We start from the raw sequence: 111,697 nt of genomic DNA, 5'->3' as shown, positions 1-111,697 counted from the left end.
TTGTCGTATTTACTGCGAAGCCGCGCGGCAGCGACGGCGGAGTTGTTCATCATGCAATGCCCGGCGGCCATGTCGGCCGAGCTGTGGTGCCCGGCGGGACGGCACAGCGCATAGGCGGCGCGATCTCCAGCAAGCACCGCGTCGGCGGCGGCCACGGCGCAGTCGGCGGCGCGGCGCGAGGCGGTCCAGGTGTGCTCACCGATCGGCGCCGAGGTGTCGCCCATGTGCCAGCCGGCGCGGCCGACGATGCTGGCGGGATAGGTGGCGAAGCTGCGCTGCGGAAATACATTCGGCACCACCTCGGGGCCGGCGTTGGGCAGCGCCTGCCACTCCTGCCATGCGGTCTCGAGGAAGGTGAGGAAATCCTCCGTGTGCACCGCCGCGAGCGCATCGCGCGAGGCCTGTGCCGGTTCGATGGTGTCGAGGCCAAGCTGATCGAGCCCCGCTTTCAGCAGCTTGGCGCGCTCGGCCTGCTCGGCGTTGCGCAGGATCTTGCCATGCGTCAGGCGAAACACCGGATCGTGGAGGTCGGTCTCGGGGGCATAGAAACACTTCATCAGTCTGGCTTCTCTTCCATGTTGCGGAACTGCTCGACCACGAGGTCGCGGGCGACCTCGATATGATAGCGCAGGGCTTCGACGGCCTCTGGCTCATCGTGGCGCAGCAGCGCGTCGAGGATGGGTTGGTGGGTCTCGGCCAGCCTCTGTGCGTCGTCGTAGAGCCGGCCGATCATCATGATCGTCAGCTCCGACGCCATCGCGATCTGGTCGAAGGTGGCGAGGTATTTCGGATTGCCCGAGCCGGCGCAGATCAGCCGGTGGAACTCCATGTCGGCCTCGACCTGTGTCAGCATGTCGAAGCCGGGGCCGGCGACGCGGCGCATCTCTTCGATCTGCTGAACGAGGCGGGTCTCGCTCTCCCCCAGCCCGTCGCGGATCAGGCGGCGCACCGCCGCGGTCTCGATCACTAGCCGGAACTCGTAGAGATCGGCCAGTTCGCGGGAGCTGATCGAGCGAACGAAGAAGCCGCGATTGGGCAGGTAGGTCACCAGCCCCGAGTTCTCGAGCAGGCGCGCCGCCTCGCGCACGGGGGCGCGGCTCACGCCGAGCTGGCGGGCCACCACCGATTCGGAGAGTCGTTCGCCCTGCGAGAGCTGGCCCGTCACGATCGCCTTGCTGAGCAGGCGCGCGACACGCTGGACGAGCCCCTCGCGGTCGAGGGGCTGAAAGCCGTCACTGTCCTGTTTTGGGTCCATGAAGTCGACACCGGAATGCACAAGTTGCGATCACGCTAATTGTAGGTTTGGCGATTGTCGACAATTTCCTTGACCAAACATGCTTTCTCGGCGTCTGTTTACGATAAGCGATGAAAAGGACGACTTTGATGCCCGATGGAGCTACCGCCGACCCCGTCACCCAGCTGCGCCGCGATCTGGCTGCCGCCTACCGGCTGATTGCGCATTTCGGCATGGATGACGGCATCTACACCCACATCTCCGCGCGCCTGCCGGACGGGCCGGGCGGCGATAAGCGCTTTCTGCTGAACCCCTTTGGCCTGCGCTTCGACGAGGTGACGGCGGCCAATCTCGTCACCGTGGACGAGACGGGGGCCGTGATCGACGATCCCTACGGCGCGGGGGTCAACGCGGCGGGCTTCACCATCCACTCCGCCGTGCACATGGCGCGGCACGACGCCGTGTGCGTGCTGCACACCCACACCGTCGCCGGTGTGGCGGTTTCGTCGATCAAGGAGGGGGTGCTGCCGCTGAACCAGTGGTCGGCGCAGTTCTTCAACCGCATCGCCTTCCACGATTACGAGGGCATCGCGCTGAACCTCGAGGAGCGCGAGCGCATCGTGGCCGATCTTGGCGAGAAGCAGGTCATGCTGCTGCGCAATCACGGCACGCTGCTGCTGGGCCGCTCGGTCGCCGAGGCGGTCAAGCTGGCGCTGAACCTCGAGCGGTCGTGCAAGGCGCAGATCGCGGCTCTGGGCATGGGCCTGACGCCGATCGTGCTGCCCGACGATGTCGCCGAGCACACGGCGAGCCAATACCAGAAAATGTATGACAAGATGGAAGGCGCCGGTGGCAGGGATCCCGAATGGGAGGCCTTCCTGCGGATGCTGGAAACCGCCGCTCCCGGCTACAAGGGCTGAGCGGCGGCCCGAGAGATAACCAAGGCGGCCCGGCACAGAACCGGGCCCACCCCCGAAACCAGAACCTGACAGGGAAAACATGAAACATCTCAAAGCGACGACCTTCCTGATCGCCGCCGCGCTCGCGGCGCCGCTCGCCGCGCAGGAGGCCGGTGGCCGGCTCGACATCGTGGTGCAGCCCGAACCGCCCTCGCTGATGCTGGGCCTTGTGCAGAACGGCCCGACGCAGCTTGTCGCGGGCGACATCTACGAGGGCCTACTGCGCTACGGCACCGACCTGAAGCCGCAGCCGCTTCTGGCGAAAAGCTGGGAGATCTCGGAGGACGGCCTGACCTACACCTTCAAGCTCAACGAAGGTGTGAAGTGGCACGACGGCGAGGATTTCACCGCCGAGGACGTGGTGTTCTCTGCCGATGTCTTCCTGCGCGAGACCCATGCCCGTCTGCGCGCCTCGCTGGAATACGTGGAGAGCATCACCGCGCCGGACGACACCACCGTGGTGTTCCAGCTGAAGGAGCCCTTCGGCCCGTTCATCAGCGTCTTCGAGACCGGCACGATGCCGATCGTGCCAAAGCACATCTATGAAGGCACCGATTTCGCCAACAACGAGATGAACGCCACGCCGATCGGCACCGGCCCGTTCAAGTTCGAGGCGTGGGAGAAGGGCAGCTACATCCACCTCGTGAAGAACGAGGACTACTATGTCGACGGTCTGCCCTATCTCGACGAGGTCTATTACCGCGTGATCCCGGATGCCGCCGCCCGCGCCGTGGCCTTCGAGACCGGCGAAGTGGACGTTCTGCCGGGTGGCTCGGTCGAGAACTGGGACGTGCCGCGCCTGACCGAGATGGACAATGTCTGCTCCACCGGCTCGGGCTGGGAATTCTTCGCGCCGCACGCGTGGATGTGGCTCAACAACCGCGAAGGTCCGACCAGCGACGTGCGCTTCCGTCAGGCGGTGATGTATGCGATGGACCGTGAGTTCCAGCGCGACGTGGTGTGGAACGGCTTCGGCAACGTCGCCACCGGCCCGGTCTCTTCGAAGACCAACTTCTATTCGGACGACGTGACCATCTACGATCACAACCCCGAAAAGGCCGAGGAGCTGCTGGCCGAGATGGGCTATGACGGCGAAGAGATCCGCCTGCTGCCGTTGCCCTATGGCGAGACCTGGCAGCGCTGGGCCGAAGCCATCCGCCAGAACCTGAGCGAGGTGGGCATCAACGTGTCGATCGACAGCACCGACGTCGCGGGCTGGAACGAGAAGACGTCCCAGTGGGACTATGACATGGCCTTCACCTATCTCTACCAGTACGGCGACCCGGCGCTGGGCGTGTCGCGCAACTACACCGCCGACCGCATCCAGAAGGGCAGCCCGTGGAACAACGTCGAGGGCTACGACAACCCCGAGCTGGACGAGAAGTGGTTCGACGCCGCGACCATGATCTCGCCGGAGGAACGTCAGGCCGCCTATGACGAGATCCAGAAGGAGATCGTCGACGACGTGCCCGTGGCATGGCTTCTCGAGCTCGAGTTCCCGACCATCTACCGTTGCGACATCAAGGACCTCGTGACCACCGGCATCGGTGTCAACGATGGTCCGCGCAACGCCTGGATCGAGCAGTAACCCAACCGGTTCGGGCCGGACTGTCCCTTGTCCGGCCTGACCCCGAGGCGCTGCCGCTCCCCGTGGGCGGCGCCTCGGGAAACAGATTCCCCTCCGAGGACGCATGACCATTCTCATCGCAATCCTCTCGCGGCTCGCGAAGGCGGCACTGACCCTGCTCGCCATCGCTGTCCTGAACTTCTGTCTGCTGCACGCGGCGCCGGGTGACCCGGCGGTGGTGCTGGCAGGCGAGGCGGGCGCGGCCGACGAGCAGATGATCGCGCAGCTGCGCGAACGCTTCGGCCTTGACCAGCCGCTCTACGTGCAGCTCGGCAAGTACATCGCCGGCATCGTGCAGCTGGATCTTGGCTATTCCTTCCGCCAGAGCGCCCCGGTGATCGACCTGATCGCCGAGCGGCTGCCGGCGACGCTGTTGCTGACCCTGACCGCCTTCGTGATCTCGCTGACCTGCGGCATCGCTCTGGGCGTCGCCGCCGCCGCCCGCGTCGGCAAGGTGTCGGATTCGCTCCTGACCACGCTGGCGCTGCTGTTCTACGCCACCCCGCTCTACTGGCTGGCGCTGATGGCGGTGCTGGTGTTCTCGGTCTGGCTCGGCTGGCTGCCCGGCTTCGGCTACGAGACCGTGGGCTCCGACTTCTCGGGCCTTGCCCGCGCGCTCGACATCCTCAAGCACCTGATCCTGCCGGCGCTGACGCTGGGGCTGTTCTTCATGGCGGTCTACATGCGCATGACGCGGGCCTCGATGCTCGAGGTCTCGACCGCGGATTTCGTCAAGACCGCCAAGGCCAAGGGCCTGTCGGGCCCGGTGATCCGCCGCCGCCACATCCTGCGCAACGCGATCCTGCCGGTGGTCACGCTGGCCGGCCTGCAGGCGGGGCAGCTCGTCGGGGGCGCGGTGCTGACCGAGACCGTCTTCGCATGGCCCGGCATCGGTCGGCTGATGTTCGAGAGCCTCGCCGCGCGCGACTACAACACCATCCTCGGCGTGTTCCTCGTGTCCGCCGCCATGGTCATCCTGTTCAACATCGTGACCGACATCGTCTACCGGATCGTCGATCCCCGGATCGGAGCGAGGGCCTGAGCCATGTGGAAACGTTTCAGAACCAATATCGGTGCCATGGTCGGGGTCGTCCTGCTGATCGCCGTCATCCTCATCGCCATCTTCGCGCCGCTGATCTTTGCCAACACGCCCTGGCAGATGGTACAGCGCCCATTCCTTGCGCCCTTTGCCATGGAGAGCCTGCCGCTCGGCACCGACACGCTGGGCCGCGACGTGGCCGCGCAGCTGGCTTACGGCGCGCGGGTTTCGCTGCTGGTCGGGCTGGTCTCGACGCTGGTGGCGCTGCTCATCGGGGTACCTCTGGGCGCGCTCGCGGGGTTCTATGGCGGGTATGTCGATGAAGGCGCCATGCGCTTCACCGAGTTCTTCCAGACCATCCCCAACTTCGCGCTGGCCATCGTGCTGGTGGCGATCTTCGAGCCGACGCTGGCCTCGATCACGCTGGCCATCGCCATCGTCTCGTGGCCGCCGGTGGCGCGCCTCGTGCGGGCCGAGGTGATGTCGGTGCGCAAGCGCGAGTTCGTCGATGCCGCGACGCTGGCGGGCCTGTCGAAGCCACGCATCCTCGTGCGGCAGGTGCTGCCCAACACGGTCTCGCCGATCATCGTCATGGCCTCGCTGATGGTCGCCACCGCGATCCTGCTGGAGAGCTCGCTCTCCTTTCTCGGTCTCGGCGATCCCAACGCCATGAGCTGGGGCTACATGATCGGCGCCGCGCGCACGGTGATCCGCTCGGCCTGGTGGCTGAGCTTCTTCCCCGGCATCGCCATCGTCATCACGGTGCTGGCGCTGAACCTCATCGGCGAAGGTCTCAACGACGCGCTGAACCCGCACCTCTCCCGGAAGGGCAAGGCATGAGCAACACACTGTCCATCGAACACCTCACCATCGGCCTGCCGGAGGGCGCCGACCGCCCCTTCGCGGTCGAGGATGTGAGCATGGCCATCGAGAAGGGCGAGATCCTCTGCGTGGTCGGGGAATCCGGCTCCGGCAAGTCGATGACCGCCAACGCGCTGATGGGGCTGCTGCCGCCGGGCGTGACCGTGAAGGCGGGCCGCGCCATGTTCGAGGCGCGCGACGTGCTGCGCCTGCCCGAGAGCGAGAAGCAGGCGCTGCGCGGCGCCAGCATCGCGATGATCTTCCAGGAACCGATGACGGCGCTGAACCCGCTGATGCGCATCGGTGACCAGATCGTCGAGGTGTTTGCCGCACATGACCGCTACACCCAGTCCGAGCGCCGCGAGAAGGCGCTGGCGCTGATCCGCGAGGTGCAGCTTCCCGATCCCGAGAAGATCATCCGCGCCTATCCGTTCCAGCTCTCGGGCGGGCAGCGGCAGCGGGCGATGATCGCGATGGCGCTGGCGCTCGAGCCGAAGCTGCTGGTCGCCGACGAGCCGACAACTGCGCTCGACGTGACGACGCAGGCGCAGATCCTCAAGCTGATCCTCGATCTGCGCGAAAAGCGCGGCATGGCGGTGATGTTCATCACCCACGATTTCGGCGTGGTGGCCGAGATCGCCGATCAGGTGATCGTCATGCGCATGGGCAAGGTGGTCGAGCGCGGCTCGGCCGCAGAGGTGCTGGAGAACCCCCAGCACGACTATACCAAGCGCCTGCTCGAGGCGATCCCGACCGGCAAGCTGCCGGCGGCACGGCAGCTTTCGGAGACGCCGGCGCTCGAGATCAAGGGGCTGCGCAAGATCTACCGCACCGGTGGCGGCCTGTTCAAACCGGTCCGCGAGGTGCGCGCGGTCGACAACGTCTCGCTCACCGTGGCGCGCGGCGAGGTGCTCGGGCTCGTGGGCGAAAGCGGCTCGGGAAAGTCGACGCTCGGGCGCACCGCGGTGCGGCTCGTCACCCCCGATGGCGGGCAGGTGATGGTCGGCGGCACCGATCTTGCAGCCCTGTCCGACGAGGAGCTGCGCAAGCAGCGCCACAAGGTGCAGATGGTGTTTCAGGATCCCTATGCCTCGCTCAATCCGCGCCAGCGCATCATGGGGGCGATCACCGACGGCCCGATCACCCGCGGCATTCCCCGGAAGGAGGCCGAGGCCCGCGCCCGCGAGCTGCTCGAGATCGTGGGGCTGGGGGCGGATGCCGCCAGCCGCTTCCCGCACGAGTTCTCCGGCGGCCAGCGCCAGCGCATCGGCATCGCCCGCGCGCTCGCCATGGACCCGGAGCTGATCATCGCCGACGAGGCGGTCTCGGCGCTTGACGTGTCGATCCAGGCGCAGGTGCTCGACCTGCTGCGCGAGCTGCGCGAGAAGCTCGAGCTGTCGATCCTGTTCATCACCCACGACCTGCGGGTCGCCGCGCAGCTCTGCGACCGCATCGCGGTGATGCAGAAGGGCAAGCTGGTCGAGATCGGCACGGTGCACGACATCTTCCTGAACCCGCAGCAGGACTACACCCGCAAGCTGCTCGCCGCCGTGCCCGGCGCCGACTGGGATCAGCAGGGAGCCGCCTGAGCATGATCGGTGTCATCACCAATACCGCGTTCGAGATGTTCGACCGCTTCAGCCCGTATTTCGCCGCCGAGGCGCCGGAGCTCACCGTCCTGCGCCCGGAGGACGTGACCCGGCCCGAGGAGGTGAGTTTCGTCTTTACCTTCCGCCCCGCCGACGATGCCTTCGCGCCCTATCCCAACCTGCGCGCGGTGTTCTCCGCAGGCGCCGGGACAGACGCCATCGACGCCTGTCCGTCGCTGCCCGAGGGCGTGCCGGTCTACCGGGTCGAGGATGCCGATCAGGCGTTGCAGATGGCGGGGTTCGCCGCCTTTCACGTGCACTGGCATCACCGCCACATGGCGCAATACGTCGCCCAGCAGCGCGCCGCCGTGTGGGAGCGCGTGCTCACCGGCCTGTCGCCGAGCCACAAGCGGGTGGGCGTGCTGGGCTTCGGCCACATGGGCCGGGCGATTGCCCGCGGGCTCATGGCGCTCGGCTATCCGGTGTCGGGCTATTCGCGCTCGCAGCCCAAGCCGCCCGAGCCGGGGGTGCGCCATTTCACCGACGGGCAGCTCGACGCCTTCCTCGCCGAGACCGACATGCTGGTGAACGTGCTGCCGCTGACCGAGCAGACCAAGGGCCTGATCGACGCCGCCTTCCTGCGCAAGCTGCCCGAGGGCGCGGCGCTGATCCACATGGGGCGCGGCGGGCAGGTCGACGAGGCGCAGCTGCTCGAGGTGCTCGATGCGGGCCATCTCTGCGGGGCGTCGATGGATGTGTTCGACACCGAGCCGCTGCCCGCCGAGAGCCCGCTCTGGGCCCATCCCAAGGTGCTTGTCACCCCGCATGTGGCCTCGATCCCCGAGGCCACCCTCCTCGTGCGCGGCATCCGCGACCGGTTGCGCGCGCTCGTTCCCGCCTGATCCTCTCCTTTTCTGCCGCAGGACGCCATGACCACCGATCCCAATGACCTCTCCGCCCGCGAACTCGCGGCCCGCGTCCGCTCCGGCGCGCTCTCTGCCAGTTCCGTGATCCGCGACACGCTCGACCGCGTGGCCAAGGTGAACAACCGGGTGAACGCGATCATCCAGGACTGCGGCGCCGACGCCATGGCCGAGGCCGAGGCGCTGGATGCACGCATCGCCAGGGGCGAGACGGTGGGGCCGCTGGCGGGCGTACCGGTGACCATCAAGGTGCTGGCGGATCAGGCGGGCTATGCCTCGACCAACAGCTGCCGCATCTTCAAGGACGTGATGGCGACCGAGGACGCCCCATTCCTGCGCCACCTGCGCGAGCGGGGGGCCATCGTGATCGGGCGGACCAACACGCCGGCATTCTCCTATCGCTGGTTCACCACGAACGGTTTCTACGGCGACACCCGGAACCCGCACAATGACACGCTGACCGCCGGCGGCTCGTCCGGCGGGGCAGGGGCGGCGGTGGCGACCGGCATGGGCCATATCGGCCACGGCACCGACATCGCGGGCTCGATCCGCTACCCGGCCTATGCCTGCGGCGTGCAGGGGCTGCGCCCGTCGCTGGGCCGGGTGCCGATGTTCAACCCCTCCTCCGGCGATCGGGGCATTGGGCCGCAGCTGATGGCGGTCTCGGGTCCGCTGGCGCGCCGGGTCGATGACCTGCGGCTGGGGCTCGAGGGCATGGCGGGCTACGCCCCCGAGGACATTTGGAGCGCGCCGGTGCCGCTGCATGGCCCGGCCTATCGTCGCCGCGTGGCGCTGGTGAAGCGCCCGGGCGGCATCGACACCGACCCGCGCATCCTCGAGGACCTCGACCGCGCCGCGGCGATCTTCCGCGCCGCTGGCTGGCAGGTCGAAGAGCCCGGCGAGGTGCCCGAGATCCGCGAGGCGGTGGAGCTGCAGATCGACCTGTGGCTCTCGGACGACCATGCCACCAAACTGCGCATGGCGCATGAGGAGGGCGATCCCGGTGCCATCGCGCTGCTTGAACACTACGCCGACCGCGCCGAGGCCATCGACGCCAAGCGCTTCGGCGAGGTGTTCCAGCGCCGCGCCGCGCTGACCCGCCAGTGGCGCGCCTTCCTGCAGGATTACCCGGCGGTGCTGATGCCGGTCTCGGCGGACCTGCCGTTCAAGCAGGATGCCGACCTCGAGGGCGGGGACGCGGTGGCGCGGCTCTGGGAGGCGCAGCTGCCCCAGATCGCCTTCCCGGCGCTGGGTCTGCCGGGCATCGCGGTGGCCTCGGGCGTGGTCGATGCCGTGCCCTCGGGCGTGCAGCTGATCGGCGCGCCGTGGCGCGAGGACGTGCTCTGCGACGCGGGCGAAGTGCTCGAACGCGGGTTCGGCTTTCCCGGCCTCGTGTCCTGACAGATCCGGACAGAGCTTGACAGATGGGGCGCAAAGCCCCATTTGGGACGGTAACGCTGCGCTGCCGCGTGAGCTAGCCGCGCCATTGGGCGGGAGGATCCCTCCCTGTCGGGCGCATCAGCGTTGCCAATACCGATTTCCCCATCACGCAGGGTTCTCGATGCGACGGCCGGATGGCACGGGATACGCCCGTCTGTCCCGAGGCCGCGCCGCACCCTGACCGTGTCGCCCCTCCGGGCGGCAGGTTCGTACGCCGCGTAGCGCCCGAGGATGGGCGGCGCGGCCCGACAAAGGATATCTCTTGTTCGATTTCGACATGCTCGGCCTTGCGCCGACCCTTTCCGAAGCCCTGAAGCGCAACGGCTTTTCCGAGCCGACCCCGATCCAGAATCAGGCCATCCCGCTGGCGCTCGAGGGGCACGACGTGCTCGGCCTCGCCCAGACCGGCACCGGCAAGACGCTGGCCTTCGGCCTGCCGCTGATTGACGGCCTGCTGGCGCAGCCCGCCAAGCCGGCGCCCAAGACCGTCAAGGCGCTGGTGCTGGCGCCGACCCGCGAGCTGGTCAACCAGATCGCCGACAGCCTGCGTCAGCTCACCGACGGCACCAAGCTGCGCGTCGGCACCGTGGTCGGCGGCCAGTCGATCAACCGCCAGATCAACTTCCTCAGCCGCGGCACCGACATTCTCGTCGCCACGCCGGGCCGTCTCATCGACCTGATGGACCGCAAGGCGGTGGACCTGTCGACCGTGCGCCAGCTGGTGCTCGACGAGGCCGACCAGATGCTCGACATGGGCTTCATCCACGCCCTGCGCCGCATCGCGCCGCAGCTCGGCACGCCGCGCCAGACCATGCTGTTCTCGGCCACCATGCCGAAGCAGATGGAGGAGCTCTCCTCGGCCTACCTGACCAACCCGCGCCGGGTGCAGGTCTCGCCCCCGGGCAAGGCCGCCGACAAGATCACCCAGTCGGTGCATTTCGTCGACAAGGCCGGCAAGCCGTCCAAGCTGCGCGAGGTGCTGGGGCGCGATGACGAGTCGCTGACGCTGGTCTTCGCCCGCACCAAGCACGGCGCCGAGCGGCTGATGAAGGGGCTTGTGGCCGATGGCTACAACGCCGCCTCGATCCACGGCAACAAGAGCCAGGGCCAGCGCGACCGCGCCATCAAGGCGTTCCGTGACGGCGACATCAACGTGCTCGTCGCCACCGACGTGGCGGCCCGCGGCATCGACATCCCGGGTGTCGCCTATGTGGTCAACTACGATCTGCCCGAGGTGCCCGACAACTACGTGCACCGCATCGGCCGGACCGCGCGGGCGGGCCGCGAGGGCGAGGCCATCGCCTTCTGCGCACCGGATGAGGCGGACCTGCTGCGTCAGATCCAGAAGCTGATGAAGATCGACATCCCCGTGGCCTCCGGCGAGGCACCGACCGAGCTCACCGAGGGCGGCCCGCGCCGTCGTCGCGGTGGTGGCGGTGGTAACGGCGGCGGCGGCCGGGGCCGTGGTGGCTTTGGCGGCGGCAAGCCGCAGGGCGCCGGCAAGCCCGGCGGTGGCCAGGGGCAGGCCAAGCGTCGTCGTCCGCGCCGCCGCGCGGCCTGAGCGCCAAGGACTGGGACGGGCCAAGATTTTTAGCTAAAAATCTTGGTGCCTGACAAAAAAACGCCCGGACGAGGATCTCGTCCGGGCGTTTTCCGTTCCGATCGGAAGAAAGCGGCTTACTCCGCCAGCTTCTTCGCGACGATCTCGTTCACCGCCTTGGGGTTGGCCTTGCCGCCGGTGGCCTTCATCACCTGGCCCACGAACCAGCCCGCAAGCTTGGGGTTCTGCTTGGCCTTCTCGACCTGCGCCGGGTTGGCGGCGATGATCTCGTCCACCGCGGTCTCGATGGCGCCGGTGTCGGTCACCTGCTTCATGCCGCGCTCGTCGACGATCTGCTCCGGATCGCCGCCTTCGGTGTAGACGATCTCGAACAGGTCCTTGGCGATCTTGCCCGAAATCGCATCCGACTTGATCAGCCGCACGATGCCCGCGAGCTGCGCCGGAGAGACCGGGCTTTCGGTGATGTCATGGCCTTCCTTCTTGAGGCGACCGAACAGCTCGTTGATCACCCAGTTGGCGGCGAGCTTGCCGTCGCCGGCCTCGGCTGCGACCTTCTCGAAGAAGGCGGCGTTGGCGACCTCGGCGGTCAGCACGCTGGCGTCATACTCGGACAGGCCGAAATCCTTGACGAAGCGCGCCTTCTTCTCGTCGGGCAGCTCGGGCAGGGAGGCGGCGATGTCGTCGACCCAGGCCTGTTCGATCTCGAGCGGCAGCAGGTCAGGGTCGGGGAAGTAGCGGTAATCGTGCGCCTCTTCCTTGGAGCGCATCGAGCGCGTCTCGCCCTTGTCCGGATCGTAGAGACGGGTCTCCTGGTCGATCGAGCCGCCGGCCTCGAGGATGGCGATCTGGCGCTTCGCCTCGTAGTCGATGGCCTGCTGGATGAAGCGCATGGAGTTCATGTTCTTGATCTCACAGCGGGTGCCGAGATGCGAGAAATCCTGCGTCTCCTGGTATTTCTCGTACTGGCCCGGGCGGCAGACCGACACGTTCACGTCGGCGCGCAGGTTGCCGTTCTGCATGTTGCCGTCGCAGGTGCCGAGATAGCGCAGGATCTGGCGCAGCTTCGACACGTAGGCCGCCGCTTCCTCGGGGCCGCGGATGTCGGGGCGGCTGACGATCTCCATCAGCGCCACGCCGGTGCGGTTGAGGTCGACGAAGGACATGTTGGGGTCCATGTCGTGGATCGACTTGCCGGCATCCTGTTCGATGTGGATGCGCTCGATGCGCACGAGACGGGCGATGCCCGGCTCCATGTCGACGATCACCTCGCCCTCGCCCACGATCGGGTGGTAGAGCTGGCTGATCTGGTAGCCCTGCGGCAGGTCGGGATAGAAATAGTTCTTGCGGTCGAAGGCGGATTTCAGGTTGATCTCGGCCTTCAGGCCGAGCCCGGTGCGCACCGCCTGCTCGACGCAATACTCGTTGATCACCGGCAGCATTCCGGGCATCGCCGCGTCCACGAAGGCCACGTTCGAGTTCGGCTCGGCGCCGAACTTGGTGGAGGCGCCCGAGAACAGCTTGGCCTCGGAAGCCACCTGCGCATGGACCTCCATGCCGATCACCAGTTCCCAGTCGTATTTCGCCCCGGCAATGACCTTGGGTTTGGGGGGCTCGAAGCTCAGGTCAAGCATGGCGTATCCTCGTCTCGCAATTCGCGATGGGGATACGCCAGAGCGGCAGAGGGAGCAAGAGCGCTGGCAGCGCAGGGCGACGGAGACAGCACGACACCGGTCCCGGTGAAGCGCACCTTGCGCCCGAGGCGCAATTGATGGGCGAAATGCTCGGCCAGCGCCGAGAGCGCGCGGCTCTCGCCGAGGCGCAGCCGGTCGCCTGCCCCGGTCTGGCCGGCGAAGGGGCGCGCGCTGGCCCAAAGCGCTGGATGGGTCTCGCGCAGGTGGTCCTCGGCGATCCAGCCGAAACAGCCGCTGATCCGGGCGCGGGCGCTGCTGGGCTCGGACGCACCCGACAGGGTCATGCCGCAGAACGCCGCGAGGCGATTGGCGGTGTGCTGGTCGGGGCGGCGGGTGAGGATGTCGTGCAGCCCTTCGGTGAACAGTTCCGCATCGACATGGGCAAAACCGCGCAGCTGGCCGCTTGCCAGCGCATCGAGCCAGACCCAGACATAGCCGCCCGCGCCCCAGACATCGGCGGTGCGCCCCGCGGTGCGGCGGGCCTCGCGTTCGAGCCGGTCCCAGTTGCCGAACCGGGTCGGCATCAGGTCCCGGCCGAGCGCCCGCATATGCGCGGAACAGGAGGGGTCTAGGTCGATCAGGTCCTCGTAGTCCTCGATCACCCGGCGGCCCGGGCGCGGATCGAGCTCGAGCAGCGCGCAGCGCAGCGCGGCGAGGGCGGGCGAATCGACCTCCAGCGGATGGAACGGCGCGATCAGCCGCGCCGCGGTCTCGAGATGCTGCGACCGCGCATCGCGCCGCAGGATCGCGGCGTCGCCGGTCGTCGGTGCGGCCGCCCAGGCCTCGGCCACGGTCACATGGGCCTGCGCGAGGGCGCAGGAGAGCCACGCGGACCCGGCCACGCCCTCGATGGCGTCGTGCAGGCAATAGAGCGTCCGCCGCGCCGTCGTGGCGTCGCCGGCGGCCACGGCGCTGAGCGCGGTCTCGACCACGTCAGAGCAGGCGCCCTCGGCAAGCAGGCGGGCGACCGGCATGTCGCCACAGGTTGTTGCGCGGGCGGTGTCGGCCTCGCGCAGCTGTGCGGCCAGCGTCTCCCAGTTCTCCTGCCGGGCGAGCGCGCGCCCGGCAAGGCGCCGGGTCTGGCGCGCCAAGGCTTCGGGCGAGGTGTCGCGCACGGGGATGTGGATTTTCGCCGGCTCGATCGGGGCGGGGCCGAGGGCGGCGGGCGCGGTCCTTTCCGGTGCCACCACCGTGGCGCCGAAAGCCCGCTCTCGGTGCCGTTTCCGCGACAGCAGGTCGAGGGCAAACCGGAGGAACGAGGCGGGGCGGACGAGGTCGGACATGGCCGCACCGTGTCGGGAGAATCAGGCACATTGTGGGCAGGAGCGGGTTCTGGCGGCGGCATTCCGCCGACAGTTTTCCGACTGCGATCGCCATGAGTCCCAAGGGCTTAACGTGGCCTTCGGCGGTTTGGTTCCGACACCGCCCCCGGGGCGCGGAGTGCCCGGCTTTACCGATCCCACACCCTGTGGCACTTCTCCAGCCATGCTGCCACGTCTTTTCACAGTTCTGTCGGCCCTGTTCTTCGCAAGCGCCGTCTGGTCAGAACCCGCCCCGATGCCGCCCGGATACTCTCTCCAGGCCGTCGTTCAATCGGTCCGTCCGCAAGAGCGGACCATGACGATCCCCGAAGCGCGCTGGGGCACCTCCGGCGAGCGGGGGACCTGGTCTCTGGCGGCGCTGTCGGCGCTGCGCGGCCCGGCACGCAACCTGCCCGCGATCGTCCCCGAGGACATCGCGACCTGGTGCCCGGCCTATGAAAGCGCCGGCCGCGAGGACCGCGAAGCGTTCTGGGTCGGCCTGGTCTCGGCGCTGGCCAAGCACGAGAGCACCTATCGCCCGACCGCCGTCGGCGGTGGCGGGCTGTGGTACGGTCTGCTGCAGATCCTGCCCTCGACCGCACGGCACTACAATTGCCAGGCCGGAAGCGCCGCCGAGCTCAAGGACCCGCGTCTCAACCTCGCCTGCGGCCTGCGGATCATGGCGAAGACGGTGAAGCGCGACGGCGTGGTCAGCCAGAACATGCGCGGCGTCGCGGCAGACTGGGGTCCGTTCCATTCGCGCCAGAAGCGTGAGGACATGATGGCATGGACCCGCGCGCAGCCCTACTGCGCCGGCCTGCCGCGCTCGCTCAAGCCCGTGGCGCGCCCGGACAGCTGGGGAGACGATGCGATCATGGCGAGCCTGCCCGCGCATGACGGCGTGGTCACGCTGAGCGCCGACGGCGTAATCCTGCGCCCGACGCGGGATCCGATCATCGCGACCTCGGGGATGACCCCGCAGCAGGAAGCCGCATTGCAATAATCAAGACAACAAGCGCTGCGGCGCGTACCTGTCGAGCGCGCAGAGATGCGCAGAAAAAGGGGGCCTTGCGGCCCCCTTTTTTGGTCTCGTCTCCGGTGCCGGATCAGGAGAGCAGGCGGCCCACCATCTCCGACACGTCGCGCGACAGGTCGGGCTTGGCGGCGATGCGCTCGAGCTCCGCCTTCATCAGCGCCTGCCGCTCGGCATCGTAGCGTTTCCACGTCTGGAACACCGAGCACATGCGCGCCGCGGTCTGCGGGTTCTTGCCGTCGAGCTTGATCAGCCACTCGGCCAGCAGCCGGTAACCACTGCCGTCCTTCGCGTGGAACCCGGCATGGTTCATCGCCAGAGAGCCCATCACCGCGCGGAAGCGGTTGGGGTTCTTCCAGTCGAAATCGGGCCGCTTGGTCAGGGCCTCGGCACGGGGGGCGGCACTCTCGGGCTTCGTCGCGGCGACCTGCAGCGCGAACCACTTGTCCATCACCAGCCGGTCGTCCATCCACTGCTGCTCGAAGGCCGCGAGAGCCGCACCCTCTGCGCCGGCGGAGATCAGGCAGGACAGCGCGCTCAGCTGCATGGTCATGTTGTCGGCGGCGTCGAACTGCGCCTGTGCCGCCTTGCCGCCATCGAGACGGGTCTGCAGCGACAGCACCGCGTTGCCGAGCGCCCGCTTGCCGGATTGCGTGGCGTCGGGGCTGTAAGCTTCCGTCACGCGGGTGGCGTCCATCAGCTCGGGCAGCAGCGACGACCAGCGCTCGGCCATGGCATCGCGCAGGGTCTCGGCGGCGGCGTGGATCGCGTCGGGATCGGGGGTGACACCCTTGGCGTGCAGCATCTGCGCGAGCTCCGACTGTGTCGGCAGCGTCAGCATGAGCGCGCGGAAGGCCGGGTCGAGATCGCTATCGCGGATCACCTGCTCGAGCGCATCGATCCACGCCATGTCGGGGCCGGCCCCTTCGGTCACCATGGCGAAAAGGCAGGCGCGGGCGAGGTCGCGGCTGGCCTCCCAGCGGTTGAACGCGTCGGTGTCATGCGCCAGCAGGAAGCGCTGTTCCTCGGGCGAGGTCTCGCGGTCGAGCACCACCGGCGCCGAAAAGCCGCGCAGGATCGAGGCTACGGGCCGTGCGCTCAGGCCGTCGAAGCTGAAGCTCTGCTCGCCTTCCGTCATCTCGAGCACGGTGGTCGGCACCACCTCGTCGCCATTGGGGTTGAGCAGCCCCACGGCGATGGGCAGCACCTGCGGCGCCTTGTCGGGCTGGCCCGGGGTCGGCGGCGTCTCCTGCTTGAAGGTCAGGGTGTAGGTGCCGTCGGAATAGCTCTCGGAGACCTTCAGGTGCGGGGTGCCCGACTGCGAATACCAGCGCTTGAACTGCGTCAGGTCGCGGCCGGTGGCATCCTCGAACACCTTGAGCCAGTCCTCGATGGTGGCGGCATCGCCGTCGTGACGCTCGAAATACAGGTCCAGCGCCTTGCCGTAGGCGTCGTCGCCGACCAGCCGCTTGAGCATCCCGATCACCTCGGCGCCCTTCTCGTAGACGGTGGCGGTGTAGAAGTTGTTGATCTCCTGAAAGCTCTCCGGACGCACCGGGTGCGACAGAGGGCCCTGGTCCTCGGGGAACTGGCGGGCCCGCAGATCGATCACGTCGGAGATCCGCTTGACCTCGGCGGAGCGCATGTCGGAGGTGAACTGGCTGTCGCGATAGACCGTCAGACCCTCCTTCAGGCAAAGCTGGAACCAGTCGCGGCAGGTGATGCGGTTGCCGGTCCAGTTGTGGAAGTACTCATGCGCGATGATCGCCTCGATGCGCTCGAAATTGGCGTCGGTCGAGGTTTCGGGCGACGCCAGCACGCAGGAGGAGTTGAAGATGTTTAGCCCCTTATTCTCCATGGCGCCCATGTTGAAATCGTCGACCGCGACGATGTTGAAGATGTCGAGGTCGTATTCGCGCCCGTAGACCTCTTCGTCCCACTTCATCGAAGCGATGAGGCTCTCCATCCCCCAGGCGCATTTGCCCTCGTCACCGGGGCGCACCCAGATGTTGAGCTCCACGTCCTTGCCGGAGGCGGTGGTGAAGCAGCCGGGGTGGTTGACCAGATCGCCGGCCACCAGCGCGAAAAGGTACGCGGGCTTGGGCCACGGGTCATGCCATTCGGCCCAGCCCTCGCCGCTGTCGGTGGGGTTGCCGTTCGACAGCTTGACCGGCGCGTCGCCCTCGATGCGGACGGTGAAGGTCGCCATCACGTCGGGGCGGTCGGGGTAATAGGTGATCTTGCGGAAGCCCTCTGCCTCGCACTGGGTGCAGTACATGCCGTTCGACATGTAGAGCCCCTCGAGCGCGGTGTTCTCGGCAGGCGCGATCTCGACCTCGGTCTCCCACAGGAAGGTGCCGTCGGGCACGTCGCAGCGCAGGCCCTGAGCTGTCAGCTCGGGAGTGACCTCGGTGCCGTCGATGGCGGCGCGGATCAGCTTGAGCTCTTCGCCATGCAGGAAGAAATCCTGCGCGGGGGCGTTCGGGTTGGGCACGAAGTGGATGCGCGTTATCACGCGGGTGGCGTTCGGAGCGAGCTTCACGGTCAGGTGAACATCCGCAACCTGCCAGCCGAAGGGCTTGTAATCGCTGAGGTAAATGGTTTGCGGGCTTGCGTCTTTCATGCGGTCTCATCCTGTGGGCAGGGGCGGCGCAGGAACTGCGCCCGATGCTTGAGTGTTAGGTGTGCAAGGCTGGCGCCACAACCATGTGGCACGAAATTTCGCAACGGAGGAGCGCTGTCATGTCGGCACCCAACACCAACATCGAGAAGCAGAAGAAGCGACACAAGGGCCCGCTCGGCGGCATCTGGTTCGGACTCGCGTTCGTGGCCGTGCTTCTGGTTGTCTGGCTGGGATATGTCTTCATGTCGGCGGACGAAGACGAGCCCGCAGCGGCAACGACAGAGCCCGCAGCCGTGACCGAGACCGACGCCGGCACCGACGCGGCGCCCGTGCAGACCGAGACCGAGGCCGGTACCGAAGCGGCGCCCATGGAGACCGAGACCGGCAACGAGGCCGCGCCGATGGAGGCCGAACCCGGCGCGACCGAGGACGAAACCGCCCCCGCCGTCAACGACTGACCTCCTCGCCGCTCAAAGGGGCGTCTCGCCTGATAGTTGAAGCGCCCGAAAGACGACCCTGGCTCGGAACCGAGCCGGGGTCTCTCGCGTTGTCTCGCGACTTAGCGGGATGCAAGGTGAGGGACGCATGGACGGAAAACTGACGGGCCGCGCCTTCGCCGCGCTGAGCGAGGCCGATGGCGAAGTGCCCGCGGACGAGGCGCGCAACGGTCTGCGCCACGTCGTATCCCTCTCCATGACGAAGCTGGCCGACGGCCTGATCAACCCCAAACTCGTCTTGACATGGCTGGCGCAGGCGCTCGGAGCGCCGGCGGTCCTCGTGGGCCTTCTCGTGCCGATCCGCGAGGCCGGGGCGCTCTTGCCACAAATGCTGCTCGCGCGCCGGGTCGAGGCGCTGCGACACCGGAAATGGGCGTGGGTGGTCGGGTCGCTGGGGCAGGGGATCGCCGCCGCTGGCATGGTCGCGGTGGCTTTCACGCTTCAGGGCTGGGCCGCAGGTCTGGCACTTTGCGGTCTTCTGGCGTGCCTCGCGCTCGCACGCGCGGCCTGCTCGGTGAGTTTCAAGGACATCCTCGGAAAGACCATCGAGAAGACCCGCCGCGGCGCCGTGACCGGCACCGCCGCCTCGGTCGCGTCGGCGGGGGTGATCCTGTTCGCGCTGCTCCTGATGACCGGGCTGCTGCAGGACGTGACGCCGCTTGCGCTGGCAGTCGGACTTGCGGCGCTGCTCTGGTTCGGCGCGGCGGCGCTGTTCTCGACGCTCGAGGAAGCGCCTTCGGAGGCGGAGGGCGACGCCCCGGCGGTCGACCTCTCGCCGTTCCGCGAGGATGGCCAGTTCCGCCGCTTCGTCTATGCCCGCGGGGCGCTGACCGCGACGGCACTGGCACCGCCCTATATCGTGCTGCTCGACACCGGCGAGGGCGCGCTGCAGAAGCTCGGCGCGCTGGTGCTGGCCTCGGCGGCGGCCTCCTTCGCCAGCTCCTATGTTTGGGGGCGCCTCTCTGACCGCTCCTCGCGGCAGGTGCTGATGTATTCAGGCTTCTCCGGCGCGGCGGCGATGGCGCTGGCGGCTCTTGCGGGCCTGACCGGCGTGGCGGGTTCGGCGATCTGGGTGACGCCGCTGTTGCTCTTCGCACTGATGATCGCCTATCACGGCGTGCGGCAGGGGCGCTCGACCTACCTTGTCGACATGGCTCCCGAGGATGCCCGGTCGCGCTATGCGGCGCTGGCCAATACGATGATCGGCGGGCTGCTGCTGGTCTCCGGGGCCTTCGGCGGGGCGCTGGCATGGATCGGACCGGTCGCGGCGCTGGCGGGCTTTGCGGTGCTGAGCGCGCTTGGCGGGATCATCGCGTTGGGCCTCGATGAGGTCGAAGAACCCGCCGACTAGCTTTTGACCAGCGCGACGCTGGCGGCGCGGCGCACGGCGGCGGTGAGCCCGGTGACCGCGCCCGCAACCAGCCGGTTGACCTGCCAGTGCAGCGCCACGTGCTGCGGCTGATCCGGTCGCAACAGCACCAGTCGCCCCTGCGCCAGATCCTCGCGCACCAAGGGCTCGGGGTTGAGCCCCCAGCCCAGTCCCAGCCGAGCGGCCTCGACAAAGCCCTGCGACGAGGGCAACCGGTGTAGCGGCGGGCTCAGGGCCTGCCCGGTGATCCGGCGCAGCCAGTCGTGCTGCAACCCGTCCTTGGCATTGAACTGAAGCATCGGCGCGCGGGCGAAGGCCTCGGGGGTGGCGCCCTCTGCGAAGAACCGTTCGTGGAAGCCGGGCGCACAGGTCGCGAGGTAGCGCATCTCGCCGAGGGCGAAGGCGTCGCAGCCCTGCACCGGGCGGGCATGGGCGGTGATCGCCGCCGAGACCTCGCCGCGGCGCAGCCAGTCCGCCGAGTGGGATTCATCGTCGACCACGATGTCGAAGAGCAGATCGTGCGCGACGAGCGCCGGCAGGAACCATGTCGAGAGGCTGTCGGCGTTGATCGCGATGCGCAGCCGCGCGGGGGCGCCGGGCAGCTTGAGATCGCGGGCCAGCGCTGCCTCGAGCAGCCGCACCTCGCCAGCGTGACGGGCCAGCCGCGCCCCGGCGGGCGTGGCGGTGCAGGGCGCGGCGCGCACCACCAGTGCACCGCCCACCCGATCCTCGAGCGCTTTTATGCGCTGCGAGATCGCCGAGGGCGTGACGCGCAGCTCGGCGGCGGCGGCGTCGAAGCTGCCGAGCCGCAGCACCGCGTCGAGCGCGGCCAATTGCGAAGGATCGAACGACATTAGTAAAACTTATTAGAAGTAATTTTCTTTAACTAGGCTGTTGCGCGTCGTCCGTGCTAGCAGGCCGGGACGGCTCGGACAGGAGACAAAGACATGCAGGTGGCACTGGCGGGCTTCGCGCTCGGGTTTTCGATGATCCTCGCCATCGGGGCGCAGAATGCCTTCGTCCTGCGGCAGGGGTTGATGCGGGCGCATGTGCTGCCGGTGTGCCTGATCTGCGCGCTCTCCGACGCGGTGCTGATCGCCGCCGGGGTTGCCGGCTTCGGCGTGCTGACCGAGGCGGTGCCCGGACTGGAGCCGGCCATGCGGCTCTTCGGCGCCGCCTTCCTGCTGTGGTACGGGGCCCGCAGTCTGCGCTCGGCTTGGCACGGCGGGGCCGCGATGGGAGTGGGCAAAGCGGCGCTGAGCCTGCGCGGGGCGGTGCTCACCTGCCTCGCCTTCACCTGGCTCAACCCGCATGTCTACCTCGATACGGTGATGCTGCTCGGGGCGATCTCGTCGCAATACGCGCAGCCGGCGCTGTTCGGGCTGGGGGCGGTGACCTCGTCGTTCGTGTTCTTCTTCATGCTCGGCTACGGGGCGCGGGCGCTGGCCCCGGTCTTTGCCCGCCCGCGGGCGTGGCAGTTGCTCGATCTCGGCATGGCGGTGGTGATGTGGACGCTTGCCGCAAAGTTGATCCTTGGCGGCCTCGACACCCTCATCGCGAGCTTTCCGCTTTCAGAGAGATTGTTCGTGGTCTAACACCATCGCATGAACCCAGTTTCCGCACCGGTCCGTGGCATTCTCTGGATGGTCGTCTCGGGACTTTGCTTCGTCGGGGTGACCGCGCTGGTGAAACTGCTCGCCGGGCGCGTGCCGGCGGCAGAGTCGGCCTTTCTGCGCTATGTCTTCGGCCTCCTGTTCCTGCTGCCCGCCTGGCGCGGCCTGTCGGCGCTGCGCCTGACAAGACGCCAGATCGGACTGGTGAGCCTGCGCGGGACCGCGCATACCGTGGGCGTGATCTTCTGGTTCTTCGCCATGACCCGCATCCCGCTTGCCGAGGTCACGGCGATGAACTATCTCACCCCGATCTACGTCACCATCCTCGCGGTCTTCGTGCTGGGGGAGCGGCTGGCGATGCGGCGCATCATGGCGATCGTGGTGGCGCTTGGGGGCGCGCTGCTGATCCTGCGGCCGGGCTTCCGCGAGCTCGACCCCGGCCATTTCGCCATGCTGGGCACGGCGCTGCTGTTCTCGGGGTCCTACCTGATCGCCAAGATTATCTCGGGTGAGATGAGCGCCGTGGCGGTGGTGACGCTGCTGTCGATCACCGTCACCATCGGGTTGTTCCCGTTCGCGCTGGCCGTCTGGGTGACCCCGACCTTGGGCGATCTGGGCATCCTGTTCCTTGTCGCTTGCTTCGCCACCGGCGGGCACTACGCCATGACGCTGGCCTTCGCGGCGGCGCCGGTGACCGTGACGCAGCCGGTCACGTTCCTGCAGCTCGTCTGGTCCGTGATCGTGGGGGCGGCCTTCTTCGCCGAGCCGGTCGATCCGTGGGTGGTGCTGGGCGGCGTGGTGATCATGGGCGCGGTGCTCTTCATCACATGGCGCGAGGCGATGCTCAAGCGCCGGGTCGCGCCGGCAGGGCCCGACGCTCAGAGCTGATTTGTCTTCCGGACACAGCGGGGTCTCCGGATAACGCGAAACGCGCGCCGCCTCTGCAGTGGTGTTGCGAGCGCCCGAAGGTTGTGCCGGCGGAAGGGGCACGGGCGGAAAGATTTGCCGAGACCGAGGCGACCGAGGCGATGCGCCTCGAGCGCAATGACCGGTTCAGCGCGCGAGCCGGACAGGTGTCGAGGTTGAATATCCCCTCCGCGTCCGGGACCGGGCCGCCGCGAAACCCGTCACTGCGGGGCAGGCGGGCGTTCGGTGTTGCACGTGAGGCAGAGCGGCGCGATCGGGCGTCGCGCCAGGCGTCATCCACCGGCCACGCCGAGGCGCGGCCGGCGTGGCGGAGTCATCCCTCGCCGAGCTTCGGCGAGGCCTTGTCGAGGCAAAGCTCCGCGTCCGAGAATTTGAACGGCGAGCGCACGCCGGGCACGCCCTCGGGCGAGATCGTCATGCCGCGGGCCTGCACCTGCGGATCGGCCATGACCTCCGAGAGATCGTTGATCGGCCCTGCCGGAATGCCCTCGCGCTCGCAGCCCGCGAGCAGATCGGCCTTGGTCCACTTGCCGGTCTCGGCCATCAGATGCGCCTCGAGCGAGGCACGCTTGGCGATGCGATCGGCATTGGTCAGGTAGTCGGGATGCTCGGCCAGATCGTCGAGCCCGAGCAGGCGGCACAGCCGCTGGTATTGCGGGTCGTTGCCGGTGGCGATGATGATGTAGCCGTCGGAACAGTCGAACACCTGATAGGGCGTGAGGTTGGGGTGATAGTTCCCCGTCCGCCCCGGCGCCTCGCCGGTCGCAAGGTAGTTCATCGCCTGGTTCGCGGTCGCCGCCACGGCACAGTCGAGCAGCGCCATGTCGATATGCTGGCCCTTGCCGGTGCGCTGCTTCTGATGCAGCGCCGCAAGGATGCCCGAGACCGAGTAGAGCCCGGTGAACAGGTCGGTGATCGCCACGCCCGCGCGCTGCGGCTGGCCGTCCGGCGTGCCGGTGATCGACATGAACCCCGACATGCCCTGGATGATGTAGTCATAGCCCGCGCGGTGCGCGTAGGGGCCATCCTGCCCGAATCCGGTGATCGAGCAGTAGATCAGCCCGGGATTCACCTGCGCCAGGGAGGCGAAGTCGAGGCCGTACTTGGCCAGTCCGCCGACCTTGAAATTCTCTATGAGAATGTCGGCATCGGCCACCATATCCCGCACCTCGGCCTGGCCCTCGGGCGTCGAGATATCCACCACCACCGAGTGCTTGCCCCGGTTGCAGCAGTGGAAATAGGCCGCCGAGCGCTCGTCCTCGCGGTCGATGAACGGCGGACCCCACTTGCGGGTGTCGTCGCCGCGCGACGCTTCGATCTTGATGACCTCGGCGCCGAGGTCGCTCAGAATCTGACCGGCCCAGGGGCCGGCCAGAATTCGGGCCAGTTCGATGACCTTCACCCCCTCGAGGGGGCCGCGCGGTGCCGAGGTCATTGTGCCGCTTCGATGCGCTCGTCGAGGATCTCAGCGAATTCGTCGTAGGGCATGTTGGTGTGCAGCTCGCCGTCGATCATGAAGGACGGGGTCGAGTTGAAGCCGTCCGCCTCGACGTTCTGCTGATACCAATCGACCAGCGCCTTGAGCTGTTCGCCGTCCTGCATGCAGGCGTCGAGCTGCTCCTTGCCGATGCCGGCCTGCAGGCCCATCTTGCGGATCGCGTCGGCGACGCCGGCTTCGGTGCTCTGGCGCGCCCATTCGTTCTGGGTCTCGTAGATCATGTCGACGATGCCGAAGTATTTCATCTCGCCGCCGCAACGCGCCATCAGCGAGGCCCACATGTCGTACTTGTTGAAATAGGCTTCACGGAAGGTGAACTTCACCTTGCCGGTATCGATGTAGTTTTCCTTGATCTGCGGAAACACTTCCTGCTCGAAGGTGGCGCAGTGCGGGCAGGTAAAGGAGCCATACTCGATGATCTCGACCGGTGCGTCCGCTTCGCCGAGGGTCATGTCGGTCACCGTGGCCTCCTGCGCGCCTGCGGCGCCGAGAGGGGGCTGGGCGGTGGGGTTCAGAACCCAGCTGCCGCCTGCGGCGATGGTTGCGGCCAGCGCGACGGTGGACAGGATACGCTTCATGGGTCTTCCTTCTTTCTGCGACAGCCCTCTGCGGGCCTCAGCGGTGTGACTTGGTTATGACGTTTGCCCCCAACCGATCAAGGGCGGCGCGCAGGCCTTCGTCTCCGACGCCCTGCGTGGCGCGCTGCACCTCGGCGCGGGTCTCGGGCGAGGGCTCGGGCCGGGCCTGTTCCTTGGCGCGGTGCTCGAAGGCGACGCGGCCGTCGGAAAAGCCGGTGGCGGCGGTCTGGGTGACGCGGATGCGGGCGATGGCGTTGTAGCCGTAGATCGCGTTGACCCGCTCGCGCAGCTCTTCCTTGCGCATCTCCAGCAGCGGCGCGTTGGCGCCGGTGGTCAGCAGGGTGAGCGTTGCGCCGAGGCCGCCACGGCCATAGCCGATCTCGACCGGGCGCGAGATCGCGGCCATGTCGGCGCCGGCGATCTCTTCCCAATGGGTGAGAACACGGGATTGCGCGAAGCCGCGGCTTTCGCTGGCCTTGCGGATGTTCTGCTTCAGCAGGCCCGCGGTCAGGGCGAAGCCCTTGGTGGTGTTCTTGCGCCGTTGCATCTTGAATCCCTCTCTGCGGCACTATTCTAGTGACCGCGCCACCGGGCGCCAGCCCGGAATCATCCAATCAAGGGAATGTCAGTTTTGCGTGACCCCGCCCGCGCCGCGGATCTTCTCGTCTGGTACGACCGCCACGCCCGCGACCTGCCGTGGCGCGTCGGCCCGCGCGCCCGCGCCAACGGCATTCGCCCCGATCCCTACCGGGTCTGGCTCTCGGAGATCATGCTGCAACAGACCACGGTGCCGGCGGTGAAGCCCTATTTCGAGGCCTTCACCGCGCGCTGGCCGACGGTCTCCGACCTCGCGGCGGCCGAGGATGCCGACGTCATGGCCGCCTGGGCGGGGCTGGGCTACTACGCCCGCGCCCGCAACCTGCTGAAATGCGCCCGTGTGGTCGCCACCGAGCATGGCGGCGTGTTCCCGCAGAGCCTCGAGGGGCTGCTGGGCCTGCCCGGCATCGGCCCCTATACCGCAGGTGCCGTGGCGGCGATTGCCTTCGACATCCCGGCCACCGTGGTCGACGGCAATGTCGAGCGGGTGATGGCGCGGCTGCATGACGAGCACACGCCGCTGCCGCAGGCCAAGCCGATCCTCACCGAGATGGCCGCAGCCCTGACGCCCAAAGAGCGCCCAGGCTGCTACGCGCAGGCGGTGATGGACCTCGGCGCCACGATCTGCAGCCCGCGCAACCCGGCCTGCGGCCTGTGCCCGTGGCGCAGCGCCTGCGCGGCGTGGGAGGCGGGCACCATGGCCGAGTTGCCCAAGAAGGCGCCGAAGAAACGCAAGCCGACCCGGCTCGGCATTGCCTATCTGGTGCGGCGCGTGGATGGCGCCTGGCTGCTCGAGCGCCGGCCCGACAGCGGGCTGCTGGGCGGAATGCTCGGCTGGCCCGGCAGCGAGTGGGGCGAGGCGCCGGAAGAGGCGCCGCCGATCGCCGCCGAGTGGAAGGCGCTGAATGCCGAGGCGCGCCACACCTTCACCCATTTCCATCTGCGCCTGACGGTCAAGACCGCGCTGGTGCCGATGGACCGTCCGCCCGAGCGCGGCGAGTTCGTCGCGGCGGAGGAGTTCGACCCCAAGGCCCTGCCCACGGTGATGCGCAAGGCCTTCGATCTCGCCCGGGGCGGCTGAGGCAAAACCGCGCGACCTTCGGGATTTGTCGGAAGGCGCCGCGCTTCCCCCGTGACCTTGCGGGGCTTCCGGGATAATCTGGGGACAGGCGCGCAGAGGTTCGTGCGGAAGGGACCCAACATGATCTCGTCGGAGAAAATCGCCCGCATCGGGGCCGCGGCGCCGTTCTGGCTCACCTACATCCTGCCGCCGCTGGTCTGGCTCGGCGCGCTGACGGGCGGGCTCTGGGTGCTGCTGCCGCCGCTGGCGACGTGGTACCTGTTCTCGGCGCTCGACGCGGCGCTCGGGCTGAACACCGAGAATGCCGATCCGCAGACCGAGGAGCGCCATCTGTTCTGGTACCGCGCCGGGGTGATGCTCTGGGCGCCGGTGCAGTTCGTGACGCTGCTCTCGCTGATCTGGTACGTGCCTAATGCCGCGCATCTGAACGGCTGGGAGCGCTTCGGCGTGATGTTCGGCACCGGGGTGATGACCGGCTCGGTGGGCATCGTCTACGCCCATGAGCTTCTGCACCAGCGCAACCGCCTCGAGCGTCATCTCGGCGACGGGCTTCTGGCGATGGTGCTCTATTCGCATTTCCGCTCCGAGCACCTGCTGGTGCATCACCTCTGGGTCGGCACGCCGCGCGACACGGTGACGGCGCGCTACAACGAGGGCTTTCACCGCTTCTACCCGCGGGTGCTGCGCGAGAGCCCGGCCTCGGCCTTCCGCGCCGAGGCGGCGCTGCTGGCGCGGCGGGGGCTGCCGTGGTGGCACCGCCGCAACCCGTTCTGGAAATACGCCGCCCTGCAGGGCGCGATGCTGGCGCTGGCGCTGCTGGTGGGCGGCTGGGCGGGGCTGTTGTTCTTCGTGGTGCAGGCGGGCGTGGCGATCTGGCAGCTCGAGCTGACGAACTATGTCGAGCATTACGCCCTGACGCGGCGGCACCTCGGCGAAGGACGCTACGAGCATGTGCGCCCGCACCATTCGTGGAACGCGTCCCATACCGCGACCAACTGGCTGCTGATCAACCTGCAGCGCCATTCGGACCACCATTACAAGCCCGACCGCCGCTTCCCCCTGCTGCAGACATACCGGGAGGACGAGGCGCCGCAGCTGCCCTATGGCTATCCGATCATGACCATGGCGGCGATGGTGCCGCCGCTCTGGCGTCGCATCATGAACCCCAGGGTGCGGGCCTGGCGGCGCGCGTGGTATCCCGATGTCGAGGACTGGACGCCCTACAACCGCGGCACCACCCCGATGCCGAAAGGCGCGCGCGGCTGATCCTGTCTCTCCCTCGTGGGGCGGTGCTCTCTCAGTGACAGGGCAAGGGCGGTGCCTCCTGTCGATCCGGTGGTGTACCTTCAAAGTACAATGAGGGGGGCGCTGCCCCCTGTCGCACCGGAGGTGCGCCCTTAGAAGGGAGAGAGGGGGCTCTGCCCCCTCTTGGCCTGCGGCCAATTCACCCCCGAGGTATTTTTGAACCAAAGAAGCCATGAGCGCGGCGCCCCTGGCTTCTCTTCGTCAAAAATACTCCCGCCGGAGGCAGGCCGGGGATTGCGGCCGGGCGTCGCGTCAGGGAGGGCAGAGCAGGGTTGCAATCGCGCAGGGCGGCTCGCAAACATGAGGCTCAGAACTGCTGGAAGGAGTCTCGGACGTGGATCTCGAGAAAGTCGCGCGTGACGTGCGCGAAAACGCCTACGTGCCCTATTCGCGCTTCAAGGTGGGCGCAGCGCTGCGTGCGCCCTCGGGCCGGATCTATGCCGGCTGCAACGTCGAGAACGTGGCCTATCCCGAGGGCACCTGCGCCGAGGCGGGCGCCATCGCCGCCATGGTCGCCGCGGGGGAGACCGAGATCGTCGAGGCCTATGTCATCGCCGACAGCGCCCACCCGGTGCCGCCCTGCGGCGGCTGCCGGCAGAAGCTGGCCGAGTTCGCGAAGGGCGACACGCGGGTGACGCTGGCCACGGTCGACGGCCACACGCTCGAGACCACCGTGGCGGAGCTGCTTCCCGGCGCCTTCGGAGCGGGCCACATGGACCGCACCTGATGGACGCGCGCACGGTGATTGCCGCCCTGAGGCGGGGCGAACAGCCCGACATCGACGGGCTGCGCTGGTTTGCCCGCGGCCTCGCCGATGGCCGCGTCAGCGACGCGCAGGCCGGCGCCTTCGCCATGGGCGTCTGCCTCGGCGGGCTGAGCGAGGAGAACCGGGTCGCCCTGACGCTGGCGATGCGCGACTCGGGCCACGTTATGCGCTGGGATCTCGACGGGCCGGTGCTCGACAAGCACTCCACCGGCGGCATCGGCGATTGCGTGTCGCTGGTCCTCGCCCCGGCGCTCGCCGCCTGCGGCTGCTACGTGCCCATGATCTCTGGGCGCGGGCTGGGCCATACCGGCGGCACGCTCGACAAGCTCGACGCCATTCCCGGCTATGTCGTGGCCCCCGACGAGGCGCGCTTCGACCGGGTGGTGCGCGAGGCCGGCTGCGCCATCGTCTCGGCCAGCGCCGAGATCGCGCCGGCGGACCGCCGCCTCTACGCGGTGCGCGACGTCACCGCCACGGTCGAGAGCCTCGACCTGATCACCTCGTCGATCCTTTCCAAGAAGCTTGCGGCAGGGCTCGAGGGGCTGGTGCTCGACGTCAAGGTGGGCTCGGGCGCCTTCATGAAGACCGACGCCGAGGCGCGCCGGCTCGCGGAGGCGCTGGTCTCGACCGCCAACGCGGCGGGCTGCCCGACCACCGCCCTCGTCACCGACATGAACCAGCCGATCGCGCCGGCGCTGGGCAACGCGCTCGAGGTCGACGCGGCGATGGGCGTGCTGACCGGTCGCGACAAGGGTCCGCTCTACGAGCTGACGCTGGCGCTGGGGGCCGCGCTGCTGGAGCGCGCCGGGATCGACGCCCCCGAGACGCGGCTGCGCGAGGCGCTGGAGAGCGGCGCCGCGGCGGAGCGCATGGGGCGGATGGTCCACGGCCTTGGCGGGCCGGTGGAGTTCGTCGAGACCTGGGGCCGCTTCCTGCCCGAGGCCACGGTGATCCGCGAAGTGCCGGCGCCGGAGGCCGGCCACGTGGCGCAGATCGACGGCGAGGCGCTGGGGCTGGCCGTGGTCCGGCTCGGCGGCGGGCGTACGGTGGAGACCGACATGATCGACCCGGCGGTGGGCCTGTCGGACGTGGTGCGCCTTGGCGAACGGGTCGAGCGGGGCACGCCGCTGGCGCGGGTCCACGCGGCGCGCGAGGATCAGGCCGACGCGGCGGCGCGGGTGGTGCAGGCGGCGATCAGGCTGGGCGACGCCGCACGGCCCGGCCCCCTGGTGCGGGAGCGTGTCGGATGAGGGCATTTCTGGTGGTCATTGACAGCGTCGGCATCGGCGGCGCGCCGGACGCGGACAGCTATTTCAACGACGGCGTGCCCGATACCGGCGCCAACACGCTGCTGGACATCGCCGAGGCCTGCGCGCGCGGCGAGGCCGAGGACGGGCGCAGCGGGCCGCTGGCGCTGCCGGTGCTCGACGGGCTCGGGCTGGGCCGGGCGGTGGAACTGGCCAGCGGCACCCTGCCGCCGGGCCTCGGGGCCGCGCCGCAGGGGCGCTGGGGCGCCGCGACCGAAAGCTCGAAGGGCAAGGACACGCCCTCGGGCCACTGGGAGCTGGCCGGGCTGCCGGTGCCGTGGGACTGGCATTATTTCCCCGACGAACAGCCCGCCTTCCCGCAGGACCTCATCGATGCGGTCTGCGAGATCGCCGGCACCGACGGCACGCTGGCCAATTGCCACGGCTCGGGCACGGTGATGCTCGACCGTTTCGGGGCAGAGCACATCCGCAGCGGCTGGCCGATCTGCTACACCTCTGCCGACAGCGTGTTCCAGATCGCCGCGCATGAAGAGCATTTCGGCCTCGAGCGGCTGCTCGAACTGTGCGAGCGCATGGCGCCGATGCTGCACGAGAGAAAGGTCGGCCGGGTCATCGCGCGGCCCTTCGTTGGCGAGGAGGGGGCGTTCCGCCGCACCTCCAACCGGCACGACTACGCTATCCGCCCGCCGGAGCCCGTTCTGACCAACTGGGCGCAGGAGGCCGGTCGGACGGTGCACGCGGTGGGCAAGATCGGCGATATCTTCTCGATGGAAGGCATCGATCACCTGCACAAGGGCGATGACGCGGCGCTGATGCGGCACTTGTTTGACCTTGTGGATAACTCCGGGGATGGTTCCCTGACCTTCGCGAATTTCGTCGAGTTCGACAGCCTTTACGGCCATCGCCGCGATGTCTCGGGCTATGCCCGCGCGCTCGAGTGGTTCGACGCCGAGCTGGGCCGCCTGCTGCCGCGCCTGCGCGAGGGCGACATTCTCGTGGTCACCGCCGATCACGGCAACGATCCGACCTGGGTCGGCACCGATCACACCCGCGAGCGGGTGCCGGTTCTGATTGCCGGGGCCGGGGCGGGGGCGCTCGGGCAGGTGGCGTTCGCCGACGTCGCGGCGAGCGTTGCCAAACATCTCGACGTGCCCGCCCGCGGGCCGGGGAAATCATTTCTGTGAAGGAGTCCGGCATGGACGAAGAGCGCATCGCAGCCATACGTGGCCTGCCCAAGGTCGAGCTGCACCTGCATATCGAGGGGGCCGCGCCGCCCGCCTTTATCCGCGGTCTGGCGCAGGAAAAGAACGTCAGGCTCGATGGCGTATTCGACGCGCGGGGCAACTACGCCTTTACCGATTTCGTGCATTTCCTGTCGGTCTACGAGGCCGCCACCTCGGTGCTGAAAAGCCCCGAGGATTACGCCCGGCTGACCACCGCAGTGCTCGAGGAATGTGCCCAGAACGGCGTGGTTTACGCCGAGACCTTCATCTCGCCCGACTTCTGCGGCGGCGGCGATGTGGGGGCGTGGCGCGAGTACCTCCATGCCATCCGCGAGGCCTCTGACCGGGCGGAGACAAGCCTGGGGATAACTCTGAGGGGAATTGTCACCTGCGTGCGCCATTTCGGCCCCGAGGCCGCCAAGCGCGCGGCGCGCTGCGGCGCCGAAACCGCGGGCGACTGGATCGTGGGCTTCGGCATGGGCGGCGACGAGAACCAGGGCCGGCAGAGGGACTTTGCCTACGCCTTCGACATGGCGCGCGAGGCCGGGCTGCGGCTGACGACGCATGCCGGCGAATGGCGCGGCCCGCGCGAGGTCGAGGATGCGATCACCGACCTGCAGGTCGAACGCATCGGCCACGGGGTGCGGGTCTGGGAGGATCTGGCGCTTGTGGATAAACTTGTAGAGAACGGCATCGTGCTCGAGGTCTGTCCGGGGTCCAACGTCAATCTCGGGGTCTACCCGTCGCTGTCCAAGCACCCGATCGACAAGCTGCGCGAGCGCGGCGTGAAAGTGACGGTCAGCACCGACGACCCGCCCTTCTTCCACACCACGATGGCCGACGAGTACGAGGCGCTGCACCGGACCTTCGGCTGGGACGAGGAGGTGTTCGCAGGGATCGCCCGGACCTCCGCCGAGGCGGCGTTCTGCGACGAGGAGACCCGCAAGACAGTGCTGAAGCGGCTCGACCTCTGACGCCGCTTTCGCGGGCTCTGACGGGACTGCTGGCGGCGGACGCGCCGGAACCTTGCGGCTGTCGGGTTCCGGGCGTTGCGGCGCGCTGGCGTGAGGGCTAAGGAGGAAGCCGATCAAAGCGCAAGGAGTCCCGGGGCCATGAAACAGCATCTTACCGTCGTCGATCACCCGCTGGTCCAGCACAAGCTGACCCTGATGCGCGAGAAGGACACCTCGACCGCCTCCTTCCGCCAGCTCCTGCGCGAGATCAGCCTGCTGCTGGCTTACGAGATCACCCACCAGCTGCCGGTGACCACCAAGCGCATCGAGACCCCGATGTGCGAGATGGATGCGCCGGTGATCGAGGGCAAGAAGCTGGTGCTGGTGTCGATCCTGCGCGCCGGCAACGGCCTGCTCGACGGCATCCTCGAGCTGGTGCCGGCGGCGCGGGTGGGCTTTGTCGGCCTCTACCGCGACGAGGAAACGCTCAAGCCGGTGCAGTACTATTTCAAGGTGCCCAAGAACCTCGAGGACCGCTGCGTGATCCTCGTCGATCCGATGCTGGCGACGGGCAACTCCTCGGTTGCCGCGGTCGACCTGATGAAGGAAGCCGGCGCCAAGGACATCCGGTTCCTGTGCCTGCTGGCGGCGCCCGAAGGGGTCGAGAAGATGAAGCAGGCGCATCCGGACGTGCCGGTCATCACCGCCTCGCTCGACGAGCGGCTGAACGAAAAAGGCTATATCGTTCCGGGACTAGGGGATGCGGGCGACCGTATGTTCGGCACAAAATAAGCGGTCAGTCCGCTTTACAGGGCTATATGGATCAGGCATGATTCTGCCAATCCTGTGGGGGCTGACATGCGATTGAAAACTCTGGCGTTCCTCGCCATCACCACCGCAGCGGCAGGCGCCGGGCTGACGCCCGCGCTGGCCCAGGGGGTCACCACCATCGACACGCCGTCCGAGCTGCCTCCGGCCAGCTTCACCGGCACCCAGTATGCCGACAGCGAGGGCTGCGTCTTCGTGCGCGCGGGCTACGACGGAGCGGTGGTCTGGGTGCCGCGCGTGACCCGCGACCGCGATCAGGTCTGTGGCTACCCGCCGACTTTCTCAGGGTCCTCAAAGACGGAAACCGCCGCCGCCCCGGCGCCCGCGCCCGCGCCTACACCGGCTCCGGCTCCGGCTCCGACCGCGGCGCCCGCGCCGAAACCCGCTGCCGTGGCGGCTGCTCCGGCGCCCACGCGCACTGCGAGACCCGCGCCCACCCCCACACGCACCACGAGCGCCCGGCAGCCGGTCGCCATCGCGGCGTCGCGGCCCGCCGCGCCCGCGCCGCAGCGCGTGGTGAAGGCGCCGGCCTCGAAGCCGCCCTCGGCGCCGCCGCCGAGAACCGTGGTGAAGACCATGCCCGCCCCGGTCGCGACCGCCGCGACCGCGCCGCGCGTGGCGACGCCGTCGCAGCTTTGCCCGCCGGGCGCCACCGGCACCATCCGCAGCCACGGCCGCACCGTGCGCTGCGGCGTGCAGTCGAGCCCGTTCGTCACCGAAGTGCGCCGGGGCGAGGCTCCGACTGCCGGCAAGAACGTCTATTACAACTACGGCAACGGGCAGGGCAGCTGGAGCGACAGCCGCGCCACGCCGATGGCGGACGACCCGGTGGCGCTGGCCCAGCTCGCCGCACAGCCGCAGAGCCGGATCGTGCCCAAGCATGTCTGGGAGGCGCGCTCCGAGGTGCCGCCGGTGGTGCCGCAGGGCTATCGCCCGGCCTGGGAGGACGACCGGCTCAACCGGTATCGCGCGTGGCAGACCGTGGATGGCTACTACGCCACGCAGCGGCGCTGGACCAACACCGTGCCGCGGGTCAACGACCCGACGCTGCGACGGATCCCGGCGCGCGACCCGCAGCTCGTCTATCGCGACCGCGAGCCGGCGCCGCTGCCAGCGCAGATCGTCGTCAGCAACGGCCGCCCCGTGGCGCAGGCGCCGCGGGCCGGGATGATCTCGTCTCGCTCGACCCCGGCGGCGGAGGCCAAGGCCCCGACGGCGGCAGCGACCGCGCGTTATGTCGAGGTCGGTGTCTTCACCACCAAGGACAAGGCCGATGCCGCCGCGGCAAGGCTGCGGGGCGCCGGACTGCCGGTGCGCTACCTGCGCAGCGGCGACACCCGGCGCGTCGTGGTCGGCCCCTACCGCGACACCGGCGCGCTACAATCGGCGCTGCGCCGGGTGCGGGGGACTGGCTACGTTCAGGCCTACCTGCGCTGAGGCAAAGCTCCGAGTGACGGACGAACAGGCCCTGCCGGATGCGGCGGGGCTTTTTTCTGTTGGGGCTCGCGGTCAGGGGGCGCGACAGAGAGGGGGCGTGGCCTGCGCCGTCCGAGCCCGCATGATCGCAGCGCCAAGCCTCAGACCGTGCGCTGCGCGCGTCAGCCGCCGCAGATCGCCTGAAGCCTGAGCCAATCGGGGTCGGACAGCACCGGCCGGCTGCCCTCGGCGGCGCGGGGGTCGCCCTCGATCAGGGCAGACGTGCTTTCGCCGGTGACGTCGCGGGCATACGCATAGGGCGTGCTGCGCAGCTCGGCGGCGGCGAAGGCGTCAAGCAGCTTGTCGGTCGGGACCGGCTCACGGGTCTCGGTGAGCAGGCTCTCGGCATAGGTGTCGAGCGTGGCGTCGGGCAGCGCCCCGGTGGTGAGCAGCTTCAGTGTCGCCCACAGCCCGCTATGGGACAGAAGCTCGCCCAGCGGGTCATGGGAGCGGGCGCGCAGGGCCTCGGCCACCAGGTAGCCGGCAGCGGCGTCGGGATCGTCGTACTCCTCGATCAGCGCGCGGTTCATCAGGATCAGCCCGCCCGGCAGGTGCGCGGTGTCGCGCACCCCGTCCGGCAGCACCACGAGATCGTTGCGCCGGGCATCTCCCAGCACACGCTGGGCGAGATGGCGCAGCGGCAGGCGTGCCTCTTCGGTCATGCAGGGCTGTCCCGAGATTCGGGTGATGCGGGCCAGAAGCGCCTCGCCGATCTCGTCGCGCTTGACCGCGGGCACCACGCGCTGCGTGTGCTCGAGCAGGGCGCCCGGCAGCCAGAAGACCGCCCCGGCGAACACCGTGGCCGCCATCGCGCTCAGCAGCACCACGCGCAGCTTGCCCGGGCGCGGGCGGCGCCGGTCGATGCCCCGCAGCAGGCGCTCGATCGCCTCGATCATCGTGGTCTCGTCTTCGGGCAGTTCCAGCGTCTCGCCGGGATCGCCGTCGGGGTGGTAGATGGCGGGGGTCTGCCCCTTGTTGGCACGGCGCACGGCGGCCAGCGACCAGTGCGCCAGCGGGCGCCCGGAGAACTCGGACATGGTCAGCGAGGCATCGCCCAGCGACACGACGACGTCACGACGCTGCGCGTCGGGCTCGGGTCGCCAGAGGCCCGATGCTTCCAGTCGTTGATACTCTTTGAGTGCCGTCATTCAGGGCTGCTCTGCCTCGTTTCGCGGCACCGTAGCATGGGCCGCGAGACAGGGGCAACGCGTTCCGGTCGGGTTGGTTCGCTCCGACGGTCGCGCCGCCCGTCGCGCGCGACAATCGGTATTGCGGAATGACGTCCACGCCGGTAGTGCGGAGGTGTTATATGATAACGTAACAGAATCAGAACTACGAGAGGTCCTCATGCCGTCCATCACCTCCACACGTCTCAGCCTGCCGGTTCTCGCACTGCTGGTCGCGTCGCCGTTCGCCGCCTTCGCCCAGTCGGCGGACAGCCACGACCACGATCATGACCACGATCACGGGCATGAGCACGCGCAGGGCCACGATCACGCCCATGACGATGTCAGCCGCGGGTATTTCGAGGACAGCGCGATCGCGGCCCGTCCGCTGTCGGACTGGCAGGGAGACTGGCAGTCGGTCTATCCCTATCTGCAGGACGGCACGCTCGATGCGGTCATGGCGCACAAGGCCGAAAACGGCGACCAGACCGCCGAAGAGTACCGCGCCAAATACGAGATCGGCTACAAGACCGATGTCGACCGGATCGAGATCGAGGGCGAGGAGGTGACGTTCCACCGCACCGACGGCGCCGTGAGCGGCACCTATGCCAGCGATGGCTATGAGGTTCTGACCTACGACGCGGGCAATCGCGGCGTGCGCTTCATATTCGAGAAGCAGGACGGAGACGCCGAGGCGCCGGCGTTCATCCAATTCAGCGACCACAAGATCGCGCCGGAGCCCGCCGGCCACTATCACCTCTACTGGGGCGACGATCGTGCGGCGCTTCTCGAAGAGCTCACCAACTGGCCGACCTACTATCCCGCCGACCTGACCGGAAACGAGATCGCGCACGAGATGATGGCGCACTGATCCTTCTGCCGCGCCCGGCCACCCCTGCGCCTTGCGGCTTTGACGGTCGCAAGGCGCCTGGCGGGTCGGGCGCGGCTCCGGGGGGCCTCAGACCTCCTTGGCGCGGGCGCGAAGCTGGAACTTCTGGATCTTGCCGGTCGAGGTCTTGGGCAACTCCTCGAACACGACCTTTTTCGGGGTCTTGAACCCGGCCAGTCGCTCGCGGGCGAACGCGATGAGCTCGGCCTCGCTGGCCTCGTGGCCGGGCTTCAGCTCCAAGAAGGCGCAGGGCACCTCGCCCCACCGTTCGTCGGGCTTGGCGACCACGGCGCAGAGCAGCACCGCCTCGTGCCCCATCAGCGTGTTCTCGACCTCGACCGAGGAGATGTTCTCGCCGCCCGAGATGATGATGTCCTTGGCGCGGTCGGCAATCTGCATGTAGCTGTCGGGGTGCAGCACGGCGATGTCGCCGGAGTGGAAGTAGCCCCCTTCAAAGGCCTCGCGGGTGGCTTTGGGGGCCTTGAGATAGCCCTTCATCACGCCGTTGCCGCGATGCATGATCTCGCCCTTGGTCTCGCCGTCGGCGGGGATGATCTTCATCTGCTCGTCCATCACCGTGATGTGCTCCATGAACGGCATGGCGACGCCCTGACGCGCCTTGATCGCGGCGCGTTCAGCGCCCTGCAGCGGCTCCCACGTGGCCTGCCAGGCGCATTCCACGTCGGGGCCATAGGTTTCGGTCAGGCCGTAGACCTGGGTGACGTGGAAGCCCATGGTCTCGATCTTGGCAAGCGTGGCGGGGGCTGGCGGCGCGCCGGCGGTGAACACCTCGACCACGTGGTCGAAGGCGCGTTTCTCGGCCTCGGGGGCGTTGACCAGCATGTTGAGCACGATGGGCGCCCCGCCGAAATGGGTCACGCCCTCGTTGGCGATGGCGTCATAGATGTTGTGCGCGGTGATGTCGCGGCAGCAGACCACGGTCCCGCCCACCGCCGGCATCATCCAGGTGTGGCACCAGCCGTTGCAGTGGAACAGCGGCACGATCGTGAGATAGACCGGGTGCAGCACCATGCGCCAGCTCAGCACCTGTCCCATGGCGTTCAGGTAGGCGCCGCGATGGTGATAGACCACGCCCTTGGGCCGTCCGGTGGTGCCGGAGGTGTAGTTGAGCGCGAGGCTCTCCCACTCGTCCTCGGGCATGATCCAGTCGAAGGCGGGATCGCCCGTGGCGAGGAAATCCTCGTATTCGAGATAGTCTCCGAAGGCCTTGGCACCGCCATGCGGGTCGGCCACCTCGATCACCGTGGGCGGGGCCTGCTCCATCAACTCGATCGCCTCGGCGAGATGCGGGATGAACTGCGGATCGCAGAGCACCAGCTTGGCCTCGCCGTGATCGAGGATATAGGCGATGGTGTCGACATCGAGCCGCGTGTTGATGGTGTTGAGCACGGCGCCGCAGGCCGGCACGCCGAAATGCGCCTCGGCTTGGGCGGGGATGTTGGGCAGGATGGTGGCCACCACGTCACCGGGTTTGATGCCGACCTTGGTGAGCGCCGAGGCAAGCTGGCTGACCCGGTCGTGATACTCGGCATAGGTCTTGCGATGCGGGCCGTAGATCACCGCCGGGTGGTCGGGATAGATCTGCCGCGCCCGCTTGAGAAACGACAGCGGCGTCAGCGGCACATGGTTCGCGGCGCATTTGCCTAATCCGGTTTCGTCTGCAAGCCAGCCCATGGCGGGTCCTCCCTGATCTCTGCTGCGCCCGACTATGCGCAGTCGCGGCGCGTCCGGAAAGACCTGAATGGGGATTCCCGATGCGATTGCGCGCGGTTACGATGACGGGCATGATCATCTCCCCCGGCCGCGGCTACATCTTCGTGCACATTCCCAAGACCGGCGGCACCGCGATGGCCGCGGCGCTCGAGGCGCGGGCGCACCGCGATGACATCCTGATCGGCGACACGCCGAAGGCGCAGAAGCGCCGCGGACGCGTGGTGAAGCTCTCGGCGCGGGGACGGCTCTGGAAGCACGCGATGCTGAGCGACATCGACGGGGTCCTGAGCCCCGAGGAGATCGCGGCGATGTTCACGGTCACGCTGGTGCGCAACCCGTGGGACCGCATGGTGAGCTACTATCACTGGCTGCGCACGCAGCGCTTCGACCACCCAGCGGTGGCGCTGGCCGCGACGCTGCCCTTCGCGGCCTTCGTGGCACATCCGCAGACCAGCGCCAGCCTGCGCGCCGCGCCCTACGGACGCTACATGCAGGACGTCACGGGACAGGAGCGCGCCTCGCTCTTCATCCGGCTCGAGCATCTCGAGCAGGACATGGCGCCCTTCGTGGCGCATCTGGGCTTCCGCCCCGAGATCGGGCGGCTCAATGCCTCCGAGCGGGCGCGCGACCACCGGGGATATTATGACGACACGACGGCAGAGTTGGTGGCCGCCCTTTGCGCCGAGGACATCGCGCGCTTCGGCTACCGGTTTGACGATGTCGCAAGCAAAGGCCCGGCGCCGGACCGGTGAGACGGGCAGGCAGCCTCCGGCGGGGATATTTTTGGCCAGAAGAAGACCGGGGCGCTTCAAGGCCCGAGCCCAAAAGGAAACCCGCCCCCGAAGGGACGGGCGGGAAGCCGGGGCTTCTCCTGGCACGGTCATCGGCGTCCCCGCCTGTACCGTGGGACCAGCATCACCCATTAACCTTAATAATGTGTTTCTTCTGGCGGGAAATATCCCGGGGAGCGCGAGGGGCAGCGCCCCTCGTGGCCGGACATGGCGGTCAGCGCACCGGATCGAGCAGCGCATCGCCGAGCGAGCAGTCGCGCACCACGTCACGGCCGCAGGGCACGGGCTCGAGCGTCGTGGACAGGCAGAGCCGGGCTTCCTGGATGCGGCCGTCGCGGCAGGTGATGGTGATCATGTCCGGCTCGAGCCCGGGATTGGCCTCGAGGAAAGCGTCCTCGATCAGCGTGGCAGGCAGGGTGACGGGCTCTTTCAGCCGTCGCAGGAGGCCGGGGCGGGTGATCCGCCCGTAAGCCTCGCGCGATAGGGCGAAATAATCATCAGGCGAGAGCCCGCTGCAGCTGCCGTGCTTCTTCCACTGGTGCCACGCCAGCCCGGCCGCGCCCATGATGTCGGACATGGCGGCGGTGTCGGCGCGGCTCGGCGCGCGCCGCGATGTGGGACAGTAGGAGGGATAGCCGCGATGGTATTGCGGCCAGAGCCCGTGCAGGATCCAGCCGTGGTCCGTCTCGCATTGTTCCGAGCCGCGCGCATCGCCCTCGAGCGCGCACCAGGTGGGCGACCAGCTCAGCGACAGCACGTAGTAATCGAAGGCGCCGGCAGGCTCGCCTTCGGCGCGGGCCAGACCGGCCGACAGCAGCAACACAACCAGCCAGCGCATTTTCTCTTCCCTCTTGGCGTCCGGATCACTATATAGCGCGCAAGTTCCCCGACAACGGTAACCTGTCCCGAGTTCAGATTCGGGACCTCCCGGCCCGAAGAGGGCCCGGGGGAGGGGACGGAGACTTGCAAGGAGACGAGACATGGCCAAACTGCTGCATCCCAAGGCGACCGCCGTCTGGCTGGTCGACAACACCACGCTGAGCTTCAAGCAGATTGCCGATTTCACCGGCTATCACGAGCTTGAGGTGCAGGGGATCGCGGATGGCGATGTCGCCGCCGGCGTGAAGGGCTTCGACCCGGTCGCCAACAACCAGCTCGAGCAGTCGGAGATCGACAAGGCCGAGAAGAACCCGCTGCACAAGCTCAAGCTCAAGTACAACGCCGCCGCCGTCGACGAGGACAAGCGTCGCGGTCCGCGCTACACGCCGCTGTCGAAGCGTCAGGACCGGCCGAACTCGATCCTGTGGCTGGTGAAGTTCCACCCCGAGCTGTCCGACGGCCAGATCTCGAAGCTGGTGGGCACCACCAAGCCGACGATCCAGTCGATCCGCGAGCGCACCCACTGGAACATCCAGAACATGCAGCCGATCGACCCGGTGGCGCTGGGGCTGTGCCGCCAGTCAGAGCTTGACGCCGCGGTGGCGAAGGCCGCCAAGAAGCTCGACGAGGTGATGACCGACGACGAGCGCCGCAAGCTGGTCTCGACCGAGCAGAGCCTCGGCATGGAGCCCGAGCCGCGCCTGCCCTCGGCCATCGAAGGCCTCGAGACCTTCTCGCTGTCGGATCCGCGCGGCGAGGATGACGAGGAAGAGGACACCCGCGGTCCGAGCGATTTCTCGGATGCGGACAGCTTCTTCAACCTGCCCTCGGGTGGCGATGACGACGACGAGGACGACAGCGACGATCCGCGCGGCTGATCGGTCCTCGAACTGCCAGACAGAAAACGCGTCGCGAGAGCGGCGCGTTTTTTCTTTTGCGGGGGGGGGGGGGCGTGGGGCGGTTTGCCGTAGGGGCGGGCCTCAGACCCGCTTGCGGGCGTTGAGGGCCGCGGTGATGGTGCCGTCGTCGAGATAGTCGAGCTCGCCACCGATCGGCACGCCCTGCGCCAGCGAGGTCAGCTCCACCCGGGTCTCGAGCTGGTCGGCGATGTAATGCGCCGTGGTCTGGCCGTCGACGGTGGCGTTGAGCGCGAGGATCACCTCGCTGATCGTCTCGCCGTCGATGCGCGAGACAAGTTGCGGTATGCGCAGCTCTTCGGGGCCGACATTGTCGAGCGCCGAGAGCGTGCCGCCAAGCACGTGGTAGCGGCCCTTGAACACGCCCGAGCGCTCCATCGCCCAGAGATCGGCCACGTCCTCGACCACGCAGATCTGGCCGTTGGCGCGGCGCGCGTCGGCGCAGATCGGGCAGATCTCGGCAGTGCCGACATTGCCGCAGTTGAGGCACTCCCGCGCCGAGCGCGCCACCTGTTGCATCGCGTCGGCCAGTGGCTGCAGCAGCAGTGCGCGCTTGCGGATCAGGTGCAGCACCGCCCGCCGGGCCGAGCGCGGGCCGAGGCCGGGCAGCTTCGCCATCTGGTCGATCAGCGCGTCAATTTCGGTGCGGTCGGTCAAGCGGAAGCCTCCGGAAGGCAGGACGGCGCGGCGCCCGTCGGGGCGCCGCTCGGATCATCTCGGGATGCGCATGCGTCGCGTCAGAACGGCAGCTTCATGTCCGCCGGCAGGCCCATCTCGGAGGTCAGCTTCTGCATCTCCTCCTGCGCCTTTTCCTGCGCCTTGGTCTGGGCTTCCTTGATGGCGGCGAGGATCAGGTCCTCGACGACTTCCTTGTCGTCGGAGTTGAAGATCGACGGATCGATGTCGAGCCCGCGCAACTCGCCCTTGGCGGAGGCGGTGGCCTTGACCAGCCCTGCGCCGGACTCGCCGGTGACTTCCATCGCCTTCAGATCTTCCTGAAGCTGGGCCATCTTGCCCTGCATGTCCTGCGCGGTCTTCATCATCTTGGCCATGTCGCCAAGTCCGCCCAAACCTTTCAGCATCGTGTCTCTCCTGCGTCGCGGGCGCGGGGATCGCGGCCCTTGCATTTGTTCCAGTATATCGCAGTCGCAACCCCGCTCGACAAGTGGGGCAGGCCAGAGAGGTGCGCGCTAGCGGCGCCAGAGATGGGCGCGGCTGGCGAGCAGGCCCTGCAGCTTCGACAGAACCCGGTTGGCCGGGCCGGGGCGCGGCAGGGCGCCGCTCTCGAGCCGAAGCGCCACCACCTCGACCGGGCAGGGCTGTCCGGTCACCGGATCGCGGTAGCGCGGATAGGCGATGAGCGTGGCATGGACCAGCGCCTCGAGCGTCGGGCGCGGGCCAGCGAGGCGGCGCTCCGGCACCGGACCGAGATCACGGGTCAGGCCCCAGCCGGCATAGAACGGCACGCCAAGCGTGGTGACGGGCAGGCCGCGCAGCAGCGCCTCGAAGCCGGTGAGCGAGGTCAGCGTCCAGACCTCGTGAACCTGCGGCAGCAGCGCGCCCATGTCGGTATTGCCGAGTGTCAGGTCGGCCCACCGCTCTGGCGCCTCGACATGGCCGGGGCGCAGGCCCGCTTCGACATCGGGATGCGGTTTCCACAGGATCACCGCGTCGGGGTTCTCGGCGCGGGTGCGGGCGAGCAGATCGGCGTTGCGCTGCATCCCGGGGCTGCCGAGGCGGATCGAGGCATCGTCCTCGACCTGTCCGGGAACGAGGATGCGATGGCCCTGGGGCAGCGGCGGCAGCGCGCCTGCGAGATTGTACTTGGTGAGGCCCCCGGCAGTGATGCGGGCGATCAGGCAGCGGGCGCGTTCGGTCTGGTCGGGGCGGGGGCGGGCGGTCTCGGCGATGAGGCGTTCGAGCCGGGAGGGGCGCGAGGGGTCGTAGTAGAGGCCGAGGTCGTCGGCCACCAGCGACAGCGGCGGCACCAGCTCGGCCCCGAGCCCGCGCGAACGCAGGAAGCCGTCCTCGACCCGCACGATGCCCGGATCGGCCTCGGCGGCGCCCCAGATCATCCGGGCGCGGCCCTCGGTGGCTCGGCGCCGCGCCTCCTCGGGGGAGCGGGCGAAGACCACCGGGCGTGTCGCGCCGAAGAATCCCTGCAGCGGTTTGCGTTTCCACAGCCGGATGCCTTCGGCGACCCAACCGCGACGATCCTCGCGCCAGGCCCGCGTGCGGGCCTCGAGCATGGCGAGCACGTCTTCGAGCTCGCAGAGCCGGTCGCGGTAGGGATCGTACCAAGTGGGGTAGAGGATCATCGCCGCCGCGAAGAGCTGCGCGCGGGTCAGGCGGCGCTGGCGCCGGGGCAGTGGTGTTTCCTCCTCCGTCAGGCCCCAGCCGGCGTAGAAGGGCTGCCCGAACACCCGCGGCCGATGGCCGGCAAGGATCGCCTCGAACCCCATCTGCGAGGACACGGTATAGACCGCGATGGCGCCTTCCAGCAGGGCCTGCGGCGAGGCCGGCTCGGTGAAGAGCGTCACGCGGCCCGTGGCATCGCCCGCGCGGTAGTGCCCGGCGCGATAGCCCGCGCGCGTCTCGGGGTGGGTGCGGATGACGATGCGCTGGCCCGGGTGCTCCTCCTGCGCCCAGTAGAGCATTTCGAGAAAGCGGTTGCGGTCGGTACCCGAGGCACGCACCGAGGCGTCGCCCTCGGTCTGGTCGATGACCAGCACGTAGCACGGTTCGGGCACTGGGTCGGCGGGATCGACGGCGCTGTACTTGCTGAGATGCGCCGCCTGCATCCGGGCCATGGCGCCGCGTGCGCGCTCCAGCAGGACATGGTCGTCGAGCGGATGGGTGGCCAGCAGCGTCTCGAGGTTCGACACGGTCGAGGCGTCGAAATGCACCCCCGAGCGGTCGAGCAGCAGACCCAGCGGCGGCTCGCCGCTGCGGCCGGGGTGCAGCGAGCGCAGGAAGGCGTCCTCGATGCGCAGCAGCGGCGTGCCATGTTTCGCCGCCATCCTCTCGCCGCGATGGGCATAGGGCGACTGGCCCCAGACGCCGACCATGTCGGTCTCGCCGGGGCGGCCCAGCGAGACCCGGTATCCGGCAAGCGAGAGGATGCGGCGCAGCCGGGGCTGGCGCAGGAAACCGGCGTTGTAGACAAAAAGACGCCGGGGATCTGCATCCCCGGCGCCGTCTCGATCCTCGTGGGACTGGCTCAGGAGCCGCCCCCGGAACTTTGCACCAGCGTGGCGGTGGTCGCGAGCGTGTTGACCGCGCCGAACGAGCCGAGCAGCGACGAGATCGTCTTGCTCCACTGGGCGAAGGGTGCCTCGGTGACGTAGAGCGTGTCCTCGTCGCGGACCACGAAGTCGCGCGCCATGAACATGCCGTTGGGCTTCGTCAGGTCGAGCACGTAGACCATGCGCTGCGCGCCGATCAGGTCGGAGCGGCCCAGCACCTGGTTGGCGACCGCGGCCGGCTCGTTGCGCAGCACGAACACGCCAGTGGGGTCGGCGGTGGTCGACAGCAGCCCGCCGACCTGCGCGATGGCCTCAAGCGCCGAAAGCGTCTGGCTCTCGAACGGTACGCGGGCCTGGGTGCCGGTGGCGCCAAGCGCGGTAAAGGAGCGGGTGTCGGCCTCGACGAGGATTTTGTCGCCACCGCGCAGCGCGATGTCGTAGCGCGGGTTCTTGTAGAGATCCTGGAACCAGATGCGCTCGGTCTGCTGGCCGCGGATCACCGAGATCTGGGTGATCTCGGGCTCGAGCGTGATGCCGCCGGCGCGGGCGAGCATGGCCGAGAGCGTGCGGGTCGGGCGCTCGATGGCATAGACGCCCTGACCGCCGACAGCGCCCACGAGGCTGACGGTGGAGCCGTCTCCGGCAAGGCGGCGGACCTCGACCTGCGGGTCCGGGGTCTGCTCGGCGAGGCGGTCGGTGATGATCCGGCGTACGGCCTCGGGCGAGTTGCCAGCGGCGCGGATGCGGCCGGCATAGGGCACGAAGACAAAGCCCGAGCCGTCGACCTGCACCTCTTCCAGCGTGGTGGCGTTGGCGGTTTCGGCGACGAGCAGCCCGTCATCGACGTTTTCCCAGATCGTCAGCCCCAGCGTGTCGCCGGGCTGGATGGTGTCGGAGCCGACCACCGAGGCGTTCTGGAAGCCCTCGCTGAACCCCAGCGCGGGCACCACGGCGGTGGCGCGGCTCACGCGGTCGTTCACGGTGACGATGAAGGCATCGCCCTCGCGCATCACGGACCCGGAGTAGATTTCGCTCTTGGTGGGGCCGGACCGCGGCAACGTGCAGGAGGCTAGGATGGACATCGCGGCGAACACCGCGACGGTCTTCACCCATCGTGTGGTGGTTAAAGTCACTGCTCGGTCTCCTCGACCTGTTCTTATCTGCCTCGGGCTTTTTCGCTAAGCTATCGAAATCCGGCCTCAAAAGCCAGTCTGACGCCGACCTAGGGTCAGCGCACCACGCGCAACTGTTGCCGAGGGGCCGCGGTGCCGTGGCGCAGGGCATCGTAGGGATCGTCGGGCGAGAGCATCATGTCCACCACCAGCCGCAGCAGCTGGCGGCGCCCGCGGGCCGAGTAGAAGCCGCCGGGAACCTGGCTGGTTTCAAGCAGATAGCGTCGGTAGTCGCGGTAGGCGCGGCTGTCCGGGCGGCTGGGCTGGGCGAAGAACTCCGCAAGCGTCTGGTCCGAGACGAACTCGGGCTTGGCATAGACCGCCGCGCCGAACACCCTGAGCGGGATGCCGCGCCAGAGCACCTGCTGACCGGCGGTGGAGTTCACCGTGACGGCGGTGCGCGCGTCGTTGAGCACCTGCGCAAGCTTGCCGCCGCGCACGAAATGCACCCGCTCCGCGATGCCGAGGCGCTTTGCGGCGGCCCGGATGGTGTGCCGCACCGGCGCGCGCCCGTCCTCGAGCGGATGCGCCTTGAACACGAGGTGATGGTGCCCCGGCGCGCCCTCCGCGAAGCCTTCGAGCACAAGTTCGACGAACTCGGTCATCGAGGTGAAGGGCGAGTGCTGACGGAAGCTTGCGTCATGCTCGAGCTGCATCAGCACCAGATGATAGGGAAAGCCGCCCCGGCGGATGCGCAGCGTCTCGAGCAGGCGCTCGGCGCGGTGCAGCGGCATCAGCAGCAGCCTTTTGAGGTAGAGCCGGAACTCCTGCGCGACGTTGAGGTCGCGATGCGGGCGGAAGTTGTGGTAGGCGCGGTTCCGGAACATCACGAACCAGTGGTAGAGCGCGCCGTAGAAGATGTGCTGGCGCATGTCGCCCCAGTGGCCCGGCGGCAGCGGCGCTTCCATGTCCGATTGCGCAAGGGCTGCGCGCATCTCCTCGATGTCCATGCCCATCAGGCGCGAATGGCCGTTGGCGCCGCCGCGCTCGTAGCTCACCCAGTAGGGGCGCATGTAGCCTTCCTCGAACACGTGCACCGCGAGGCCGCGGGCGCGGGCGCTTGCGATCGCCTCGGCGTGGATGCGGCGCGTGTCGCCGTAGAGCACGAGGTCGGTGACGCGCTTCTCGTCGAGCAGCGCCTCGAGCCGGGCCGGCCAGTCCTCGGGGCGGCCATCGAAGGGAAGGTAGCTTTGCGGGTGAAACCAGAAGGCGCGGTCGCCGGCATTGAACCCCACCCGCCAGACCTCGGCCCCGGCGCCGCGCAGCATGGTGCCGAGCCGGTGGAAGAAGGGGCCATGCGGCCCCTGCAGGAAGAGGAACACCCGGCCGGGAACGGTTGCCTTGCTCATGTCGCCCCGCTAATGGTTTGCCTGATACGCAAACCATACCGGGGTTTCCCGGCGAAAATAAGGCCCGCGTTGGGCGGGCCGGGAGAGAGCGGATGTTCACCGGCATCGTGACGGATATGGGCGAGGTGCGCCGCCTCGAGCAGGCGGGCGACCTGACGGCGCGGATCGGCACCGGCTACGACACCTCGGGCATCGAGATCGGCGCCTCGATCGCCTGCGACGGGGTCTGCCTGACGGTGATCGATCTCGGACCCGACTGGTTCGACGTGCAGATCAGTGCCGAGACCGTGTCGAAGACCAATCTCGACGCTTGGGCCAAGGGCCGCCGCATCAATCTCGAGCGCGCCCTCAAGGTCGGCGACGAGCTTGGTGGCCACATCGTCTCGGGCCACGTGGACGGGCTGGCCGAGGTCGTCGCGATGCGCGACGAGGGCGACAGCACCCGCGTCACCCTGCGCGCCCCCGAGGCCCTTGCGAAATTTATCGCACCGAAGGGCTCGGTGGCCCTCAACGGCACCTCGCTGACCGTGAACGAGGTCGATGGCTGCGCGTTCGGCATCAACTTCATCCCCCACACCAAGCAGGTCACCACCTGGGGGAGGGTCGAGGTCGGCGACCGGATCAATCTCGAGATCGACACCCTGGCCCGCTACGTCGCCCGCCTCGCCGAGATGAGCTGACCACGCCCGGCGCGCCGAACTCCGGCGTGCCACCTAGGCCGCGCGCCCCTGTCTTCTCTGGTTCGAAAATACCTCGGGGGAGTCCGCGCCTCGCGCGGACGGGGGCAGCGCCCCCAAAATCCCCCCTCACCACGCGCTCCGCGCCGATCCGGCGCGACCGTTCCAAGGGCCTTTGCTCATCGGCGAAGGCTCGGGAACGGCCCCTGACATCCCCATCATCCCCCCTCTAACCCCGCTGCGTCTCTGCGCGACGGCGGGCGTGACGCGGCGAGACCGTCGGTCAGGGCAGGGGCCGCGCGCTCAGGTCCGGCGTGGTGGCCTCGCACCGGGGGCGTCCCGGGCTCTCAGCGGGCACGGCGAGGCGGGGAGTGGTGGCCCGGTCCGAGCCCGGTGGCACTGGACCGGTGGCCGCACGGCGCCGGAAAAGGTCCGGTATTCCGCCGTTGGCCCTCCCGCGGCATTGGATCACGATGTGTCGGGGCGCATGGCCCCGGTCCGGCCGGTTTTATGGGTCGGATCCGACCGTCATTGGATCCGCGCCCGCCGGCGCGGCCTATCGGAGCATTCGATCGTGAGCTTTCGTTTCAGCATCCTGTTGCTCGCCGGGCTGATCGCCCTCGCGGCGGCCTTTGTTCCGCTCCGCAAATCGGCCTCCGCGCCAGAGCCCCTGCCGCGCGCGGTCGCCCTCCGGCTCTGAGAGGCGCGCCGCGCGGTCGTTAACCGGGCCTTTGCTCCAGCCGTGCTATCGGCGGAGCCATGGCCGGGAACGCAGCAAAATACGACCCTCATAGACGGCAGTCCGACGGCTTCGGCTTCGCGGCGTTTTTCTCCCTTGTGCTCCTGCTGCTTCAGGGCTGCGCCACGCCGCCGCATCGGCTTCCCATCGCCGAGACCTCCGAGCGCACCGCGCTGGCGCTCTCCCTCATGGCGCTGTCGCCCTCGGTCGAGACCGCCGAGGCGCAGCGCCTGTCGGATCTGGCATTCCGCCTCTCGGCCCGCACCGCGCGCGAGGTCGAGGGGATCGATCCACCGGTGAAGCTCTCCCGCGACCTGCATCTCGGGGTCAAGACCAGCAGCTTCTGCTTTGCCTGGGCCGACCGGTTCTACCGCGCCCTGCGCGCCAAACCCTTCGAGAGCCTCGATCTGCACCCCGTGATGTCGCCGACCCGCGTGCTGCACCCGATCCAGCATTCGGCGGTGATCGTCACGGCCCGGGCGCAGCCGCTCGCCGGCGGCGTCCTGCTCGATCCGTGTCGCTACGAAGGTCGGCTGCACTGGCGGCAGGCCGCGGAGGACCGCGCCTTCGACTGGCAGCCGCGCGACGCGGTGCTGTGGGAGATGCGCTTCGGCCGGCGGCCGTGGTATGCCCGCGATCCCCTCAATGCGCTGATCCAGACGGCGCGGCCGCCGTGATCAAGAGATCATGATGGCCGATCGCTTGACCATTGCGGTCACAGCTGCGCGTTGTGGCACTGACCGTCCGGCGCCTTGGTGCCGGGCTTCCGCAGCACAGTCAGGGCGAGCCCATGCCTCACGATCACCATCACCACCACCATCATATCGACCCGAACGCGGGGGACGGGCGGCTGATCGGGGCCATCGCGGTCAACATGGCGCTCACCGTGGCGCAGGTGCTGGGCGGCGTGTTCTCGGGCAGCCTCGCGATGATCGCCGACGCGCTGCACAATTTCTCCGACGCGATCTCTCTGGTCATCGCCGCCGTGGCCCGCCGCATCGCCCGTCGCCCCGCCACCGATCAGATGCCCTTCGGCTTCGCCCGGGCCGAGGTCGTGGCGGCGCTGGTCAATTACACCAGCCTGATCATCATCGGGCTCTACCTCGTGATGGAGGCGGTGCTGCGCTTCCTGTCGCCCGAGCCGGTGCAGGGTTGGCTGGTGGTGATCATCGCCGGCGTGGCGCTGGTGGTCGATCTGGTAACCGCGCTGCTGACCTACACCATGTCGAAGGACAGCGTGAACATCCGCGCCGCGTTCCTGCACAACGTGGCCGATGCGCTGGGCTCGCTCGCGGTGATCTTTGCGGGCACGCTGATCATCCTCTTCGGCTGGACCTGGATCGACCCGGCGGTGACGCTGCTGATCGCCGGCTACATCCTGTGGATGGCGTTTGCCGAGATCGGCGGCGTGATCCGCATCCTGATGCTCGGCAGCCCGCCCGAGCTCGCCCCCGGCGAGGTGCTCGACGAGGCGCTCCGGGTCGAGGGGGTGGACGGGATGCACAAGGCGCACCTGTGGCAGATCGACGAGCATCGCGCCGCGCTGCAGGCGCATCTGGTGGTGCGCGAGGGCGCGTGGGGGCAGGCCGACACCATCAAGGCCTCGGTCAAGCGGCGCATGAAGGACCGCTTCGGCATCACCCACGTGGTGCTCGAAATGGAATGCGCCCGCCACGCCTGCACCACGCCGCAGGAATGGGGCGGAGCATGACCGCTGTCGCGACGACCTGAGCGCCAATTGAACCGCAGGCCCTTGCGGCCCCCCATGGCCGATACTAAGAATCTGGTAAGACGCACGAGATAGGCACACGGAAGAAAGCAGGCAGGCGGATATGAAAGACCCTTTTGAGACATACATGAACACGCTCGTCCCGATGGTGGTCGAGCAGACGAGCCGCGGCGAACGGGCCTACGACATCTTCTCGCGCCTGCTGAAGGAGCGGATCATCTTCGTGTCCGGCCCGGTGCATGACGGCATGTCGAGCCTGATCGTCGCGCAGCTTCTCCACCTCGAGGCCGAGAACCCGTCGAAAGAGATCTCGATGTACATCAACAGCCCCGGCGGCGTGGTGACCTCGGGTCTGTCGATCTACGACACCATGCAGTACATCAAGCCGAAGGTCTCGACCCTGGTGATCGGGCAGGCCGCGTCGATGGGCTCGCTGCTGCTGACCGCGGGCGCGCCGGGGATGCGCTTCTCGCTGCCCAACAGCCGGATCATGGTCCACCAGCCCTCCGGCGGCTACCAGGGCCAGGCCACCGACATCATGATTCACGCCGAGGAGACGCTGAAGCTGAAGCGCCGCCTCAATGAAATCTACGTGAAGCATACCGGCCAGACGCTGGAGAAGATCGAAGCCGCGCTCGAGCGCGACAACTTCATGGCGCCCGAGGATGCCAAGGAATGGGGCCTCATCGACGAGATCGTCGAAAGCCGCAGCGCGGCGGAAGAGGCCAAATCCTAATCGCGTGCCCCGCCGCCACGGCGCGGCGGGGCATTTTTCAGATTGTAGAGCGCTGGGCACTGCCCTAGACTTTGCAGAATTGGCGAAAAAGATGGGCCTTCGGCTGGCAAGATGGCGCAGCCGAAACGATGAAATGGCCCTGAAAGGTGCGATATGGCGACGAATTCCGGCGGCGACAGCAAGAACACCCTCTACTGCAGTTTCTGCGGTAAGAGTCAGCACGAAGTGCGCAAGCTGATCGCGGGTCCGACCGTCTTCATCTGCGACGAGTGCGTCGAACTCTGCATGGACATCATCCGCGAAGAGACCAAGGGCGCCGGCCTGAAGTCCTCCGAGGGGGTGCCGTCCCCGCGCGAGATCTGCGACGTTCTGGATGATTACGTGATCGGGCAGGCGATTGCCAAGCGTGTGCTCTCGGTCGCGGTGCACAACCACTACAAGCGCCTGAACCACAGCCAGAAAAGCTCGGACATCGAGCTGGCGAAATCGAACATCCTGCTGATCGGTCCGACCGGCTGCGGCAAGACGCTGCTGGCGCAGACGCTGGCGCGCATCCTTGATGTGCCGTTCACCATGGCCGATGCCACCACGCTGACCGAAGCCGGTTACGTGGGTGAGGATGTCGAGAACATCATCCTCAAGCTGCTGCAGGCGAGCGAGTACAATGTCGAGCGCGCACAGCGCGGCATCGTCTATATCGACGAGGTCGACAAGATCACCCGCAAGTCCGAGAACCCGTCGATCACCCGCGACGTGTCGGGCGAAGGCGTGCAGCAGGCGCTGCTCAAGCTGATGGAAGGCACGGTGGCCTCCGTTCCGCCGCAGGGTGGCCGCAAACATCCGCAGCAGGAATTCCTGCAGGTGGACACCACCAACATCCTGTTCATCTGCGGTGGCGCCTTTGCCGGTCTCGACCGGATCATCGCGCAGCGCGGCAAGGGCTCGGCCATGGGCTTCGGCGCCGATGTGCGCGACCCGGAAGAGCGCGGCACCGGCGAGGTGTTCAAGGATCTCGAGCCCGAGGATCTGCTGAAATTCGGCCTGATCCCGGAATTCGTCGGCCGTCTGCCGGTGATCGCAACGCTCGAGGATCTCGACGAGGACGCTCTGATCACCATCCTGACCGCGCCGAAGAACGCCTTGGTCAAGCAGTACCAGCGCCTGTTCGAGATGGAGGACACCCAGCTTTCCTTCACCGACGACGCGCTCTCGGCGATCGCCAAGAAGGCGATCGAACGCAAGACTGGCGCGCGGGGTCTGCGCTCGATCCTCGAGGGCATCCTGCTCGACACCATGTTCGAGCTTCCGGGCATGGACGACGTCACCGAGGTGGTGGTCAACGACGAGGCGGTCAATTCCGACGCCAAGCCGCTGATGATCTACGCGGACCAGAAAAAAGAAGGCACCTCGGCGAGCTGAGGTCGATAACGTTAGGCACGTCTGGGCGGGGTTTTTCCCCGCCCTTTTCTTTGGAGTGAAAGATGACGATCAAGCGGATCCATACGGGCAGCCCGTTCGAGGAAAAGATCGGCTATTGCCGCGCCGTGGTGGCGGGCGGCTTCGTGCATGTCGCAGGCACGGTGGGGCAGGGCGACACGGTGACCGAACAGTGCCGCTCGGCGCTCGAGGTGATCGGCAAGGCGCTGGCCGAGGCCGGGTCGAGCTTTGCCGACGCTGTCCGGGTGACCTACTACCTCCCCGACGCGGCCGAGTTCGAGGCCTGCTGGCCGATCCTGTCCGAGACCTTCGGAGACAATCCGCCGGCGGCCACCATGGTCGAATGCAACCTGATCGATCCGAAATACCGCATCGAGATCGAGCTCACCACGCTCGCGCCCTGATCCGGCGGGCGGGGTCCTGCGCCTGTGCGCTGGACCTCGCCCCCAAGGATCGCATATACGGAACAGGTAGATACCGAGGAGTCGTCCATGGGCATTCTGAACAAGCTTTTGAAGCTGGTGACATGGTGGAACGGTGCCACGCTGAATACCCTTCTCTGGAGCAAGCGCCACGGCACCCGCGTCGGCGAGGATGAACAGGGCAACACCTTCTACCAGACCAAGGATGGCAAGCGCCGCTGGGTGATCTACAACGGCGAGGCCGAGGCCAGCCGGGTGAGCCCCGACTGGCACGGCTGGCTGCACCACACCTTCGCCGAGCCGCCGACCGAACGGCCGCTGACCCGCAAGAGCTGGGAAAAGCCGCATATCGAGAACCTGACCGGCACCGCGCTGGCCTATGCGCCGCAAGGCTCGATCCGCCAGCCCGCGCCGGCTGACCGCCGCGATTACGAGGCGTGGAGCCCGGAATAAGCCGATGACCACCTCCACCACAGAGGTGCTGGTCGGCGGGGCTGTCCTCGCCGCCGCGATCGCCTTTGGCGCCTACGCCGTCAACAGCACCGGCTTCGAGCTGCGCGGCACGGGCTATCCGCTGAGCGCCAGCTTCCGCTCCCTTGAGGGCGTGAGCGTTGGCAGCGACGTGCGCCTCGCGGGCGTCAAGGTGGGCACGGTCACCGGGATCTCGCTCAACCCCGAGACCTTCCGCGCCGATATGGGGATGACCCTTCAGGACGACATCCTGATCCCCGACGACAGCGCGATCCTGATCTCGTCCGAGGGGCTGCTGGGCGGCAATTTCGTCGAGATCAGCCCGGGCGGCTCGCCGTTTTATTACGAAGACGGGGACGAGATCCTCGACACGCAGGGCTCGGTCAGCCTGATCTCGCTCCTGCTCAAATATGTCGCCGGGGGAGGCGAGGAATGATCCGCAAACTGTGTCTTGGTCTCGCTCTGCTTGCCGCCCCTGTGCAGGCGCAGGAGGCCACCAATACCGGCACCGGCGCGGTGCTGCGTGGCTTGGACAAGCTGACCGGCCGGGCCTACGATATCGAGATGCGCGCGGGAGACACCGCGCAATTCGCCCGCACCGAGATCTCGTTGCAGGAGTGCCGCTATCCCGAGGGCGACCCGGCGGGCGATGCCTTTGCCTTTCTCACCGTGCGCGAGGCCGGCAATTCCGATCCGGTGTTCCGCGGCTGGATGATTGCCTCGTCACCGGCGCTCAACGCGATGGATCACCAGCGTTACGACGTCTGGGTGTTGCGCTGCACCACGTCCTGACCGCTGGCAGCGAGCGGCGTGCCGGTTAGGTCCGGCGTCACCGGCAGCGCCTCGCGCAGCCGGGCACGATAATCCCCACGTGTGATCTCAAGCCCTCCGAGCGTGGCGAGATGCTCGGTGAGGAACTGGGTGTCGAACAGCGTGAAACCCGCCCGCCGCAGCAGGTCGATCAGCCAGCACAGCGCGATCTTCGAGCCGTCGCGGCGGCGCGAGAACATCGACTCGCCGCAGAACACCCCCCCGATCTCGAGCCCGTAGACCCCGCCGGCCAGCGCGCCGTCGATCCAGACCTCGAGCGAATGCGCCAGCCCGCGCTGGTGCAGCGTGACGAAGAGGGCGCGGATTTCGTGGTTGATCCAGGTCTCCGAGCGGTCGGCGCAGGCGTCGATGACGCCTTCGAAATCCGCATCCAGAGTGACGGTGTAGTCATCGCGCCTGAGGCGCCGGGCGAGGCTGCGCGAGATCCGCAGCCCGTCCATCGGCAGGATGCCCCGCCGGCGCGGATCGACCCAGAACAGCTCGGGGTCGTCGCGGTGCTCGGCCATCGGAAAGATGCCCGAGCGATAGGCCTGAACCAGAAGCTCCGGGGTGATTTCCGTCATCCCCGGGGCCCCGACGCACGCAGCGGGTGGTATCCGCCGCGCGCCATGGTCATGCCGCCTTGAACGGATCCTTGGCGAGCCACTTCTCCAGCCAGTGGATGTTGTAGTCGCCTTTCAGCACGTCCTCTTCCTGCAGCAGCGCGTGGAAGAGCGGGACGGTGGTGTCGACCCCGTCGACGATCAGCTCGCCAAGCGCCCGGTTGAGCCGCGACAGCGCCTCGTTGCGGTCGCGGCCGTGCACGATCAGCTTGCCGATCAGGCTGTCGTAATAGGGCGGGATCGAATAGCCCTGATACAGCGCGGAATCCATCCGCACGCCAAGGCCGCCCGGGGCATGGTACTGGGTGATTTTGCCGGGGCAGGGCGAGAAGTTCGGCACCTTCTCGGCGTTGATCCGCACCTCGATGGCGTGGCCGTTGATGACCAGATCGTCCTGCCCGAAGGACAGCGTGTATCCCTCAGCCACGCGGATCTGCTCGCGCACGAGGTCGACGCCGAAGATCGCTTCGGTCACAGGATGCTCCACCTGCAGGCGGGTGTTCATCTCGATGAAGTAGAACTCGCCATCCTCGTAGAGGAACTCGATGGTGCCGGCGCCCGAGTATTTCAGATCGCCCACCGCCTTGGCACAGACCGCCCCGATGCGGGCGCGCTCTTCCTCGGTGATGCAGGGGCCGGGGGCCTCTTCGAAGACCTTCTGGTGACGGCGCTGCAGCGAGCAGTCGCGCTCGCCCAGATGCACCGCGTTGCCCTTGCCGTCGCCGAAGACCTGGATCTCGATGTGGCGCGGGCGCTGCAGGTACTTCTCGATATAGACCTCGTCATTGCCGAAGGCGGCCTTGCCCTCGGCGCGCGCGGTCTGGAAGGCGCGCTCCATCTCGGCCTCGGAATTGGCGACCTTCATGCCGCGCCCGCCGCCGCCGGCGGTGGCCTTGATGATCACCGGGTAGCCGAAATCGCGACCGATCTGCTTGGCCGCCTCGACATCGGGCACACCGCCCTCAGAGCCGGGAACGCAGGGCACGCCAAGCGCCTTCATGGTGTCCTTGGCGGTGATCTTGTCGCCCATCACGCGGATGTGCTGCGCCGAGGGGCCGATGAAGGTCAGGCCGTGATCCTCGACCATCTGCACGAAGCGGGCGTTCTCGGACATGAAGCCGTAGCCCGGGTGGATGGCCTGGGCGCCGGTGATCTCGCAGGCCGAGATGATCGCGGCCGGGTTGAGATAGCTGTCGGTCGAGGAGGCAGGGCCGATGCAGATGCTCTCGTCGGCCATGCGCACATGCATCGCGTCGGCGTCGGCGGTGGAGTGCACGGCGACGCTGGCGATGCCCATCTCGCGGCAGGCGCGGATGACGCGCAGCGCGATTTCGCCACGGTTGGCGATCAGGATCTTGTCGAACATGGGGCCTCCTTACTCGAGGATGACCAGAGGAGCGCCGAATTCCACGGGGGCGCCATCCTCGACAAGGATGCGCTTGACGGTGCCCGCACGCGGGGCCGGGATGTGGTTCATGGTCTTCATCGCCTCGACGATGACGAGCGTGTCGCCTTCGCTGACCTGCTGGCCGACCGAGATGAAGGACGGCGCGCCCGGCTCGGGCTGCATGTAGACGGTGCCAACCATCGGCGACGCCACGGCACCGGGATGCGCGGCCGGATCTTCCGGGGCGGTCTCGGCGGCGGGGGCCGCGGGGGCTGCGGCCGGGGCCGGGGCGGCTGCGGGGGCGCTGACAGCGATCGGTGCGGCCTGCGGCTGGGCGCGGCTCACGCGGACGTTCAGGCTGTCGTCGTCGCCATATTCGCGCTTGACCTGAAGCTCGGTCAGATCGTTCTCGCGGAGCAGTTCCGCCAAAGCCTTGATGAAGGCCACGTCGGCTTCGTGGTTGTCTTTGCTCATGCAATCCTCGCCGGTGATGTCGCGGGCCTGTTCTGCGTCATGGCCCCTTGATCCCGCGCTTATAGGCCAAGCTTCTGGCCATGAAAAGCGACCCCGTCGGGGAAAAACCGCGGGCTTGCGTATTTTGAAGACCTGTGGACGGCGCTTGCGCGCACGCCTCGTCGTCTTGGAGCGTGGCAGCGTCCGTGGCGGTGGCGGCCGCGGGCGCCCGTTCGCCGCGAGGGCCGACTCACCGCGATCCGTCTCAGGCGGCGGACGGGAACACGGGCTCCTGCCGGGGGGTGCCCGGTCCGGTATAGGCGGGCGCCGCGCCCTCCTCCGGGGCGGGTGCGGTGCCGGGGGCCGGCGCGTCCGGACCGGGGCCGACCAGCTGCTCGGCCTGCTCCTGAAGCAGGGCGGCGATCCTGATCTGCATGATCGAGGGCGGCGCCACGTGCTTCGACGGGTCGGGCAGCCCGGTGAGGCCGCGCCAGAAATTGCTCGGTGGTTCGCCGCCGGGATCAGGATCGGTGCCGGTGCGCGCTTGTTGTGCGATCGGTTGCACCTTCGTCTCGACGGCGGGGCCGGCGGGCGAGGCAGGAAGTCCGAGAGGATGACCGGTGGCCAGAGGTGCCACCGCAGAGGAAACACCTGTCATCTGCATGGATCGTCTCCATCAGGCTAAACGCCCCCACCGATCAAAGATAGCACAGTCGCGGTGGTCTCGAAGGGGGTCTTCTACACTTCTCCCTATTTTCTGCTGCTTTGGTTAATGCTCCCTTGCCACCGGCAGGGCGACAAAGAAGGGCAGGCGCCGGCGCCCGCCCCCTTGTTGCGATTCAGCGCCCACCGATCACTTGTTCGCGCGGTTTTCGATGAGGTCGTCGACCACCGACGGGTCGGCGAGGGTCGAGGTGTCGCCGAGGGCGCCGTAGTCGTTCTCGGCGATCTTGCGCAGGATGCGGCGCATGATCTTGCCCGAGCGCGTCTTCGGCAGGCCCGGGGCCCACTGGATCAGGTCCGGCGAGGCGATCGGGCCGATCTCGGTGCGGACCCAGCCGCGCAGCTCCTTCTTGAGTTCCTCGGAGGGCTCGATCCCGTTCATCAGCGTCACGTAGCAGTAGATGCCCTGGCCCTTCACCGGGTGCGGGTAGCCCACCACCGCCGCCTCGGCGACCTTGGCATGCGCCACCAGCGCCGATTCGACCTCGGCCGTGCCCATGCGGTGGCCCGAGACGTTGATCACGTCATCGACCCGGCCGGTGATCCAGTAATCGCCATCGGCGTCGACGCGGCAGCCGTCGCCCGAGAAATAGTAGCCCTTGTACTGCTGGAAATAGGTCTGCTCGAAGCGCTCGTGATCGCCCCAGACGGTGCGCATCTGCCCCGGCCAGCTGTCGGCGATCGCCAGAACGCCCTCGGTCGGGACGTCGTAGATCTCCTCTCCGGAGCTGGGCTCGAGCACCACCGGCTTGATGCCGAAGAACGGCTTCATCGCCGAGCCGGGCTTGAGCGCGTGGGCGCCGGGCAGGGGGGTCATCAGGTGGCCGCCGGTCTCGGTCTGCCACCAGGTGTCGACGATCGGGCAGTTTCCCTTGCCGATCTTGTCGTTGTACCAGTTCCAGGCCTCGGGGTTGATGGGCTCGCCGACGGTGCCGAGCAGCTTGAGAGAGCTGAGATCGCACTTCTCGACGAAGCTGTCGCCCTGGCCCATCAGCGCCCTGAGCGCGGTCGGCGCGGTGTAGAACTGGTTGACCTTGTGCTTGTCGCAAACCTCCCAGAAGCGGCTGGCGTCGGGCCAGGTCGGCACGCCCTCGAACATCAGCGTGGTGGCGCCGTTGGCGAGGGGCCCGTAGACAATGTAGCTGTGGCCGGTGACCCAGCCCACATCCGCGGTGCACCAGTAGACGTCGCCGTCGTGATAATCGAACACGACCTCGTGGGTCAGGGCGGCGTAAACCAGATATCCACCACTTGCGTGCACAACTCCCTTGGGCTTGCCGGTGGAGCCCGAGGTGTAGAGGATGAAGAGCGGGTCTTCGGCGTTCATCGGGCGCGGCGGGCAGTCGGGGGCCGCGTGCTCCATGAGGTAGTTGAGGTCGACATCGCGGCCCTGGATCCAGGTGGTCTGGTCGCCGGTATGCTTGACCACGAGGCAGCGGACCTTGTCCGAGCAGTGCAGCAGGGCGGCGTCGGTGTTGGACTTGAGCGCGGTCTTGCGGCCGCCTCGGGGCGCGGTGTCGGCGGTGATGACGATCTTGGCGCCGCAGTCGTTGATGCGGTTGGCCAGCGCGTCGGGCGAGAAGCCGGCGAAGACGATGGAATGAATGGCGCCGATGCGGGCGCAGGCCAGCATGGCGTAGGCGGCCTCGGGGATCATCGGCAGGTAGATCACCACGCGGTCGCCGCGCATCACGCCCTGGCTGAGCAGGACGTTGGCCATGCGGTTCACCTTGTCGTAGAGCTCGGCATAGGTGATGTGCCGGGCGGGATCGTCGGGGTTGTCGGGTTCGAAGATGATCGCGGTCTGGTTGGCGCGGGTCTTCAGGTGGCGGTCGACGCAGTTATAGGCGACGTTGAGCACGCCATCCTCGAACCACTTGATATCGACCTTGCCGAACTCGAAGTTGGTGTTCTTGATCTTGGTCGGGCGGGCCATCCAGTCGAGCCGCTGCGCCTCGTCGGCCCAGAACCCCTCCGGATCGCTGATCGAGCGGGCATACATCTCGTCATACTTGGCAGCGTCCACATGCGCCTTGCTGACGAAGTCGGATGACGGCGGGTAGGTCTCGGACATCTCGGGTCTCCTCCTCCTGGGAATGCGATGCGCAAGGGAACCGCGCCACGGGAGGGATGGCAAGGGCCATTCGGTGGAATGTTTCGGCAACATGCGCCGAAATGTTGCACTTGTTACCCTGCCCGCAGGTCGCACGCGGCGCGGCGCCCCCGGGTCGCCGCGCGCAAATCTTTGAAAACGCGCCTCAGATGGCGAGGTACTCGGCGCGCAGGCTCTCGTTCTCGAGCACCTCCGCCGCGGTGCCGTCGAAGGCGATCGATCCGGTGTCGAGGATGATCGCCCGGTCGGCGAGCTGCAGGGCGCGCACCGCGTTCTGTTCCACCAGGATCGTCGTCATGCCCTGCTCCTTCACGTGGCGCAGGGTCTTCTCGATCTCGTCGACGATCACCGGGGCCAGGCCTTCGTAGGGCTCGTCGAGCAGCAGCACCTTGATGTCGCGCGCCAGCGCCCGCGCGATCGACAGCATCTGCTGCTCGCCACCCGACAGCGTCACGCCTTCCTGCTTGCGGCGCTCGCCGAGGCGGGGGAACAGATCGTAAAGACGGTCGAGCGACCAGCCGATGGGCGGCGCGATCTGCGCCAGTTGCAGGTTCTCCTCGACGGTGAGGCCGGGGATCACGCAGCGGTCCTCGGGCACCAGACCCAGCCCCGCCCCGGCCGCCTCGTAGGAGGCCATCTTGTGCAGCGGCTGGTGATCGAGCCAGATCTCGCCGTGGTTCACCTGCGGGCTGTCCATCCGTGCGATGGCGCGCAGTGTCGTGGTCTTGCCGGCGCCGTTGCGGCCCAGAAGGGCAAGGATCTCGCCCTCGTGGACGTTGAAATTGATGCCCTGCACGATGTAGCTCTCGCCGTAATAGGCGTGCATGTCCCATACCGACAGGAAGGCCGGCGCGGTTTCCGCCTTGTTGCCGTGCTTGGAAAAATCCGGTCTGACGTTCATGTCCTGCTCTCCTTACGCGTGTTCGCCCAGATAGGCTTCCTGCACCTTGGGGTGGCCCTTGATCCTCTCCGGCACGTCCTCGACGAGGGGCGTGCCCTGCGCCAGCACGGTGATCCGGTCGGCAAGGCTGAAGACCACGTGCATGTCGTGCTCGATGATGCACATGGTGATGTCGCGGCTCGCCTTGATCTGCTTGAGCAGGTCGATGGTGTTGTTGGTGTCGGCCCGCGCCATGCCCGCCGTCGGCTCGTCGAGCAGCAGGAGCCGCGGTTCCTGCACGAGGCACATGGCCATCTCGAGCCGCCGCTTGTCGCCGCGCGACATCGAGGCCGAGTGCATGTGCCGCTTGTCGAGCATGTTGACGTCGTCGAGCATCTGCTCGGCGCGCTCGCGCAACGCGCGCTCGCTCTCGACCGAGGTGATGGCGTGCAGCCGGAAGACCCCGTCGCGCTTGGCGAAGAGCGGGATCATCATGTTTTCCATCACCGTCAGGTCGCCGAAGATCTCGGGCGTCTGGAACACCCGGCTGATGCCCATCTGGTTGATCTCGTAGGGCTTGCGCCCGAGCACCGACTGGCCGTCGAACATCACCGAACCGGTGTCGGGGATCAGCTTGCCGACAAGGCAGTTGAGCAGCGTCGACTTGCCGGCCCCGTTCGGCCCGATGATGGCGTGCACGGTGTTCTCGACCACCGAGAGGTTGACCTCGGACAGCGCCTTCAGCCCGCCGAAGCGCTTGTTGACGTCCTTGACTTCGAGAATGCCCATTCTCGCTCTCCTTATTCAGCGGGTTCGGTGCTGGCCGACTTGGCGTCGTCCGGGCTGGGTTTGCGGCGCAGGCGGCGGGCGATGCGCTGGCCGCCTTCGACGAGGCCACCGGGCAGGAAGATCACGATCAGCATGAACATCAGGCCCAGCGTCAGGTGCCAGCCCTTGCCCACGAAGGGGTGGATGAGGGCGACCACGAGATCCTCGAGACCGTCGGGCAGGAACGAGACCCAGCCATGCACGACCTGGTCGTTGATCTTCGAGAAGATGTTCTCGAAATACTTGATGAAGCCCGCGCCCAGCACCGGCCCGATCAGCGTGCCGGCCCCGCCGAGGATGGTCATCAGCACGACCTCGCCTGAGGCGGTCCACTGCATCCGCTCGGCGCCGGCGAGCGGGTCCATGCAGGCGAGCAGGCCACCGGCGAGCCCGGCATACATGCCCGAGATCACGAAGGCCGCCAGCGTGTAGGGCCGCGCGTTGAGGCCGGTGTAGTACAGCCGGTTCTGGTTCGACTTGATGGCGCGCAGCATCATGCCGAAGGGCGAGCGGAAGATGCGGATCGCGACGTAGAACGAGATCAGCATGATCACCGCGGCAACATAATAGCCCACCGAGAACTGGAACGCCCAAGGCCCGATGTTGAGGGTCTCGTAGGCGCGCATCTCGAGCCCGAAGAGGTTGGTCACCGGAATGCCGCCATCGGCGGTGGCCGAGACGCCGAGGATGCGCGGGTCGTCGAGGGTGATCTGCAGGCCGGTCTCGCCGTTGGTGATCGGGGTAAGCACCGAGTAGGCGAGGTTGTAGCTCATCTGCGCGAAGGCCAGTGTCAGGATCGAGAAGTAGATCCCCGAGCGGCGCAGGCTGACATAGCCGATCACCACCGCGAACAGGCCCGAGACGATCATCGACAACAGGATCGCCGGGATGACGTTCATGCTCAGCAGCTTGAACATCCACACCGCGGCGTAGGAGCCCACGCCGAGAAAGGCGGCGTGCCCGAAGCTGAGATAGCCGGTCAAGCCGAACAGGATGTTGAAGCCGATGGCGAGGATGCCGAAGATCACGAAGCGCTGCATCAGGTCGGGATAGCCCGCGTTGAACTGCGCCATGCCGCTGTCGGTGGGGAAGGGGTTGAGGATGAAGGGCGCGAACAGCGCCATCGCCGCAACGATGAAAAACAGGGTGAGGTCTCTTTTGCCGAGTCCGAACATGGGTCAGTCCTCCATCACGCCCTTGCGGCCCATCAGGCCCCTCGGACGGGTCAGCAGAATGATGATGGCGACGAGATAGATGATGATCTGGTCGATGCCGGGAAGGATGGACTTGATCTCGTTCATCGAGGCGAAGCTCTCGAGAATGCCGAGAAGGAAGCCGGCGAGCACGGCGCCCGGAAGGGAGCCCATGCCGCCGACAACCACAACCACGAAACTCAGTACCAAAAAATCCATGCCCATATGATAGTTGGGCGAGTTGATCGGCGCGTACATCACCCCGGCCAGCCCCGCGACGGCGGCGGCGAGTCCGAACATGATGGTGAAGCGGCGGTCGATGTTGATGCCCAGCAGGCCCACGGTCTCGCGGTCCGCCATGCCGGCGCGCACCACCATGCCGAAGGTGGTGAACTGCAGGAAGGCGAAGACCGCACCGATGATGATCGCGGCGAAGCCGAAATAGACGAGGCGCCAGTAGGGGTAGATGATCACGTTGGGATCGAAGCCCAGCATGGTGCCGAAATCGAACGAGCCGCGGAACGCGTCGGGCGCCGGCGTCGGGATCGGGTTGGCGCCGAAGATCTGCTTGATGATCTCCTGCAGCACGATGGCCAGGCCGAAGGTCACGAGGATCTGGTCGGCATGGGGGCGCTTGTAGAAATGCTTGATCAGGCCGCGCTCCATCAGCACGCCGAAGCCGATCATGATCGGGATCGAGAACAGGATCGCCAGTGGCACCGACCAGTCGATGATCGCGGCTCCCGTGGCCTCGCCGAAGATGTCCTGCATGTAGGGCACGTCGACCTTGAGCGGGTTGCCGAGAAAGTCGGTGCGGGTCTCGTCGACGACCTGGTGCGACAGGGTGAGCAGCCGGTTGAGGGTGACGGCGCAGAAGGCGCCGATCATGAACAGCGCGCCGTGGGCGAAGTTCACCACCCCGAGCGTGCCGAAGATGAGCGTCAGACCAAGGGCGATCAGCGCATAGGCCGATCCCTTGTCGAGCCCGTTCAGAATTTGAAGGATGATTGCGTCCATGATCCGTGGCCTTCGAGGTCAAAGAATGGGTGTGCGCTCCCGGCGCAATGCCGGGAACGCTGGGGATACGCCGCTGACAACGCGATCAGCCGACGTATTCTGGGGTTCGGATCAGGCGCCCGGGTTGCAGGAGCCGAGCGCGCCACCCGCGAACATCGGGTGATCGGGCGCATACTCCACCTGACCGCGCGGGGTGACCTCGACCACCTCGAGCAGGTCGAACTCGGATGTCGGGTTCTCCTTGCCGCGCACCACGAGCACGTCCTTGAAGCACTGGTGGTCCTCGGCGCGGTAGAGGGTCGGCCCGTTGCCCAGGCCGTCGAACTCGTAGCCCTCGAGAGCCTCGGCCACGGCGCAGGGATCGAACGAGCCCGCGCGCTGTACGGCATCCGCATAAAGCAGGGTCTGCACGTAGCAGGTATGCGCCGCCTGCGAGGGCGGGAAGCCGTACTTGGTGCCGAAGGACTTCACGAAGGCCTGGCTGCCCTCGTCCTGCAGCGACCAGTGCCAGTTGGTCGAGCCGAGAATGCCCTTGATGTTCTCGCCGGCACCGCGCGCCATCAGGCGCGAGAACAGCGGTACGACGATCTCGAAGTTCTTGCCGTTGGCCTGCTTCTCGCGCAGCCCGAACTGCACCGCGTTGGTGAGCGAGTTCACCATGTTGCCGCCGTAGTGGTTGAGCACCAGAACGTCGGCGCCCGAGTTCAGGACCGGCGCAATATAGGACGAGAAGTCGGTCTGCGCGAGCGGGGTCTTCACCGCCTCGACGGTCTCCCAGCCAAGCGCCTCGGTGGCGGCCTTGATCGATTCCTCCTGGGTCCAGCCCCAGGTATAGTCGGCGGTGAGGTGATAGGCCTTGCGATCCTCGCCATAGGCCTTGGCGAGCACCGGCGCGAGCGCCGCGCCCGACATGTAGGCGTTGAAGAAGTGGCGGAAGCCGTTGGCCTTCTTGTCCTTGCCGGTGGTGTCGTTGGAGTGGGTGAGGCCGGCCATGAAGATCACGCCGGCCTCCTGGCAGAGACCCTGCACGGCCACCGCCACACCGGAGGACGAGCCGCCGGTGATCATGATGGCGCCGTCCTTCTCGATCATCGACTTTGCCGAGGCGCGCGCCGCATCCGATTTGGTCTGGGTGTCGCCGGTGACGTATTCGACCTTCTTGCCGAGGATCCCCGTCCCCTCGAGCGATTTGGACGAAAAGGTCTGCATCATGCCGCCGTCGCCGCCGCCATTGAGATGCTCGACCGCGAGCTCGTAGGCGCGCAGCTCGTCGGCGCCCTCGTCGGCATAGGGGCCGGTCTGCGGCACGTTGAAGCCCAGCGTCACCGAGCCGCCGGTGGGCTCGTTGGTGAAGGCGCGGGCCGACGAGGCGGTAAAGATCGTCGGCAGCGCGACACCGGCGCCGGCCACGGCACCCGTTCTCAGCACGCCGCGGCGAGTCAGAGTCGTCTTGGACATGAAATCCTCCCAATTTTTAAAAGTGCGCAGACGGGCTCCTCTTCCCTTCGGCGCGTGCACCCCTGAGTGCAAATTCAGTATTTCGCGGTTTGGGTAAACCGATCAATAACTGCCTCGGTGAGACGGATTTTTTTGTCAACGATTCAACAATATGTTAAGAATACCTGTAAATCAGTTTATATTGCGGCGCAGAAACGCGTTGAAAGGACAGGAAAAGCCCCAATGGCGCGCGATACGCTGACAGGCTCCAGAATTCGCGAAAGGCGAATTATTCTCGGAATGAAACAGGCCGAGTTGGCGAGGCGTGCCGATATTTCGGCCTCCTATCTCAATCTGATCGAACACAACAGGCGCAGAATCGGCGGAAAATTGCTGCTCGATCTGGCTGAGATTTTGGGGGTGGAGCCCTCGGTCCTGACCGAAGGCGCCGAGGCCGCCTTGATCGGGGCGCTGCGCGAAGCGGCGGTGCGTGCGCCCGAGGCCGGTCCCGAGATCGACCGGCTCGACGAGTTTGCCGGCCGCTTCCCGGGCTGGGCGCGGCTGCTCGCCGAAAGCCGGGCGCGCATCGACACGCTGGAGCGCAGCGTCGAGGCGCTCACCGACCGGCTGGCGCATGACCCGCATCTCGCCGACGCGCTGCACGAGATGCTTTCGACGGTGACGTCGATCCGCTCCACCGCCTCGATCCTCGCCGAGCCGGGCGAGATCGACCCCGACTGGCAGCGCCGCTTCCACCGCAATATCTATGAAGACAGCGCCCGGCTGGCCGAGAGCAGCCGCAGTCTCGCCTCCTATCTCGAGGCCGAGGGCAAGGCCGCGGCCGAAAGCGGTACCCCGCAGGAAGAGGTCGATGCGCTGTTCGAGGCGGCGCAGCACCACATCGCGCCGCTCGATGCGGGCGGGGCGGCCGACGCGGTAGCCGAGGAGCTGGGGCGCGCGCTCTCGCCGATCGCCCGGGCGTTGCTGCGCCGCGCCTTCCGGCGCTATGCCGAGGACGCCGCGCTGATGCCGCTCGACAAGGTGCTCGAGGCGGTGGTGGTGACGGGCACCGACCCGCTGGCGCTGGCGCGGCGCTTCGGGACCGATCCGGCGCGCGCCATGCGCCGGCTCGCCACCCTGCCGGCGGATGCGCCCTGCGGCAGCGTCGGGCTGGCGATCTGCGATGCCTCGGGCGTCTTCACCTTCCGCAAGCCGCTGCCGGATTTCCCGATCCCGCGGTTCGGCGCCGATTGCCCGCTCTGGCCGCTCTTTGCCGCGCTCAGCCGGCCGATGTCGGTGCTGAGCCGGGTGCTGCAATCCGCCGGGCGCCAGAGCAGCCCGGTCACGGCCATGGCCTTTGCCCAGCCGTCCGGCCCGCCGCAGATCAATCGCGAGCCGGTCTTCGAGGCGCATATGATGATCGCGCCCGCCGGTCCGCGCGCGTCCGAGACGCCCGAGGACGTGGGCATCACCTGCCGCATCTGCCCGCGCGCAGCCTGTCCGGCGCGGCGTGAGCCGTCCTTGCTGGGCGACGGGCTGACGCAGAGCTTTTGATCTTTTGACACCTGCCGCCACATTCGCGATAAGTTTTTGACAGGGGGAGGACGGTTTCGGCTCGGGGATGGTCGGGCTGCCCGGTGACGGGAAGGGGATGTCATGGCGAAACGAGTGATGCTGATCGAGGATGAGCCCAATATCATTGAGGCGATCAGCTTTATCCTGTCGCGCGAGGGGCTCTCGGTCGAGACCCATTCCGACGGCACCACCGCCAATGACAAGCTGCGCGCCAGCACGCCGGATCTGCTGATCCTCGACGTGATGCTGCCCGGCAAGAGCGGCTATGACATCCTGCGCGAACTGCGCGAGGAGGCAGGGACCGTCGACCTGCCGGTTCTGATGCTGACCGCCCGCGGCCAGACCCGCGACCGCGAGATGGCCGAGCGCGCCGGCGTGTCGGCCTTCATGACCAAGCCGTTCTCCAATGCCGAGATGCTCGAGCAGGTCCGCACCCTGATGGCCGAGACCTCATGACCGAGACCGGACCGCCGCGCCGGGGCAAGCCCCCGGTGTTTCTCGAACGGCAGTCCTACCGCCGGCGCCGGGTGACCGACGCGGCCCGGGTCCTGCCCTTCATCGGCCTGCTGCTCTGGCTGATCCCGCTGCTCTGGCGCGAGGAGGGTGAGGCGGCGGTGCGCTCGTCGAGCGCGATCCTCTACCTGTTCGGCGTCTGGTTCCTGCTTGTGGCCGGCGCGGCCGTGCTCTCGGCCAAGCTGGCCGCGCAGACCTGTGACGGCACCGCCGAGGCGGAGGGCCGGGGCGGGGAGGCGCCGTGACCATGCTGAACACGCTGGTCTTCGTCGGCAGCGCCTACGCGCTGTTCCTCTTCGCCATCGCCTTTGCCGCCGAGCGGGCGGCCCTGCGCGGGCAGGCGCGCTGGCTGCGCTCGCCCATCGTCTATACCCTGTCGCTGTCGATCTACTGCACCGCCTGGACCTTCTACGGCGCGGTCGGCACGGCGGTGCGTTCAGGTTTCGAGTACCTGACGATCTATCTCGGGCCATCGCTGGTGCTGATCGGTTGGTGGCTGATCCTGCGCAAGCTGGTGCGCATCGGGCGCTCTCAGCGCATCACCTCGGTGGCGGACCTGATTTCGTCGCGCTATGGGAAGTCCAACCTGCTGGCGGTCGGGGTGACGATCCTCGCGGTCGTCGGCACCACCCCCTACATCGCGTTGCAGCTGCAATCGGTGACCCTCAGCTTCGAAGTGTTCGGCGTGGGCGACATCGCGACCGGCGAGGAGAAGGGCCACACCGCGCTCTGGGTCGCGGCCGGCCTCGCGCTCTTCACGGTGATCTTCGGCACCCGCAACCTCGACGCCAACGAGCGCCACAACGGCGTGGTCATGGCCATCGCCGTCGAGGCGGTGGTCAAGCTTGCCGCCCTTCTGGCGGTCGGGGTGTTCGTGGTCTGGGGGCTTTCTGGGGGCGTCTCGGGCGTTCTGGACAAGATCGATGCCTCCAGCCTCGGACAGTGGCAGATGGACGGCGGGCGCTGGGTCGGCCTGACGGTGCTGTCGGCGACCGCCTTTCTCTGCCTGCCGCGGATTTTCCAGGTGCTGGTGGTCGAGAACGAGAACGAGACCCACCTGCGCACCGCAAGCTGGGCCTTCCCGCTCTATCTCGGGCTGATGAGCCTGTTCGTGGTGCCAATCGCGGTGACCGGGCTCGAGATGCTGCCCGAGGGCTCCAACCCCGACCTCTTCGTGCTCACCGTGCCGCTGAGCCAGGGCCGCGACGGGCTGGCGGTGCTGTCCTTCCTTGGCGGGTTCAGCTCGGCCACCTCGATGGTCATCGTCGCCGCCATCGCACTGTCGACCATGGTGTCGAACCACGTGGTGATGCCGCTGTGGCTGCGCTACGCCCGCGGCGGTGCCAAGGTCTCGGGCGACGTGCGGGGCGTGGTGCTGCTGGCGCGGCGGTTGTCGATCATCGGCGTGGTGATGCTGGGCTACCTCTATTACCGCCTGTCCGGCGGCGGCGCGGCGCTGGCCTCGATCGGGCTGGTGAGCTTTGCCGGGCTGGCGCAGATCCTGCCGGCGATGCTGGGTGGCATCTTCTGGCGCGGCGCCTCCCGGCTGGGCGCGCTGGTGGGGCTGACGCTGGGCTTCGGCTGCTGGGGCTACACACTGTTCCTGCCGAGCTTCGGCGCAGGCGTCTTCCTGCCCGAGGCCTGGGGAGCGGCGGGGCCGTTCGGCATCGGCTGGCTGCGCCCGCACGCGCTGTTCGGGATCGAGGGCATCGACCCGCTGCTGCACGCGGTGTTCTGGTCGCTGGCGCTGAACACCGGCGGCTTCGTGCTGGCCTCGCTGGCAAGCTTTCCCGGCCCGCTCGAGCGCCTGCAGGGCGCGCAGTTCGTCAACGTCTTCGAGCATTCCGCCGCGCCGCGCAGCTGGACCGGCCGGGTCGCGCAGGCCGAGGACCTGATGATCATGGCGCAGCGCATCCTTGGCGCGCGCGATGCGCAGCGGCTGTTCGAACGCGAGGCGCGGCGGCAGGGCATGGCCGAGACCTTGCCGGCGCCCACGCCCAGCTTTCTCGAAACGCTCGAGCGCGAGCTTGCAGGTTCGGTGGGCGCGGCCACGGCGCACGCGATGGTGGGCCAGATCGTCGGCGGCATGTCGGTCTCGGTCGAGGACCTGATGGCGGTGGCCGACGAGACCGCGCAGCTGATGGAATACTCCGCCCGTCTCGAGGCGCAGTCGCAGGAGCTGGCGCGCACCGCCGCCCAGTTGCGCGAGGCCAACGCCAAGCTGACCCGGCTGTCGGTGCAGAAGGACGCCTTCCTCAGCCAGATCAGCCACGAGCTGCGCACGCCGATGACCTCGATCCGCGCCTTCTCCGAAATCCTGCGCGACACCACCGGCCTGACGCCCGAGGAGCAGCGCAAGTATTCCTCGATCATCCATGACGAGGCGATCCGGCTGACGCGCCTGCTCGATGATCTGCTCGACCTGTCTGTTCTGGAGAACGGGCAGGTCAGCCTGAACCTGCGCGAGGGGCTGCTCTCGGACGTGCTCGACCGGGCGGTGGCCGCCGCGGCGGCGGATGAGCACGCGGCGCCCCTGCGCATCATCCGCGATCCCGCCGCCGAGCGGGTGTGGCTCAACACCGATCTCGACCGGCTCAGCCAGGTGTTCATCAACCTCGTCTCCAACGCCCGGAAGTACTGCGACGCCGCGCGTCCGGCGCTCGAGATCCGGGTCCATCGCGGCGATCGGCTGGTGGTCGACTTCGTCGACAACGGTTCCGGTATCTCGCCCGAGGCGCAGGACGTGATCTTCGAGAAGTTCAGCCGTGTCAGCGATCAGAAGGCCGGCGGGGCGGGCCTCGGGCTGGCGATCTGCCGCCAGATCGTCACCCGTCTGGGCGGCGAGATCCGCTACCTGAAAGGCCAGGACGGGGCGGCGTTCCGGGTGGCTCTGCCGGCGGACATCGCGCTGGCCGTAGAGTAGCGGCGGACCCGGTTTCACAGTGCTTTAAAGCCCTTGGTAACCAAATACCTCCATACACATCGCTGAGTCCGCCCGAGAACAGGCTGCCCGCACGATGGGAGATCCCGCAAGACAGGATGAAGTTCTGGCCCAGAAGGCCAGCGCGGCCCGCCGCGCCCTCGAGGCGCGGTCGATGTCGCCGTTCAAGGCACTGCGCCGGGCGCTGTCGCGCACCGCCGATGTGCTGTGGGATCTGGCGCTGGTGACCCACGGGGTCGAACAGGCGCAGCTCGATCAGGACGGGGTCGTGGCCGCGCTTGGCGGCGACGCGCTGCTTATCCTGCTCGATGGCCCAGACGGCGTGCCCGGCGTGGCCCGGATCGATCGCTCGGTGATGACCGGGCTGATCGAGGTGCAGACCATCCTTCAGGTCACCCAGATGCCGGTCGAGGAGCGCCCGCTGACCCAGACCGACGCGGCGATGATGGCGCCGCTGCTCGATCATGCGCTCGAGCGGTTCGAGCGGTATCTCGAAGAGCATCCTTTGCAACCGCAGATTTCCGGCTTCCGCTTCGGCGCCATGGTGGAGGATTCGCGCACCGCCGGGCTGCTGCTCGACGCGTCGGGCTATCGCGCGTTCCGGGTGTCTCTCGATCTCGCGCTTGGCCGGCGCACCGGGGAACTGGCGCTGTTCCTTCCAGACCGGGCCGAGGCCACGGCGGCGGACGAGTTGGGCGCTGCGGGGCAGGAAGGGCCGCACGAGCAGAAGATGAAGCTGCTGCCGGTGCACATGGATGCGGTGCTGCACAGGCTGGTCCTGCCGCTGTCGGTAGCCGAGAAACTGCAGCCCGGCGATCTGATCCCGCTGCCGCCCGAGGCGCTCGACGGGGTCGAGCTTCTGGCCGGCGACGGCTCGGGCGTCGCGGGCGGGCGGCTCGGTCAGATCAACGGGATGCGGGCGGTGCGACTCGCCTGGCCACAGGGCAGCGGGGGGCACGCGCAAGACGACGAGGGGGTGGCTGCATCGTTGCTTTCGGAGGGGGCGCAACCGGCTGCGATGGAGGTGGCCGCGGCCCCGGTGCCCGAGCGCGGGCCGGACCTCGCCGAGGATCTGCCCGAGCTGCCGCCGATGGAGTTCGACGCAGGCAGCTTTGACACGGGCGACACCGAGACCGACACCGAAGCGTTCGGTGGGGATTTCGGCACGGATTTCAGCGGGGAGTTTGCCACCGACGATGCGGAGGGGGACGAGGGGGCGGCGTTCGACTTCGCCGCCGCTCCGTTCGAGCTTGATGAAGACTGAGCCGGGGCTCAGCCCTTCTGCGCCGCCAGCGACTCGAGCGTCGGGCGGATGCCCTCGAGCTGGTAGCCGGCCTTGGCGGTGGTGGCGAGGATCTCGTCCACCGGCATCTCGCCGGCCTTGCCCATCGCCCAGACGATCGAGCAGCGGGTGCCCGAGCGGCAATAGGCCAGCACCGGGCCCTCGGCCTTGGCCAGCAGGTCGGCCTGCTGCGTCACCTGCTCGAGCGTCAGGCTTTCGTTGGTGACCGGGATATAGACGAATGCCACACCGGCGGCGCGTGCGGCCTCTTCCATGGCCCGGTGCGACAGCTCCGGGGGAACCTCCGCGTCGGGGCGGTTGCAGATCACGAGCGTGATGCCCGCATCGGCGGCGGCCTGCACGTCCTCGAGCGCGATCTGCGGAGAGACGGAGTAGCCGGGGGTGAGTTCGATCATAGCCATGTCGCGATATCACTCGGCAGGAACGGCTTTGTCCAGACGTGATCTTACGAAAGGCGCCACAACCATCCCGGTGAGCATGGCGGCCACGAACACATATAATTCGGGACCGCCGTAGCTCAGCGAGGCGATCGAAGGCCCCGGGCACAGGCCGGCCAGACCCCAGCCGACGCCGAACAGGCCAGATCCGAGGATCAGCTTGCGATCGATCTCCCGCGAGGGGGGCGGGGGCAGCGGCACGCCCAGCACCGAACTCTTGCGCCCGCGCGCCACCCGCCACGCGATCGCCATGGGGATCATCGCGCCGCCCATCACGAAGGCAAGCGTCGGGTCCCAGTTCCCGAACACGTCCAGCCAGCCCTGCACCTTTGCGGTGTCGGTCATGCCCGAGAGGTACAGGCCGGCGCCGAACAGGCCGCCGGCGATGAAGGAGGAGACAAGTCGCATCATCTCAGATCACACCCAGGATATGACGGAACAGGACAACGCCGACGCCGCCGGCAAGGATATAGCAGACGGTCGCCACGATGCCGCGCAGCGAGAGGCGTGACATGCCGCACACGCCATGGCCCGAGGTGCAGCCATTGGCGAGCCGGGTGCCCAGCCCCACCAGCAGGCCGGCGGCGACCAGCACCGCGGTGTTGTCGGTGATGTGGGTATCGACGGGGCCGAAGGCCGGCATCAGCAGCACCGGCAGCAGCACCACGCCGGCAAGGAACACCAGCCGTTCGGCTGTCAGGCTGCCGGCCGTCCGGTCGACCAGCGAGCCGACAATGCCCGAGGCGCCCATGATGCGCCCGTTGAAGAGGAGATAAACCGCCCCGCCGGAGCCGATCAGCAAGCCTCCGATCAGGCCGAGTATCCAGTCCTGTTCCATGTCGCGGATGTCCTTCGTCTCGCATTGAGAGTGCGGCCGGTAGCGCAAGCGCTCCGGTTTGCAGGAGGGGGGCTGTGATCCGCGGGGCGGATCAGAGCTTGTTGATCGGGACCTTCAGGTAGATGTCGCCCTTCTCGTCGGCGGGCGGCATCTGGCCTCCGCGCATGTTGACCTGAAGCGACGGGATGATGAGCTTGGGCATCGCCAGCGTCGCATCGCGGCTGTCGCGCATCTTGACGAACTCTTCGGCCGACTTGCCTTCGCCCACGTGGATGTTGAGCGCCTTCTGCTCGCCCACGGTGGTCTCCCACGCGTAGTCGTCGCGGCCCGGCGCCTTGTAGTCGTGGCCCACGAAGATCCGGGTGTCGTCGGGCAGGGCGAGGATCTTCTGGATCGAGCTGTAGAGCACCTCGGACGAGCCGCCGGGGAAGTCGCAGCGCGCCGTGCCGAAATCGGGCATGAACAGCGTGTCGCCGACGAAGGCCACATCGCCGATCACGTAGGTCAGGCAGGCCGGCGTATGGCCGGGCGTGTGCAGCACGTCGCCGCGCAGCTGGCCGATATAAAAGCTGTCGCCCTCCTCGAAGAGGCGGTCGAACTGCGAGCCGTCGCGCTGGAACTCGGTGCCCTCGTTGAACACCTTGCCGAAGGTGTCCTGCACCACGGTGATGCGCTCACCGATGCCGATCTTGCCGCCCAGTTCCTGCTGGATGTAGGGCGCCGCCGAGAGGTGGTCGGCATGCACGTGGCTCTCGAGCAGCCACTCGACCTTGAGGGCGTGCTCCTTGACGAAGGCGATGATCGCATCCGCCGAGCGGGTGTCGGTGCGGCCCGAGGGGTAATCGAAATCGAGCACGGAATCGACCACGGCGCAGGACGACCCGGAGGGATCGCGCACGACGTAGGAAATCGTGTTGGTGGCTTCATCGAAGAATGCGGTGACGTCTGGTGAGATCATGCGATGCTCCTCTGTTTGATCGATCATATATATAAAAGTGAATATGTTTACAAGGATTCTCTCGCGATTGACCTGCATCAAGGTGCGCCGCTGCAGATCGTTTCATCAAGATATCCGGACGTGGCCCGCGCCACCGTTATCCGGTCGCTCGAAACCTGCAGAATCATGGTATGCATGGGGCATGCAGAGCGCCTTGCGCGGTTGGAGGACGAAGGGATCGCTCTCAAACTGCCACGCGCAGGCGATCGGGCGGCCGTGACCGCAAGAGAGGCGCAAGGCATGGGCCGGGGCCGCGAAGGCGCATGACGCTGCGGGACGTGGAAGAGGGCGAGTGCCGGGGTTGTGTGAACTGAGGTGAGCCGTCCACTCCAGGGCGGTGCGATCTTCTTCCGGACGCGGCGCTCTTTCCGGGCTGCGCGGGTCGGGCGAGCCATCAGGCCGGTCTCTCCCGGCCGCTGTGAGGAGGAAAGACACCATGATCAACGCGCTGAAGAACCGGATTGTCGAACTTGCCGCCGCCACCCGCGAGGCAGAGGCCTCTGCCGATGCCGCGGCGCAGCAGGACCTGCTCGAGGATCTCGAGCGCCACGTCGAAGAGCTTGAGGCGCGCGGCGGCAAGGTGCCGGACTGTGCGTTGCCTCTGGTCCGACCCGATGGCGATGGCGAGGTCGAGGACCAGTTCGACAACATGCCGATCTGAACGCCCCGGTTTCCAACCTTGCCTCGCGCCGGTGTTTCCCGTCTAATATACCGCGATCGCGCAGATAAGCGCGGCAGGTGCAGGCGCCGGCCAACCGGCCGGCAGGCAAGGACGGGCAGATGTCAGAGGCGCGGGATACGGTCGGGTATTCGGTAGACCACGGAGTCGTTCGGATCGGCATCCGCAACCCGCCGGTCAACGCGCTCGTGCGCGATGTCCGCGCAGCGCTTCTGGCGGCGTTCGACCGGGCCTGCTCCGAGGAGAGCGCCGTCGCGATCCTTCTCTCTGGCGAGGGGCCGGGCTTTGCCACCGGCGCCGATCTGTCCGAGTCGGACGGGGGCGCCGACGCCCCCACCATGGCCGCGCTTTGCGCGCGGGTCGAGGCCAGCCCGCTGCCGGTGGTGGCGGCGCTGCATGGCACCGTGCTCGGCGCGGGGGTGGAGCTGGCTCTGGCGGCGCATTACCGCGTCGCCGATGCCGACACCCGCATCGGCTTTCCCGAAGTCAGGCTGGGCCTGATGCCCTCTGCCGGCGCAACCCAGCGCCTGCCGCGGCTTGTGGGGGCAGGCGCGGCCCTCGATCTTATGCTCAGCGGCAGGCTCTTCAGCATGGACGCCCCGCCGGCCGAGGCGCTGGCCGATCTGGTGGTCGCCGAGGATGCGCGCGCGGGCGCTGCGCAATTCGTCGCGGCGCTGCTCGAGGACGGAGGGGCGGTGCGTCCGACCTCCGGGATCCGCCTCGGCTTTGCCGATCCCAAGGCCTACGGCCACGCGGTGACGCAGCGCCGCGAAGCGCTGGCCAAGGCGCCGGAGCTGGCCCCGCGCGAGATCGTGGCGGCGGTCGAGGCCGCCAATTTGCTGCCTTTCGAGGCCGGGCTCGCCTTCGAGGCCGACGCGGCCCAGACCTGCCGCGTGTCCGCGCAGTCGCGTGCCCTGCGCGCCGCCTTCGTGGCCGAGCACCGGGCCCGGCGGCTGGACTTGCCCGCGGACGCGCCGCTGCCGGAGCTCACGCGCATCGCGGTGCTGGGCGGCGGCCCGCTGGCGGTGCAACTGGTGTTCGCGGCGCTTTTGTGCGGCCTCGCGGTGAACTGGGGCACCCGCGACCCCGCGGCCCTGCGCGAGGGCGTGCCGCGCCTGCGCAGGCTGTTCGACGGCTTCGTCCGGCGCGGCGCGATGTCCGAGGATGACGCGCTCGACCGGCTGGCCGACCTGCGCATCGGCGACAGCGCGGCGATGACCGGCGGCGTCGAGGTGATCGTGCACGCCGCGCGCGGGCAGGGGGACGTTCCGGCCCCCGACGGCATTCCGCGGCTCAGCGCCGTGTCGGGCATGGTGCGCCAGGTCGGCCTGCGCTTTGCACCGCCGATCCACGCCGCGCGGCTGATCGAGGTGATCGTGGGACCGAGCGCCAGCCCCGAGCAGATCGTGGCGGCCCGTGCGCTCGCCCGCGCGCTCGACAAGATCCCGGTGCGGGTGCACGCGCCGGGCGAGACCGTCGCCGGACGGCTGATGGCGGCGTGCCAGCGCGCAGCCGACGCGCTCGTCGATCTCGGCCAGCACCCCTACGACATCGACCGCGCCTTGCGCGAGTGGGGCTGGCATCGCCCGCCGTTCCTCGCCTCCGACAGGCGCGGTCTGCCGGATCTCGCCGCGCGCCCCCGCGCCGAGGGCGCCCGCAACTGGTGCGACGTGATGGTCGGCCACGACCGCCGCGGCCGCGCCGGTGGCGCTGGCTTCTACCTCTGGGAAGGCACGCCGCCGGTGCCCTCCGAGGATCCGGGGCTGACCGCGCTGCTCGAGGCCGAGCGTCCCGCGGCGCGGCCGCTGTCGCCTGACCAGATCCGCCGGCTGGTCTTTGGCGCCATGGCGAACGAAGGCGCCCGGATGCTGGCCTCGGGCATGGTGCTCCGGCCCTCCGACATCGACGTGGTGGCGACGCTGGGGCTCGAGCTGCCGCGCTGGCGCGGCGGTCCGATGCATCTGGTGGGGGTCTATGGACTGCTCTCGGTGTGTCGCGCGATGGAGGGGCTCGACCACCCCGACAAGGCGTTCTGGACGCCGCAGCCGGTCTTCGGCGCGCTGATCAAGAACGGCCGCAGCTTCGAGGCGATGAACCGCTGACGCGGCCCGCGCCGGGGCGCGGGGTTAGCCGAGGAAGATGCCCATGATGACCATCATCAGCCCCAGCACCGAAAACAGCAGCGCGCCCATGTTCAGCGGCACGACCTTGCGCACCACCGCGCGCAGCGCCTCGTCGTCGAGCCCCTTGCGGCGCGCGCCCCAGACCCGCGCGATGCAGAACAGCAGGCCCAGAAGCCCAAGCACCGAGATCAGCGCACCCAGCCAGATCAGCCATTCCATCGCGATCGTCCTTCACTCCCGGAAAACCCGGCCTGCGGTAATCCATCGCCGGTGATGCCGCAACCCCTTGATGGCCGCGTGCGGGCTGGAGTAGTCAGGGCGCCATACCGGCAGGAGACACAACCGATGCAAGACGAAGGTTCGAGCAACAGCTACGGCATCGCGGCAGGCGAGCTGCGCAGCTTCATAGAGCGCATTGAGCGCCTCGAGGCGGAAAAGAAGGAAGTCGCCGACCAGCAGAAAGAGGTCATGGCCGAGGCCAAGGGCCGCGGCTACGACGTCAAGGTGCTGCGCAAGGTGATCGCGCTGCGCAAGCGCGACAAGGACGACATCGCCGAGGAAGAGGCGGTGCTCGAGATGTACAAGGCCGCGCTCGGCATGGAGTGAGGCGCCGGCCTGAAAGCAGCGGGGGCGATCCAACGCCCCTGCGCCCACGGCCCGCGTACGCCGGGCCCAGCCAGCGCCAGCGCACAAGCCCTCGCGCGACCCCCAGCTTCTTCTGGCCGAAAATATCCCGGGGTGAATTGGCGCCTCGCGCCAAGAGGGGCAGCGCCCCTCCACCCCCGGCGGCTTTGCAACGCCCTCAGGGCGTGAGAAGCCGCACCCCCGACATCTCGCCGATCTGCCAGACATCCTCGTCGTAGAGCTCGGTCAGCATGTCGACATAGGCCGCGTCCCAGCCCGGCAGGTCGAGCTCTTCCTCGATCGCCTCGTCGAGCGCGTATTTCTCGAGGAACGCCGTCATCACCCGGCGCTTCTGCGCCTCGTTGATGCGAGGGTTCTCTTTCAGGAAGGCGCGGAAACGCTGCATGCCTTCGGGACTGATGATCTCCGAGAACACGTCGAACGCGCCGATGATCTTGCGCTCGAGCGGAATGCCCGCCATCTCGCGCAGGATCTGGCCCCAGATCAGCGGCGTGTCCTCGTTGCACCAGACCGTGACCGGCATCTCCGGCACCGCCTCGCGGATGCGGCGGATCAGGTCCGACCAGCGCAGATGCATCGGGTCGACGCCGCAAAGGAACTCGTCGAAGCTGACATGCGGCGTCGCCCGGTAGACCGCCGGCAGGAAGGTGGCGAAATCGCGCAGCCCGAGAAACACCCCGATGCGGTCGCCGGGAAACAGCTTCTGGATGCCCTGCAGGCGTTGTTCGGTCTTGCGGTAGAGCCGCCCGCCCGACAGCGCGAGCTTGGGCACCGAGAGCAGGTTCTCGTGGCTCAGGCAGAGCCGCGAGACGCCCTCCGGGTCCTCGCTCAGGATTGTGTCGAGCAGCACCTCGCGCGCCTCCGGCGTCGGCGTGCCGTCGCCCAGCCCGTTGAGCGCGTCCGACAGCAGCGCGCGGTAGCGCGACGGGCCCGGGATCGCCACGCCCTCCTTGCGGAAATCGTCGGCGTTGCGCAGCAGCCCCTTGAGCAGGCGGTCGTCATCCGTACCGTGGACGCCGATGTGAAGACTGATCTGCATGGCCTGCTCTTTTGAAACGCGCACGGCCGGACTATAAGCGCTTTGGCGCCGAGTAAAACCGCATTCCCCGCGCCGCACCTACCGGAGACCGAGATGAGCCTGGCCGATCGCAGCACCGCAAAGACCGCCCGCGGACCGCGCTGGCCGAGCCCGTGGTCGACGGGAGCGGCGCTGATCGCCGCGGTGGTGCTGGGGCCGATCCTCGCCGTGCTCTGGATCGCCGCCTTCCCGGCCGAGAACATCTGGCCGCATCTCGTCTCGACCACGCTGCCGCGCTACATGACGAACACGCTCGTGCTGATGTTCGGCGTGGGCGTGCTGGCGGGCTGCGCGGGGTCGGGCGCGGCCTGGCTGATCGCGCGGTACCAGTTTCCCGGTCGACGCTGGCTGGAATACCTGCTGCTGCTGCCGCTGGCGATCCCGGCCTATGTCGGCGCCTATGCGCTGGTCGACCTGCTGGAATATGCCGGCCCGGTGCAGACCTTCCTGCGCGGGCTCTTCGGCTGGCAGACCGCGCGCGACTACTGGTTCCCCGAGATCCGCTCGATGGGCGCCGCCATCGTGGTGCTGGCCGCCGCGCTCTATCCTTACGTCTACCTACTGGCCCGCAATGCCTTCCGCGAGCAGTCGGCCTCCTCGGACGAGGTGGCGCAGTCGCTGGGTGCCGGCGTGGTGGGGCGGTTCTGGCGCGTCGGCCTGCCGCTGGCGCGCCCCGCCATCGCCGCGGGCGTGGCCATCGTGATGATGGAATCGGTCAATGATTTCGGCACCGTCGACTATTTCGCGGTGCAGACCCTGACCACCGGCATCTTCTCGGTCTGGCTGCAAAGCAACAATGCCGGCGGGGCCGCCCAGATCGCGGCCACCGTACTGGCGCTGGTGATCCTCCTCGTGCTGCTCGAGAAGAGCTCGCGCCGCCGGATGCGCTTCTTCAACCTTTCCACGCGCCACCGCCCCGTCGAGCGCAGGCCGCTGCCGGCCGGGACCGCGTGGCTGGCGACGCTGGCCTGCGCCATTCCCTTCGCGATGGGTTTCGTGCTGCCCGCGGGGGTGATCCTGCATCACGCGCTCGGGCACGCCGAGAACTGGGCCGATCCGCGGCTCTGGCAGGCCGGTCTGCACACGCTCACCGTCTGCGGCCTTGCAGCGGTTCTGACGGTCCTTGGGGGCGTGTTTCTGGTCTATGGCGTGCGTCTCTCGGGGCGCGCGTTGCCACGGCTGCTGCTGCCGGTGACCACCATCGGCTACGCCGCTCCCGGCGCGGTGCTGGGCGTCGGCATCTTGATCCCGCTCGCGGGGTTCGACCACGCGCTGGCGGACGGGGTCGAGGCGCTGACCGGCGTCGATATCGGCCTCGTGCTGACCGGCTCGGCCTTCGCGCTGGTGCTGGCCTATTTCGTCCGCTTCTTCGCCATCGCGCAGGGCGCGGCGGATGCGGCGATGGGGCGGGTTTCGCCCAACCTCGCGCTGGCGGCGCGCTCGCTGGGGCGCAGCCAGGGCCAGACACTGGCCGAGGTCTACTACCCGCTGATCCGCGCCTCGGTGGCCTCGGCGCTGCTTCTGGTCTTCGTCGACTGCGTCAAGGAGCTTCCCGCGACGCTGCTCCTGCGCCCGTTCAACTACGAGACGCTGGCCACGCGGGTGCACGAGCAGGCCTCGCTCGAGAATCTCGGCGGCGCGGCGCCGGCGGCGATGCTGGTGATCGCGGTGGGGCTGGCGGCGGTCGGTCTTCTGGCCCGCGCCAACCGCTAGATATCGCTTGCACCCACCCCGCCGGCTGGCATATCCCTTGCGCCACGGTGCCCCTATAGCTCAGCTGGTAGAGCAACTGATTTGTAATCAGTAGGTCCGCGGTTCGAGTCCGTGTGGGGGCACCAGTATCCACCCAGAGCATTGTTTTGCAGCGGCTTTCCTCCACGGTAAGCCGTGGCGTGGTGCATTGTGTATTGCCAATCCGAAGCCTGCACCTTTCGCAAGGACCGTCTCTTCCACATCGCGCGCAGAGCTTCCCGATCCCCTTCACCGCCATCCAAGCCAGCCCCACGCAAAAGGCCCACGCCGTGAGGCGCGGGCCTTGTCTGTTTCGTCGGGCGCATAAGCCCCCGGCTCAGAAATCCCAGTCGTCGTCCTCTGTCGCCACGGCGCGGCCGATGACGTAGCTCGAGCCGGAGCCGGAGAAGAAGTCGTGGTTCTCGCTGTCGGGGCTGAGCGCGGCGAGGATCGCCGGGTTCACCTCGGCCGCCTCCGGCGGGAACAGCGCCTCGAAGCCGAGGTTCTGCAGCGCCTTGTTGGCGTTGTAATGCAGGAAGGCCTTGACCTCCTCGGTCAGCCCGATGCCGTCGTAGAGCTCTTCGGTATAGCGCGACTCGATCTCGTACAGCTCGAAGAGCAGGCCGAAAGCGTAGTCCTTCAGCTCCTGCCGGCGCTCGGGACTTTCAAGCTCCATCCCGCGCTGGAACTTGTAGCCGATGTAATAGCCATGCACCGCCTCGTCGCGGATGATCAGGCGGATCAGGTCGGCGGTGTTGGTCAGCTTGGCGCGGCTCGACCAGTACATCGGCAGGTAGAAGCCCGAGTAGAACAGGAAGCTCTCGAGGAACACGCTGGCGATCTTGCGCTTCAGCGGGTCGGCCTCGGGGGCGTAGGTCTCGAGCACGGCGCGGGCCTTGGCCTGCAGGTGCGGGTTCTCGTCCGACCAGCGGAACGCCTCGTCGACCTCGCGGGTCGAGCACAGTGTCGAGAAGATCGACGAGTAGCTGCGCGCGTGCACCGCTTCCATGAAGGCGATGTTGGTCAGCACCGATTCCTCGTGCGGCGTGAGGCAGTCGGGCATCATCGCCGGCGCGCCCACCGAGTTCTGGATGGTGTCGAGCAGGGTCAGGCCGGTGAACACGCGGATGGTGAGCGTGCGCTCCTCCTCGGTCAGCGTGGCCCAGCTCTGCACGTCGTTCGACAGCGGCACCTTCTCGGGCAGCCAGAAATTCACCGTCAGGCGGTTCCAGACCTCGAGGTCCTTGTCGTCCTGCAGGCGGTTCCAGTTGATCGCGCGGGGCACGGCGCGGGCGGAGACATTGTCCTTCATGGCGGATCTCTTCCTAAGCGTTTCGGGAGGGGCTCAGAGCGTGCAGGACACGCAGCCCTCGACCTCGGTGCCTTCCAGCGCGGTCTGGCGCAGGCGCACGTAGTAGATCGTCTTGATGCCCTTCTTCCAGGCGAGGATCTGGGCGCGGTTGATGTCGCGCGTGGTGGCCTCGGCGGGGAAGAACAGGGTCAGCGACAGCCCCTGGTCGACATGCTCGGTGGCCGCGGCATAGGTCTCGATCAGCGCCTCGGGGCCGATCTCGTAGGCATCGCGGTAATACTCGAGATTGTCGTTGGTCATGTAGGCCGCCGGGTAATAGACGCGGCCGATCTTGCCTTCCTTGCGGATCTCGATCTTCGACACGATCGGGTGGATCGAGGAGGTCGAGTTGTTGATGTAGCTGATCGAACCGGTGGGCGGCACCGCCTGCAGGTTGCGGTTGTAAAGACCGTGCTCCATCACGTCCGCCTTCAGCGCGGCCCAGTCGGCGCGCGTGGGCAGGGTGATGCCGTCGAAGAGCTGCGTCACGCGCTCGCTCTCGGGCAGCCAGTCGCGCTCGGTATACTTGTCGAAGAACACGCCCGAGGCATAGTCCGACGCCTCGAAGCCCTTGAAGCTCTCGCCGCGCTCCTTGGCCAGCGCGCAGGAGGCGCGGATGGCGTGGTAGGCCACGGTGGCGAAATAGACCGAGGTGAACTCGACCCCCTCGGGGCTGCCGTAATGGATGCGCTCGCGGGCGAGGAAGCCGTGCAGGTTCATCTGGCCGAGGCCGATGGCGTGGCTCTCGTCATTGCCCTTGCGGATCGAGGGTACCGCGTCGATGGCCGACATTTCCGACACCGCGGTCAGCGAGCGGATCGCCGCCTCGACGGTGGCGCCGAGATCGCGGCCATCCATGGTCTTGGCGATGTTGAGCGAGCCGAGGTTGCACGAGATGTCGGTGCCCATGTGGGCATAGCTCAGGTCCTCGTTGTAGACCGAGGCCTCGTTGACCTGCAGGATCTCGGAGCACAGGTTCGACATGGTGATGCGCCCGTCGATCGGGTTCATCCGGTTCACCGTGTCCTCGAACATGATGTAGGGGTAGCCGCTCTCGAACTGGATCTCGGCCAGCGTCTGGAAGAACGAGCGGGCGTTGATCTTGGTCTTGCGGATGCGCTTGTCCTCGACCATCTCGTCGTATTTCTCGGTGACCGAGATTTCCGAGAACGGCACGCCGTAGATCTTTTCCATGTCATGCGGCGAGAACAGGTACATCGGCTCGTTGCGCTTGGCGAGCTCGAAGGTCACGTCGGGGATCACCACGCCGAGCGACAGCGTCTTGATGCGGATCTTCTCGTCGGCATTCTCGCGCTTGGTGTCGAGGAAGCGCAGGATGTCGGGGTGGTGGGCGTTGAGATAGACCGCCCCCGCGCCCTGACGGGCGCCGAGCTGGTTGGCGTAGGAGAAGCTGTCTTCGAGCAGCTTCATGATCGGGATCACCCCCGAGGACTGGTTCTCGATGCCCTTGATGGGCGCGCCGTGCTCGCGGATGTTGGTCAGCATCAGGGCGACGCCGCCGCCGCGCTTCGACAGTTGCAGCGCCGAGTTGATGCCGCGGCCGATGCTCTCCATGTTGTCCTCGAGCCGCAGCAGGAAGCACGAGATCAGTTCACCGCGGCTCTTCTTGCCGGCGTTGAGGAAGGTCGGCGTGGCCGGCTGGAATCGGCCCGAGAGGATCTCTTCCATGAACGACATGGCAAGATCCTGATCGCCGCGCGCCAGCGCCAGCGCCACCATCACCACGCGGTCCTCGTAGCGCTCGAGGAAGCGTTTCCCGTCGCGGGTCTTGAGCGTGTAGGAGGTGTAGTACTTGAACGCGCCGAGGAAGGTCGGGAAGCGGAACTTCTTCTTGAAGGCGGCGTCCCAGATCTGCTGCAGGAAGGCACGCGGATAGGCCTCGAGCACCTCGGCCTCGTAGTAGCCCTCCTCGACGAGGTAATCGAGCTTCTCGTCGAGCGAGTGGAAGAACACCGTGTTCTGGTTGACGTGCTGCAGGAAGTACTGCCGCGCGGCCATGCGGTCGGCGTCGAAACGGATGTGGCCCTCGTCGTCGTAGAGGTTCAGCATCGCGTTCAGCGCGTGGTAATCGAGCGTCTCGCTCAGGCGGTCAAGCATTCGGTCCCCCAGAAGGCGTGCAGCCCGTCTCTGACGCGGGCAATGTCGGTGAGCGTGCCGGCCAGCTCGAACTTGTAGAGCAGGGGCACGGAGCATTTCTTGGCGATGACATCGGCGGCGATGCCATAGGTGGTTCCGAAGTTCCGGTTGCCGCCGCCGATGACGCCGCGCAGACGGCGGCGGTGGTCGGGATCGTTCAGGAAGTGGATGACCTGCTTGGGTACCGCGCCGCGGCCTTCACCGTCGGCATAGGTCGGGCAGATCAGCACGTATTCGTCGGGCAGGGCGGGCAGCACCGCCTTCGGCGAGACCGGGATGCGGCTGGCCATCATCCCGAGCGCGTTGACGAAGCGGGCGGTGTTGCCGCTGGCCGAGGAGAAGAAGACGATCCCCGGCATGGCTCAGGACGCGAGCGCACCGATCATGTCCGGGCGGAAGCCCGACCAGTGGTCCTCGCCGGCGATCACGACGGGCGCCTGGCGGTAGCCAAGCTCGGTCACGCGGGCCATCGCCTCGGCATCCTCGGTGAGGTCCACCACGTCATAGGGCAGGCCGCGGGCGTCGAGCGCGCGGGTGGTGGCGGTGCACTGCACGCAGGCGGGCTTGGAATACACGATGATCGACATGGGCGGCGTCCTCTTTGTGGCTGGCGGGCCGGGACGCGACTTGGACGGGTCGGCCTGCGCCGCTCCGATCCCGTAACACGCCCCGAACCCTCCGTTCGTGGTCAAATCCTGTCGCTTCCGGCAGGTCTCCTGACTCGCGGCGGGTGCCGCGGGGCCGGCCTTCCCGGGGTGGCAGCCCCAGTGGCATGATCGGTCTCGCGCGCCGCTTACAGTTGCGGGGGCAGCGCCGGCGTTTCACCGGCTTCCCTCTTGCCGGCGGATGATTCCGCCGGGCACCCGAAGCACCTATATCTAGATCATGGGGGTGTTTTCCCGTCAATATGCAGTTGTGCAACGGTTTCGGCCACAAGCGCTTGTGTGCCCTTGCAGGCTTGGGATTCGGGTGATTTTCGGGGCGATTTTTTTCGCCCGGGCGGCGCGGGGCGGTTGCCTGATTCATGGGCGCATCTGGGGGCCGTGGCTTGTCTGCCCGACGATGCGCTTGGTTTGCCCGCCGCTCCGGCGCGGAGCAAAGGCCGAAACCCGCCGCGCCATCGCCTGCCCGCCCCGACGGGCTGGCAATTTGGGGAGGCCCGGTCTGCAGGAACGAGGTCTTTCGGACTTGGCGGGGATAAATCGAGAGGCTCGCGGGGAAGAGTGCCACCCCGCGGGCAGGCGATGGCGCGGCGGCGGGCCAATGTTGTGACCAAGGCCACATTACCTAGGGCTCGGTTTTGTGTCGCTGTGCGTCACCCGACATGGTCAGCCCCTCCGGAAACCCTGCCACGCGCCTGAGCGTCGTCCTTCTGCTTGCGCATCGCTTTCACCGTCTCGGCCTTGGGAGCCGCGCGGCGGCGGGCCAAGGGGCGGCGATCCAAGGGTGGAATCCCTCGATTTATCCCGGCCAGATCCGAAAGATCTCGAAGCTCGGCGCCCAGCCCGACCAAATCGCCGGTCCGGGGGCGGCCCGGCGATGCGCGGCGGCGCTTGCAGCGCCTTGTCCCGCGCGAGGGCCGTTCCGCCCTTCGGTCTGCGACCAAGGCCACATTGCCCGCACACCTCGTTTCGTGTAGATTTGCGCCACCCGGTGTGAAGGATGTCGACATGGTCAGCCCCTCCAAGACCCCTGCCAAACGCCTGAGCGTCGCCTTCCTGTTGGCGGATCGCTTCACCCTCTCGGCCTTTGCCAATTTTGTCGACGTGCTGCGCCTTGCCGCCGACGAGGCCGATCACTCGCGCCCGATCCTGTGCGACTGGGTGGTGCTGTCCGAGAGCCTCGAGGCGGTACGCTCCTCCTGCGGTGTGCGGGTACAGCCCGAAACGCGACTGCGCCATGCCGGGCGCTACGACTATGTCGTGGTGGTGGGCGGTCTGATCGGCGACAGCGCCGCGCTCGGCGCCGAAGCGCAGGCCTTCCTGCAGCGGCAGGCGGCAGCCGGGGTGCCGCTGGTCGGGCTCTGCACGGGCGTGTTCATCCTGCAGCGGCTCGGTCTGCTCAAGGGCTACCGCTGCTGCGTGAGCTGGTTCCACCATCAGGATTTCCTCGACCAGTTCGAGGCCGAGACGCCGATCTCGGATCAGATCTTCGTGGTCGACCGTGACCGGCTGACCTGCTCCGGCGGGCACGGCGCGGCGCATCTCGCGGCCTTCCTCGTGCAGCGCCATGTCGGGCAGAACGCCGCGATCAAGAGCCTCAACATCATGATGATCGAAGAGGCGATGAGCGGCGAGCGACCGCAGCCCGGACAAGCCACCGCGCGCCGCGCCGTGGACGCGCTGGTCAAGCGCGCGGTTCTGCGGATGCAGCAGAACCTCGAGCACCCGAAGACCGTCGAGGACCTGGCCCGGGAGCTTGGCGTCGGGCGGCGCACGCTCGAGCGACGCTTTCTCGCGGATCTGGCGCAGACGCCGCTCAAGGTCTATCTCGACCTGCGGCTGGAGCGGGCGTTGCAGAGGTTGCGCGGGTCGGAAGCCTCGGTCACCGAGGTGGCGCTGGCCTGCGGCTTCTGCGACGGGCCGCACCTGTCGCGCACCCTCAAGGCCGAGCGTGGCGTGACCCCGGCGGAATACCGCAAGGCGCAGGCCGGGCAGGGCCGGGCGGAGGATCAGCCGCCGGTGGGCGTGCTGCTGCGCGGCGCGGAGTGACCGCGCCACGCGGGACTTGGGGGACGATGGATCAGAGCTCGACGGTGACCTTGCCGCGCGGGTTCGAGCAGCAGGCGAGAATGTAGCCTTCCTCGATCTCCTCCTCGGTGATGCCGCCGTTGTGCACCATGTGCACCTCGCCCTCGAGCTTCTTGACCTTGCAGGTGCCGCAGACCCCGAAGGTGCAGCCCGACGGAATCGCCACGCCGGCGCTGCGCGCGGCAGAGAGCACGGTGTCGGTCTCGGGGCAGGAGGCACTGACGCCGGAGATGTCGAAGACGATTTCGGCTTCCACGTCCTCTTCCGGCAGGTCGTCCTCGGGCATGGGGGCTTCGACCAGCTCGGGGCCGGGGGTGCCGGGCGCCTGGAAGCTCTCCTGGTGGTAATGCTCCATATCGAAGCCAAGACCCGCCAGCGCCTCGCGCACGGCGGTCATGAAACCCTCGGGGCCGCAACAGAACACCTCGCGCTCGAGGTAGTCGGGGGCCATCAGGCCAAGCATGAGCTGGTTGAACTGGCCCTGGTAGCCGGTCCAGGGCTTGTACTTGTCGCGCTCGGCCACCACCCAGCGCAGGTCGAGCCCCTCGGTGCGCGAGGCCATGTGCTCGAGCCGCTCGCGGAAGATGATCTCCGACGGCTTGCGCGCGCAGTTGACGAAGACGATGTCGCAGGAGCGGCCGCGGTCGTAGAAATCGGTCGCCATCGACATCATCGGGGTGATGCCGGAGCCTGCCGAGATGAACAGGTACTTGTCCCCGGGGTGATCGCTCGCGGTGAACCGGCCACCGGGCCCGAGCGCGCGCAGCGTCATCCCGGGCTTGAGGTTGTCCATGATCCAGCGCGTGCCGATGCTGTCGTCCTGCGCCTTCATCGTCAGGGTGAGCGACAGCGGGCGCGAGGGCGAGGACGAGATCGTGTAGGTCCGGTAGAGCGGCCCGCCCGGCACCGGCAGTTCCAGCGTCAGGAACTGGCCGGCCTTGAACTCGAACGGCCGGCCCGAGGGCGACTGGAAGCACACAGTGATGACATTCGGTGTCTCTGGCAGGATGGAGACGCATTCCAGCGCCTCGTCGTCGGTCCAGTGCCCCGATGCGGCGACGAGGGAGGTGGTCATGGGCAGTTACTCCGCTGCAAGGGTGGCGGGGGCGTGCGCGGCGCGCATACGGCCAAGGTACCAGTCGACGAACTGGATCACGCCGTCTTCGTGGATCTTCGAGTATGGGCCGGGCTCGAACGCGGGCGAGTTGATGCCCTGCTGGTTGTCCTCGACGACGCGGCGGTCCTCGTCGTTGGTGTGCTCCCACACCGTGGTGAGGTTCTTGAGGTCGTAATCCACGCCCTCGACCGCGTCCTTGTTGACCAGCCAGGTGGTTTGCACCTCGGTCTCCTGCGGCCCGATCGGGGTGACGCGGAAGGTGATCGAGTGATCGGTCAGGAAGTGGTTCCACGTGGTCGGGTAATGGAACAGCAGCAGCGTGCCGGCGTCGAGATAGGGCACCGTGCCGAGGCGCTTCTGCACCGCGATCTTGCCCGAGACGGTGTAGCTCTCGGCGCCGTCGAGCAGCGGCATCCGCGCGACACGGAACTGGCCATCCGCGTCGACCTTGAAGCGCGACGGGGCGCCGGCGGACTCGAGGCGGTTGAAGTGGTTCTCGACCTTCTCGGGGAAGGTGCCGTCGGGGCTGACGCCGGTGATGCTGGGGTCTTCGGGATAGGTGCGGCACAGGTCGGGGTGGTTGCCGGCGCAGTGATAGCACTCGCGGTTGTTTTCCCAGACCAGCTTCCAGTTGCCCTTCTCGATGATGGTCGACTGGAACGCCACCTTGGCGTTCGACAGGTCATGCACGCCGAGATAGGGGCTGACGGTCTCTGCGAACGGCTCGAAATCGGGGGCATCGGCGGCGAGGCAGATGTAGACGAGGCCGGCATTGACGCGGCAATGCACCGGCTTCAGGCCGTGCTGGGACGGGTCGAAGTCCGGGCCCATGTCGCGCGCCCAGAGCAGCTTGCCGTCGAGGTCGTAGGTCCACTGGTGGTAGGGGCAGGTGAGCTTGGCGACGCGCCCCTGCGCGGCCGAGCAGAGCACCGAGCCGCGGTGGCGGCAGGAGTTGTGGAAGGCGACGATCTCGCCCTTGCCGTCCCGGATCACGATGACGTCGTAGGCGCCGATGCGCAGGCGCTGATAGGCGCCGGTCTTGTCGAGCATGCAGGCCGGGAAGGCGAACAGCCACTCGCGGTACCAGATCGTCTCGAGATCCGCCTCGAAAATGTCGGACGAGGTGTAGAACGGCTGCGCGAGCGCATAGCCGGGACGGTGCTGGCTGAGCAGTTCGGAGAGCGGGGCGGTCTGACTGGCCATGGCGAAACTCCTGTCGCGGGAGGGCTATTCGGGGCACAGAGCCATCCCGGTCGGCATTTGGCAATTGGCAAAATCCTCATGTAGGTTTAGCCTAGGTAATGCCATAATGGGTTTTCGCTTGTTTGCGACATTCGAAGTACGAAAGCGACGCAGTTATGTCCAAGCCTTATGATTTACCCTCGCTCGGGGACCTTGCCTGTTTCGAAGCAGCTGCCCGGAATTTGAGCTTCAAACTGGCCTCATCCGAACTCAACGTCACCCCGGCGGCTGTCAGCCACCGCATCAAGGCGCTGGAACATGAACTGGGGCAGGCGCTTTTCACCCGGCAATACCGCGGTGTCGAACTGACCGAGGCCGGCGCGCTGCTCTTCGTGTCGTTGCAAAGGGGATTCGAAACGATCTCGGAGAGTGTCACCCGGATCAGAAGCCGCCACGACCGGACCGGCGTGTCGATCGCGGCGACCACCGCGATGAGCGGGCTTTGGCTGACCCCGCGGCTGGCCGCCTTCTGGAAGGCGCATCCGGGGGTCGCAATATCCCAGCTCATCCAAGACGATCAGAAGGCGCAGGGCGTGGACCTCTCGATCCATTATGGCGACCCGGACGCAGAGGATGACGAGACGCGGGTGCTGTTCCGCGACCGCATCCTTGCCCTGGGCACCGAGCAGTTCGCCGAGAGCTATGGCATCGCCCGGCTCGCCGATCTCTCGGACGTGCCGCTGATCCAGACCCAGTCCGGGGTGAACCCCTATACCGAGTGGCCGGAATGGTTCGCCTATCTCGACCGGCCGGCGCCGCGGGGGCCGGGGTTCTTCCTCAACAACTACCTGATTTCGCTGCAGGCCGCCGAGGATCATGTCGGAGCGGTGCTGGGCTGGGAGGGGTTGCTCGGAAGCCATCTCGACAGCGGTCGACTGGTGCCTCTGGTGCCCGACGAGATGCCCTCGCCATATCCGTTCTACCTGCGAATCCACGGGCGCGCCTCGGCCAACGCGCGGCTCTTCGCCGACTGGCTGGCGGAGATCTGACGGGCAGGGGGCACGACCCCGGCGTGACACTCGGAGGCCCGGGCGATCCGATCGACGCGACATTGCCTGCCCGGGATGGGGCGAGGCCTCGTTATGAATCTCTCGGTCTAACCGTCCCGCGTCCGAAGGATCGTGACACGCCGCGCTGACGTCACCCGATTGCCAGCCCGTCGAGGCGGGCGATGAACTAGCCGGCGCACGAAGCGCCGCCCATGCGCCCCCGGCCCAAAACAAAACCGGCGGGCAAAGGCCCGCCGGTCAGTCGTCCTCGTGGACCGCGTCAGCTGCGCGGCTTGAGGTTCTCGGGATCGTAGAGCGGCGCGTAGCCGACGCCCGCCACCTCGACCTCGAAGGGCTCGTCGAAGTAGGTCACCTGCAGCTTGCGACCGACCTCGCAATACTCCTGCGGCAGGTAGGCCAGCATGATGTTCTTGCCCACGGTCGGACCAAAGGCCTGCGAGGTGGTGTAGGACCGGCGGCCAAGGCTGTCGATCAGCACCTCGCCGGTCTCCGGGTCCATCACCGGCATGGTGTTCACCGGGTAGCGGGCCACACCCTGGCTGTCGGTATTGTCATGCATGACCAGCGTGCAGAGCATCGCCGGCTGCTTGTCGCGGGCGCGGTACTCGAGATGCTTGTCCTTGCCGCGGAAGTCGGCCTCCTTGACCTTCGGACGGGCGAGATCCGCCTCGTACAGGTTGTACTGCGTGTGCAGGTCGGCGTTCTGCAGGCGCAGCGACTTCTCGAGGCGGCGGGAGTTGGCATAGGTCTCGACACCCACCGCCATCACCCCGGCATCGCGCAGGGCATCCCAGACGGCGAGGCCGTCGTCGTAGGGCATGTGAAGCTCCCAGCCCTGCTCACCCACATAGGAGATGCGGAAGGCCATCACGGTCTTGCCCGCGATCTCGATCGGCTTGATCGCCGCGAAGGGGAAGTTCTCGATGTCGAGGGCCTCCGGATCCGCGACCACCTTCTTGAGGTTCTCGCGGGCGTTCGGGCCCCAGATGCCGATGGTGGTGTATTTCTCGGTCACGTCCTCGATGGTCACGTCGAGGCCGCGATCCTGCGCCATGCGCTTCATGTACATCAGGTCGCGCGGTCCGGCATCGGCACCGTTCACCAGACGGCAGCGGTCGCCCATGCGGAACACGGTGAAGTCCGCGCGCACGTTGCCCTCGTCGTCGAGCATGTGGGTGTAGATGCCCTTGCCGACCATGTTGTCGCCGCCGATCTTGGCGGCGCAGAGATACTCCATCAGCGCCACGTGATCCGGACCGGAGATGTCGGTCATGTGGAAGTGCGACAGGTTGATGATGCCGCAATCGGCGCTCATCTCGAGCTGCTCGGCGTTGGACACGCGCCAGAAGTGGCGGTTGTCCCACTCGTTCTCGCGCACCGGCACCTGATCGGCGTATTTCTCGAGCAGGTGCTCGTTGGCAGCGTAGCCATGCGCCCGCTCCCAGCCGCCCAGCTCCATGAAGTAGCCGCCAAGCGCGACTTCGCGCTCATAAAACGGCGAGCGGCGGATGCCGCGGGCGTTGGCGAAGGGCTCGCGCGGGTGGACCGGCGGGTTGTAGATCTTCTTGGCGGTCTCTTCGCAGCGGCCCCAGATGAAGTCTTCGGTGAGCTGGTAGTCCTGGAATCGCGCGTAATCGATGCTGTTGTGATCGATATGCGTGCGCCCGTCGGTCATCCAGTCGACGATGAGCTTGGCCATGCCGGGCGCGTCCTTGACCCAGATCGCCACGGCGTACCACAGGCCGCGCACCTTGCGGCTCTCGCCCATCGAGGGACCGCCATCGGTGGTGGTCTGCAGCAGGCCGTTGAACGAGTGGCTTTCGTTGAAGCCCAGCTCGCCGAGGATCGGGGTCAGCTCCATCGCGCGCTCGAGCGGCTCGATCACGTCCTCGAGCTCGAGGTCGCGCATCGACGGGCCCATCCGGGCCTCGTGTTTCTCGAGAATGTCGCGCGGGTGCACCATGCGCGGCTCGTTCTCGTAGTAGTAGCCCCACTCGATCTGGCCGCCTTCGGTGGTGTTGGGATCACCGGTGTCGCGCAGGTAGGCCGAGTTGCCCTGATCGCGCAGCAGCGGACGGCCGATCTCGAGGCCGGTGCCGGCGAACTCGTCATAGGGGCCGAAGAAGGTCAGCGGGTGGTCGACCGGCATCACCGGCAGGTCCTCGCCCACCATGTCGGCGATCAGGCGGCCCCAGAGGCCGGCGCAGACCACGACGTGATCGGACATGATGGTACCGCGATGGGTCTTCACGCCGACGACGCGCCCGTTCTCCTGGATCAGCTCGAGCGCCGGGGTGTTGGCGAAGGCGCGCAGCTTGCCGGCCTTCTCGCCGGCATCCACCAGCTTGCCCGCCACGGTCTGCGAGCGCGGCACCACGAGGCCGGCATCCGGGTCCCACATGGCGCCCTGGATCTGGTCTTCCTCGAGCAGCGGGAACTTCTCCTTGGCCTCGGCGGCCGAGATCATCTTCACGCGGGTGCCGAAGGCGCGGCCCGAATCGCAGCGGCGCTTGAGCTCCTGCATCCGCGCGTCATCGCCGACGCGGGCGACTTCGAGACCGCCGATGCGAGAGTAGTGGCCGAGCTTTTCGTAGAAATCGACCGAGTAGGTCGAGGTGTAGGTGCTCAGCAGGTCGTGGCTTGTGACGTAGCAGAAATCCGAGGCGTGGCCGGTCGAGCCGATGTCGGTCGGGATGGCGGATTTGTCGATGCCGACGATATCGGTCCAGCCGCGCTCGATCAGGTGGTGCGCGACAGACGCGCCAACGATGCCTCCGAGGCCGACGATAACGACGTTTGCGCGTTCAGGAAACGAAGACATGGTGCGTTCCACTTGTCTTTAGAGGGGTGTCGAAACTGTCCGATGCGCGGGCATCGGTGGCTAGCGCTCGACCGGCATTCGCCGGATCGAAAACGACGACCCGCAGCCCGGATCGGCGAAGGGCGGGGCGGACCGCCAGGGGGCAGGGCAGGCGCGGCACGGGGAGCAAGGGGGGGAGCGCCGCGTCTGCCCTGCGGTTGCGCCCAGGAAGGCAGGCGCGAAACATGGAGGGCAGACTTGCAGCAAAGCGCTTGCGAAAAACAGGATGATTGCGTCAAAGCAGGATGAGCGCTACGACACCGGGTCAGGAATCCTCTGCGACGCAGGACTGTGCCCATGGATCATGCCGCCCGCCCCCCCTCCGTCCCCGCCCGGAACGCCGCGGCGCGCGCGCTCAGGCCGCGCAAGGACAGCGCCCGCCTGTCGGTGGGCTTCATCCTGTCGCGCAGGTTCACGCTCTGCGCCTTTGCCAATTTCGTCGACGTGCTGCGGCTGGCGGCGGACGAGGGCGACCGCTCGCGCCCGATCCTGTGCAATTGGACGGTGCTGTCGGACAGTATGGATGCGGTGATGTCGAGCAGCGGCATCACGGTGCAGCCCAAGGAGCGTCTCGGCGATCCGGGGCGCTTCGACTACATCGTCGTGGTCGGCGGACTGATGGACGAGCTGCCGAGCCTGAGCGACGGGCAGACCCGGTTCCTGCAGGAAGCGGCGGGGCAGGGGGTGCCGCTGGTGGGGGTCTGCTCCGGCGCATTTCTCCTGCATCAGGCGGGGCTGATGGAGGGCTACCGCTGCTGCGTGAGCTGGTTCCACCACTCGGAATTCCTGTCGCAGTTCGAGGGGCTGAACCCGGTCTCGGACCAGATCTTCGTGGTCGACCGCGACCGGCTCACCTGTTCGGGCGGCGCCAGCTCGGCGCATCTCGCCGCGCATCTGGTCGACAAGCATGTCGGTCAGGCGCAGGCCAGCAAGAGCCTGCACATCATGATCATCGACGACCAGTTGCAGGCCGAGAAGCCGCAGCCCGGCATCAGCCTCGATTTCAAGACCCGCGATCCGATCGTGCTGCGGGCGCTGCTGCTGATGCAGCAGAACATCGACACGCCGCTCTCGGTGGCCGAGGTCGCCAAGCGCATCGGCCACAGCAAGCGTCAGCTCGAGCGGCATTTCCGCGTCGCGCTCGATACCTCGCCGCAGGCCGCCTTCCTGAGCATCCGGCTGTCGCTGGCGCATCACCTGATCGAGACCAGCGAGAAATCGGTGGCGCAGATCGCCCTCGACTGCGGCTTCTGCGACAGCTCGCACCTCAGCCGCATGTTCCGCCGCGAGTTCGGCTGCACGCCGCTGGCCCTGCGCCAGAGCCGCGATGCGCAGGCCGAGTGACGCATTGATCCTGCACGTGGCGCGGATCTCCATCCCGGCTGTCGCAAACGTTCACGCCTGAGGCGGCGTCACAGGCTACCCCACTGCGATCATCTCTGCAGCCGGGGGCCGACTCATGACGCGCTTCAACGCCTTTTCCCTCCTCAAGAACGCCCTGAGCGGCAACAAGAACTGGACCGAGCAGTGGCCGGACAGCCAGCCGAAAGACGAATATGACGTGATCATCGTCGGCGCTGGCGGCCACGGCCTCGGCGCGGCCTACTACCTTGCCACCCAGCATGGCATCACCAACATCGCGGTGATCGACAAGGGCTGGCTCGGCGGCGGCAACACCGGCCGCAACACCACGATCATCCGCTCGAACTATCTCTACGACGAGAGCGCGCGGCTGTTCGATCACGCGGTGGACCTGTGGCAGGACCTGAGCCAGGAGCTCAACTACAACGTCATGTACTCCAACCGCGGCGTGCTGATGCTGGCGCACAACGTGCACGACGTGCAGAGCTTCAAGCGCCACGTCCACTCGAACCGGCTCAACGGCGTCGACAACCGCTGGCTGACCACCGAAGAGTGCAAGGAATACTGCCCGCCGCTCAACATCTCGCCCAACGCCCGCTACCCGGTGATGGGCGGGGCGCTGCAGCAGCGCGCCGGCACCGCACGCCACGATGCGGTCGCGTGGGGCTATGCCCGCGGCGCGGCGGCGCGCGGCGTCGACATCATCCAGAACTGCCCGGTCACCGCGATCCGCCGCAACGCCGACGGCTCGGTGGCAGGGGTCGAGACCGGCAAGGGTTTCATCAAGGCCAAGAAGGTCGCGGTGTCCGCCGCCGGCCATACCTCGGTGGTGATGGAAACCGCCGGCGTGCGCCTGCCGCTCGAGAGCTACCCGCTGCAGGCGCTGGTCTCGGAGCCGGTCAAGCCGATCTTCCCCTGCGTGGTGATGTCGAACGCGGTGCACGCCTATATCAGCCAGTCCGACAAGGGCGAGCTGGTGATCGGCTCGGGCACCGACCAGTATACCTCCTACAGCCAGCGCGGCGGCCTGCCGCTGATCGAGCACACCGTGGCCGCGATCACCGAGGTGTTCCCGATCTTCAACCGCATGAGGATGCTGCGCAAATGGGCCGGCATCGTCGACGTGACCCCGGACCGCTCGGCGATCATCTCGAAGACGCCCGTCTCGGGGCTCTACGTCAACTGCGGCTGGGGCACCGGCGGCTTCAAGGCGACACCGGGGGCGGCGCACACCTTTGCCTGGACCATCGCCAAGGACGAGCCGCACCCGATCAACGCGCCCTTCACCATCGACCGCTTCCGCACCGGCCGCCTGATCGACGAGGCCGCCGCCGCGGCCGTCGCCCACTAAGAACGAGGTCTCATCCGATGCTTCTGATCCATTGCCCCTATTGCAACGAGACCCTTCCCGAGGCCGAGTTCACCTATGCCGGTCAGGCCCACATCGTCCGTGCCGAGGATCCGTCCAGCCAGAGCGATGACCAGTGGGAGGAGTTCCTCTTCATCCGCGCCAACGTGAAGGGCCCGCATTACGAACGCTGGCGGCACTTCCACGGCTGTGGCCGCTACTTCAACGCGGTGCGCGACACCGTGTCGGACAAGTTCCTCACCACCTACGAGGCAGGCGCCCCGCGCCCCGATCTCGCCAGCCTGACGGAGGGCCAGAAATGAGCCAGTATCGCGTTTCCGGCCGCGGTCGCGTCGACACCTCGCGCCCGGTCACCTTCACCTTCGACGGCAAGAGCTATACCGGCGGGCGCGGCGACACCGTCGCCTCGGCGCTGCTGGCGCACGGCGTGCACCTCATGGGCCGCTCGTTCAAGTATCACCGCCCGCGCGGTGCCGTGGCCGCGGGCAGCGAAGAGCCCAACGCGCTGATCGGCACCCGCCGCGGCCCCGGCCGCTTCGAGCCCAACACCCGCGCCACGGTGCAGGAGATCTGGGAAGGGCTCGAGACCAGCTCGCAGAACAAGTACCCGAGCCTCAAGTTCGACGTGGGCGCGGTGAACGATGCCGCCTACATGCTGTTCTCGGCCGGCTTCTACTACAAGACCTTCATGTGGCCCAAGAGCTTCTGGGACAAGGTCTACGAGCCGTTCATCCGCGCTGCCGCCGGTCTCGGCGTGTCGCCCACCGAGGAAGATCCCGACCACTACGCCTCGCGCTACCTGCATTGCGACGTGCTGATCGTCGGCGCAGGCCCGACCGGCCTTGCCGCGGCGCGCGCCGCTGCGGTCGACGGGCTCAAGGTCGTGCTCGTCGACGAGAACCCGGAAGCCGGCGGCACGCTGCTGTCGGAACCGCAGGCCGAGATCTCGGGGCAGCCGGCGTGGGACTGGCTTGCCGCCGAGGTCAAGGAACTCGAGGCGCTCGGCGTCCGGATCATGACCCGCACCACCGCCATCGGCTACTACCACCAGAACATGATCGGCCTTGTGCAGAAGCTCACCGATCACCTGCCGAAGCTGCCCGACGATACCCCGCGCGAGCGCATGTGGCGGGTGCGGGCCGAGCAGGTCGTGCTGGCGCAGGGCGCGCTCGAGAAGCCGCTGGTGTTCCACGGCAACGACCGCCCCGGCGTGATGCTGGCGGGCTCGGCGCAGACCTTCCTAAACCGCTACGGCGTGCTGGTGGGCAAGTCGCCGGTGGTGCTGACCTCGCATGACAGCGCGTGGTACGCCGCCTTCGATCTCGCCGATGCCGGGGCCAAGGTGCAGGCCATCGTCGACACCCGCGAGGGCGTCCGCGAGGAGCTTCAGACCGAGGCGCGCAAGCGCAACATCCCCGTGAAGCTCTCGCACACGGCCACCGCCACCAGCGGGCGCCTGCGCGTGTCCTCGCTGCGGGTGAACCCGGTTTCCGGCGGTACCGTCGGCACCGGGCAGGAGATCAAGTGCGACGCGGTGCTGATGTCGGGCGGCTGGACGCCCTCGCTGCACCTCTTCTCGCACACCAAGGGCTCGCTGGCCTGGGACGACGACCGCACCACCTTCCTGCCCGAAAAGACGCCCGAGGATTGCGTCATCGCCGGCGCGAGCCGCGGTCTCTGGGGCATCGAAGCCGCGCTCAGGGACGGCGCCGAGAAGGGCCGCGAGATCGTCGCGGCGCTGGGAAAGACCGGCGCGGAGGTCTCCTATTCGGTGGCCAAGGACCGCACCGGGACCGGCGTGGCGCACAAGGAGCTGCCGACCGACCGCAGCCCCGGCAAGGCAAAGGCCTTTGTCGACTATCAGAACGACGTGACCGCCAAGGACCTGCGCCTCGCGGTGCGCGAGGGGATGCGCTCGATCGAGCACGTCAAGCGCTACACCACCAACGGCATGGCGACCGATCAGGGCAAGATGTCGAACATGAACGGCCTGAACATCGCCGCCGACGCGCTCAGCAAGGCGCCGCCGCAGGTCGGTCTCACGACCTTCCGCCCGCCCTACACGCCGACCTCCTTCGGCGCCTTCGCGGGCTACCATCGCGGCGCGCATTTCGAGGTCACGCGCAAGACCCAGATCGACCCGTGGGCCGAGGAGCACGGCGCGGTGTTCGAGCCGGTCGGCCAGTGGCGCCGGGCGTGGTACTTCCCCAAGGCCGGCGAGAGCATGGACGACGCGGTGCGCCGCGAATGCGCCGCGACCCGCGAGGGCGTCGGCATCTTCGACGCCTCGACGCTGGGCAAGATCGAGGTCGTGGGGCCGGATGCGGTGGAGTTCATGAACCGCATGTACACCAACCCCTGGACCAAGCTCGGTGTGGGGCGCTGCCGCTACGGCCTGCTGCTGGGCGATGACGGCTTCATCCGGGACGACGGCGTGATCGGGCGCCTCGGGCAGGACCTGTTCCACGTCACCACCACCACCGGCGGCGCGGCCCGGGTGCTCAACATGATGGAGGACTACCTCCAGACCGAGTGGCCCGACCTCAACGTCTGGCTCACCTCGACCACCGAGCAATGGTCGACCGTGGCGCTCAACGGCCCCAACGCCGCCAAGCTGCTGGCGCCGCTGGTCGAGGGCGTCGAGCTGACCGACGAGGCCTTCCCGCACATGTCCTGCGTGGAATGCACCGTCGCTGGGATGCCGGCACGGCTGTTCCGCGTCAGCTTCACCGGCGAGATCGGCTTCGAGGTCAACGTGCCGGCGCCGATGGGCCGCAAGCTCTGGGAAGCGCTGTGGGAGGCGGGCCAGCAATACGGCATCACCGCCTACGGCACCGAGACCATGCACGTGCTGCGCGCTGAGAAGGGCTACATCATCGTCGGTCAGGACACCGACGGCACCGTCACGCCCTACGATGCGGGCATGGGCTGGGCCGTGGGCAAGAACAAGCCCGACTTCGTCGGCAAGCGCGGTCTGGCCCGTCCCGACCTCGTGGCGGAGGGCCGCAAGCAGCTCGTGGGCCTGCTGACCGAGGACAACTCGAAGCTCGAGGAAGGGGCGCAGATCGTCTTCGACCCGAACCAGCCGACGCCGATGAAGATGGTCGGCCACGTGACCTCGTCCTACGACGTGGGCACCTCCGGCCGGCCCATCGCGCTGGCGCTGGTCGAGGGCGGGCAGTCCCGCGTGGGCGAGACCGTCCACATCCCGATGCCCGACCGCACCATCGCCGCCAAGATCACCTCGACGATCTTCGTCGATCCCGAAAACGCCCGTCTGAAGATCTGAGGAGAAGAGCATGAACGCACCCGTATCGTCCTTCACCCCCGGCACGCTGGTCGAGACCTCGGCCGCCAGCGTCTCGGCCGCGATGCCCTGCACGCGCCTGTCGCTGCGCGCCCGCGGCGATCTCGCGCCCTTCGAGGCGGCGCTCGGCCTGTCGCTCGGCGGTCACATCGGCAGCCGGTCGTCCTCCGACGCGCTCGAGGCGATGCGCCTCGGCCCGGACGAATGGATCCTGCACAGCCGCCACGGCGATGTCTCCGGGGTGGTCGCGGAGATGGCCGCGCTCTACGACAGCCACCCGCACAGCCTCGTCGACGTGACGGGCCGCGAAGTCACCCTCGTGATCGAGGGCGCGCGCGCCGCGGAACTGCTGACGCTGGGCTGCCCGCGCAACATAGACACGATCCAGCCCGGGGCGGGTCGGCGCACCGCCTTTGACGGTGTGACGGTCGTGCTCTGGCGCGATGGCGAGAGCAGCTTCCGCATGGATGTGTGGAACAGCTTCGCGCCGCACGTCTACGAGCTGCTGGCGATCGGCTGCCGCGAGCTGGCGGCGGAACGCCACTGATCCGGTAGACGCGCAGGCTGGACGGGATAGACTTCATCTCGTCCGGCACCCTCGGCCTTCGGCCCCTTTCCGTTCCCGCCGGCGCAAGCCATGCAAGGAGAGCAGCGATGTTCCTGTCGGTCTTCGACGTCTTCAAGATCGGGATTGGCCCCTCGTCGTCTCACACGATGGGCCCGATGGTCGCCGCGGCGCGCTTTCTCGAGGACCTGCGGGGCGGGGCCGAGAAGATCCCCGGCGCCGGCAGGGTGCACCGGCTGGGCGCGAGCCTGCACGGCTCTCTGGCCTGGACCGGCAAGGGCCACGCCACCGACCGGGCGGTGATCCTCGGGTTCTGCGGCCTGTCGCCCGAGACCCTCGACCCCGACAAGGCCGAAGAACTGGAAGAGACCGTGCGCCGCGAGGGCAAAGTGCATCCCGACGGGCTCGAGCCGCTGGTATTCGACACCCAGAACGATCTGGTGTTCGATTTCGGCCCGCCGCTTCCGGGCCATTCCAACGGCATGGTGCTCAAGGCCTATGACGACGCCGGCAACACCTATCACCAGCAGACCTATTACTCGGTGGGCGGCGGCTTCGTGCTCACCGCGGCCGAGCTCGAGGCGCAGCGTGCGGGGGCGCACGGGCTGCACGACGAGAAGGTCTCGCACGCCTTCCCCTATCCCTTCGGCACCGCCGCGGAGATGCTCGAGATGGGCGAAGCCTCCGGCCTCAGCATCGCGCAGATGAAGCGCGCCAACGAGCAGGTGCTGCATGGCGTGGCCCTCGACGACCGCATCGACCGCATCCTGGACACCATGGACGAGTGCGTGGCGCGCGGCCTGACGCAGGAAGGTATCCTGCCGGGCGGTCTCAAGGTCCGCCGCCGGGCCAAGGCGATCCATGACCAGCTGCAGGCCGAGCGCGGCATGAACCTCGCGCAGCCGCATCAGGCCAATGACTGGATGAGCGTCTACGCCATGGCGGTGAACGAGGAGAACGCCGCCGGCGGGCGGGTGGTGACCTCGCCCACCAACGGGGCGGCGGGCGTGGTGCCGGCGGTGCTGCGCTACTACCGCGATCATTGCGTCGGCGCGACCCGCACCGGCTGCCGCGACCTGCTGCTGACGGCGGCGGCCATCGGCGGGCTTATCAAGCACAACGCCTCGATCTCGGGCGCCGAGGCCGGCTGTCAGGCCGAGGTCGGCAGCGCCGCGGCGATGGCCGCAGCCGGGCTCTGCGCGGTACTGGGCGGCAACAACGAGCAGGTCGAGAACGCCGCCGAGATCGCGCTCGAGCATCATCTGGGCATGACCTGCGATCCCGCCGCCGGGCTGGTGCAGGTGCCCTGCATCGAGCGCAACGCGCTCGGCGCCATCAAGGCGGTCTCCGCCGCCTCCCTCGCCCTGCGCGGCGACGGTCAGCATTTCATGCCGCTCGACAACTGCATCCGCGTGATGCTGCAGACCGGGCAGGACATGAATGAGAAGTACAAGGAAACCTCCACCGGCGGAATTGCAGTCAACCTGCCGGAATGCTGAGACAACGAAAGGTCCAACAGGTATGTCCCAGATTATCCTGACCGTCGCCTGCCCGGTGCGCTCCGGCATCGTCGCCGCGATCTCCACCTTCCTCGCCGAGCAGGGCTGCAACATCCACGACAGCTCGCAATTCTCGGATATCGGCAATGACCGCTTCTTCATGCGGCTGAGCTTCGAGAGCGAGCAGGGCAAGAGCCGCGAGGCGCTGGCGGAAGGGTTCGCGGCCACTGCGCAGAGCTTCGGCATGGAGTTCGCCTTCCACGACCCGAGCGAGAAGATGAAGGTCATCATCATGGTCTCGCGCTTCGGGCACTGCCTGAACGACCTGCTGTATCGCTGGCGCATCGGGGCGCTGCCGATCGACATCGTGGCGGTGATCTCGAACCACATGGATTACCAGAAGGTCGTGGTGAACCACGACATCCCGTTCCACTGCATCAAGGTGACAAAGGCCAACAAGCCCGAGGCCGAGGCCGAGCAGATGCGCATCGTGCGCGAGACCGGCGCCGAGCTGATCGTGCTGGCGCGCTACATGCAGATCCTGTCGGATGAGATGTGCACCGAAATGTCGGGCCGGATCATCAACATCCACCACTCGTTCCTTCCCTCCTTCAAGGGCGCGAACCCCTACAAGCAGGCGTTCGAGCGCGGCGTGAAGCTGATCGGCGCGACCTCGCACTACGTGACCGCAGATCTGGATGAAGGCCCGATCATCGAGCAGGACACGGTGCGGGTGACCCATGCCCAGAGCCCCTCGGACTACGTCTCGCTCGGGCGCGATGTGGAAAGCCAGGTGCTGTCCCGCGCGATCCACGCGCACATGCACCGCCGGGTGTTTCTCAATGGCGACAAGACCGTGGTGTTCCCGGCCTCGCCCGGGGAATACGCCTCCGAACGCATGGGCTGAGCCCAGCCGTGTGAGGGGGCGCTGCCCCCGTCCGCGTGCCGCGGACTCCCCCGGGATATTTTTGGCCAGAAGAAGACAGGGGCGCAGCGCTCCTGCCTTCTCTTCGTCAAAAATACTCCCGCCGGAGGCGTCCGGGAGTGCCACCTGCGCTTAGGTCGGGAGGCTGGGTTGAGCGTGGAGAGCCGCCGCGGGGCTGAGTGATAAATACAGAGAAAACCTGCAGTCGGCGGGGAGGTCGGATTGTGGCAAAGGCTAGTCCCGCCATAAGCCTGCCGCCCTTTGATTCCGGCTGCTGTTTTTTGACGACCGCCGCAGAAATCCCGCCGGAGGGCAGGGTCGCGGCGGGCCGTGTCGTGTCAGGTGGCTTGTGGAGAAGGCGGCTTTAGTGCGCCGGGCTCGCTGAGCAGACCTTTTGCAGGGCGTAGCGAAGGCGCTTGGTGTCGATGGGTTTGTGGCAGCACATCGCGTTGTGATATTTCGCCGCGATATCAGAGTCCTGCACGTGGCCCGAGTGGAACACGAGACCAATGCCCATCTCGTCGAGCTTGTCTGCCAAAGGAAACACCTCGCCGTCACGCAGGCGCACGTCGAGCACCGCCATGTCGGGGCGTACCTCGTCCAGAGCGCTCAGACCTTTGGAGAAACTGTCGAAGGGACCGATGACCTCGTAGCCGAACTCCTCCAGCAGAAGTTGCAGGTCGAGGGCGACGATATACTCGTCTTCGCACAACAGCACGGTAGGTTTGGAGCCGTCGCCATCAGTCATTCCGCAGTAGGGGCCCATAGGTCAAGGTCATCCTTCGTTCGTGTTCACCGAACTCCACCGAAACTGTCCCGTTGAGCTGGACGGCAGAGAGCTGCACAAGCGTCGAGCCAAAACCGGACGCACCGCTGTCCGGCTCAACTCGTGCAGTGTGGAATTCGTTCCACGTCAAAGTAACGCCATTTTCCGGGTTTCGTTCCCACACCACTTCGAGCCGTCCGTCCGCCGGTCCGAGCACGCCGTACTTGGCGGCGTTGGTGGCCCATTCGTGCAGCAGCAGCGACAGCGCGGTGAGGTCATGGTCCTCGACCTCGACCGTTGGCCCTGAAACGTGATAGCCGGCCTGCCCGGCATAGGGCTCGAGCGAGGCGCGCACCGTGTCCTCGAGCGTCAGCGAGCGGCTTCCCGGGCGACGCTGCGTGAGATCGTGCGAGCGCGCCAGCGCGTTCACCCGGGTCTGGATGCCCTCGACGAGATCCTCGACCGAGGTGGTGGTGCGCCCGGCGATGCGCACCATTCCCGAGATGATCGAGAACATGTTCTTCACCCGGTGGTTCATCTCGCGCAGCATCATCTCGCGGATGTCGCGGGCTTCCTGCTCTGCGGTGATGTCGAACAGAACGCCCAGAACGCGGGCCGTGCGGTTGCTGTGGACGCGACGCCCGACCACCCGCACCGAGCGGAATTTCGGGCCCGTGCCGGCGCGCCGGAAGGTCAGGTCGATGGCATCGCCTTCGCTGGTCAGGCCGGTCATCGCCGCCTTGACGGCGTCGGCATCGTCGGGGTGCACGGTGCCCAGAAGGGTCTCGAGCGACAGCGCATCGGCATCGACACCGAGCACGCCGCAACCGGTCTCGTCGAGCCGCAGACTGCTCAGGATCGGGTCGTATTCCCACACGCCCAAGGACGACACGTCGAGCGCCAGCCGCAGCCGCTCGCCCTCGTGCTTGAGCGCCTCCTCGAGGCGGATGGCGTCGGTCAGTTCGGTGAACACCAGCGTGGCGCCATCGATCTCGCCGTCGCGGGTGCGGTAGGGGGTGATGACCAGCGACCAAGTTCGCTCTTCCTCCTCGCGGTCGCTCACCCGCATGTGGCGGATCTCGCCGTCGCGCACGGTCTCCGAGATCGCGTCGAGCACGTCGTCGTTGCGGCGCAGCTTGCTCGTCACCTCCGACAGCGGGCGGCCGCGGTCGGTGGTGCGGAACGGGTAGATGCCCTGGATCGCGTCGGTGAAGTTGCGGATCGTCAGAGACGCGTCGACCACCACCAGCGGCAGTGCGGTGGAAGCGAAGAAGTTGCTGAGATCGGCATTGGCGACCGAAAGCTCGTCGACCTTGCCCTTGAGCTCGTCGTTGACGGTCGAGAGCTCCTCGTTGGTCGACTGGAGCTCCTCGTTCATCGACATCATTTCTTCGTTGGAGCTTTTCAGCTCCTCGTTCGCGGTTTCGAGCTCCTCGACGGTGGTGTGCAGCCGCACGCGGGTGCTGCGCAGCTCATCCTCGAGGCTCTGCACGTGGGTGTCGATGCTGTCGATGTCGTCGAGATCGGCATCGTCGAGCGGCTCGAAATTCTCGCGCTCCCGGAACACCACGAGGATGGTGCCGTCCTTCAGCGGCTCGGCGATCAGGTCAAAGGCCTGCCGGCCGAATTCCGACCGCGCCGTGAGATCGCGGGAAATCGTGCGCCGCTTGTTCTCGCCGACCTGCCGGATGATTGCCGAGAGCGATTCCCGCGCACCCGGGCGGGCGACGGACGGGGCGAACCGGTTGGTCTCTTCGCCGGGGGCGAAGTCGAGATACTTGCCCAGCCGCCCGGTCGAGGACAGGATCTCACCCGCCGTGGTCACGCGCAGCGTGGCGGGCGCATAGGTCGACAGGATGCGATCGGTGGCGCCGCCATCGGTCCATTCGCGGCGCGGCGACGGGTCGTTCTGGCGCGCGCGGTGATCGCGGCTGGCGGTGTTGGCGGTGTCCTTGCCACGCAGGTGCAGGGGGTATTCCGGACGCGTGTCGTTGCGCTGGAAGATGCGCGCGCTCTGGTCGATGGCCTGGAAGACGTGATCGTGTCGGCCCACGGTCTCGGACGGGCCGAGGAACAGCGTGCCGCCCGGCTTGATGGCGTAGTGAAAGATCGGCAGGGCCGAGTTCTGCAGCGTGTCACCGAAATAGATCAGCAGGTTGCGGCAGGACAGCAGGTCGATGTTCGAGAACGGCGGATCGCGCACCACGCTGTGCACCGAGAAGCGGATCATGTCGCGGATCTTGGCCGAGATCCGGAAGCGGCCATCGCGCGCGACCGTGTAGAGATCGCGCATCGTCTCGGGGATGTCGACCAGCGCCGCCTGCGGATACGAGGCGTCGCGCGCGATGCGCAGCATTTGCTCGTCGATGTCGGTGGCAAAGATCTGCACGTGGACCGAGCGTTTCCGGATGCGGGCTTCCTCGGCGAACATCATCGCCATGGAATAGGCTTCCTCGCCGCTCGAGCAGCCGGGCACCCAGACGCGGATTTCATCCTCGTTTCCCGCATTGGCGACGAGCGGGCCGATCACCAGCTCGCGCAGCAGGTCGAAATGCTCGGAGTCGCGGAAGAACCGGGTGACGTTGATCAGCAGCTCGCGGAACAGGATCTCGCATTCCTTGGGTTCCGCCTTGATGTACTGCAGGTATGCGTGCGCATCCGACAGGTCGAGCACCTGGATGCGGCGCTGTACGCGGCGGATCAGGGTGGATTTCTTGTAGCCCGAGAAATCGTGCCCGACGAAATTGCGCACCACGGTGCAGATCCCGTCGAGATTCTCCTCCACGGTGACCGCGAGCTTCTCGCTCTTGGTTTCGCGCAGGGAGTGGGCATAGAACTGCCGGACGGCCTTCACGATCTCGGAGGGGCGGCGGACGAAATCCACCAGACCAGTCGCCTGCGCCGAGGTCGGCATACCGTCATAGCGCGCGGTGCGCGGGTCCTGCACGATGCACAGCCCGCCATGCTCCTTGATGGCGCGCAACCCGGCGCTGCCGTCGGCGCCGGTGCCAGACAGGATCACGCAGGCGCCGAAGCGGCCCTGATCGATCGCGAGGCTCTCGAAGAAATCGTCGATTGGCCGGCGCAGGCCGCGCGGCTGCGCGAACTGGGTGAGGTTCAGAACGCCGGCGGTGATCGACAGGCCGAAGCCCGGCGGGATGATATAGACATTGCCCGCCTCGACCTTCTCGCCGCCCGACGCCTGCGTCACGGTCAGCGAGGTCTGCCGGCCCAGAAGCTCGGCCAGCAGGCTTTCGTGGTTGGGGTCGAGGTGCTGGATCACCACGTAGGCAAGGTTGTTGTCCGGCTTGGCCTCGGTCAGCATCTCGCGGATCGCTTCGAGACCGCCCGCCGAAGCGCCGATGCCGATGATGCAGAGGCGTTCGCTGTCGCGGGCCTGGTCGTCCTCTTCGGACTGTGTGGTCTCGTCGTCTTTCATCGTCCGCCTGATCAAGGAGCCTAGCGCTGGCTGTCTTCGAAGGTCAGTTTTGCCATCAGGGCGATCGAATCGGCAAGAAGCCCTGCCGATCCCATCATGGCGAGACCGAATTCGCGTCCGATCTGATCGACATCCGAAAGCGCATCCTGCAGCTTCTCGTCATTGAGCGAGATCTTCGAGCGCTGGAGGGCGGTGGTCATGTCGAACTGCGACGCAAGAATAAACTGGGGCTGGCCCCCGGTGTCTTTCAACCGCGACATGAACACGTAGTTATGAAAGGCGGTCCCGTCCTTGCGATAGTTCAGGATCGGGAAGCGTCCGCTGTCCTTGCCGTCGCCATGCACGAAATCATGCAACGGCTGACGGGCGGACTCCGTCGTGTCCGGCCCCTGCAGGAAGCGGCAGTTATGGCCCACCACCTCGTCCTCGGAATAGCCGGTCATCTCGCAGAACGATTTGTTCACCACCAGAAGCGGCGCGTCGTCCTTGATGGCCGACAGGGCGAGCGCGATGTTCGACTTCTTGATGTAGTCGTGCAGCGCCTTGGGTAGGTCGAGCTGTGTGTTCATGGCCGTATGTTGGTGGCGACGGGACGGGTCTGCAAGTAGATGACGCAGCGTTCCGTGGAGGCAAGGGAAATCGCGTCGCGTCGTGCCTTCTCTGTTCCGCCGGGCCCGGTGTCAACCGAGTTCGAGCGTCGCCACCGCATAGAGCAGATCGCCCCCGAAGACCGGCGCGCCGCGATACATGCGCGCGGTCTCGAACCCGGGGGCTAGGCCCAGCTCGCGGCAGATCCCGGTCAGCGTCCGGTCCGAGGCGGGAACGTCGATCGAGACATCGGCCTCGCCCGAGATCGTGGCCGCGGCCTGCAGCAGGTTGCGCGCCTGCACGTCCGAGCGCGCCACCAGCGGACCGACCTTGTAGCCATCGCGGCACCTGCGGATCACCACCATGCCGGTGCCATCGGCGGTCATGAAGCCCTGCCGGCTCGGGGCGGGGCGGAACCACTGGGTCAGGAAGCGCGGCTTGGCAACGCCCGAGGCCACCGCCTCGAGCTCGATCATGCGCCCGATATCGGCGGCATTGGCGGGGCGGGTATCCGCCGCGGCGCCGGAGGTCAGCGGGCCGGTGTGGCGCACGGTGGAGCCGACAAGCTCGAAGCCGCTCTTGATATAGTTCTCCTGCTGCTCGGGCACCCCGTCGAGGCCAACGGTGCGATCCCCGGCATGGGCCATCGCTGTCTGCCAGAGGTCGTAGGCGATGCCGCGGCCCCGCGCCTCGGGGGCGCAGATATAGAGCCCGAGAAAGGCGAAGTCGTCGGTGTGGTTGACCACCGAGATCGCCGCGAGGATGGTCTCGTCCTCGACGGCGACGAAGAAGCCGTCCGGGTCGGCGGCGTGGAACGGGGCGGTATCGTCGAGCCCGGGGTTCCAGCCTTCGGCTGCGGCCCAGTCGAGCACGCGACCGAGATCGGCCTGTGTCATGCGGCGGTGCGTGACGCTCATGCAAGCGCATCCTTCAGTGAGAGTGAGCCCGGAGGCGTCTGGCGCAGGTCGAGCAGCGACAGCAGGTCGACTAGATGACTGGACATCAGTTCTTCGGCGGCAATGCCATCGCCGCGGGCCAGCGCCTCGATCAGCGCGTCGTGAGCGTGGCTTTCGCACAACGCGGTCTGCCGCCGCCAGTAGAGCGCGATCACCAGCGACGAACGCGAGATCAGCTGGCGGATGAAATCCTCGATCGTGTCCTGATCGGCGATGCCGGCGATCTGGATATGGAACGCGCCCGACAGCATCAGCGCGCGGCCGCTGTCGCCCGAACGCATGGCGGCGTGCTCGGCGTCGATATGCGCGCGCAGCCGTGCAATGTCGGCGGGCGTGGCGCGCTCGGCGGCGGAGCGCGCGGTGCGCGGCTCGAGCAGAGCGCGGGCCTCGAACACCTCGCGCGCCTCGCGAATGCTGGGGCTGGCGACAAAGGCGCCGCGGTTGGGCTCGATGGTGACGAGCTGCTCATGCGCCAGCATCTGCAGGGCCGCGCGCGTCGTGGTGCGGCTGACTTCGAAGATGCCGCCGACCTCGTCCTCGCTGAGCTTGGCGCCCGGCGTCAGCCGGTGGGCGTGGATGGCCTCACGGAGCCGGTCGGCGATGTCCTCGGCCCGGCTGCGTCCTGTCGCGCTTTTCGTCTGCTTTGTCACACTCGTTCTCCGATCGCCGGATCGTCCTCCGCAGACCCGGGAACTTCAAGGGGTGAGGATTGAGAACAAGATTGTATACGAAATCAGCCAGAATTTTAAACAATGCCCGCGCTCCCTTGTCGAGAATTGCGGCATTCGAGGTTTCGCGCCCGCCGGTGGGGCGAAGACGCTTTGGGCGGGGCAGGGGAATGGCACAGGCTCAGGGCAACAGCGGAGCGACCATGAAATCAGATCTGGAACTCGTCAACGTCACCAAACGCTACGGCGAGACCGTCGCGGTGAAGTCCATCAACCACCACTTCCGCAGCGGCTCCTATGCCTGCCTGCTGGGGCCCTCGGGCTGCGGCAAGTCGACGACGCTGCGGATGATCGCCGGGCACGAGAGCGTTTCGGACGGCTCCATCGTGCTGGCCGGGCGCGATGTCTCCCACCTGCCGCCGGCCAAGCGCGGCACCGCGATGATGTTCCAGAGCTACGCGCTGTTTCCGCATCTCAGCGTCGCCGACAACGTGTCGTTCAGTCTCAAGATGAAGGGCATCGACGCCGCCAAGCGCCGCGCCCGCGCCATGGAGATGCTCGAGCTTGTCGATATGGCCAAGCTCGGCGACCGGCTTCCGGCGCAGCTTTCGGGCGGGCAGCAGCAGCGCGTGGCGCTGGCCCGCGCCCTGATCACCGAGCCGCAGGTGCTACTGCTCGACGAGCCGCTCTCGGCACTCGACCCGTTCCTGCGCATCCGGATGCGCGCCGAGCTGAAGAAGCTGCAGCGCGAGACCGGCATCACCTTCATCCACGTCACCCACGGGCAGGACGAGGCGCTGGCACTGGCCGACGAGATCGTGGTGATGAACAACGCGGTAATCGAACAGGCCGGCCCCGCGCGCGAGATCTTCGACGCGCCGCGCACCGCCTTCGTGGCGCGGTTCATCGGCGCACATAACGTCATCGCACTGCCCGAGGGCAAGGTGGCGCTGCGCTCGGACGCGATCCAGCTCACCGATGCGCAGGCGGCGCAGCTTTCGGGGCGGATCACCGCCATCGAGTACCAGGGCACGCATGTGGCGCTGACCGCGATGGTCGCGGGCGAGCAGGAGGTCACCGTGCTGCTCACCGACAAGGAATTCTTCGGCGCTCCGAGAGAGACGGGCGAGGCCATCGGTCTCGCGTGGGATGCGCGCTCCGCGCATGCGCTTTCGGCCTGAAGGGCAAGATCATAATAAAACAGGGAGACTGACACATGACCACGATTTCCAAGGTTCGTTACTCGCGACGCTCGCTGCTCAAGACCGGCGGTGCCGCGCTCGCCGCCTCGGCGCTGCCGGCGCCGATGGTCTGGGGGCAGGAGACCAAGAACATCACCCTGCGCCAGTTCGGCACCGGCGTGTCGAACCTCAACGAGGTCGGCCAGAAGGTGAAGGAAGAGCTTGGCTTCACGCTCGAGATGACGGCGCTCGATTCCGACAGCGTGACGCAGCGCGCCGCGACCCAGCCCGACAGCTTCGACATCGCCGATATCGAGTACTGGATCTGCAAGAAGGTCTGGCCGACCGGCAACCTGCAGGCGATGGACACCTCGAAGATCGCCAACTACGACAAGATCGTCGGCATCTTCAAAGACGGCAAGCTGACCCCGGAAAGCGAGATTGCGCAGGGCACCGCGCCGCATACCGTGGGCTTCGTGCCGGAGCAGGGCGCCACAACCTTCGCCGACGAGCCGACCCAGTGGATGACGCTGATCCCGACGATCTACAACGCCGACACGCTGGGCATCCGGCCCGACCTCATCGGCCGCCCGATCAACAACTGGTCCGAGCTTCTGAACCCCGAGTTCAAGGGCAAGGCCTCGATCCTCGACATCTCCTCCATCGGCATCATGGACATGGCGATGGTCTGCGAGTCGATGGGCGAGATCCAGTATGGCGACAAGGGTAACATGACCCGCGAAGAGATCGACGCCACCTTCGCGATCTTCACCGAGGCCAAGCAGAACGGGCAGTTCCGCGCCTTCTGGAAGACCTTCGACGAGAGCGTCAACCTGATGTCGTCGGGCGAGGTGGTGATCCAGTCCATGTGGTCGCCGGCGATCACCGCGGTCAAGTCGCGCGGCATCGACTGCGTCTACCAGCCGCTGGAAGAGGGCTACCGCTCGTGGGGCGGCGGCATCGGCCTGTCGAAATCGCTCTCGGGCATGGAGCTCGACGCGGCCTATGAATACATCAACTGGTATCTTTCCGGCTGGGTCGGCGGCTTCCTGATGCGTCAGGGCTACTACTCGGCGGTGCCGGAAACCTCGAAGGAGCACATGTCCGAGAACGAGTGGGGCTACTGGTTCGAGGGCAAGGAAGCCACCGGCGAGATCACCTCGCCCTTCGGCGACGTGCTGGCGCAGGCCGGCGAGATCCGCGACGGCGGCTCGTTCTACGACCGCATGGGGTCGGTCGCCTGCTGGAACGCCGTGATGGACGAGAACCAGTACATGGTTCGCAAGTGGAACGAGTTCATCTCCTCCTGATCCATCCCAAACCCACGACTTGCCCCGGCCGTCTTCCCTTTCCGGACGGGGCCCTTTGACCCATCGGACATGCGTGATGACGGCTGAGACCGACACCCCCACCGCTTCTTCCGCGGCCCCCGCCGCCCGCGTCGGCCGCAGGCTCCCGGCCGCGATGGTGGCGTGGCTTCAGGCCGCGCCCCTGGCGCTGGTGCTGGGCGCCTTCCTGGTGCTGCCGATCATCATGATCGTCATCGTCAGCTTCTGGGGCGCGACCGAGTACTCGATCTACCCGGCCTTCCAGTTCGACAACTACCAGTTCCTCTTCGGCTCGCCGGTGACCTACAAGGTGTTCTTCAACACCTTCAAATACGCGCTCATCACCTGGGCGGCGACGCTGCTGATCGGCTTCACGGTGGCCTATTTTCTGGCCTTCCACGTGCGCAGTCTGACCTGGCAGGTCGCGCTCTTCCTGCTGTGCACGATCCCGTTCTGGACCTCGAACATCATCCGCATGATCTCGTGGATCCCGTTCCTCGGGCGCAACGGCATCGCCAACTCGACGCTGATCTCATGGGGGGTGATCGACGAGCCGCTCGAGTGGTTGCTGTTCAGCGATTTCAGCGTCATCCTCGCCTTCGTGCATCTTTATACGCTGTTCATGGTGGTGCCGATCTTCAACACCATGATGCGCATCGACCGTTCGCTGATCGAGGCCTCCTATGACGCCGGTGCCACCGGCTGGCAGACGCTCTGGCATGTCATCGTGCCGCTGACCAAGCCCGGCATCATGATCGGCACGATCTTCGTCATCACGCTGGTGATGGGCGACTTCATCACCGTGCGCTTCATGTCGGGCTCGCAATCGGCCAACGTGGGCCGGCTGATCTCCAACGATATCGGTCTGCTGCAATACCCGTCCGCGGCGGCCACGGCGGTGGTGCTTCTGATCACCGTGCTGCTGGTGATCGGCATCCTGCTGCGCTTCGTCAATATCCGGAAGGAGCTCTGAGATGGAACGTCGTCCCCGGTCCTTCTACATCCTCGCGGCGTTCTTCGCGCTGTTCATCCTGTTCCTCTACGGCCCCACCATCACCATCGCGATCCTGAGCTTTCAGGGCCCGCAGGGCGGCCTCACCTTCCCGATGCAGGGCACGTCGCTGCACTGGTTCCGCGACCTGTTCCAGGAGCAGGCGGTGGGCGACATCTGGGGATCGTTCCGGCGCAGCTTCGTGCTTGGACTGATGGTCATGGTGACCACGGTGGTGGTCTCGGTCATGGGCGGGCTCGCCTTCCGCAAGCGCTTTGCCGGCTCGGCGGTGCTGTTCTACCTGATCATCACGGCGCTGGTGATCCCGTCGATCCTGGTCTCGCTCGGCGTCGGGCTGATCTTCGGCCAGGCCGGCCTCAAGGTGCACTGGGCCAGCTCGGGCTTCGGTGCGCAGCTCACCTGGACGCTGCCCTTCGGGTTGCTGATCATGTTCGCCGTGTTCAACCGCTTCGACAAATCCTTCGAGGAGGCGGCGCGCGATCAGGGCGCCAGCGCCTGGCAGACCATCCGTCACGTGGTGCTGCCGATCATCGCGCCCTCGTTGATCGGCGTCGCGCTGTTCGGCTTCACGCTGAGCTACGACGAGTTCGCCCGCACGCTGCTGACCGCCGGCAGCTACAACACCCTGCCGCTCGAGATCTTCGGCATGACCACCAACGTCACCACGCCGGTGATCTTCGCGCTGGGCACGCTGACCACCGCTTTCTCGCTGGTCGTCATCGGGGCCTTCCTGCTCACCGTCTGGCTGATGGGCCGCCGCCGTGCGCGGCAGGGCTCGGACGCGGGCAAGGGCATGGTCTGAGGGCATGTCGTTCGTTTTCGTCAATCCCAACAGCACCGAGGCGATGACCAAGACCATCGTCGCGGCGGCCCGTGCCGCGGCACCTGGGCTGCACATCACCGGGCGCACCTCGTACGCTGGCCCGCCTGCGATCCAGGGCGCCGCCGATGGCGAGGCGGCAACCCCGCCGCTGCTTGCGGTGGTCGACGCGCTGGGCGCCGAGGGCGCCGACGGCGTGGCGATCGGCTGTTTCGACGACACCGGCCTCGACGTGGCGGCGCGGCGGGCCCGCTGTCCGGTCATCGGGATCGGGCAGGCGGCGTTTCACCTTGCGGCCCTGCGCAGCTGGCGCTTCAGCGTGGTCACCACGCTGCCGGTCTCGCTGCCGGTGATCGAGGGCAATATCGCGCGCTACGGGCTTGCCGAACACTGCGCGAAGGTGCGCGCCTCGGGGGTGCCGGTGCTGGCGCTGGAGAGCGACCCCGACGCCGCGCTCACCCGGATCGTCGAGGAGGCGCAGCGCGCCGAGGCCGAGGACGGGGTCGATTGCGTCATCCTCGGCTGTGCTGGCATGTCGGCCCTGACGCGGCGCGCCCGCGCGGCGCTTGGCTGTCCGGTGATCGACCCGGTCGAAGCGGCGGCGCGCTGTTTCCGCTTTATCGCCTGAACGCGCAATGGTTCAGCAATAGCGGCGCGCGTAACTGACCAGAAGCCATTTGTGCAGCGGTTTCAGAAGCAGGTCGTCCATGCCGAACCGCGTCCAGTCGCCTTTGTCGAGAAACGCCATATGCGAGGTGATCCCCACCACCCCGCAGGACACGGATTGGGTCAGTTTCTTGAAATCCTGCGCGTAATCGAGCCCACATTCGCCATACGGAAACCGGAGGTCGAGGAGGATCAATCCGAACGCCCTCGGGTTTCGCGCGC

Annotated in this window: 103 protein-coding genes, 1 tRNA gene and 1 riboswitch (2 of these 105 only partly in view); of the genes, 58 read left to right on the top strand and 46 right to left on the bottom strand. The window is 67.4% G+C overall.

Going from position 1 to position 111,697, the window contains the following annotated elements:
* Window positions 1-557, bottom strand: the 5' portion of a protein-coding gene (locus tag LCM15_RS05655; protein ID WP_224854097.1) for a histone deacetylase family protein. It extends 472 nt beyond the left edge of the window; 557 of the gene's 1,029 nt are visible here — the first part of the coding sequence; its start codon is at window positions 555-557; its stop codon lies beyond the left edge, outside the window.
* Window positions 557-1,255: a GntR family transcriptional regulator gene (locus LCM15_RS05650; RefSeq protein ID WP_224854094.1), complete on the bottom strand. Its 699-nt coding sequence runs from the start codon at window positions 1,253-1,255 to the stop codon at window positions 557-559. Before LCM15_RS05650 ends, LCM15_RS05655 begins: the two co-directional genes overlap by 1 nt.
* Window positions 1,256-1,383: 128 nt before the next feature.
* Between LCM15_RS05650 and LCM15_RS05645 the strand changes: the two genes are divergently transcribed.
* From LCM15_RS05645 to LCM15_RS05610, 8 genes are all read left to right on the top strand, one after another.
* Entirely contained in the window at window positions 1,384-2,154 is a 771-nt protein-coding gene (locus LCM15_RS05645; protein WP_224854091.1) for a class II aldolase/adducin family protein, read from the top strand.
* Window positions 2,155-2,233: 79 nt separating this feature from the next.
* Entirely contained in the window at window positions 2,234-3,781 is a 1,548-nt protein-coding gene (locus LCM15_RS05640) for an ABC transporter substrate-binding protein (RefSeq protein WP_224854088.1), read from the top strand.
* A gap of 103 nt (window positions 3,782-3,884) precedes the next feature.
* Window positions 3,885-4,862 carry an ABC transporter permease gene (locus tag LCM15_RS05635; protein WP_224854085.1) on the top strand — a complete coding sequence of 326 codons (978 nt, stop codon included), beginning with the start codon at window positions 3,885-3,887 and terminating at the stop codon, window positions 4,860-4,862.
* Between the two features lie 3 nt (window positions 4,863-4,865).
* Entirely contained in the window at window positions 4,866-5,699 is an 834-nt protein-coding gene (locus LCM15_RS05630; protein WP_224854082.1) for an ABC transporter permease, read from the top strand.
* Window positions 5,696-7,309: an ABC transporter ATP-binding protein gene (locus LCM15_RS05625; protein WP_224854079.1), complete on the top strand. Its 1,614-nt coding sequence runs from the start codon at window positions 5,696-5,698 to the stop codon at window positions 7,307-7,309. Before LCM15_RS05630 ends, LCM15_RS05625 begins: the two co-directional genes overlap by 4 nt.
* 2 nt (window positions 7,310-7,311) lie before the next feature.
* Complete coding sequence (locus LCM15_RS05620) at window positions 7,312-8,211, top strand: 2-hydroxyacid dehydrogenase (RefSeq protein WP_224854076.1); 900 nt, start codon at window positions 7,312-7,314, stop codon at window positions 8,209-8,211.
* Between the two features lie 27 nt (window positions 8,212-8,238).
* On the top strand, window positions 8,239-9,633 hold the full coding sequence (locus LCM15_RS05615; protein ID WP_224854073.1) for an amidase family protein: 1,395 nt from the start codon (window positions 8,239-8,241) through the stop codon (window positions 9,631-9,633).
* 301 nt (window positions 9,634-9,934) lie between these two features.
* Window positions 9,935-11,233 (top strand): DEAD/DEAH box helicase, encoded by a 1,299-nt coding sequence (locus LCM15_RS05610; RefSeq protein WP_224854071.1) that lies wholly within the window; start codon window positions 9,935-9,937, stop codon window positions 11,231-11,233.
* Window positions 11,234-11,349: 116 nt separating this feature from the next.
* Here LCM15_RS05610 and gatB read toward each other — a convergent pair whose 3' ends face one another.
* Window positions 11,350-12,864: an Asp-tRNA(Asn)/Glu-tRNA(Gln) amidotransferase subunit GatB gene (gatB, locus tag LCM15_RS05605; RefSeq protein WP_224854069.1), complete on the bottom strand. Its 1,515-nt coding sequence runs from the start codon at window positions 12,862-12,864 to the stop codon at window positions 11,350-11,352.
* Window positions 12,852-14,207, bottom strand: coding sequence for a hypothetical protein (locus tag LCM15_RS05600; RefSeq protein WP_224854066.1), 1,356 nt, complete (start codon window positions 14,205-14,207; stop codon window positions 12,852-12,854). The genes gatB and LCM15_RS05600 overlap by 13 nt, the downstream gene beginning before the upstream one ends.
* 334 nt (window positions 14,208-14,541) lie before the next feature.
* Here LCM15_RS05600 and LCM15_RS05595 point away from each other — a divergent pair, with 334 nt between their 5' ends.
* Window positions 14,542-15,228, top strand: a complete 687-nt coding sequence (locus LCM15_RS05595) for a transglycosylase SLT domain-containing protein (RefSeq protein WP_224854063.1) — start codon at window positions 14,542-14,544, stop codon at window positions 15,226-15,228.
* A 103-nt stretch (window positions 15,229-15,331) separates the two neighbouring features.
* Here the strand turns inward: LCM15_RS05595 and pepN are convergent, their stop codons facing one another.
* A complete protein-coding gene (gene pepN, locus LCM15_RS05590; RefSeq protein WP_224854060.1) occupies window positions 15,332-17,881 on the bottom strand; it encodes an aminopeptidase N in 2,550 nt (849 codons plus the stop codon).
* 119 nt (window positions 17,882-18,000) lie between these two features.
* Here pepN and LCM15_RS05585 point away from each other — a divergent pair, with 119 nt between their 5' ends.
* Window positions 18,001-18,339 (top strand): hypothetical protein, encoded by a 339-nt coding sequence (locus LCM15_RS05585; protein ID WP_224854058.1) that lies wholly within the window; start codon window positions 18,001-18,003, stop codon window positions 18,337-18,339.
* Between the two features lie 127 nt (window positions 18,340-18,466).
* Window positions 18,467-19,729: an MFS transporter gene (locus LCM15_RS05580; RefSeq protein ID WP_224854055.1), complete on the top strand. Its 1,263-nt coding sequence runs from the start codon at window positions 18,467-18,469 to the stop codon at window positions 19,727-19,729.
* Here the strand turns inward: LCM15_RS05580 and LCM15_RS05575 are convergent.
* Entirely contained in the window at window positions 19,726-20,601 is an 876-nt protein-coding gene (locus tag LCM15_RS05575; RefSeq protein ID WP_224854053.1) for a LysR family transcriptional regulator ArgP, read from the bottom strand. The two genes, LCM15_RS05580 and LCM15_RS05575, sit on opposite strands and share 4 nt — an antisense overlap.
* 93 nt (window positions 20,602-20,694) lie before the next feature.
* Here LCM15_RS05575 and LCM15_RS05570 point away from each other — a divergent pair, with 93 nt between their 5' ends.
* Window positions 20,695-21,342: a LysE/ArgO family amino acid transporter gene (locus LCM15_RS05570; RefSeq protein ID WP_224854051.1), complete on the top strand. Its 648-nt coding sequence runs from the start codon at window positions 20,695-20,697 to the stop codon at window positions 21,340-21,342.
* Between the two features lie 9 nt (window positions 21,343-21,351).
* A complete protein-coding gene (locus LCM15_RS05565) occupies window positions 21,352-22,248 on the top strand; it encodes a DMT family transporter (protein ID WP_224854048.1) in 897 nt (298 codons plus the stop codon).
* Between the two features lie 352 nt (window positions 22,249-22,600).
* Here the strand turns inward: LCM15_RS05565 and LCM15_RS05560 are convergent, their stop codons facing one another.
* From LCM15_RS05560 to LCM15_RS05550, 3 genes are read right to left on the bottom strand one after another with little or no spacing between them, the layout of a single operon-like run.
* Complete coding sequence (locus LCM15_RS05560; protein ID WP_224854045.1) at window positions 22,601-23,722, bottom strand: CaiB/BaiF CoA transferase family protein; 1,122 nt, start codon at window positions 23,720-23,722, stop codon at window positions 22,601-22,603.
* Window positions 23,719-24,363 carry a DsbA family protein gene (locus LCM15_RS05555; protein ID WP_224854042.1) on the bottom strand — a complete coding sequence of 215 codons (645 nt, stop codon included), beginning with the start codon at window positions 24,361-24,363 and terminating at the stop codon, window positions 23,719-23,721. The genes LCM15_RS05560 and LCM15_RS05555 overlap by 4 nt, the downstream gene beginning before the upstream one ends.
* Window positions 24,364-24,400: 37 nt before the next feature.
* Complete coding sequence (locus LCM15_RS05550; protein WP_224854039.1) at window positions 24,401-24,910, bottom strand: DUF721 domain-containing protein; 510 nt, start codon at window positions 24,908-24,910, stop codon at window positions 24,401-24,403.
* An 84-nt stretch (window positions 24,911-24,994) separates the two neighbouring features.
* On the opposite strand from LCM15_RS05550, the gene mutY reads away from it, so the two are divergent.
* From mutY to LCM15_RS05510, 8 genes are all read left to right on the top strand, one after another.
* Window positions 24,995-26,041 carry an A/G-specific adenine glycosylase gene (mutY, locus tag LCM15_RS05545; RefSeq protein WP_224854037.1) on the top strand — a complete coding sequence of 349 codons (1,047 nt, stop codon included), beginning with the start codon at window positions 24,995-24,997 and terminating at the stop codon, window positions 26,039-26,041.
* A gap of 120 nt (window positions 26,042-26,161) precedes the next feature.
* On the top strand, window positions 26,162-27,307 hold the full coding sequence (locus LCM15_RS05540) for an alkane 1-monooxygenase (RefSeq protein ID WP_224854035.1): 1,146 nt from the start codon (window positions 26,162-26,164) through the stop codon (window positions 27,305-27,307).
* 373 nt (window positions 27,308-27,680) lie between these two features.
* Complete coding sequence (locus LCM15_RS05535) at window positions 27,681-28,073, top strand: cytidine deaminase (protein ID WP_224854033.1); 393 nt, start codon at window positions 27,681-27,683, stop codon at window positions 28,071-28,073.
* The gene (locus tag LCM15_RS05530) at window positions 28,073-29,362 is read left to right on the top strand and encodes a thymidine phosphorylase (protein ID WP_224854030.1); all 1,290 of its coding nucleotides are present in this window, start codon (window positions 28,073-28,075) and stop codon (window positions 29,360-29,362) included. Before LCM15_RS05535 ends, LCM15_RS05530 begins: the two co-directional genes overlap by 1 nt.
* Window positions 29,359-30,564: a phosphopentomutase gene (locus LCM15_RS05525; protein ID WP_224854028.1), complete on the top strand. Its 1,206-nt coding sequence runs from the start codon at window positions 29,359-29,361 to the stop codon at window positions 30,562-30,564. Before LCM15_RS05530 ends, LCM15_RS05525 begins: the two co-directional genes overlap by 4 nt.
* Window positions 30,565-30,575: 11 nt before the next feature.
* A complete protein-coding gene (locus LCM15_RS05520; RefSeq protein WP_224854025.1) occupies window positions 30,576-31,577 on the top strand; it encodes an adenosine deaminase in 1,002 nt (333 codons plus the stop codon).
* A gap of 138 nt (window positions 31,578-31,715) precedes the next feature.
* Window positions 31,716-32,348, top strand: coding sequence for a uracil phosphoribosyltransferase (upp, locus tag LCM15_RS05515; RefSeq protein ID WP_224854022.1), 633 nt, complete (start codon window positions 31,716-31,718; stop codon window positions 32,346-32,348).
* Between the two features lie 66 nt (window positions 32,349-32,414).
* Window positions 32,415-33,821: an SPOR domain-containing protein gene (locus LCM15_RS05510; RefSeq protein WP_224854019.1), complete on the top strand. Its 1,407-nt coding sequence runs from the start codon at window positions 32,415-32,417 to the stop codon at window positions 33,819-33,821.
* 161 nt (window positions 33,822-33,982) lie between these two features.
* Here LCM15_RS05510 and LCM15_RS05505 read toward each other — a convergent pair whose 3' ends face one another.
* Complete coding sequence (locus LCM15_RS05505; protein ID WP_224854016.1) at window positions 33,983-35,008, bottom strand: hypothetical protein; 1,026 nt, start codon at window positions 35,006-35,008, stop codon at window positions 33,983-33,985.
* Between the two features lie 199 nt (window positions 35,009-35,207).
* On the opposite strand from LCM15_RS05505, the gene LCM15_RS05500 reads away from it, so the two are divergent.
* Window positions 35,208-35,897: a ZinT family metal-binding protein gene (locus tag LCM15_RS05500; protein ID WP_224854013.1), complete on the top strand. Its 690-nt coding sequence runs from the start codon at window positions 35,208-35,210 to the stop codon at window positions 35,895-35,897.
* A gap of 87 nt (window positions 35,898-35,984) precedes the next feature.
* Here LCM15_RS05500 and LCM15_RS05495 read toward each other — a convergent pair whose 3' ends face one another.
* Complete coding sequence (locus LCM15_RS05495) at window positions 35,985-37,610, bottom strand: AMP-binding protein (protein WP_224854010.1); 1,626 nt, start codon at window positions 37,608-37,610, stop codon at window positions 35,985-35,987.
* Window positions 37,611-37,720: 110 nt separating this feature from the next.
* On the opposite strand from LCM15_RS05495, the gene LCM15_RS05490 reads away from it, so the two are divergent.
* Entirely contained in the window at window positions 37,721-38,401 is a 681-nt protein-coding gene (locus tag LCM15_RS05490; protein WP_224854007.1) for a sulfotransferase family 2 domain-containing protein, read from the top strand.
* A 253-nt stretch (window positions 38,402-38,654) separates the two neighbouring features.
* On the opposite strand, the gene LCM15_RS05485 is transcribed toward LCM15_RS05490, so the two are convergent.
* Window positions 38,655-39,278 (bottom strand): ribonuclease T2 family protein, encoded by a 624-nt coding sequence (locus tag LCM15_RS05485; protein ID WP_224854004.1) that lies wholly within the window; start codon window positions 39,276-39,278, stop codon window positions 38,655-38,657.
* 142 nt (window positions 39,279-39,420) lie between these two features.
* Here LCM15_RS05485 and LCM15_RS05480 point away from each other — a divergent pair, with 142 nt between their 5' ends.
* Complete coding sequence (locus LCM15_RS05480; protein WP_224854001.1) at window positions 39,421-40,197, top strand: DUF1013 domain-containing protein; 777 nt, start codon at window positions 39,421-39,423, stop codon at window positions 40,195-40,197.
* A gap of 102 nt (window positions 40,198-40,299) precedes the next feature.
* Here LCM15_RS05480 and recR read toward each other — a convergent pair whose 3' ends face one another.
* From recR to LCM15_RS05455, 5 genes are all read right to left on the bottom strand, one after another.
* Complete coding sequence (gene recR, locus LCM15_RS05475; protein ID WP_224853999.1) at window positions 40,300-40,893, bottom strand: recombination mediator RecR; 594 nt, start codon at window positions 40,891-40,893, stop codon at window positions 40,300-40,302.
* Between the two features lie 80 nt (window positions 40,894-40,973).
* A complete protein-coding gene (locus tag LCM15_RS05470) occupies window positions 40,974-41,318 on the bottom strand; it encodes a YbaB/EbfC family nucleoid-associated protein (protein WP_207076419.1) in 345 nt (114 codons plus the stop codon).
* 108 nt (window positions 41,319-41,426) lie between these two features.
* Window positions 41,427-43,304 carry a capsular polysaccharide biosynthesis protein gene (locus LCM15_RS05465; RefSeq protein ID WP_224853996.1) on the bottom strand — a complete coding sequence of 626 codons (1,878 nt, stop codon included), beginning with the start codon at window positions 43,302-43,304 and terminating at the stop codon, window positions 41,427-41,429.
* Window positions 43,305-43,456: 152 nt separating this feature from the next.
* Complete coding sequence (locus LCM15_RS05460) at window positions 43,457-44,563, bottom strand: polysaccharide biosynthesis/export family protein (RefSeq protein ID WP_263619573.1); 1,107 nt, start codon at window positions 44,561-44,563, stop codon at window positions 43,457-43,459.
* Window positions 44,564-44,709: 146 nt separating this feature from the next.
* The gene (locus tag LCM15_RS05455) at window positions 44,710-46,002 is read right to left on the bottom strand and encodes a capsule biosynthesis protein (RefSeq protein WP_224853991.1); all 1,293 of its coding nucleotides are present in this window, start codon (window positions 46,000-46,002) and stop codon (window positions 44,710-44,712) included.
* Window positions 46,003-46,094: 92 nt separating this feature from the next.
* Here LCM15_RS05455 and LCM15_RS05450 point away from each other — a divergent pair, with 92 nt between their 5' ends.
* The 10 genes from LCM15_RS05450 to LCM15_RS05410 all read left to right on the top strand — a co-directional run bounded on the left by LCM15_RS05450 (window position 46,095) and on the right by LCM15_RS05410 (window position 53,005).
* Window positions 46,095-46,682, top strand: a complete 588-nt coding sequence (locus LCM15_RS05450; RefSeq protein ID WP_224853989.1) for a riboflavin synthase — start codon at window positions 46,095-46,097, stop codon at window positions 46,680-46,682.
* 571 nt (window positions 46,683-47,253) lie between these two features.
* Window positions 47,254-47,379, top strand: coding sequence for a hypothetical protein (locus LCM15_RS22745; RefSeq protein ID WP_263619561.1), 126 nt, complete (start codon window positions 47,254-47,256; stop codon window positions 47,377-47,379).
* A 59-nt stretch (window positions 47,380-47,438) separates the two neighbouring features.
* A complete protein-coding gene (locus LCM15_RS05445) occupies window positions 47,439-48,095 on the top strand; it encodes a hypothetical protein (protein ID WP_224853986.1) in 657 nt (218 codons plus the stop codon).
* 113 nt (window positions 48,096-48,208) lie between these two features.
* Window positions 48,209-49,129, top strand: coding sequence for a cation diffusion facilitator family transporter (locus LCM15_RS05440; protein ID WP_224853983.1), 921 nt, complete (start codon window positions 48,209-48,211; stop codon window positions 49,127-49,129).
* A gap of 121 nt (window positions 49,130-49,250) precedes the next feature.
* On the top strand, window positions 49,251-49,883 hold the full coding sequence (locus LCM15_RS05435; protein ID WP_224853980.1) for an ATP-dependent Clp protease proteolytic subunit: 633 nt from the start codon (window positions 49,251-49,253) through the stop codon (window positions 49,881-49,883).
* Window positions 49,884-50,036: 153 nt separating this feature from the next.
* Window positions 50,037-51,302 carry an ATP-dependent Clp protease ATP-binding subunit ClpX gene (gene clpX, locus LCM15_RS05430; protein WP_224853977.1) on the top strand — a complete coding sequence of 422 codons (1,266 nt, stop codon included), beginning with the start codon at window positions 50,037-50,039 and terminating at the stop codon, window positions 51,300-51,302.
* 62 nt (window positions 51,303-51,364) lie between these two features.
* Window positions 51,365-51,724 carry a RidA family protein gene (locus LCM15_RS05425; protein ID WP_224853974.1) on the top strand — a complete coding sequence of 120 codons (360 nt, stop codon included), beginning with the start codon at window positions 51,365-51,367 and terminating at the stop codon, window positions 51,722-51,724.
* Window positions 51,725-51,811: 87 nt separating this feature from the next.
* A complete protein-coding gene (locus tag LCM15_RS05420; RefSeq protein WP_224853972.1) occupies window positions 51,812-52,195 on the top strand; it encodes an NADH:ubiquinone oxidoreductase subunit NDUFA12 in 384 nt (127 codons plus the stop codon).
* A 4-nt stretch (window positions 52,196-52,199) separates the two neighbouring features.
* Entirely contained in the window at window positions 52,200-52,649 is a 450-nt protein-coding gene (gene mlaD, locus LCM15_RS05415) for an outer membrane lipid asymmetry maintenance protein MlaD (RefSeq protein WP_224853969.1), read from the top strand.
* Window positions 52,646-53,005, top strand: a complete 360-nt coding sequence (locus LCM15_RS05410) for a DUF2155 domain-containing protein (RefSeq protein WP_224853966.1) — start codon at window positions 52,646-52,648, stop codon at window positions 53,003-53,005. Before mlaD ends, LCM15_RS05410 begins: the two co-directional genes overlap by 4 nt.
* Here the strand turns inward: LCM15_RS05410 and aat are convergent.
* From aat to LCM15_RS05360, 10 genes are all read right to left on the bottom strand, one after another.
* The gene (aat, locus tag LCM15_RS05405) at window positions 52,969-53,607 is read right to left on the bottom strand and encodes a leucyl/phenylalanyl-tRNA--protein transferase (protein ID WP_224853964.1); all 639 of its coding nucleotides are present in this window, start codon (window positions 53,605-53,607) and stop codon (window positions 52,969-52,971) included. The genes LCM15_RS05410 and aat overlap by 37 nt on opposite strands.
* Before the next feature lie 49 nt (window positions 53,608-53,656).
* Entirely contained in the window at window positions 53,657-55,012 is a 1,356-nt protein-coding gene (gene accC / locus LCM15_RS05400; protein ID WP_224853962.1) for an acetyl-CoA carboxylase biotin carboxylase subunit, read from the bottom strand.
* Between the two features lie 9 nt (window positions 55,013-55,021).
* Window positions 55,022-55,507, bottom strand: a complete 486-nt coding sequence (gene accB, locus LCM15_RS05395) for an acetyl-CoA carboxylase biotin carboxyl carrier protein (protein ID WP_224853959.1) — start codon at window positions 55,505-55,507, stop codon at window positions 55,022-55,024.
* Between the two features lie 244 nt (window positions 55,508-55,751).
* Window positions 55,752-56,150, bottom strand: a complete 399-nt coding sequence (locus LCM15_RS05390) for a hypothetical protein (protein WP_224853956.1) — start codon at window positions 56,148-56,150, stop codon at window positions 55,752-55,754.
* A gap of 189 nt (window positions 56,151-56,339) precedes the next feature.
* Entirely contained in the window at window positions 56,340-58,283 is a 1,944-nt protein-coding gene (gene acs, locus LCM15_RS05385) for an acetate--CoA ligase (RefSeq protein ID WP_224853953.1), read from the bottom strand.
* Window positions 58,284-58,467: 184 nt separating this feature from the next.
* Entirely contained in the window at window positions 58,468-59,223 is a 756-nt protein-coding gene (locus LCM15_RS05380) for an ABC transporter ATP-binding protein (protein WP_224853948.1), read from the bottom strand.
* Between the two features lie 12 nt (window positions 59,224-59,235).
* On the bottom strand, window positions 59,236-59,991 hold the full coding sequence (locus LCM15_RS05375) for an ABC transporter ATP-binding protein (protein WP_224853946.1): 756 nt from the start codon (window positions 59,989-59,991) through the stop codon (window positions 59,236-59,238).
* Between the two features lie 11 nt (window positions 59,992-60,002).
* Window positions 60,003-61,205: a branched-chain amino acid ABC transporter permease gene (locus tag LCM15_RS05370; RefSeq protein WP_224853943.1), complete on the bottom strand. Its 1,203-nt coding sequence runs from the start codon at window positions 61,203-61,205 to the stop codon at window positions 60,003-60,005.
* Window positions 61,206-61,208: 3 nt separating this feature from the next.
* Entirely contained in the window at window positions 61,209-62,240 is a 1,032-nt protein-coding gene (locus tag LCM15_RS05365; RefSeq protein ID WP_224853941.1) for a branched-chain amino acid ABC transporter permease, read from the bottom strand.
* A gap of 111 nt (window positions 62,241-62,351) precedes the next feature.
* On the bottom strand, window positions 62,352-63,698 hold the full coding sequence (locus LCM15_RS05360; RefSeq protein ID WP_224853938.1) for a substrate-binding protein: 1,347 nt from the start codon (window positions 63,696-63,698) through the stop codon (window positions 62,352-62,354).
* Window positions 63,699-63,920: 222 nt separating this feature from the next.
* Here LCM15_RS05360 and LCM15_RS05355 point away from each other — a divergent pair, with 222 nt between their 5' ends.
* The 5 genes from LCM15_RS05355 (at window position 63,921) to LCM15_RS05335 (ending at window position 69,970) form a co-directional block, all read left to right on the top strand.
* On the top strand, window positions 63,921-65,231 hold the full coding sequence (locus tag LCM15_RS05355) for a helix-turn-helix domain-containing protein (protein WP_224853937.1): 1,311 nt from the start codon (window positions 63,921-63,923) through the stop codon (window positions 65,229-65,231).
* 102 nt (window positions 65,232-65,333) lie between these two features.
* Entirely contained in the window at window positions 65,334-65,708 is a 375-nt protein-coding gene (locus LCM15_RS05350; RefSeq protein WP_224853935.1) for a response regulator transcription factor, read from the top strand.
* Window positions 65,705-66,010 carry a hypothetical protein gene (locus LCM15_RS05345; RefSeq protein WP_224853932.1) on the top strand — a complete coding sequence of 102 codons (306 nt, stop codon included), beginning with the start codon at window positions 65,705-65,707 and terminating at the stop codon, window positions 66,008-66,010. Before LCM15_RS05350 ends, LCM15_RS05345 begins: the two co-directional genes overlap by 4 nt.
* On the top strand, window positions 66,007-68,688 hold the full coding sequence (locus LCM15_RS05340) for an ATP-binding protein (protein ID WP_412103276.1): 2,682 nt from the start codon (window positions 66,007-66,009) through the stop codon (window positions 68,686-68,688). Before LCM15_RS05345 ends, LCM15_RS05340 begins: the two co-directional genes overlap by 4 nt.
* Before the next feature lie 94 nt (window positions 68,689-68,782).
* Window positions 68,783-69,970 (top strand): flagellar motor switch protein FliM, encoded by a 1,188-nt coding sequence (locus LCM15_RS05335; protein ID WP_224853929.1) that lies wholly within the window; start codon window positions 68,783-68,785, stop codon window positions 69,968-69,970.
* 8 nt (window positions 69,971-69,978) lie between these two features.
* Here LCM15_RS05335 and LCM15_RS05330 read toward each other — a convergent pair whose 3' ends face one another.
* The 4 genes from LCM15_RS05330 to LCM15_RS05315 form a co-directional block, all read right to left on the bottom strand.
* Window positions 69,979-70,410: a TIGR01244 family sulfur transferase gene (locus tag LCM15_RS05330; RefSeq protein ID WP_224853926.1), complete on the bottom strand. Its 432-nt coding sequence runs from the start codon at window positions 70,408-70,410 to the stop codon at window positions 69,979-69,981.
* 9 nt (window positions 70,411-70,419) lie between these two features.
* Window positions 70,420-70,854: a DUF6691 family protein gene (locus LCM15_RS05325; protein WP_412103278.1), complete on the bottom strand. Its 435-nt coding sequence runs from the start codon at window positions 70,852-70,854 to the stop codon at window positions 70,420-70,422.
* A 4-nt stretch (window positions 70,855-70,858) separates the two neighbouring features.
* Entirely contained in the window at window positions 70,859-71,284 is a 426-nt protein-coding gene (locus tag LCM15_RS05320) for a YeeE/YedE family protein (protein ID WP_224853922.1), read from the bottom strand.
* Window positions 71,285-71,375: 91 nt separating this feature from the next.
* Window positions 71,376-72,239, bottom strand: a complete 864-nt coding sequence (locus tag LCM15_RS05315; RefSeq protein WP_224854586.1) for an MBL fold metallo-hydrolase — start codon at window positions 72,237-72,239, stop codon at window positions 71,376-71,378.
* A gap of 478 nt (window positions 72,240-72,717) precedes the next feature.
* Here LCM15_RS05315 and LCM15_RS05310 point away from each other — a divergent pair, with 478 nt between their 5' ends.
* A complete protein-coding gene (locus LCM15_RS05310) occupies window positions 72,718-72,942 on the top strand; it encodes a hypothetical protein (RefSeq protein ID WP_224853920.1) in 225 nt (74 codons plus the stop codon).
* Window positions 72,943-73,061: 119 nt separating this feature from the next.
* A complete protein-coding gene (locus LCM15_RS05305) occupies window positions 73,062-75,062 on the top strand; it encodes an enoyl-CoA hydratase-related protein (RefSeq protein ID WP_224853916.1) in 2,001 nt (666 codons plus the stop codon).
* A 24-nt stretch (window positions 75,063-75,086) separates the two neighbouring features.
* Here the strand turns inward: LCM15_RS05305 and LCM15_RS05300 are convergent, their stop codons facing one another.
* Complete coding sequence (locus LCM15_RS05300; RefSeq protein ID WP_224853913.1) at window positions 75,087-75,302, bottom strand: hypothetical protein; 216 nt, start codon at window positions 75,300-75,302, stop codon at window positions 75,087-75,089.
* Window positions 75,303-75,428: 126 nt separating this feature from the next.
* On the opposite strand from LCM15_RS05300, the gene LCM15_RS05295 reads away from it, so the two are divergent.
* Window positions 75,429-75,689 carry a DUF2312 domain-containing protein gene (locus LCM15_RS05295; protein WP_224853910.1) on the top strand — a complete coding sequence of 87 codons (261 nt, stop codon included), beginning with the start codon at window positions 75,429-75,431 and terminating at the stop codon, window positions 75,687-75,689.
* A 196-nt stretch (window positions 75,690-75,885) separates the two neighbouring features.
* Here LCM15_RS05295 and LCM15_RS05290 read toward each other — a convergent pair whose 3' ends face one another.
* Window positions 75,886-76,767: a hypothetical protein gene (locus LCM15_RS05290; protein WP_224853908.1), complete on the bottom strand. Its 882-nt coding sequence runs from the start codon at window positions 76,765-76,767 to the stop codon at window positions 75,886-75,888.
* Window positions 76,768-76,860: 93 nt separating this feature from the next.
* On the opposite strand from LCM15_RS05290, the gene LCM15_RS05285 reads away from it, so the two are divergent.
* Both LCM15_RS05285 and LCM15_RS05280 read left to right on the top strand, forming a co-directional pair.
* Window positions 76,861-78,519 carry an ABC transporter permease gene (locus tag LCM15_RS05285; RefSeq protein WP_224853906.1) on the top strand — a complete coding sequence of 553 codons (1,659 nt, stop codon included), beginning with the start codon at window positions 76,861-76,863 and terminating at the stop codon, window positions 78,517-78,519.
* A 49-nt stretch (window positions 78,520-78,568) separates the two neighbouring features.
* Window positions 78,569-78,644: transfer RNA gene (locus LCM15_RS05280), tRNA-Thr, on the top strand.
* 230 nt (window positions 78,645-78,874) lie between these two features.
* Here LCM15_RS05280 and nrdF read toward each other — a convergent pair.
* The 4 genes from nrdF to nrdH are packed head-to-tail and all read right to left on the bottom strand — an operon-like array spanning window position 78,875 to window position 82,632.
* Entirely contained in the window at window positions 78,875-79,849 is a 975-nt protein-coding gene (gene nrdF / locus LCM15_RS05275) for a class 1b ribonucleoside-diphosphate reductase subunit beta (protein WP_224853904.1), read from the bottom strand.
* A 33-nt stretch (window positions 79,850-79,882) separates the two neighbouring features.
* Window positions 79,883-82,006 carry a class 1b ribonucleoside-diphosphate reductase subunit alpha gene (gene nrdE / locus LCM15_RS05270; protein WP_224853902.1) on the bottom strand — a complete coding sequence of 708 codons (2,124 nt, stop codon included), beginning with the start codon at window positions 82,004-82,006 and terminating at the stop codon, window positions 79,883-79,885.
* On the bottom strand, window positions 81,991-82,404 hold the full coding sequence (gene nrdI, locus LCM15_RS05265) for a class Ib ribonucleoside-diphosphate reductase assembly flavoprotein NrdI (RefSeq protein ID WP_224853899.1): 414 nt from the start codon (window positions 82,402-82,404) through the stop codon (window positions 81,991-81,993). Before nrdI ends, nrdE begins: the two co-directional genes overlap by 16 nt.
* Before the next feature lie 3 nt (window positions 82,405-82,407).
* Entirely contained in the window at window positions 82,408-82,632 is a 225-nt protein-coding gene (gene nrdH, locus LCM15_RS05260) for a glutaredoxin-like protein NrdH (RefSeq protein ID WP_007797878.1), read from the bottom strand.
* 101 nt (window positions 82,633-82,733) lie between these two features.
* A riboswitch (cobalamin riboswitch) is annotated at window positions 82,734-82,927 on the bottom strand.
* A 788-nt stretch (window positions 82,928-83,715) separates the two neighbouring features.
* Between nrdH and LCM15_RS05255 the strand changes: the two genes are divergently transcribed.
* On the top strand, window positions 83,716-84,756 hold the full coding sequence (locus tag LCM15_RS05255; RefSeq protein WP_224853895.1) for a GlxA family transcriptional regulator: 1,041 nt from the start codon (window positions 83,716-83,718) through the stop codon (window positions 84,754-84,756).
* Between the two features lie 31 nt (window positions 84,757-84,787).
* On the opposite strand, the gene LCM15_RS05250 is transcribed toward LCM15_RS05255, so the two are convergent.
* Together LCM15_RS05250 and LCM15_RS05245 are read right to left on the bottom strand one after the other, a co-directional pair.
* A complete protein-coding gene (locus LCM15_RS05250; protein ID WP_224853893.1) occupies window positions 84,788-85,870 on the bottom strand; it encodes a hybrid-cluster NAD(P)-dependent oxidoreductase in 1,083 nt (360 codons plus the stop codon).
* Window positions 85,871-85,876: 6 nt separating this feature from the next.
* Complete coding sequence (locus LCM15_RS05245; RefSeq protein ID WP_224853890.1) at window positions 85,877-87,115, bottom strand: aromatic ring-hydroxylating oxygenase subunit alpha; 1,239 nt, start codon at window positions 87,113-87,115, stop codon at window positions 85,877-85,879.
* Window positions 87,116-87,270: 155 nt separating this feature from the next.
* On the opposite strand from LCM15_RS05245, the gene LCM15_RS05240 reads away from it, so the two are divergent.
* On the top strand, window positions 87,271-88,143 hold the full coding sequence (locus LCM15_RS05240) for a LysR family transcriptional regulator (protein ID WP_224853887.1): 873 nt from the start codon (window positions 87,271-87,273) through the stop codon (window positions 88,141-88,143).
* Window positions 88,144-88,423: 280 nt separating this feature from the next.
* Here LCM15_RS05240 and LCM15_RS05235 read toward each other — a convergent pair whose 3' ends face one another.
* A complete protein-coding gene (locus tag LCM15_RS05235) occupies window positions 88,424-90,985 on the bottom strand; it encodes a GcvT family protein (protein WP_224853884.1) in 2,562 nt (853 codons plus the stop codon).
* A gap of 336 nt (window positions 90,986-91,321) precedes the next feature.
* Here LCM15_RS05235 and LCM15_RS05230 point away from each other — a divergent pair, with 336 nt between their 5' ends.
* From LCM15_RS05230 to purU, 7 genes are all read left to right on the top strand, one after another.
* Complete coding sequence (locus tag LCM15_RS05230; RefSeq protein ID WP_224853882.1) at window positions 91,322-92,368, top strand: GlxA family transcriptional regulator; 1,047 nt, start codon at window positions 91,322-91,324, stop codon at window positions 92,366-92,368.
* Window positions 92,369-92,483: 115 nt separating this feature from the next.
* Complete coding sequence (locus LCM15_RS05225) at window positions 92,484-93,737, top strand: sarcosine oxidase subunit beta family protein (RefSeq protein WP_224853879.1); 1,254 nt, start codon at window positions 92,484-92,486, stop codon at window positions 93,735-93,737.
* A 17-nt stretch (window positions 93,738-93,754) separates the two neighbouring features.
* Window positions 93,755-94,057, top strand: a complete 303-nt coding sequence (locus LCM15_RS05220) for a sarcosine oxidase subunit delta (protein WP_224853876.1) — start codon at window positions 93,755-93,757, stop codon at window positions 94,055-94,057.
* Window positions 94,054-97,044, top strand: a complete 2,991-nt coding sequence (locus LCM15_RS05215; RefSeq protein WP_224853872.1) for a sarcosine oxidase subunit alpha — start codon at window positions 94,054-94,056, stop codon at window positions 97,042-97,044. The genes LCM15_RS05220 and LCM15_RS05215 overlap by 4 nt, the downstream gene beginning before the upstream one ends.
* 10 nt (window positions 97,045-97,054) lie before the next feature.
* On the top strand, window positions 97,055-97,609 hold the full coding sequence (locus tag LCM15_RS05210) for a sarcosine oxidase subunit gamma (RefSeq protein ID WP_224853869.1): 555 nt from the start codon (window positions 97,055-97,057) through the stop codon (window positions 97,607-97,609).
* A 107-nt stretch (window positions 97,610-97,716) separates the two neighbouring features.
* Complete coding sequence (locus LCM15_RS05205; RefSeq protein WP_224853866.1) at window positions 97,717-99,126, top strand: L-serine ammonia-lyase; 1,410 nt, start codon at window positions 97,717-97,719, stop codon at window positions 99,124-99,126.
* A gap of 22 nt (window positions 99,127-99,148) precedes the next feature.
* Entirely contained in the window at window positions 99,149-100,033 is an 885-nt protein-coding gene (gene purU, locus LCM15_RS05200) for a formyltetrahydrofolate deformylase (RefSeq protein ID WP_224853862.1), read from the top strand.
* Window positions 100,034-100,415: 382 nt separating this feature from the next.
* Here the strand turns inward: purU and LCM15_RS05195 are convergent, their stop codons facing one another.
* The 5 genes from LCM15_RS05195 to LCM15_RS05175 form a co-directional block, all read right to left on the bottom strand.
* The gene (locus tag LCM15_RS05195; RefSeq protein ID WP_224853859.1) at window positions 100,416-100,799 is read right to left on the bottom strand and encodes a response regulator; all 384 of its coding nucleotides are present in this window, start codon (window positions 100,797-100,799) and stop codon (window positions 100,416-100,418) included.
* Window positions 100,792-104,256 (bottom strand): CheR family methyltransferase, encoded by a 3,465-nt coding sequence (locus LCM15_RS05190; protein WP_224853857.1) that lies wholly within the window; start codon window positions 104,254-104,256, stop codon window positions 100,792-100,794. The genes LCM15_RS05195 and LCM15_RS05190 overlap by 8 nt, the downstream gene beginning before the upstream one ends.
* Before the next feature lie 20 nt (window positions 104,257-104,276).
* Window positions 104,277-104,825 (bottom strand): PAS domain-containing protein, encoded by a 549-nt coding sequence (locus LCM15_RS05185; RefSeq protein WP_224853854.1) that lies wholly within the window; start codon window positions 104,823-104,825, stop codon window positions 104,277-104,279.
* Between the two features lie 111 nt (window positions 104,826-104,936).
* Window positions 104,937-105,761, bottom strand: a complete 825-nt coding sequence (locus LCM15_RS05180) for a GNAT family N-acetyltransferase (RefSeq protein WP_224853851.1) — start codon at window positions 105,759-105,761, stop codon at window positions 104,937-104,939.
* The gene (locus tag LCM15_RS05175; protein WP_224853849.1) at window positions 105,758-106,450 is read right to left on the bottom strand and encodes a GntR family transcriptional regulator; all 693 of its coding nucleotides are present in this window, start codon (window positions 106,448-106,450) and stop codon (window positions 105,758-105,760) included. Before LCM15_RS05175 ends, LCM15_RS05180 begins: the two co-directional genes overlap by 4 nt.
* 221 nt (window positions 106,451-106,671) lie before the next feature.
* On the opposite strand from LCM15_RS05175, the gene LCM15_RS05170 reads away from it, so the two are divergent.
* From LCM15_RS05170 to LCM15_RS05150, 5 genes are all read left to right on the top strand, one after another.
* Entirely contained in the window at window positions 106,672-107,649 is a 978-nt protein-coding gene (locus LCM15_RS05170; RefSeq protein ID WP_224853846.1) for an ABC transporter ATP-binding protein, read from the top strand.
* Between the two features lie 44 nt (window positions 107,650-107,693).
* A complete protein-coding gene (locus tag LCM15_RS05165; protein ID WP_224854584.1) occupies window positions 107,694-108,959 on the top strand; it encodes an ABC transporter substrate-binding protein in 1,266 nt (421 codons plus the stop codon).
* A 154-nt stretch (window positions 108,960-109,113) separates the two neighbouring features.
* Window positions 109,114-109,950, top strand: a complete 837-nt coding sequence (locus tag LCM15_RS05160) for an ABC transporter permease (RefSeq protein WP_224854581.1) — start codon at window positions 109,114-109,116, stop codon at window positions 109,948-109,950.
* A 1-nt stretch (window position 109,951) separates the two neighbouring features.
* Entirely contained in the window at window positions 109,952-110,791 is an 840-nt protein-coding gene (locus tag LCM15_RS05155) for an ABC transporter permease (RefSeq protein ID WP_224853843.1), read from the top strand.
* Between the two features lie 4 nt (window positions 110,792-110,795).
* The gene (locus tag LCM15_RS05150; protein WP_224853841.1) at window positions 110,796-111,437 is read left to right on the top strand and encodes an aspartate/glutamate racemase family protein; all 642 of its coding nucleotides are present in this window, start codon (window positions 110,796-110,798) and stop codon (window positions 111,435-111,437) included.
* 12 nt (window positions 111,438-111,449) lie between these two features.
* Here LCM15_RS05150 and LCM15_RS05145 read toward each other — a convergent pair whose 3' ends face one another.
* Window positions 111,450-111,697, bottom strand: partial view of a response regulator gene (locus LCM15_RS05145; protein WP_318246057.1) — the 3' portion only. It continues 103 nt past the right edge of the window; only the last 248 of its 351 coding nucleotides appear in the window; its start codon lies off the right edge, out of view — the gene reads right to left on this strand; it ends in the stop codon at window positions 111,450-111,452.

The organism is Salipiger bermudensis, from assembly GCF_020171625.1.
Taxonomy (GTDB): domain Bacteria; phylum Pseudomonadota; class Alphaproteobacteria; order Rhodobacterales; family Rhodobacteraceae; genus Salipiger; species Salipiger bermudensis_B.
This window is presented reverse-complemented; position numbering and strand designations above follow the sequence as displayed.

What these genes read in the sequence shown, in the direction of transcription:
- LCM15_RS05460 (WP_263619573.1), bottom strand. Translation starts at nt 44,563, where the DNA reads ATGTCCATCCTAGCCTCCTGCACGTTGCCGCGGTCCGGCCCCACCAAG.
- nrdH (WP_007797878.1), bottom strand. Translation starts at nt 82,632, where the DNA reads ATGTCGATCATCGTGTATTCCAAGCCCGCCTGCGTGCAGTGCACCGCC.
- LCM15_RS05245 (WP_224853890.1), bottom strand. Translation starts at nt 87,115, where the DNA reads ATGGCCAGTCAGACCGCCCCGCTCTCCGAACTGCTCAGCCAGCACCGT.
- LCM15_RS05310 (WP_224853920.1), top strand. Translation starts at nt 72,718, where the DNA reads ATGATCAACGCGCTGAAGAACCGGATTGTCGAACTTGCCGCCGCCACC.
- LCM15_RS05215 (WP_224853872.1), top strand. Translation starts at nt 94,054, where the DNA reads ATGAGCCAGTATCGCGTTTCCGGCCGCGGTCGCGTCGACACCTCGCGC.
- LCM15_RS05435 (WP_224853980.1), top strand. Translation starts at nt 49,251, where the DNA reads ATGAAAGACCCTTTTGAGACATACATGAACACGCTCGTCCCGATGGTG.
- LCM15_RS05410 (WP_224853966.1), top strand. Translation starts at nt 52,646, where the DNA reads ATGATCCGCAAACTGTGTCTTGGTCTCGCTCTGCTTGCCGCCCCTGTG.
- LCM15_RS05450 (WP_224853989.1), top strand. Translation starts at nt 46,095, where the DNA reads ATGTTCACCGGCATCGTGACGGATATGGGCGAGGTGCGCCGCCTCGAG.
- LCM15_RS05390 (WP_224853956.1), bottom strand. Translation starts at nt 56,150, where the DNA reads ATGCAGATGACAGGTGTTTCCTCTGCGGTGGCACCTCTGGCCACCGGT.
- LCM15_RS05510 (WP_224854019.1), top strand. Translation starts at nt 32,415, where the DNA reads ATGCGATTGAAAACTCTGGCGTTCCTCGCCATCACCACCGCAGCGGCA.
- LCM15_RS05585 (WP_224854058.1), top strand. Translation starts at nt 18,001, where the DNA reads ATGTCGGCACCCAACACCAACATCGAGAAGCAGAAGAAGCGACACAAG.
- accC (WP_224853962.1), bottom strand. Translation starts at nt 55,012, where the DNA reads ATGTTCGACAAGATCCTGATCGCCAACCGTGGCGAAATCGCGCTGCGC.
- LCM15_RS05555 (WP_224854042.1), bottom strand. Translation starts at nt 24,363, where the DNA reads ATGAAGCGTATCCTGTCCACCGTCGCGCTGGCCGCAACCATCGCCGCA.
- LCM15_RS05465 (WP_224853996.1), bottom strand. Translation starts at nt 43,304, where the DNA reads ATGGTCGGCGTCTGGGGCCAGTCGCCCTATGCCCATCGCGGCGAGAGG.
- LCM15_RS05170 (WP_224853846.1), top strand. Translation starts at nt 106,672, where the DNA reads ATGAAATCAGATCTGGAACTCGTCAACGTCACCAAACGCTACGGCGAG.
- mlaD (WP_224853969.1), top strand. Translation starts at nt 52,200, where the DNA reads ATGACCACCTCCACCACAGAGGTGCTGGTCGGCGGGGCTGTCCTCGCC.
- LCM15_RS05295 (WP_224853910.1), top strand. Translation starts at nt 75,429, where the DNA reads ATGCAAGACGAAGGTTCGAGCAACAGCTACGGCATCGCGGCAGGCGAG.
- LCM15_RS05230 (WP_224853882.1), top strand. Translation starts at nt 91,322, where the DNA reads ATGGATCATGCCGCCCGCCCCCCCTCCGTCCCCGCCCGGAACGCCGCG.
- LCM15_RS05530 (WP_224854030.1), top strand. Translation starts at nt 28,073, where the DNA reads ATGGACGCGCGCACGGTGATTGCCGCCCTGAGGCGGGGCGAACAGCCC.
- LCM15_RS05370 (WP_224853943.1), bottom strand. Translation starts at nt 61,205, where the DNA reads ATGTTCGGACTCGGCAAAAGAGACCTCACCCTGTTTTTCATCGTTGCG.
- LCM15_RS05645 (WP_224854091.1), top strand. Translation starts at nt 1,384, where the DNA reads ATGCCCGATGGAGCTACCGCCGACCCCGTCACCCAGCTGCGCCGCGAT.
- LCM15_RS05375 (WP_224853946.1), bottom strand. Translation starts at nt 59,991, where the DNA reads ATGGGCATTCTCGAAGTCAAGGACGTCAACAAGCGCTTCGGCGGGCTG.
- LCM15_RS05505 (WP_224854016.1), bottom strand. Translation starts at nt 35,008, where the DNA reads ATGACGGCACTCAAAGAGTATCAACGACTGGAAGCATCGGGCCTCTGG.
- LCM15_RS05625 (WP_224854079.1), top strand. Translation starts at nt 5,696, where the DNA reads ATGAGCAACACACTGTCCATCGAACACCTCACCATCGGCCTGCCGGAG.
- LCM15_RS05525 (WP_224854028.1), top strand. Translation starts at nt 29,359, where the DNA reads ATGAGGGCATTTCTGGTGGTCATTGACAGCGTCGGCATCGGCGGCGCG.
- LCM15_RS05220 (WP_224853876.1), top strand. Translation starts at nt 93,755, where the DNA reads ATGCTTCTGATCCATTGCCCCTATTGCAACGAGACCCTTCCCGAGGCC.
- LCM15_RS05160 (WP_224854581.1), top strand. Translation starts at nt 109,114, where the DNA reads ATGGTGGCGTGGCTTCAGGCCGCGCCCCTGGCGCTGGTGCTGGGCGCC.
- LCM15_RS05595 (WP_224854063.1), top strand. Translation starts at nt 14,542, where the DNA reads ATGACGATCCCCGAAGCGCGCTGGGGCACCTCCGGCGAGCGGGGGACC.
- LCM15_RS05380 (WP_224853948.1), bottom strand. Translation starts at nt 59,223, where the DNA reads ATGAACGTCAGACCGGATTTTTCCAAGCACGGCAACAAGGCGGAAACC.
- LCM15_RS05420 (WP_224853972.1), top strand. Translation starts at nt 51,812, where the DNA reads ATGGGCATTCTGAACAAGCTTTTGAAGCTGGTGACATGGTGGAACGGT.
- nrdE (WP_224853902.1), bottom strand. Translation starts at nt 82,006, where the DNA reads ATGCTTGACCGCCTGAGCGAGACGCTCGATTACCACGCGCTGAACGCG.
- LCM15_RS05355 (WP_224853937.1), top strand. Translation starts at nt 63,921, where the DNA reads ATGGCGCGCGATACGCTGACAGGCTCCAGAATTCGCGAAAGGCGAATT.
- LCM15_RS05210 (WP_224853869.1), top strand. Translation starts at nt 97,055, where the DNA reads ATGAACGCACCCGTATCGTCCTTCACCCCCGGCACGCTGGTCGAGACC.
- LCM15_RS05455 (WP_224853991.1), bottom strand. Translation starts at nt 46,002, where the DNA reads ATGAGCAAGGCAACCGTTCCCGGCCGGGTGTTCCTCTTCCTGCAGGGG.
- LCM15_RS05360 (WP_224853938.1), bottom strand. Translation starts at nt 63,698, where the DNA reads ATGTCCAAGACGACTCTGACTCGCCGCGGCGTGCTGAGAACGGGTGCC.
- LCM15_RS05195 (WP_224853859.1), bottom strand. Translation starts at nt 100,799, where the DNA reads ATGACTGATGGCGACGGCTCCAAACCTACCGTGCTGTTGTGCGAAGAC.
- LCM15_RS05240 (WP_224853887.1), top strand. Translation starts at nt 87,271, where the DNA reads ATGTCCAAGCCTTATGATTTACCCTCGCTCGGGGACCTTGCCTGTTTC.
- LCM15_RS05560 (WP_224854045.1), bottom strand. Translation starts at nt 23,722, where the DNA reads ATGACCTCGGCACCGCGCGGCCCCCTCGAGGGGGTGAAGGTCATCGAA.
- LCM15_RS05425 (WP_224853974.1), top strand. Translation starts at nt 51,365, where the DNA reads ATGACGATCAAGCGGATCCATACGGGCAGCCCGTTCGAGGAAAAGATC.
- LCM15_RS05225 (WP_224853879.1), top strand. Translation starts at nt 92,484, where the DNA reads ATGACGCGCTTCAACGCCTTTTCCCTCCTCAAGAACGCCCTGAGCGGC.
- LCM15_RS05330 (WP_224853926.1), bottom strand. Translation starts at nt 70,410, where the DNA reads ATGGCTATGATCGAACTCACCCCCGGCTACTCCGTCTCTCCGCAGATC.
- LCM15_RS05185 (WP_224853854.1), bottom strand. Translation starts at nt 104,825, where the DNA reads ATGAACACACAGCTCGACCTACCCAAGGCGCTGCACGACTACATCAAG.
- acs (WP_224853953.1), bottom strand. Translation starts at nt 58,283, where the DNA reads ATGTCCGAGACCTACCCGCCGTCATCCGACTTCGTCAGCAAGGCGCAT.
- nrdF (WP_224853904.1), bottom strand. Translation starts at nt 79,849, where the DNA reads ATGAAGGACAATGTCTCCGCCCGCGCCGTGCCCCGCGCGATCAACTGG.
- LCM15_RS05570 (WP_224854051.1), top strand. Translation starts at nt 20,695, where the DNA reads ATGCAGGTGGCACTGGCGGGCTTCGCGCTCGGGTTTTCGATGATCCTC.
- LCM15_RS05325 (WP_412103278.1), bottom strand. Translation starts at nt 70,854, where the DNA reads ATGCGACTTGTCTCCTCCTTCATCGCCGGCGGCCTGTTCGGCGCCGGC.
- LCM15_RS05480 (WP_224854001.1), top strand. Translation starts at nt 39,421, where the DNA reads ATGGCCAAACTGCTGCATCCCAAGGCGACCGCCGTCTGGCTGGTCGAC.
- LCM15_RS05235 (WP_224853884.1), bottom strand. Translation starts at nt 90,985, where the DNA reads ATGTCTTCGTTTCCTGAACGCGCAAACGTCGTTATCGTCGGCCTCGGA.
- LCM15_RS05150 (WP_224853841.1), top strand. Translation starts at nt 110,796, where the DNA reads ATGTCGTTCGTTTTCGTCAATCCCAACAGCACCGAGGCGATGACCAAG.
- LCM15_RS05520 (WP_224854025.1), top strand. Translation starts at nt 30,576, where the DNA reads ATGGACGAAGAGCGCATCGCAGCCATACGTGGCCTGCCCAAGGTCGAG.
- LCM15_RS05285 (WP_224853906.1), top strand. Translation starts at nt 76,861, where the DNA reads ATGAGCCTGGCCGATCGCAGCACCGCAAAGACCGCCCGCGGACCGCGC.
- clpX (WP_224853977.1), top strand. Translation starts at nt 50,037, where the DNA reads ATGGCGACGAATTCCGGCGGCGACAGCAAGAACACCCTCTACTGCAGT.
- LCM15_RS05470 (WP_207076419.1), bottom strand. Translation starts at nt 41,318, where the DNA reads ATGCTGAAAGGTTTGGGCGGACTTGGCGACATGGCCAAGATGATGAAG.
- LCM15_RS05490 (WP_224854007.1), top strand. Translation starts at nt 37,721, where the DNA reads ATGATCATCTCCCCCGGCCGCGGCTACATCTTCGTGCACATTCCCAAG.
- accB (WP_224853959.1), bottom strand. Translation starts at nt 55,507, where the DNA reads ATGAGCAAAGACAACCACGAAGCCGACGTGGCCTTCATCAAGGCTTTG.
- LCM15_RS05575 (WP_224854053.1), bottom strand. Translation starts at nt 20,601, where the DNA reads ATGTCGTTCGATCCTTCGCAATTGGCCGCGCTCGACGCGGTGCTGCGG.
- LCM15_RS05580 (WP_224854055.1), top strand. Translation starts at nt 18,467, where the DNA reads ATGGACGGAAAACTGACGGGCCGCGCCTTCGCCGCGCTGAGCGAGGCC.
- LCM15_RS05600 (WP_224854066.1), bottom strand. Translation starts at nt 14,207, where the DNA reads ATGTCCGACCTCGTCCGCCCCGCCTCGTTCCTCCGGTTTGCCCTCGAC.
- LCM15_RS05640 (WP_224854088.1), top strand. Translation starts at nt 2,234, where the DNA reads ATGAAACATCTCAAAGCGACGACCTTCCTGATCGCCGCCGCGCTCGCG.
- LCM15_RS05255 (WP_224853895.1), top strand. Translation starts at nt 83,716, where the DNA reads ATGGTCAGCCCCTCCAAGACCCCTGCCAAACGCCTGAGCGTCGCCTTC.
- LCM15_RS05290 (WP_224853908.1), bottom strand. Translation starts at nt 76,767, where the DNA reads ATGCAGATCAGTCTTCACATCGGCGTCCACGGTACGGATGACGACCGC.
- LCM15_RS05180 (WP_224853851.1), bottom strand. Translation starts at nt 105,761, where the DNA reads ATGAGCGTCACGCACCGCCGCATGACACAGGCCGATCTCGGTCGCGTG.
- LCM15_RS05250 (WP_224853893.1), bottom strand. Translation starts at nt 85,870, where the DNA reads ATGACCACCTCCCTCGTCGCCGCATCGGGGCACTGGACCGACGACGAG.
- LCM15_RS05565 (WP_224854048.1), top strand. Translation starts at nt 21,352, where the DNA reads ATGAACCCAGTTTCCGCACCGGTCCGTGGCATTCTCTGGATGGTCGTC.
- aat (WP_224853964.1), bottom strand. Translation starts at nt 53,607, where the DNA reads ATGACGGAAATCACCCCGGAGCTTCTGGTTCAGGCCTATCGCTCGGGC.
- LCM15_RS05445 (WP_224853986.1), top strand. Translation starts at nt 47,439, where the DNA reads ATGGCCGGGAACGCAGCAAAATACGACCCTCATAGACGGCAGTCCGAC.
- purU (WP_224853862.1), top strand. Translation starts at nt 99,149, where the DNA reads ATGTCCCAGATTATCCTGACCGTCGCCTGCCCGGTGCGCTCCGGCATC.
- LCM15_RS05350 (WP_224853935.1), top strand. Translation starts at nt 65,334, where the DNA reads ATGGCGAAACGAGTGATGCTGATCGAGGATGAGCCCAATATCATTGAG.
- LCM15_RS05540 (WP_224854035.1), top strand. Translation starts at nt 26,162, where the DNA reads ATGATCTCGTCGGAGAAAATCGCCCGCATCGGGGCCGCGGCGCCGTTC.
- LCM15_RS05365 (WP_224853941.1), bottom strand. Translation starts at nt 62,240, where the DNA reads ATGGACGCAATCATCCTTCAAATTCTGAACGGGCTCGACAAGGGATCG.
- LCM15_RS05190 (WP_224853857.1), bottom strand. Translation starts at nt 104,256, where the DNA reads ATGAAAGACGACGAGACCACACAGTCCGAAGAGGACGACCAGGCCCGC.
- nrdI (WP_224853899.1), bottom strand. Translation starts at nt 82,404, where the DNA reads ATGCCGGGGATCGTCTTCTTCTCCTCGGCCAGCGGCAACACCGCCCGC.
- LCM15_RS05620 (WP_224854076.1), top strand. Translation starts at nt 7,312, where the DNA reads ATGATCGGTGTCATCACCAATACCGCGTTCGAGATGTTCGACCGCTTC.
- LCM15_RS05335 (WP_224853929.1), top strand. Translation starts at nt 68,783, where the DNA reads ATGGGAGATCCCGCAAGACAGGATGAAGTTCTGGCCCAGAAGGCCAGC.
- gatB (WP_224854069.1), bottom strand. Translation starts at nt 12,864, where the DNA reads ATGCTTGACCTGAGCTTCGAGCCCCCCAAACCCAAGGTCATTGCCGGG.
- LCM15_RS05155 (WP_224853843.1), top strand. Translation starts at nt 109,952, where the DNA reads ATGGAACGTCGTCCCCGGTCCTTCTACATCCTCGCGGCGTTCTTCGCG.
- LCM15_RS05300 (WP_224853913.1), bottom strand. Translation starts at nt 75,302, where the DNA reads ATGGAATGGCTGATCTGGCTGGGTGCGCTGATCTCGGTGCTTGGGCTT.
- upp (WP_224854022.1), top strand. Translation starts at nt 31,716, where the DNA reads ATGAAACAGCATCTTACCGTCGTCGATCACCCGCTGGTCCAGCACAAG.
- LCM15_RS05635 (WP_224854085.1), top strand. Translation starts at nt 3,885, where the DNA reads ATGACCATTCTCATCGCAATCCTCTCGCGGCTCGCGAAGGCGGCACTG.
- LCM15_RS05440 (WP_224853983.1), top strand. Translation starts at nt 48,209, where the DNA reads ATGCCTCACGATCACCATCACCACCACCATCATATCGACCCGAACGCG.
- pepN (WP_224854060.1), bottom strand. Translation starts at nt 17,881, where the DNA reads ATGAAAGACGCAAGCCCGCAAACCATTTACCTCAGCGATTACAAGCCC.
- LCM15_RS05500 (WP_224854013.1), top strand. Translation starts at nt 35,208, where the DNA reads ATGCCGTCCATCACCTCCACACGTCTCAGCCTGCCGGTTCTCGCACTG.
- LCM15_RS05650 (WP_224854094.1), bottom strand. Translation starts at nt 1,255, where the DNA reads ATGGACCCAAAACAGGACAGTGACGGCTTTCAGCCCCTCGACCGCGAG.
- LCM15_RS05630 (WP_224854082.1), top strand. Translation starts at nt 4,866, where the DNA reads ATGTGGAAACGTTTCAGAACCAATATCGGTGCCATGGTCGGGGTCGTC.
- LCM15_RS05550 (WP_224854039.1), bottom strand. Translation starts at nt 24,910, where the DNA reads ATGCAACGGCGCAAGAACACCACCAAGGGCTTCGCCCTGACCGCGGGC.
- LCM15_RS05305 (WP_224853916.1), top strand. Translation starts at nt 73,062, where the DNA reads ATGTCAGAGGCGCGGGATACGGTCGGGTATTCGGTAGACCACGGAGTC.
- LCM15_RS05485 (WP_224854004.1), bottom strand. Translation starts at nt 39,278, where the DNA reads ATGCGCTGGCTGGTTGTGTTGCTGCTGTCGGCCGGTCTGGCCCGCGCC.
- LCM15_RS05495 (WP_224854010.1), bottom strand. Translation starts at nt 37,610, where the DNA reads ATGGGCTGGCTTGCAGACGAAACCGGATTAGGCAAATGCGCCGCGAAC.
- LCM15_RS05345 (WP_224853932.1), top strand. Translation starts at nt 65,705, where the DNA reads ATGACCGAGACCGGACCGCCGCGCCGGGGCAAGCCCCCGGTGTTTCTC.
- LCM15_RS05205 (WP_224853866.1), top strand. Translation starts at nt 97,717, where the DNA reads ATGTTCCTGTCGGTCTTCGACGTCTTCAAGATCGGGATTGGCCCCTCG.
- LCM15_RS05320 (WP_224853922.1), bottom strand. Translation starts at nt 71,284, where the DNA reads ATGGAACAGGACTGGATACTCGGCCTGATCGGAGGCTTGCTGATCGGC.
- LCM15_RS05615 (WP_224854073.1), top strand. Translation starts at nt 8,239, where the DNA reads ATGACCACCGATCCCAATGACCTCTCCGCCCGCGAACTCGCGGCCCGC.